This window comes from Hydrogenovibrio marinus, from assembly GCF_013340845.1.
GTDB lineage: Bacteria > Pseudomonadota > Gammaproteobacteria > Thiomicrospirales > Thiomicrospiraceae > Hydrogenovibrio > Hydrogenovibrio marinus.
Genome location: NZ_AP020335.1, coordinates 576,715 through 692,057, shown reverse-complemented (window position 1 = coordinate 692,057; position 115,343 = coordinate 576,715). Strand labels below are relative to the sequence as shown.

100 protein-coding genes (2 of these 100 only partly in view) are annotated in these 115,343 nt (G+C 42.2%); 25 read left to right on the top strand and 75 right to left on the bottom strand.

Annotation, left to right across the window (positions count from 1 at the left end):
• Positions 1-196 carry the end of an alpha/beta hydrolase gene (locus HVMH_RS03190; RefSeq protein ID WP_029907819.1) on the top strand. Its footprint begins 710 nt before the window's first position, so only the last 196 of its 906 coding nucleotides appear in the window; its start codon lies beyond the left edge, outside the window; it ends in the stop codon at positions 194-196.
• A 66-nt stretch (positions 197-262) separates the two neighbouring features.
• Here the strand turns inward: HVMH_RS03190 and HVMH_RS03185 are convergent, their stop codons facing one another.
• Both HVMH_RS03185 and HVMH_RS03180 read right to left on the bottom strand, forming a co-directional pair.
• Complete coding sequence (locus tag HVMH_RS03185) at positions 263-1,378, bottom strand: HD-GYP domain-containing protein (RefSeq protein WP_029907818.1); 1,116 nt, start codon at positions 1,376-1,378, stop codon at positions 263-265.
• 110 nt (positions 1,379-1,488) lie between these two features.
• Positions 1,489-2,487, bottom strand: coding sequence for a YbgA family protein (locus HVMH_RS03180; protein WP_232087799.1), 999 nt, complete (start codon positions 2,485-2,487; stop codon positions 1,489-1,491).
• An 86-nt stretch (positions 2,488-2,573) separates the two neighbouring features.
• Between HVMH_RS03180 and HVMH_RS03175 the strand changes: the two genes are divergently transcribed.
• Entirely contained in the window at positions 2,574-3,125 is a 552-nt protein-coding gene (locus tag HVMH_RS03175; protein ID WP_029907814.1) for a peroxiredoxin, read from the top strand.
• 29 nt (positions 3,126-3,154) lie between these two features.
• Here the strand turns inward: HVMH_RS03175 and HVMH_RS03170 are convergent, their stop codons facing one another.
• Positions 3,155-4,459, bottom strand: a complete 1,305-nt coding sequence (locus HVMH_RS03170; protein WP_051623176.1) for a hypothetical protein — start codon at positions 4,457-4,459, stop codon at positions 3,155-3,157.
• A gap of 325 nt (positions 4,460-4,784) precedes the next feature.
• On the opposite strand from HVMH_RS03170, the gene msrA reads away from it, so the two are divergent.
• Positions 4,785-6,149, top strand: coding sequence for a peptide-methionine (S)-S-oxide reductase MsrA (gene msrA, locus HVMH_RS03165; protein ID WP_232087798.1), 1,365 nt, complete (start codon positions 4,785-4,787; stop codon positions 6,147-6,149).
• 84 nt (positions 6,150-6,233) lie between these two features.
• Here msrA and HVMH_RS11815 read toward each other — a convergent pair whose 3' ends face one another.
• Positions 6,234-8,894, bottom strand: a complete 2,661-nt coding sequence (locus HVMH_RS11815) for a methyl-accepting chemotaxis protein (protein WP_155837716.1) — start codon at positions 8,892-8,894, stop codon at positions 6,234-6,236.
• Between the two features lie 342 nt (positions 8,895-9,236).
• Here HVMH_RS11815 and HVMH_RS03155 point away from each other — a divergent pair, with 342 nt between their 5' ends.
• Complete coding sequence (locus tag HVMH_RS03155; protein WP_029907806.1) at positions 9,237-11,246, top strand: cache domain-containing protein; 2,010 nt, start codon at positions 9,237-9,239, stop codon at positions 11,244-11,246.
• A 184-nt stretch (positions 11,247-11,430) separates the two neighbouring features.
• Positions 11,431-12,738: an NAD(P)/FAD-dependent oxidoreductase gene (locus HVMH_RS03150; protein ID WP_029907804.1), complete on the top strand. Its 1,308-nt coding sequence runs from the start codon at positions 11,431-11,433 to the stop codon at positions 12,736-12,738.
• Between the two features lie 90 nt (positions 12,739-12,828).
• On the opposite strand, the gene HVMH_RS03145 is transcribed toward HVMH_RS03150, so the two are convergent.
• The 6 genes from HVMH_RS03145 to HVMH_RS03120 form a co-directional block, all read right to left on the bottom strand.
• Positions 12,829-15,309 carry a methyl-accepting chemotaxis protein gene (locus HVMH_RS03145; RefSeq protein ID WP_051623174.1) on the bottom strand — a complete coding sequence of 827 codons (2,481 nt, stop codon included), beginning with the start codon at positions 15,307-15,309 and terminating at the stop codon, positions 12,829-12,831.
• A gap of 136 nt (positions 15,310-15,445) precedes the next feature.
• Positions 15,446-15,748: a hypothetical protein gene (locus tag HVMH_RS03140; protein ID WP_232087797.1), complete on the bottom strand. Its 303-nt coding sequence runs from the start codon at positions 15,746-15,748 to the stop codon at positions 15,446-15,448.
• A gap of 105 nt (positions 15,749-15,853) precedes the next feature.
• Positions 15,854-16,936, bottom strand: coding sequence for a DUF5666 domain-containing protein (locus HVMH_RS03135; protein WP_155988734.1), 1,083 nt, complete (start codon positions 16,934-16,936; stop codon positions 15,854-15,856).
• A 157-nt stretch (positions 16,937-17,093) separates the two neighbouring features.
• Complete coding sequence (locus HVMH_RS03130; protein WP_029907797.1) at positions 17,094-17,933, bottom strand: DUF6502 family protein; 840 nt, start codon at positions 17,931-17,933, stop codon at positions 17,094-17,096.
• 71 nt (positions 17,934-18,004) lie between these two features.
• Positions 18,005-18,724, bottom strand: coding sequence for a hypothetical protein (locus tag HVMH_RS03125; protein WP_029907795.1), 720 nt, complete (start codon positions 18,722-18,724; stop codon positions 18,005-18,007).
• Between the two features lie 65 nt (positions 18,725-18,789).
• Positions 18,790-19,362, bottom strand: a complete 573-nt coding sequence (locus tag HVMH_RS03120) for a hypothetical protein (RefSeq protein WP_155837715.1) — start codon at positions 19,360-19,362, stop codon at positions 18,790-18,792.
• Between the two features lie 178 nt (positions 19,363-19,540).
• On the opposite strand from HVMH_RS03120, the gene greB reads away from it, so the two are divergent.
• A complete protein-coding gene (gene greB, locus HVMH_RS03115) occupies positions 19,541-20,017 on the top strand; it encodes a transcription elongation factor GreB (RefSeq protein ID WP_029907791.1) in 477 nt (158 codons plus the stop codon).
• A 10-nt stretch (positions 20,018-20,027) separates the two neighbouring features.
• On the opposite strand, the gene HVMH_RS03110 is transcribed toward greB, so the two are convergent.
• The 9 genes from HVMH_RS03110 to thrS form a co-directional block, all read right to left on the bottom strand.
• Positions 20,028-20,372 (bottom strand): DUF3392 domain-containing protein, encoded by a 345-nt coding sequence (locus HVMH_RS03110; RefSeq protein WP_029907789.1) that lies wholly within the window; start codon positions 20,370-20,372, stop codon positions 20,028-20,030.
• Positions 20,373-20,500: 128 nt separating this feature from the next.
• Positions 20,501-20,893, bottom strand: coding sequence for a MerR family transcriptional regulator (locus HVMH_RS03105; protein WP_035629157.1), 393 nt, complete (start codon positions 20,891-20,893; stop codon positions 20,501-20,503).
• Complete coding sequence (locus HVMH_RS03100; protein WP_029907785.1) at positions 20,880-21,173, bottom strand: integration host factor subunit alpha; 294 nt, start codon at positions 21,171-21,173, stop codon at positions 20,880-20,882. Before HVMH_RS03100 ends, HVMH_RS03105 begins: the two co-directional genes overlap by 14 nt.
• Before the next feature lie 55 nt (positions 21,174-21,228).
• Positions 21,229-23,619, bottom strand: coding sequence for a phenylalanine--tRNA ligase subunit beta (pheT, locus tag HVMH_RS03095; RefSeq protein ID WP_029907783.1), 2,391 nt, complete (start codon positions 23,617-23,619; stop codon positions 21,229-21,231).
• A 28-nt stretch (positions 23,620-23,647) separates the two neighbouring features.
• Positions 23,648-24,646, bottom strand: coding sequence for a phenylalanine--tRNA ligase subunit alpha (gene pheS, locus HVMH_RS03090; RefSeq protein ID WP_029907781.1), 999 nt, complete (start codon positions 24,644-24,646; stop codon positions 23,648-23,650).
• A 281-nt stretch (positions 24,647-24,927) separates the two neighbouring features.
• Positions 24,928-25,284, bottom strand: coding sequence for a 50S ribosomal protein L20 (rplT, locus tag HVMH_RS03085; protein WP_029907779.1), 357 nt, complete (start codon positions 25,282-25,284; stop codon positions 24,928-24,930).
• An 11-nt stretch (positions 25,285-25,295) separates the two neighbouring features.
• Positions 25,296-25,493 (bottom strand): 50S ribosomal protein L35, encoded by a 198-nt coding sequence (gene rpmI / locus HVMH_RS03080; protein ID WP_029907777.1) that lies wholly within the window; start codon positions 25,491-25,493, stop codon positions 25,296-25,298.
• A 253-nt stretch (positions 25,494-25,746) separates the two neighbouring features.
• Entirely contained in the window at positions 25,747-26,301 is a 555-nt protein-coding gene (infC, locus tag HVMH_RS03075) for a translation initiation factor IF-3 (protein WP_081822783.1), read from the bottom strand.
• A gap of 24 nt (positions 26,302-26,325) precedes the next feature.
• Positions 26,326-28,251 (bottom strand): threonine--tRNA ligase, encoded by a 1,926-nt coding sequence (gene thrS / locus HVMH_RS03070; RefSeq protein ID WP_029907774.1) that lies wholly within the window; start codon positions 28,249-28,251, stop codon positions 26,326-26,328.
• Between the two features lie 327 nt (positions 28,252-28,578).
• Here thrS and HVMH_RS03065 point away from each other — a divergent pair, with 327 nt between their 5' ends.
• Positions 28,579-29,226 (top strand): protein-L-isoaspartate O-methyltransferase family protein, encoded by a 648-nt coding sequence (locus HVMH_RS03065; protein ID WP_029907771.1) that lies wholly within the window; start codon positions 28,579-28,581, stop codon positions 29,224-29,226.
• A gap of 106 nt (positions 29,227-29,332) precedes the next feature.
• On the opposite strand, the gene HVMH_RS03060 is transcribed toward HVMH_RS03065, so the two are convergent.
• The 41 genes from HVMH_RS03060 to rsmI form a co-directional block, all read right to left on the bottom strand.
• On the bottom strand, positions 29,333-30,040 hold the full coding sequence (locus HVMH_RS03060; protein WP_029907770.1) for a DNA ligase: 708 nt from the start codon (positions 30,038-30,040) through the stop codon (positions 29,333-29,335).
• A gap of 13 nt (positions 30,041-30,053) precedes the next feature.
• Positions 30,054-31,216, bottom strand: a protein-coding gene (locus HVMH_RS03055; RefSeq protein ID WP_155988733.1) for an IS3 family transposase whose coding sequence is annotated in 2 segments (ribosomal slippage) — positions 30,054-30,952 and positions 30,952-31,216 — 1,164 coding nt in all. Because the reading frame shifts where the segments join, the coding sequence is not laid out codon by codon here.
• Positions 31,217-31,444: 228 nt separating this feature from the next.
• On the bottom strand, positions 31,445-31,705 hold the full coding sequence (locus tag HVMH_RS03050) for a ComEA family DNA-binding protein (protein WP_029907766.1): 261 nt from the start codon (positions 31,703-31,705) through the stop codon (positions 31,445-31,447).
• A 111-nt stretch (positions 31,706-31,816) separates the two neighbouring features.
• Complete coding sequence (locus tag HVMH_RS03045) at positions 31,817-33,106, bottom strand: exopolysaccharide biosynthesis polyprenyl glycosylphosphotransferase (RefSeq protein ID WP_051623173.1); 1,290 nt, start codon at positions 33,104-33,106, stop codon at positions 31,817-31,819.
• 100 nt (positions 33,107-33,206) lie between these two features.
• The gene (locus tag HVMH_RS03040) at positions 33,207-33,698 is read right to left on the bottom strand and encodes a WbuC family cupin fold metalloprotein (protein ID WP_051623172.1); all 492 of its coding nucleotides are present in this window, start codon (positions 33,696-33,698) and stop codon (positions 33,207-33,209) included.
• A 9-nt stretch (positions 33,699-33,707) separates the two neighbouring features.
• The gene (locus HVMH_RS03035) at positions 33,708-34,907 is read right to left on the bottom strand and encodes a glycosyltransferase family 4 protein (RefSeq protein WP_029907760.1); all 1,200 of its coding nucleotides are present in this window, start codon (positions 34,905-34,907) and stop codon (positions 33,708-33,710) included.
• A gap of 205 nt (positions 34,908-35,112) precedes the next feature.
• Positions 35,113-36,237 carry a non-hydrolyzing UDP-N-acetylglucosamine 2-epimerase gene (gene wecB, locus HVMH_RS03030; protein ID WP_029907759.1) on the bottom strand — a complete coding sequence of 375 codons (1,125 nt, stop codon included), beginning with the start codon at positions 36,235-36,237 and terminating at the stop codon, positions 35,113-35,115.
• Complete coding sequence (locus HVMH_RS03025; protein ID WP_029907752.1) at positions 36,230-37,243, bottom strand: polysaccharide biosynthesis protein; 1,014 nt, start codon at positions 37,241-37,243, stop codon at positions 36,230-36,232. Before HVMH_RS03025 ends, wecB begins: the two co-directional genes overlap by 8 nt.
• Before the next feature lie 12 nt (positions 37,244-37,255).
• Positions 37,256-38,110 carry a dTDP-4-dehydrorhamnose reductase family protein gene (locus HVMH_RS03020; protein ID WP_029907750.1) on the bottom strand — a complete coding sequence of 285 codons (855 nt, stop codon included), beginning with the start codon at positions 38,108-38,110 and terminating at the stop codon, positions 37,256-37,258.
• A gap of 109 nt (positions 38,111-38,219) precedes the next feature.
• Positions 38,220-39,266, bottom strand: coding sequence for a glycosyltransferase (locus HVMH_RS03015; RefSeq protein WP_029907748.1), 1,047 nt, complete (start codon positions 39,264-39,266; stop codon positions 38,220-38,222).
• Between the two features lie 245 nt (positions 39,267-39,511).
• The gene (locus HVMH_RS03010) at positions 39,512-40,270 is read right to left on the bottom strand and encodes a hypothetical protein (RefSeq protein WP_029907745.1); all 759 of its coding nucleotides are present in this window, start codon (positions 40,268-40,270) and stop codon (positions 39,512-39,514) included.
• Positions 40,271-40,366: 96 nt separating this feature from the next.
• Positions 40,367-41,529, bottom strand: a protein-coding gene (locus HVMH_RS03005; protein WP_155988733.1) for an IS3 family transposase whose coding sequence is annotated in 2 segments (ribosomal slippage) — positions 40,367-41,265 and positions 41,265-41,529 — 1,164 coding nt in all. Because the reading frame shifts where the segments join, the coding sequence is not laid out codon by codon here.
• Positions 41,530-42,037: 508 nt separating this feature from the next.
• Positions 42,038-43,114, bottom strand: coding sequence for a glycosyltransferase (locus HVMH_RS03000; protein WP_029907740.1), 1,077 nt, complete (start codon positions 43,112-43,114; stop codon positions 42,038-42,040).
• Between the two features lie 77 nt (positions 43,115-43,191).
• The gene (locus HVMH_RS02995) at positions 43,192-44,619 is read right to left on the bottom strand and encodes an oligosaccharide flippase family protein (protein ID WP_029907738.1); all 1,428 of its coding nucleotides are present in this window, start codon (positions 44,617-44,619) and stop codon (positions 43,192-43,194) included.
• Positions 44,620-44,652: 33 nt separating this feature from the next.
• Complete coding sequence (locus tag HVMH_RS02990) at positions 44,653-46,059, bottom strand: phosphohexomutase domain-containing protein (protein ID WP_408610127.1); 1,407 nt, start codon at positions 46,057-46,059, stop codon at positions 44,653-44,655.
• Positions 46,043-47,446, bottom strand: a complete 1,404-nt coding sequence (locus tag HVMH_RS02985; RefSeq protein WP_029907734.1) for a mannose-1-phosphate guanylyltransferase/mannose-6-phosphate isomerase — start codon at positions 47,444-47,446, stop codon at positions 46,043-46,045. The genes HVMH_RS02990 and HVMH_RS02985 overlap by 17 nt, the downstream gene beginning before the upstream one ends.
• Before the next feature lie 57 nt (positions 47,447-47,503).
• Complete coding sequence (locus HVMH_RS02980) at positions 47,504-48,508, bottom strand: glycosyltransferase family 10 domain-containing protein (RefSeq protein ID WP_029907731.1); 1,005 nt, start codon at positions 48,506-48,508, stop codon at positions 47,504-47,506.
• Positions 48,501-49,439, bottom strand: coding sequence for a glycosyltransferase family 2 protein (locus HVMH_RS02975; RefSeq protein WP_029907729.1), 939 nt, complete (start codon positions 49,437-49,439; stop codon positions 48,501-48,503). The genes HVMH_RS02980 and HVMH_RS02975 overlap by 8 nt, the downstream gene beginning before the upstream one ends.
• Positions 49,423-49,779, bottom strand: a complete 357-nt coding sequence (locus HVMH_RS11900) for a GtrA family protein (RefSeq protein ID WP_051623171.1) — start codon at positions 49,777-49,779, stop codon at positions 49,423-49,425. Before HVMH_RS11900 ends, HVMH_RS02975 begins: the two co-directional genes overlap by 17 nt.
• Positions 49,770-51,740: a YfhO family protein gene (locus tag HVMH_RS02965; RefSeq protein WP_029907726.1), complete on the bottom strand. Its 1,971-nt coding sequence runs from the start codon at positions 51,738-51,740 to the stop codon at positions 49,770-49,772. The genes HVMH_RS11900 and HVMH_RS02965 overlap by 10 nt, the downstream gene beginning before the upstream one ends.
• 85 nt (positions 51,741-51,825) lie before the next feature.
• The gene (locus HVMH_RS02960) at positions 51,826-52,824 is read right to left on the bottom strand and encodes a CgeB family protein (RefSeq protein ID WP_029907724.1); all 999 of its coding nucleotides are present in this window, start codon (positions 52,822-52,824) and stop codon (positions 51,826-51,828) included.
• A 4-nt stretch (positions 52,825-52,828) separates the two neighbouring features.
• On the bottom strand, positions 52,829-53,953 hold the full coding sequence (locus HVMH_RS02955; protein WP_232087796.1) for a DegT/DnrJ/EryC1/StrS family aminotransferase: 1,125 nt from the start codon (positions 53,951-53,953) through the stop codon (positions 52,829-52,831).
• A 41-nt stretch (positions 53,954-53,994) separates the two neighbouring features.
• The gene (locus tag HVMH_RS02950; RefSeq protein WP_029907720.1) at positions 53,995-54,918 is read right to left on the bottom strand and encodes a GDP-L-fucose synthase family protein; all 924 of its coding nucleotides are present in this window, start codon (positions 54,916-54,918) and stop codon (positions 53,995-53,997) included.
• 9 nt (positions 54,919-54,927) lie between these two features.
• Positions 54,928-56,043: a GDP-mannose 4,6-dehydratase gene (gmd, locus tag HVMH_RS02945; protein ID WP_029907718.1), complete on the bottom strand. Its 1,116-nt coding sequence runs from the start codon at positions 56,041-56,043 to the stop codon at positions 54,928-54,930.
• A gap of 1 nt (position 56,044) precedes the next feature.
• Positions 56,045-56,497: a GDP-mannose mannosyl hydrolase gene (locus tag HVMH_RS02940; RefSeq protein WP_029907717.1), complete on the bottom strand. Its 453-nt coding sequence runs from the start codon at positions 56,495-56,497 to the stop codon at positions 56,045-56,047.
• On the bottom strand, positions 56,497-57,432 hold the full coding sequence (locus tag HVMH_RS02935) for an NAD-dependent epimerase/dehydratase family protein (protein WP_029907715.1): 936 nt from the start codon (positions 57,430-57,432) through the stop codon (positions 56,497-56,499). Before HVMH_RS02935 ends, HVMH_RS02940 begins: the two co-directional genes overlap by 1 nt.
• Before the next feature lie 9 nt (positions 57,433-57,441).
• Positions 57,442-59,244: a thiamine pyrophosphate-binding protein gene (locus tag HVMH_RS02930; RefSeq protein ID WP_029907714.1), complete on the bottom strand. Its 1,803-nt coding sequence runs from the start codon at positions 59,242-59,244 to the stop codon at positions 57,442-57,444.
• Positions 59,244-60,287 (bottom strand): NAD-dependent epimerase/dehydratase family protein, encoded by a 1,044-nt coding sequence (locus HVMH_RS02925; protein WP_081822781.1) that lies wholly within the window; start codon positions 60,285-60,287, stop codon positions 59,244-59,246. Before HVMH_RS02925 ends, HVMH_RS02930 begins: the two co-directional genes overlap by 1 nt.
• Complete coding sequence (dmpG, locus tag HVMH_RS02920) at positions 60,277-61,299, bottom strand: 4-hydroxy-2-oxovalerate aldolase (protein ID WP_029907710.1); 1,023 nt, start codon at positions 61,297-61,299, stop codon at positions 60,277-60,279. The genes HVMH_RS02925 and dmpG overlap by 11 nt, the downstream gene beginning before the upstream one ends.
• A complete protein-coding gene (locus tag HVMH_RS02915) occupies positions 61,299-62,180 on the bottom strand; it encodes an acetaldehyde dehydrogenase (acetylating) (RefSeq protein WP_029907708.1) in 882 nt (293 codons plus the stop codon). The genes dmpG and HVMH_RS02915 overlap by 1 nt, the downstream gene beginning before the upstream one ends.
• Before the next feature lie 52 nt (positions 62,181-62,232).
• Complete coding sequence (gene rfbH / locus HVMH_RS02910; RefSeq protein WP_029907707.1) at positions 62,233-63,549, bottom strand: lipopolysaccharide biosynthesis protein RfbH; 1,317 nt, start codon at positions 63,547-63,549, stop codon at positions 62,233-62,235.
• Positions 63,536-64,606 (bottom strand): CDP-glucose 4,6-dehydratase, encoded by a 1,071-nt coding sequence (gene rfbG, locus HVMH_RS02905; RefSeq protein ID WP_029907706.1) that lies wholly within the window; start codon positions 64,604-64,606, stop codon positions 63,536-63,538. Before rfbG ends, rfbH begins: the two co-directional genes overlap by 14 nt.
• A gap of 3 nt (positions 64,607-64,609) precedes the next feature.
• Positions 64,610-65,386 carry a glucose-1-phosphate cytidylyltransferase gene (rfbF, locus tag HVMH_RS02900; protein WP_029907705.1) on the bottom strand — a complete coding sequence of 259 codons (777 nt, stop codon included), beginning with the start codon at positions 65,384-65,386 and terminating at the stop codon, positions 64,610-64,612.
• 32 nt (positions 65,387-65,418) lie between these two features.
• A complete protein-coding gene (locus HVMH_RS02895; RefSeq protein WP_029907704.1) occupies positions 65,419-66,414 on the bottom strand; it encodes an FAD-binding oxidoreductase in 996 nt (331 codons plus the stop codon).
• A 159-nt stretch (positions 66,415-66,573) separates the two neighbouring features.
• Positions 66,574-68,295: a hypothetical protein gene (locus HVMH_RS02890; protein ID WP_029907703.1), complete on the bottom strand. Its 1,722-nt coding sequence runs from the start codon at positions 68,293-68,295 to the stop codon at positions 66,574-66,576.
• Positions 68,198-69,754, bottom strand: coding sequence for a TnsD family Tn7-like transposition protein (locus HVMH_RS02885; RefSeq protein WP_029907701.1), 1,557 nt, complete (start codon positions 69,752-69,754; stop codon positions 68,198-68,200). The genes HVMH_RS02890 and HVMH_RS02885 overlap by 98 nt, the downstream gene beginning before the upstream one ends.
• A 10-nt stretch (positions 69,755-69,764) precedes the next feature.
• Positions 69,765-71,402, bottom strand: coding sequence for an ATP-binding protein (locus HVMH_RS02880; RefSeq protein ID WP_029907700.1), 1,638 nt, complete (start codon positions 71,400-71,402; stop codon positions 69,765-69,767).
• Positions 71,395-73,461, bottom strand: coding sequence for a Mu transposase C-terminal domain-containing protein (locus tag HVMH_RS02875; RefSeq protein WP_029907699.1), 2,067 nt, complete (start codon positions 73,459-73,461; stop codon positions 71,395-71,397). Before HVMH_RS02875 ends, HVMH_RS02880 begins: the two co-directional genes overlap by 8 nt.
• Positions 73,451-74,263, bottom strand: coding sequence for a heteromeric transposase endonuclease subunit TnsA (locus HVMH_RS02870; protein ID WP_029907698.1), 813 nt, complete (start codon positions 74,261-74,263; stop codon positions 73,451-73,453). The genes HVMH_RS02875 and HVMH_RS02870 overlap by 11 nt, the downstream gene beginning before the upstream one ends.
• Before the next feature lie 140 nt (positions 74,264-74,403).
• Complete coding sequence (gene glmS / locus HVMH_RS02865; protein WP_029907697.1) at positions 74,404-76,275, bottom strand: glutamine--fructose-6-phosphate transaminase (isomerizing); 1,872 nt, start codon at positions 76,273-76,275, stop codon at positions 74,404-74,406.
• 162 nt (positions 76,276-76,437) lie between these two features.
• Positions 76,438-77,268 carry a 16S rRNA (cytidine(1402)-2'-O)-methyltransferase gene (gene rsmI / locus HVMH_RS02860; RefSeq protein ID WP_029907696.1) on the bottom strand — a complete coding sequence of 277 codons (831 nt, stop codon included), beginning with the start codon at positions 77,266-77,268 and terminating at the stop codon, positions 76,438-76,440.
• Between the two features lie 184 nt (positions 77,269-77,452).
• Here rsmI and HVMH_RS02855 point away from each other — a divergent pair, with 184 nt between their 5' ends.
• Positions 77,453-79,009 (top strand): penicillin-binding protein activator, encoded by a 1,557-nt coding sequence (locus HVMH_RS02855; protein ID WP_029907695.1) that lies wholly within the window; start codon positions 77,453-77,455, stop codon positions 79,007-79,009.
• A 14-nt stretch (positions 79,010-79,023) separates the two neighbouring features.
• Positions 79,024-79,410: a YraN family protein gene (locus HVMH_RS02850; RefSeq protein WP_332102811.1), complete on the top strand. Its 387-nt coding sequence runs from the start codon at positions 79,024-79,026 to the stop codon at positions 79,408-79,410.
• A gap of 66 nt (positions 79,411-79,476) precedes the next feature.
• Here HVMH_RS02850 and HVMH_RS02845 read toward each other — a convergent pair whose 3' ends face one another.
• The 3 genes from HVMH_RS02845 to HVMH_RS02835 form a co-directional block, all read right to left on the bottom strand.
• Positions 79,477-79,980: a YhcH/YjgK/YiaL family protein gene (locus tag HVMH_RS02845; protein ID WP_029907693.1), complete on the bottom strand. Its 504-nt coding sequence runs from the start codon at positions 79,978-79,980 to the stop codon at positions 79,477-79,479.
• 71 nt (positions 79,981-80,051) lie between these two features.
• Positions 80,052-80,759 carry a class I SAM-dependent methyltransferase gene (locus HVMH_RS02840; RefSeq protein WP_029907692.1) on the bottom strand — a complete coding sequence of 236 codons (708 nt, stop codon included), beginning with the start codon at positions 80,757-80,759 and terminating at the stop codon, positions 80,052-80,054.
• Positions 80,760-80,795: 36 nt separating this feature from the next.
• The gene (locus tag HVMH_RS02835) at positions 80,796-84,374 is read right to left on the bottom strand and encodes a UvrD-helicase domain-containing protein (protein WP_081849413.1); all 3,579 of its coding nucleotides are present in this window, start codon (positions 84,372-84,374) and stop codon (positions 80,796-80,798) included.
• Between the two features lie 274 nt (positions 84,375-84,648).
• On the opposite strand from HVMH_RS02835, the gene HVMH_RS02830 reads away from it, so the two are divergent.
• Positions 84,649-85,473 carry an HDOD domain-containing protein gene (locus HVMH_RS02830; protein ID WP_029907689.1) on the top strand — a complete coding sequence of 275 codons (825 nt, stop codon included), beginning with the start codon at positions 84,649-84,651 and terminating at the stop codon, positions 85,471-85,473.
• Between the two features lie 35 nt (positions 85,474-85,508).
• Here the strand turns inward: HVMH_RS02830 and HVMH_RS02825 are convergent, their stop codons facing one another.
• Together HVMH_RS02825 and HVMH_RS02820 are read right to left on the bottom strand one after the other, a co-directional pair.
• Positions 85,509-86,615, bottom strand: a complete 1,107-nt coding sequence (locus tag HVMH_RS02825) for a hypothetical protein (protein WP_029907688.1) — start codon at positions 86,613-86,615, stop codon at positions 85,509-85,511.
• A gap of 151 nt (positions 86,616-86,766) precedes the next feature.
• A complete protein-coding gene (locus HVMH_RS02820) occupies positions 86,767-89,673 on the bottom strand; it encodes a PD-(D/E)XK nuclease family protein (protein ID WP_029907687.1) in 2,907 nt (968 codons plus the stop codon).
• A 405-nt stretch (positions 89,674-90,078) separates the two neighbouring features.
• On the opposite strand from HVMH_RS02820, the gene HVMH_RS02815 reads away from it, so the two are divergent.
• From HVMH_RS02815 to HVMH_RS02790, 6 genes are all read left to right on the top strand, one after another.
• Positions 90,079-91,530: a hypothetical protein gene (locus HVMH_RS02815; protein WP_029907686.1), complete on the top strand. Its 1,452-nt coding sequence runs from the start codon at positions 90,079-90,081 to the stop codon at positions 91,528-91,530.
• Positions 91,530-92,780, top strand: coding sequence for a hypothetical protein (locus HVMH_RS02810; RefSeq protein ID WP_029907685.1), 1,251 nt, complete (start codon positions 91,530-91,532; stop codon positions 92,778-92,780). The genes HVMH_RS02815 and HVMH_RS02810 overlap by 1 nt, the downstream gene beginning before the upstream one ends.
• A gap of 15 nt (positions 92,781-92,795) precedes the next feature.
• The gene (locus tag HVMH_RS02805; RefSeq protein ID WP_051682462.1) at positions 92,796-93,224 is read left to right on the top strand and encodes a c-type cytochrome; all 429 of its coding nucleotides are present in this window, start codon (positions 92,796-92,798) and stop codon (positions 93,222-93,224) included.
• Entirely contained in the window at positions 93,217-94,515 is a 1,299-nt protein-coding gene (locus HVMH_RS02800) for an FAD-dependent oxidoreductase (protein ID WP_029907683.1), read from the top strand. The genes HVMH_RS02805 and HVMH_RS02800 overlap by 8 nt, the downstream gene beginning before the upstream one ends.
• A 23-nt stretch (positions 94,516-94,538) precedes the next feature.
• Entirely contained in the window at positions 94,539-95,267 is a 729-nt protein-coding gene (locus tag HVMH_RS02795; RefSeq protein WP_051623166.1) for a c-type cytochrome, read from the top strand.
• A 194-nt stretch (positions 95,268-95,461) separates the two neighbouring features.
• A complete protein-coding gene (locus HVMH_RS02790) occupies positions 95,462-95,800 on the top strand; it encodes a NifB/NifX family molybdenum-iron cluster-binding protein (RefSeq protein WP_029907681.1) in 339 nt (112 codons plus the stop codon).
• Positions 95,801-95,877: 77 nt separating this feature from the next.
• Here the strand turns inward: HVMH_RS02790 and HVMH_RS02785 are convergent, their stop codons facing one another.
• Entirely contained in the window at positions 95,878-96,600 is a 723-nt protein-coding gene (locus HVMH_RS02785; RefSeq protein WP_051623165.1) for a M48 family metallopeptidase, read from the bottom strand.
• 80 nt (positions 96,601-96,680) lie between these two features.
• On the opposite strand from HVMH_RS02785, the gene HVMH_RS02780 reads away from it, so the two are divergent.
• Positions 96,681-97,601 (top strand): RluA family pseudouridine synthase, encoded by a 921-nt coding sequence (locus HVMH_RS02780; protein WP_051623164.1) that lies wholly within the window; start codon positions 96,681-96,683, stop codon positions 97,599-97,601.
• Between the two features lie 9 nt (positions 97,602-97,610).
• Here HVMH_RS02780 and HVMH_RS02775 read toward each other — a convergent pair whose 3' ends face one another.
• Positions 97,611-98,618, bottom strand: coding sequence for a cation diffusion facilitator family transporter (locus tag HVMH_RS02775; protein ID WP_081822777.1), 1,008 nt, complete (start codon positions 98,616-98,618; stop codon positions 97,611-97,613).
• Between the two features lie 148 nt (positions 98,619-98,766).
• Between HVMH_RS02775 and HVMH_RS02770 the strand changes: the two genes are divergently transcribed.
• The 3 genes from HVMH_RS02770 (at position 98,767) to HVMH_RS02760 (ending at position 100,566) form a co-directional block, all read left to right on the top strand.
• Positions 98,767-99,129 (top strand): HIRAN domain-containing protein, encoded by a 363-nt coding sequence (locus HVMH_RS02770; protein ID WP_081822776.1) that lies wholly within the window; start codon positions 98,767-98,769, stop codon positions 99,127-99,129.
• Positions 99,130-99,212: 83 nt separating this feature from the next.
• Positions 99,213-100,103 carry a 3'-5' exonuclease gene (locus HVMH_RS02765; RefSeq protein ID WP_029907676.1) on the top strand — a complete coding sequence of 297 codons (891 nt, stop codon included), beginning with the start codon at positions 99,213-99,215 and terminating at the stop codon, positions 100,101-100,103.
• A gap of 16 nt (positions 100,104-100,119) precedes the next feature.
• A complete protein-coding gene (locus HVMH_RS02760; RefSeq protein ID WP_029907675.1) occupies positions 100,120-100,566 on the top strand; it encodes a universal stress protein in 447 nt (148 codons plus the stop codon).
• Positions 100,567-100,739: 173 nt separating this feature from the next.
• Here HVMH_RS02760 and ggt read toward each other — a convergent pair whose 3' ends face one another.
• The 4 genes from ggt to HVMH_RS02740 form a co-directional block, all read right to left on the bottom strand.
• Positions 100,740-102,611, bottom strand: coding sequence for a gamma-glutamyltransferase (ggt, locus tag HVMH_RS02755; protein ID WP_232087794.1), 1,872 nt, complete (start codon positions 102,609-102,611; stop codon positions 100,740-100,742).
• A 9-nt stretch (positions 102,612-102,620) separates the two neighbouring features.
• Positions 102,621-103,418: an ATP-binding protein gene (locus HVMH_RS02750; protein ID WP_051623163.1), complete on the bottom strand. Its 798-nt coding sequence runs from the start codon at positions 103,416-103,418 to the stop codon at positions 102,621-102,623.
• Positions 103,419-103,582: 164 nt separating this feature from the next.
• The gene (locus tag HVMH_RS02745) at positions 103,583-103,864 is read right to left on the bottom strand and encodes a peptidylprolyl isomerase (protein WP_029907670.1); all 282 of its coding nucleotides are present in this window, start codon (positions 103,862-103,864) and stop codon (positions 103,583-103,585) included.
• 113 nt (positions 103,865-103,977) lie between these two features.
• The gene (locus tag HVMH_RS02740) at positions 103,978-106,107 is read right to left on the bottom strand and encodes a S8 family peptidase (protein WP_029907669.1); all 2,130 of its coding nucleotides are present in this window, start codon (positions 106,105-106,107) and stop codon (positions 103,978-103,980) included.
• A 92-nt stretch (positions 106,108-106,199) separates the two neighbouring features.
• Between HVMH_RS02740 and HVMH_RS02735 the strand changes: the two genes are divergently transcribed.
• From HVMH_RS02735 to HVMH_RS02725, 3 genes are read left to right on the top strand one after another with little or no spacing between them, the layout of a single operon-like run.
• Positions 106,200-107,252 (top strand): hydroxymethylglutaryl-CoA reductase, encoded by a 1,053-nt coding sequence (locus tag HVMH_RS02735; RefSeq protein ID WP_232087793.1) that lies wholly within the window; start codon positions 106,200-106,202, stop codon positions 107,250-107,252.
• Between the two features lie 35 nt (positions 107,253-107,287).
• Positions 107,288-108,331: a type 2 isopentenyl-diphosphate Delta-isomerase gene (fni, locus tag HVMH_RS02730; RefSeq protein WP_029907665.1), complete on the top strand. Its 1,044-nt coding sequence runs from the start codon at positions 107,288-107,290 to the stop codon at positions 108,329-108,331.
• Between the two features lie 19 nt (positions 108,332-108,350).
• Positions 108,351-109,520, top strand: coding sequence for a hydroxymethylglutaryl-CoA synthase (locus HVMH_RS02725; RefSeq protein ID WP_029907663.1), 1,170 nt, complete (start codon positions 108,351-108,353; stop codon positions 109,518-109,520).
• Positions 109,521-109,553: 33 nt separating this feature from the next.
• Here the strand turns inward: HVMH_RS02725 and HVMH_RS02720 are convergent, their stop codons facing one another.
• The 4 genes from HVMH_RS02720 to HVMH_RS02705 all read right to left on the bottom strand — a co-directional run bounded on the left by HVMH_RS02720 (position 109,554) and on the right by HVMH_RS02705 (position 113,952).
• Positions 109,554-110,924 carry a GGDEF domain-containing protein gene (locus tag HVMH_RS02720; protein WP_029907661.1) on the bottom strand — a complete coding sequence of 457 codons (1,371 nt, stop codon included), beginning with the start codon at positions 110,922-110,924 and terminating at the stop codon, positions 109,554-109,556.
• Between the two features lie 94 nt (positions 110,925-111,018).
• On the bottom strand, positions 111,019-111,840 hold the full coding sequence (locus tag HVMH_RS02715; RefSeq protein ID WP_029907659.1) for a phosphatase PAP2 family protein: 822 nt from the start codon (positions 111,838-111,840) through the stop codon (positions 111,019-111,021).
• The gene (locus HVMH_RS02710) at positions 111,833-113,200 is read right to left on the bottom strand and encodes a sensor histidine kinase (protein WP_029907657.1); all 1,368 of its coding nucleotides are present in this window, start codon (positions 113,198-113,200) and stop codon (positions 111,833-111,835) included. Before HVMH_RS02710 ends, HVMH_RS02715 begins: the two co-directional genes overlap by 8 nt.
• A gap of 56 nt (positions 113,201-113,256) precedes the next feature.
• Positions 113,257-113,952 (bottom strand): response regulator transcription factor, encoded by a 696-nt coding sequence (locus HVMH_RS02705; RefSeq protein WP_029907655.1) that lies wholly within the window; start codon positions 113,950-113,952, stop codon positions 113,257-113,259.
• A gap of 221 nt (positions 113,953-114,173) precedes the next feature.
• Here HVMH_RS02705 and HVMH_RS02700 point away from each other — a divergent pair, with 221 nt between their 5' ends.
• Positions 114,174-114,626: a PepSY domain-containing protein gene (locus HVMH_RS02700; protein WP_029907652.1), complete on the top strand. Its 453-nt coding sequence runs from the start codon at positions 114,174-114,176 to the stop codon at positions 114,624-114,626.
• A gap of 18 nt (positions 114,627-114,644) precedes the next feature.
• Positions 114,645-115,343, top strand: partial view of a TolC family protein gene (locus HVMH_RS02695; RefSeq protein ID WP_051623162.1) — the 5' portion only. 654 nt of this gene lie beyond the right edge of the window; 699 of the gene's 1,353 nt are visible here — the first part of the coding sequence; it begins with the start codon at positions 114,645-114,647; its stop codon lies off the right edge, out of view.

The following is a 115,343-nucleotide window of genomic DNA, read 5'->3' as shown; positions in this document are numbered from 1 at the left end:
AATCAAAAAGCCTGTCTTGGTATTCATCGGCACGGAAGACGATATCGTCAAAGGCTTACCGGAAAAAATCGAACCCGTTCTGAAAAAACACGCCAATATTCACTTGGATGTTATTGATGGCGCAACACACTTCTACCGTGATTTCGCAGGGGAAGATGCCGTCACCAAAATGGTTGAGTTTATCGGCAAAGAGTAATTGCTTTTGAGTCCTGGCCTTCCATTGGAAGGCCTTATCTGACTAGATGCAAGATGACTCACAGCATTAGTTTTCGACAACGTCCGCCAGGAGTTTCTGGATGTTTTCAATCTTGTCGGGGAAGCTCAAAAAAGCCGCGACACAATCTGCATCAAGCTTGTCCTCAGCAGCCATTTTTTTTAATTCAGCATAGGCATCGCTGTTACTCCAACTGCTTTTATAAGGCCTAGCCGACGTCAGCGCATCAAAAATATCGGCTACTGCAACAATCCGAGCTTCCAAAGGAATATCCCCCCCCGTCAAGCCATCTGGATAGCCGGAGCCATCCATTTTCTCATGATGATAACGGACAATATTCTGAATCATGGTCGCGAACTTAATGTTTTGCAGGTCATAGTTACGTAGCAGCAAGTTCACCAAATCGGCTCCCTTAACTGTATGCGTCTGCATCACGGTGAATTCATCATCGGTTAGCTTACTATTCTTTCTCAATATAGCGTCGGGAATGGAAATCTTGCCGATGTCATGCAAAGGTGCAAACATGAAAACATGCTCGACGAACTCGTCATTTAGTTGGTATTTGGGCGCAACTTCCTGCGCAATCAATCTGGCATAGTGCGCAACACGACTCATGTGTTCACGAGTTTCTGGGTCTCGCTCCTTACTCATCTCCAAGGTCGAATGTACCGTTGCCAGCAGTAAATTCTCTATACGCTTTTCATTGGCAACCATCACCGTAAGCAATGGCGAAACCAAATCAAGGTCATAGATCATGTCATCAACAAAAGCTGCTTTCTTTTTGGCATTGAAGAACAACATCCCCAAAAATTGAGCGCCATTGAACATAGGATAGGTGTAACTTGATTTGAATCCGGCCTTATGAATTTCTTCAGTATGAATACGATGATTGGGTTCATACGCGTCGAGATCGTCAATCACTCGAGGTTGTTTCGACTCTCGAAGTTTGGTCAACGAGTGTGAGGTGGAAAACTTGAAATCATACATGGATAAGGGCGTTGCTTGCTCCCCGGTATAAGCGAATGTGGTGAGAATATCTGTGTCTTCATCATATAAAGCAACTGCCATTCTTTCGATTTCGGGGTATTTTTTATGAAGATAATCGTAAATGACTTTTAACTCTTCACTAAAGGTGATGTCATTCGTTGGCGTCAAACTACTCATATAAATTCAATTTCAAAATCCCAGCATTAAACCCATTTCATCAGCTTATACTGAATAAGACAATCAAATTTTATTTAGGGAGCCCAAAACAATAGTAATAAGGGGCTCTTTTACTTGTAAGCCGACACTTCAGAGCGCAAAGCCAAATCTGGCGGATAAGGATGAAAAAACACCTGCGAGGCAAGGTACTCCGAACCATAGTGATTTAAAAACTGTTCGAGAATTTTTACCACCGCAATCAATGGAACAATGCCTTCCACAAACTCTGTCACGGTCTCTTGGTAGTGTGCTTTCTCTTCCGCACTCAGTTGATCCTTGAAATAACCATAAACATGATCCAAAACGTTTCTAACCTGCCCTTTCGTGGAACGGTGCGCCAAAAGCTCAAAAAGCTTTTCTTGATAGGCTGCAAGACTCTCCGAAAGATTCTCAGTTCGAGTGTTGGCGACCAAAGGCCCCATCTCGCGATACAGGGTTTCGTTTTTCGATAGCAGCAGATATTTATGGTCTCGATGAAACGCTTGAAAATCTGCCAGGTTGGGGGTACTCGCTAACAGCTCTCGCCACCTTGCGGAGGTGAAAGCATGCAACATAAAGTTTTCTCGCAACCAGGCATCTTGCAGTCGACTCTCTTCTTCCACTGCCAAATAAGGTGCTGCTGCCTGCAATTGTCCGGTAAATAAGCCAGAAGTCATCGGGTCTTTGGAACCATGCCATTCACCATTTGGTTGATAGACTTTGATTCGCTCCAGTCCACAACTCGGAGATCTTGACTTCACCACAGCGGCATCAAGTTGTCTTTCTAACAACTTGGGAATGATTTTTTCGCCATAAGCTTTCAAACCATCCGTGTAATCGGTTTCGCTTTTATGACCTTTGACACGAATGCCTTGCGGCTCACCGACCAATCGTATTGTTTCTCTCGGCGTGCCGATGACTGCGGCTTCAGGACAGAAGGGATAAAAATCTGCATACTTCGCTAAATGATGATTCACAAAATCGTTTTGCGCATGTCCTCCGTTATAGCGACACTCTGTCCCTCTTAGGCAATCTGACACTGCAACTTTTAATCTAGGAAACGCCATTTTCTCTTCTACCTTATGATTCATGTTCAAGCAATAACCTCTGTTTTCTCAGGTGTTTTTCTCAATGAATTTGAATTAGTATAAACCGACATTTCTTAAAGGATAACGCCATGTCGGAATCAAAGTCACATTTTCTTTTTACCATTTTATTGTCTGCTCTATTCTTTGGACTCTATAGTCAAACAACGCAAGCGGCTGCGCTAAAGGTTGGCGATACTGCCCCTGACTTTTCTCTCAAAAACCAAAATGAAAAGCCGGTAAGCCTTTCGCAGTTCAGAGGCCATTGGGTTGTACTTTATTTTTACCCCAAGGATGACACTCCGGGCTGTACGACTGAAGCCTGCAGCTTTCGCGACAATATCAACCAACTCATTGCGCAGCAGGCAACAATCATTGGCGTTTCTGTCGACTCAGTAGACTCTCATCAAGCATTTAAGTCGAAGCATGAGCTTCCCTTTGACCTTTTAGCCGATAAAGATGGTTTGGTGGCGAAACAGTATGATTCGCTATTGGATTTGTTTGTGGTGAAATTTGCGAAGCGCCATACGTTTATCATTAACCCGCAAGGGCGTATCGCAAAAATCTATACAGATGTTGACCCGAAAGAACATGTTCGAATCGTGTTGGCCGACCTCAAAGCACTACAATCATCAACCCACTGACCATGTAAAGTGCTTTAAGGCCGAAAACATCACGAGTGATGTTGGTGCTTTTTCAGGTTGTAGCGTTCTTCTAGGGCTTCGAGCATTTTTTTACGTGCTTTCAGCTGCTGCTCGATATATTCCCGAAGCTGTTCAAACAAACTTTTGGGCGCTTCTTTTTCATCCTCTCGTTTGGAAATGGACCACCCAAAACGAGAACTGAATGCATCAGATACTTGAAAACTGACCTGTAGGGATTGTGTCACTCGCTTCGCCTGATTAAAAGCATCCGCAATGGCCTGTAGATTTTTAAACGCTCGGCTGTTCTCGATTTTATCCGCCGCAACTTCCTGAGGAATCTTCGCCAAGTCAATTGCCTGAGAGGTTTTCACCTCGCCGTTCTCCATCAGCACGATGCCCGCCTGCTTAGTCTTACCTAGCATTTCGCCTTGAGCGCCTCGTAATTCCTGATCATAATCGACATTCCCGAGATAAATCGCGCCGACACCAGCCTGAGTGAGCGTCAATGTCGTTGCCGTATCAGACTGATCCTGCCAGATTTTCAAATGCTGGAAAATGGTATCATTCTCGTCAATCCAACCGTTATGATCGTCGTCATATTTCGCCAACTCTGCATAGGCGTCGCCTGTTTGTGTACCGAACAACTCGGTTCCGTCATTGACTTGACCATCTCCGTTCACATCAAAGGTCAGGTAGCCATTGCCTTTCCCTAGTGACGCATAGGTTTGCTTATCACCATGGCCTTGCATATCAAACTCAAAGGTCGTGTCTTGCAACTGAACGGTATCGGCACCGAAGTTAATAACCAATGGATCATGGAATTTTGCCAAGCCAAATTCAATTTGCGTCTTCGCTGTCACCTGAGTCGCCTGCTGTTGAGACAATAGTAAATTGAAGTCTACCGTACGACCGTCAGCCAAAGTCACAGAACCCTGTACACTCATCAAACTATTGCTGTTTTGCTGATAGTGAATTTGATGACTGAAGTTGAAAGCCACTTCACCACTTAACACCATATCTGTGGCGGGGCCTGACGGGAAAGCTTTTTGAATGGCAATCTGCGCATCGCTTGCTCCCAAACTGACTTTGGCGAGATTTTCCGTTACTGAGTTCAGTGTATGCTGTTGGCTTTGCTCACCTTGTTTGACCTTGCTTTGTGCGTTAAGCAGGGTTCGACTGTACTGTGAATATTCATAGGAGGTTTCTGCACTCACCGCCATTAACCAATTACCATTCATGGAGGGCATGCTGGTTCGAGTAAGGGTGGTTTGTGTCAGCTTAGCGCTGTCAGACTGTGCGTGCCCCAGAGCTACCTGGGAAGAAGAAATAATCATTGTTGTGCTCCACTTATCGTTTTGATTTACACACCCCACAAAGCGGGCTGCGCTTTCCCTTGATAGCGGATTCACTTAGCTTTCTGGTCTAAAAGTGAAATATCTTTTTATAGATTTGATGGTGATTCTAACGATCACTCATTCAACTAAACCTATCGGCAAGACTGCAAAAACATTAAGCAACTTTCTACGGTAAAATACTACTTTCAATCTTACCCTTAAGAAAACAAAACCTTACAAAACCATGAATCCTGAAAACTTCACGAAACAAACCCGTGAAATTGCGGTCTACTAAAACAAGAATCACTCAAAAACGGTTTTTATCATGACAACACAAATCTATCACTCTCGAATCTTGCCAACGCTTTGGTTTGCATTGTTGAGCATGTTATTCTTTTCGGTACAAGGCTGTGCGCAGGAGAATCAAATGAACAATACACAATCGACAAACGATGTTGTCTCTGCAAGGGAAACTCCAATGAAAAGCGAGACCATTGTTCTTGGAATGGGTTGCTTTTGGGGCGCCGAAAAACGCATGGGCGAAATTCCCGGTGTCACGCATGTTGAAGTCGGCTATGCCGGAGGAGATGCAAAACAGGCGGGTTACTACGATGTACTCGGACTTGAGCGCGAAATCGAACAGGGAAAAAGCCACGCCCGTAACCATGCGGAAGTGGTTAAAGTGACCTTTAATCCTCAAGTCGTGAGCTTGAAGACGGTTTTAATCAAATTCTGGGAAAATCATGATCCAACCCAAGGCAACCGTCAGGGTAACGATATTGGCACAAACTATCGTAGTGCCATTTACTACACCGAACCCAGTCAAAAAGCTGTCGCAGAAGAAACGGAAGCGGAATATCAAAAAGCTTTGACTAAAGCTGGCTATGGCAAAATCACCACGGAAATTGCTCCAGTTCACAATTACATCGAAGCGGAGGAATACCATCAGGACTACCTGAAAAAGAACCCCAATGGCTATTGTGGCTTGGGTGGCACTGGCGTTGCCTACCCGGGTTCTAACAATGCAGTGTCAGGACACCCTATTCTTGACGCCTCCAAGTTAAATAAGGATAAACAATTAATCGTTTTCGAGGCCGAGGATTGCCCTTACTGCAAACTCTTTACCAAAGAAGTCCTTAGTGGCTGGAAAGCGGATGTTTCTGTTGTCACAACCTTGAATCCCAACCCACCAAAAGGTTGGACACTTGAAAAACCATTATTTGCCACACCAACGATAGTCTTCTTTGAACACGGTAAAGAAGTCTCTCGATACACAGGGTATAGTGGCGACAAGGATCGTTTTTGGAAATGGTTGGGCTTCCGTCTGCTCACGCCGGAACAGCGCAAAATTGCCTTCAATAAAGGAACAGAGTGGGCATTCACAGGTTCACACTTGGATGAACACCGAGCCGGAACCTATGTTGACCCAATCACAGGCGCAGCATTATTTCGCAGTGATACCAAGTTCAACAGCGGTACTGGCTGGCCGAGCTTTTTCAACCCGGTCAAAGGCGCTGTCTTAGAACGCCCTGATGATTCACACGGTATGCAGCGTACTGAAGTTATCAGTGCCAGTTCAGGTATTCATTTAGGTCATGTGTTTAATGATGGCCCTCCGCCAACGCACAAACGCTATTGCATCAATGGGAATGTTTTAAAGTTTGTACCGGATGAGGCTGAGAAAAAATAGTCATCAATCAAATCAATTAAAGTCACAAGCAAAAACGGCAAGTCAATACTTGCCGTTTTTGTTTGCTTACGATCCGCTTAAGACTTAGAAGTCTTCCCACTGATCATCTGCTTTCGGTGGCTTGCCGTGCAAAGGAGACACAATTTCTTGTGACTCTTTTCCAGCCGCTGGCTTAGCCGCTTCCGGTTTCGCCGCAGGTTTTGGCTCTGCTGCTTTTGGTTTTACTTGTGCAGGCTCTTTTTTAGCCTCGATTTTTGCTGGCTCAGACTTTGGCTTCGCTTCCAATTTTGGCGTGGCTGCCTTCGTCAAATGCGTCTTATTGGTTTTGAAGAACGCAATGTTATGACTCAAGCTAACCGCTTGTTCACTCATACTTTCAGCCGCAGCCGACGTTTGCTCTACCAAAGCGGCGTTTTGTTGCGTTGCCGAATCCAAATCATTCATCGCTTGGTGAACTTGCTCAATACCTTTCGCCTGCTCTTCCGAAGCCTGTGCAATTTGTCGAATCATCGTCGCAACACTTTCAACCTGCTCGGTGATTCCTTCCAGAACCTGGCCAGATTCGGTTGCCAACTTCGTTCCCTGATTGATTCTGTCGACACTTTCGTTAATTAGCGCAGTGATGTTTTTCGCCGCTTCGGCAGACTTCTGAGCCAAGCTGCGAACCTCACCTGCTACCACCGCGAAGCCTCGACCATGTTCGCCGGCACGAGCCGCTTCTACTGCCGCATTCAATGCCAACAAGTTGGTCTGGAAGGCAATCCCATCAATCAGTGTAACGATATCCGAAATCTTATGACTCGATTCCTGAATGGCATTCATGGCATCAATGGTTTGATGCATAACATTGTTTGCCTGTGACGAGTCTGATTGAACTTTTTGCACAACACCCGACACTTGAATGGAATTTTCTGAGTTGTTTTGCACTGCCGCGTTCATCTCTTCCATCGAAGCGGAGGTTTGTTCCAATGCAGCCGCTTGACGTTGTACACGAGAGCTTAAGTCCAGCGCGCCTTGCGCCACTTCCTGAGAAGCGGTGTTGACAACGTCTGATGCCTCAATAACCTGTCCGACAATACCTGACAGTTTTTCAACCGATTGGTTTACCGCATCTCTTAGGCGTCCCAGCTCACCTGGGTAATCTGTGGTGATTAATTGTGTTAAATCCCCTTCACTTTGTGCAACGACAATGCGCGTGATATCACTCATGGCTTTATTCAAAGAATCTAATGACGAGTTGATACTGTCTTTCAAACGTCTCAACTCACCATGCGCTTCTGCATCAACACGGCCCTCAAAGTCACCCTGATGCATTTTTTCCATTACTTGGTTGATATTGGAAATAACGTTATTGGTGACCGTCATGGTTTGTTGTGCACTGTCGATAATTCGGAAGTATTCTCCCGATGCGGTATTTTGCAATTTGACATCAAAGTGACCGCGCTTCATCTCATCCATCACCGTCGCAATTTGTTTAATGACGTCAGCGATGTTATCAATACTCTGGTTCATGCCATTCTTCAAGGCATTCAAATCACCGTGATACTCACCCTCAATACGTTTCGAGAAGTCACCTGCTGCAATGGCGCTGATCGTGCCATTCGCCTCTTTGAGCGCCTCTCCGACTTGTGACAGCAACTCGTTGACAGCCAAAGCTGTACGACCGACTTCATCTTCACTGGTCACATCAGCTCGGATAGAGAAGTCACCTGACTTCATAATGTCATCAGTGGTTTTTTGCATTCTTGCTAGAGGTGTCACCACCATTTTATTAATTGCGATAACCAATGCAAATGCCAAAATAAAGATACCAATCATGACACCTGCTAGCGATAACCAAGCTGCTTCTTTCGCTTCAGCTAGAGGCCCATAATAGAAAGACGCTGGCAACATGAACATGTGGCGCCCCATGACTTCGCCAGTAACATCAAGCACTGGCAAATCCATCACAACATGATTGTCTTTGATGTAAAAAGTCGTTTGCTTGCCATCTACGGGCTCGTAAACCTTTTTCAGCAAATCAACAGACTCTTTTGGGAACCAACGGTTACTTGCCAAGATATAATTTTTATCAATCGCAATATTGTTTTCGATGACAGGCATACTGCCATAATCTTTTTGGATATAGCGTCGATCAACCAACATCACCCACATGCCGTTTTCCATTTTGACGTAGTTTTTGGCAACTGAAGCCAAACCTTGTACAAACGTCACTAAACCGCTGAAATCTTCACCGTCATAGATAGGCGAAACAGAAATAATACCAACACCTCGATCACCGACTGCCAGCATACCGAATGCCTGCTTCTCTTCCATGGCTTTTTTGATAATTGGACTACCGCCAACGTTCTTGCCATAAGAATCCATATCCCAGGTTTTGATTAGAGAGCGCCCATCAAACGTCACCAGCTGAACACCAATATTCTTGTAATTGGTTTTTTTTGCATACCCAGCCTTAATCCCCTTAAAGAAAGGAATCAGCGATGCTCTGTCTTCTACACCCAGTGCGTTGATGATGTTCGGTGCAAGACTAAGCGCCGTCGCTCCTGCGACCCCCACCTGCGACTTCTGCTCAAGTTGATGATCGATGAAAACGTTTGCATCTTTAATCAACTTATCTTGAACCCTTGACTCTACAGGCTTAACCAAAATGAAGTACATTGCCAAGCCTACAAGGATTGCTACAATCAATCCAACAATGATCGAGATAACCGTTACTTTTGCTTTCAACGAGCGTTTAATCACCACATCCTCCAAGTTGTACTTTCCGAGTACGTTTCTTATATTCCAAATTTCATTTTACTCATGCATTGCGAGCCTTCAATACAATTTTTTGATATAACCCACAAACAAAACTTTTGGCGCTAGAATTTCATTAAACTCTAATAATTAAAAAACTCTAAAACCCATTTGGTTCAACTTTGCACCGAAATGTACCGACTTTACACTCCTTATTTCCATTAGTACTTTTACCGATTCACGCTAATAAATACCTGTAATTACACTATAAAAGAAAATATGGAATTAGCTTTGCTTAGAAAAGTTAACAAACCTTTACAATCAACTGAATAATTTGACGCCGAAACTATGACGACACAAGCTGAAGATCACAAACAATTCACACAGTTCTTGCCGGAAGTAAAACGCTACTTGAATGAACTTGAGCATCAAGATTTATGGTGGACAACGGTTGCTATGGTCGGAAAAATCAACAATGAAAACATCGATCCCCAACTGCTTATTTCCATTGTCGAAACGCAAAAGGAATTCCAAAACCTTCGCGACACTATGATTCAGGAGTTGATTGGGCGATACCTGAACCAAGCCAACAGCGAAATCATGCTAAAAGCGCAGGCAACCATTGATATTCTTATCCGCAACCTTTTTGAGCGAACAGCGGATGTCGGCTTCCTTGCGACTGATGACGACTTGGTCGAATTCATGGCAAAATCAAATGTTTCAGAAGAAGATAAAGAGTTCATTCATCAAAGAATCATCGAATATGTCGCCAAATATACCGTGTACGATGATGTTTTATTGATTTCGCCTGAAGGCGAAATCAAAGCGAAACTGGACACAAGCAACCCTGCTACATTCACGCGTGACCCTCTCATCCATGAAGCGATGACGACCAAGGAAGAGTATGTTGAGATCTATCGTAAATCGGATATGTTCCCTAACAAATCCGACAGCCACATATATGCCAAAAAGATTGAAGCCAATGTAAAAGGGGAAATAAAGGTTGTTGGTGTGCTTTGCCTGAGTTTTAACTTCCAAGATGAAATGACGCGCATATACAAAACACTTTCCCAAGGTCAACAAGGCTATGAAATCATGCTATTGGACGATCAGGGCAAGGTAATATCTTGTAATAGTAGCGATAAATCGAAGCGCAATACCAAGCAGATCGAACCGCACAACTTCACTCGCCCAGAGCGCTCCGGTGACAAATTGCAGTATGCCACCAAAACCCATGGCTACCAAGGTTACTACGGGCTGCCTTGGTTAGGGTTTGTACAGGTGCAAAACCAAGTAGCGTTTGCTGACAAAACTGATGACCAGGATATTGATGTCACTATTCCGCCGGACTCCCCGCTTTATCTTAGAGATCTGGAAGAAACTAACCTCAAGGTAAGTACTTTATTGCTGATTGTTATCCTGAACGGAAAAATTCTATCTCTGAAACGCGATGTGAAAGCCTTCTTACCAGTATTGGACAGTTTCCAAAATATCAGTATCGACATTCAAGAGATATTTAACAGCTTTATCCACCATATCCATCACGTATTGGTTAGAACCATTCAAGGTAAAGCGGCATTCAGCGCAACCCTTGGTGTTGAAGTCATGGATAGAAACCTCTACGAACGTGCCAATGACTGCCGTTGGTGGGCGCTTAACAGTACTTTCCGTCAAGTTTTGACGCGCTACAATCAGACTCAAGAAATTACCGAAACCGAAACCAGGAAGTTGACTGACGTTCTCGGCTACATCAACAAGCTGTACACGGTTTACACCAATATTATGCTTTACGATCAAAGAGGTCGAATTCTGGCGGTATCCAACCCGGTAGAAGGGCATTTGATTGACACGATCATCCCTCGCCCGAATGACACGTCTCAGTGTCTGTCAATAGAAGACACTCAGGCTTATGTTGTATCGGAGTTTCATAAAACAAACCTCTATGGTGACGAGTTTACCTATATTTACCACGCCGCTGTTAAGGATTGGGAAAACCCTCGCCGAAACGTTGGCGGGATTGCATTAGTTTTCGACAGCAAACCTCAATTTGAAGCCATGTTGAAAGAGACTGAACCAAAGTACTTGAACCAACAGATTAACAAAACCACATTCAGCTTCTTTGTCGATAGACGAGGTATGATTATTGCCACAACCCATAAAGAACATGGTATTGGTGAAATATTGGACCTACCAACCGAAATCCTTCAAGCCAATAACGGTCAAAATGACACTATCTACTGGCTGTGGGACGGTGTACCTTATCTTGTCGGCTTCAAAGTCAGTGAGGGCTATCGAGAGTATAAAAATGGTGATGGCTATGAAAATGATGTCATCGCTCTGGTCATGACGGGGATTTAAATATCTTGAAGCAAGGAAGGCACTCCTCTCCTTCCTCGTGTTCTACTCAAACTTATTTCACATTAATCGCATCTTTCATTTATTTCATTGAAAAACCCCGCTATAGTATGAAAGAACAAGCTGAACTTAAAGCATGAGTTCAGACCAAATCTTTGCCAATACTTCCCGTTCTTGGAGGCTAAAGATGCATAAAACCGCTTCACCCCCTAAAATTGTCATTGTCGGCGGCGGCGCTGGCGGGTTGGAACTTGCGACCCGGCTAGGTCGAAAACTCGGCAAAACCAACCAAGCCAAAATTACGCTGATTGACCCCAGCCGAATTCATCTATGGAAACCCTTGTTGCATGAAGTGGTCGCAGGCTCCTTGGATACTGGCATGGAAGCACTCAGTTACCGCGCTCACTCAGCAGAAAACCACTATTACTTTCGCCTAGGAAAGATGGATGCATTAGACAAAGAAAAAAGGCAAATACGTCTAGCGCCTTTGGTTGATCATCATGGCAAACAAATCCTTAAACCTCGACACATTGACTACGATATTCTTGTCATGGCATTGGGAGCACACTCAAATGATTTCGGCATCGAAGGCGTCAGTGAGTACTGTTTCAAGCTGGACGATGCTCAGGAAGCTGAAGACTTCCACTTGTCTTTTCTTAACCGCTTTCTTCAGTTTTCAGAAACGGCACATTCAGGGGAAGTCGTCAGCATCGCTATCGTTGGAGCAGGCGCGACAGGCGTAGAGTTATCAGCAGAACTATATAATGCAGTCGATCGTCTCGAACAGTTTGGCGTTGAAAACATTCACCACAAAAGCTTGGAAGTCACTTTGATTGAAGCGGCACCCCGTATCTTGCCGGCACTGGAAGAAGATCTAGCATGCAAAGCTCAAAAAACCTTGGAAGAGCTTGGCGTTAACATTCAGCTCAATAAAAATGTTAAGCAAGTCACGCCTTATACATTACATACCGCTGATGGCGATATTCATGCCGATCTCTTGGTTTGGGCAGCCGGCATTAAGGCTCCAGAATTTTTATCCCACTTGGCTTTACCGGTGAATCGCATCAACCAAATTGAAATAGATGACTCCCTATTGGTGAAAGGTGAAGATAACATTTATGCAATCGGGGACTGCGCTTTTCTGAAACCCGAAGAGGCAACTCGTCCAGTGCCGCCTACTGCTCAAGCGGCTCACCAGATGGCAAAACACTGCGCACAAAATATCACCCGCCAAATCACAGGCAAGCCATTGAAGCAGTTTAAATACTGCGACCATGGCGCCTTGGTGTCCCTTAGCCGCTTCCAAACACTGGGGAGCCTGTTGGATCAGTTACTGCACAAACATTGGGTGATTGAAGGCAAACTGGCACATTGGGCATATGCCAGCCTCTATCGACAGCATCAACTGGCGGTGCATGGTTACTGGAAAACGCTTTGGATTTTAGTAGAAAGTCTCATTGAAAGACGTATCAAGCCAAAGCTAAAACTTTACTAGCACTTTATCATCACCCCCAACCTGGCAGATTTTGACCAATAAAAAAGCCGTCATATGACGGCTTTTCATTTCTCAGAAAAGGACTTCAAGTTAGAAGTCTTCCCACTCATCACCACCACCTAATTTTGCAGCAGATGCTTCCGGTTTCTTAGCCACGGACACTTTCGCTTCTATACGAGGTTTAGCTGATCCAGCTTTGCCAGGCTCAGCTTTTTTCACCACAACTTGTTTAGGTGATTCCACTTTCTTTGGCTCAGACTTAGCAACCGACTTTTCCCCCGAAACTTTAGAGGTCATATTCGAGTTCACTCTTTGCTGAATGTCTTGAGAAATTTTGAACTGTTGCATTTGGCTCACCAAGCTACCGGCTTTTTGTGCAATAGATTCAGCACTGTCAGCAGACAACTCCACAAGATGCGCATTCTCTTGTGTGTTCTTATCCAGTGAGACAACCGCTTGATTCAACTGCTCAATTCCCTGTGATTGTTCAACCGAGGAACTGGCAATCTCGCCCACCATTTCGGTCACTTGGTTCATGGAGCTGCTGATCTCACCTAATGCATCTCCAGATTGTTGTGCCAACTGTGTTCCTTCCTGCACTTGAGCAACAGAGCGGTCAATTAACTGTTTAATCTCTTTAGCTGCATCGGCCGATTTGCCTGCCAGGCTTCGTACTTCACCGGCAACCACAGCAAACCCTCTTCCATGCTCACCGGCCCTTGCGGCTTCCACCGCTGCGTTCAATGCAAGTAGGTTCGTTTGGAAGGCTATCGAATCAATCAAGCCAATGATTTGCTCAATTTGGTCACTGGACTCTTTGATGTTGTTCATCGCCTGAATTGTTTGCTTCATAACACCAGCACCTTCAATGGTTTTCTGACTGGCTTTCATGGTGAGTTCATTGGCTTGTTTCGCATTTTCTGCGTTATTGCGCACAGCAGAGGTCATTTCTTCCATCGTTGCTGCAGTTTCTTGAATCGATGCCGCCTGTTGTTGAATACGACCTGACAATTCGGCATTTTGATTCGACATATCACGAACATCCGAAGCAATGTCAGAGGTAGAAGCATTCACTTGAGCCATGATATTAGAGAGATTGTCCATGGATTTGTTGATGGCATTCTTCATCTCACCCAAATCAGCTTCATACTCACCTTGTACTCGTGGCGTTAAATCGCCTTGAGACAATTTATGGATAACTTGCGCGATGTTCATATTCGCATTATGAATCGCTCTAGACATATAGTTAATCTGCTCACCCAAATCATGGATAAAGCCATCAAGCTGAGAAACATCAATTTGCGCACCGATATGCCCTTTTGCCGCTTTCTCAACCATAACTTTCAAATTGGTTTCAACAGCTTCCTGCATTGCTTCCATCTTCACTGTTTGAGTAACATCCTTCCACTCAGTAACAAAGCCATTACGGTTACCTTGTGCATCAAAAATAGGATTCACAACTATCTCAAGATGCAGCTCACCTAGCGTTAACTTCGCGACATAAGTCTCTTTTAGGTTTGCCAACAGTTTTCTCTGGTGCTCAGGATGCACGTGGAAAATATCGATGTTTTCGCCCACCAGCTTATCTGTTGAAAAATGCGGCAACATCTTTTGGATATCTTTTTCAACATTATGCAGCGTATTGATAATGGAGCCATTCACGTAGGTAATGACCAAATCCTCATTGGCAACCATGATATTTGAACTACTTTGATCCACAACGGTTCCTAAAGTCACTGCTGTTTCCATTTGCGCACCAATCATATCCAGCATTCTGCGCAAATAAAGACCAAGTGACTGAAGCTCTCTCACGCCACTGACATTAAGCTGTCGCGTGAAATCGATTTGACCATTCTCGACACAAACTTGCTTAACCTCACTCTCCAGTTTCAAAACTGGAGAAATAACTGCACGTCGGACAAACACCTCAAATGCCAAGAGACTTAACAATACCAAGGCTACAAGGATTACAACCAAATCAACACGTCGTTCAAAAAGGCGTTGCCCATTCAGCTCTTTTATTTTTTGTACTTCAGCCTTGTTTAAAAAAGCATACCATTGATCAAAGGCTTCCAAAGCTGGTCTATCATCAACCACTACCTGTGCATCTATTTCTTTTGGTGCGACACCTTCTGCCAGCATTTTTTTCACAAGGTCAATCTTAGCATCATATGCCTTAACTACATTTTCGACCACATTCAACGCACTCGTTTCTGTTTTATCCAAACTGGGTAATTGGCGATAATCTGAAATATATTTCAAAATAAGAGATGTGTTTTTTTCAACTTTTTCGCTATAGCTTTTTGTGCGGTAATCCTGTTCACCACGAAGCACAAGGTTTTTGAAATCATGAATCAAATGACCATAACCTAAAGCAGACTGAATTTCGTTAAATAGCTTACTTTTGTGATTGAATTGTTCTTGAATGGCTTCAAATTTTGCCGCAGATTTATTTTCCAAGTGGTCTAAAAAAACAAACCCAATTCCTATGACCGAAATGATCAGTACAAAATAAAGCGTCATATTCTGTACTAAACTTCTACCCTTCACCGCATCTTTAGTGCTTTTCATACTTAACTAGTCTCCGCAAGCTATATGATTACCCAGGACAATCCAGTGTTTTTTGTGCGCCAAAAACACTGGATTTTTACGTATTATTAATTTAAATAGATTCTATCAGATGGTATGACAGAAAATGTTGTCACTTTTAAGAAAGTTCGTGAGAATCTGACTTACGATATTTATAAAAACACTTCACTTTGTATGGGTCTCTAGCCTCGGACTCCATCATCTGATGTACATCCTCGAATAACCCCGGAAATAGAACTTCATAAACCTGCTCGATCTTTTCAACATCATCTTCATCGACAGGTACTTCTATGATGCGTAATTTAGGACAAGAAAAAGCGGTAATTTCCATGGATTCCAAATTCATCCGATCCATTTCAAAATCATATTCATCTTCATAGTGATCTTTAATAATCCAACCCATTTTTTCACCCTTTGTCATAACATAATCCAACTAACACCCAAAAATTCAAATGTTAGTTGCCAAGCAAATCTGTAACCAAGGACAACTGCTTTTGGCAAAAAATCAACACAATCCTATAAAGCATCAATCTCTTTCAGGATTGCTCAGCTGCCTAATCGTTTCCATTTCCTGCTGAATTTCCTGCTGCTGTTGTTGCATTTCTCTTTGCTGTTGCTGAGCTTCTCTTTGCTGCTGTTGCATTTCTTTGAACATTTCTTTTTGCTCTTGTTGCGCGTGCACAGCATTTTGCTGCTCATGTTGCATTTCAATTTGTTCTCGATGCTCTATTAACTGTTCTCTATTTTGTTGAGAACCATCTTGGTGCATTTCCATGGCATCTCTAGCATCAATTCCGTCTTTCTCGCCACTAGCATTTAGTCTATGCTGTGTTTCAGATTGTCTACCTTCCTTGTCTCCTAGCTGCCCCTGTTCAGACTTGTAGTGTTCTTTGTCTTGCATCTTGATATGCTCAGGGTAAGGCATCATAGACTTTATCTCCGCTCTTCCTTGGCTATTATTGACAACTTCAATGACTAAATGATGCGCTGAACCTGCATTGTTCAGCATGTCAGTTCCTAGCTGCAACTGCTCTTCATAGTTTTTGATTTGGCCAGAGCCAGCTTCAATAATCCAGCGATTCACCTTTCCTTCATTGCTAAACTGAGGAATCGGTTGATATAAAGTCTTTTGTTGGTCGTTAGTATTCAAGCGAGTAGCAACCCATTGCTTACCAGCGATCTGATAACCACTTACCGCAACATACTGATTTTTGGACAATTTCAAGTCACGATCAACTAATGTCTCTTTATTAATTTGGACTTTGTACTTTCCTGAAACCACAACTTCATCACTACTCAATTCTGTTACCTTTCCAGCAATCGGGTAGAAAATTTCAATCTGACGAGTAATCGTTTTATCATTTCTTGGATCTGTTAAAAGAAGCACTTGTTGACCTAATTTCAATCTGTCTTGTTTTTTCAGGTTAGATGAAATGTGGGTTTTATTTCCATAGCCAATTTCTATGCCATTTATCCAAACACTACCAAACTTAGTAATCGTTCCGATAATGCCCGTACCACCGAAACCTGACGATGACTTTCCTGTGCCTCCAAAACCACTGTCAGGGTCTAACTGCTTACCCGTTCCGCCAAAAACCGATGTATTCATCGCCAGATCTACTGAATCAGGTCTTGTCTGTACACAAGATGGCAATAATAAAATTGCTAGCAATAAAAAGCTTAACGCTTGATAGCGCTTAAAGTACCTAGGCATTTTCGTTAATCACCCTCAACAAGCTTACGACCATATTAAGCAAATCAAATCCCTATTTGCTCTCATCATCTTGCTCATTTTTTTTATAAAAATAAGCACCTAAGTGAATTTTTCCCGAGTTTTTGTCATTAGCTTCATCAGCTTCTTGAAACTGCCTTGCGAGCAAATTCATCTCCGTCAATAGCGCCATCATTTTTTTCTTAGAACGACTTTCAAGCTTTTCAATAGATTCTTCTGAAAGCTTAGAATAATAAATAGCTCTGTCAAACATAGGGGGATTTTGGCTTTCTAAGTTGGAAGCCACAACCTCTAAATGTGCCCCTATATTTTTCCCTGCAAAAAAGAGTTTTTCTTCAAAATCATCTTCGGGAACATAGCCTTTATCGTTAAGCATTATACGCCCATCTTCTAAAGTGGAAATTAACCTTTGATTAACCCAGTCATCCAGAATAGATCGAGGGTGCTTATCTTTTGAGACAGACAAAACCAGCTCTTCAAATGATGGCGCCCCTTCACTAGCCATTTTAAATAAAGGAAGAGGATTACCACTTTCATCATTGTATTTAGTGTGTGAGAGCCATACAGATACTAATTGTGCACCTAGACTCGCTTTTATCTCTTTTTCAAACGTTTGGTCCTGTAAAGACTCTCTAATACGTTTGACATCGCCACGATGAATGCCTGTTAATAAGCTAATACGGCTATCTGTCTGTTTTTTATCAGGCAGCCCAAAAACTGCCTCAGCAACTTGGACATAAGCTTTTTTCAGCAATGATTGGATGCCGATATAGGTGATGTTATTATGAATCAATATTTTGACTAAAGGCTTTAGTATCAATACCAGAGCCTTCGCAAAGAGTTGATCTTTTTTGGTTTGAAGATTGGATTCCATTACGCTTATTTTATATCATCCTTCCTATCTCAAATAGAACTTGATTCAAGCTCATCACTCAGAATCACCGTTTAAAACTTACGCGTGAAAGTCAATCCTGCACTTACCGTACTAGTATTGTCATAAGATCCAAACAGTGCGGTGCTCCACAATTTGCTTAAGCTTTGCCCCAAAAAAATCGAGCCCCCCGTCTGGTCTTTCAATGTTTTATACGAAGACCCGGTATAGTCAACCGATATTCCCACACTTGTTTTGGAAGGAAAGAAGTAGCCCATTCCGACCGAACCATAAGAACTATCTTTCATGTTTGATCCACTCACCTTCCCTACAAGCTTATAACCTGCGGTAGCAAAAACAGACGCCCTCTGTCCAAGAGTCGAAAAATAATCTAACTGTAAATAATTATCGTCTTTACCCGTTGACAGTCCTTTTTTGACATTAGCTACTGCAAACTTATGTTTATAAGTGAGAGTCCAAGCCGGAGATTCTGTCAAATCATAACCTAAACTCAGGGTAACATCGCCCATTCCTGAAACTTTTGAGACCCTTCGTGTTGTTGGGTACTTATTTGAGATGTCCATGTAAGAAGTTGATACATTGGCATGCATTCGATTTCCTGCTAAGGAAATCATCAACGGTATTGAATACATTGTGGAGTCAGCACTTCCTGTTACCTGACTCTGGCCCGATGAATAAAATAATCCACTTGACACCCTTGCTTTCCAAGCGGAATCAGCTGCAAATACAGAACCACTGAACATGCATAACACAACTATAAAATACTTAATCATCTTTATTTCCTAGTTTTTGATTTCTATATAAAAAACCCGGCTAGAAAGTAGCCGGGCAGTTTAAATTATTGTGCTGTATTTGGAACGGTTACCGGATTAACCATGTTTTGATTCATGATACGGTTCTGATTTTGCTGCATTGTTCCAGCTTTTTCAGCTTTTTCACTCATATTTTCGGTCTTTTCATTCATCTCTTGATTACGGTTTGCATGCTCAGCCATCTCTTGAGCTCGTTCTTGAACCTTATCAGCCTTTTCCATTTTATCGGACATGTCATGCATTTTGTCCTGCATTCTCTCCGACCTTTCTGTATTTTCGTTCATTTTCTCAGCTCTTTCCTGCATCTGTTCCGAATTTTGCATATGTGATTGCATCTGCTCCATCTTTTCATTCATCTGCTCATTTCGCTCCTGCATTTGCTCAGCTTTTTGCATATTGCTTTGCAGTTGTTCAAGCTTTTGATTCATTTGCTCGGCACGTTCTTGCATTTGCTCAGACTTTTGCAGTTGGTTCTGAATAATCTCAGTTTTCTGCTCCTGAGATTGAATCATTTCATTCGCATCCGCAAAAGCTGCTACAGGAAGTAACATCGATATAGCCAACACAATACCTTTTTTTGAGTGCTTAACAGTTTTCATTTCACCTTCTCCTTTAAGAAAAATAAATGTAATTTTTTTACATTTCATGCATAGAATGCCAGACTGCTTCATGCTCGTCAATATAAATGTTAATTTTTTACATTTTATTTTTTCAGCTGGGCAGAATCATTTCAAATTACAATAATTTATTTACCAGTATCGAAAGTTATCTTTATTCATGAAAACAAAGCTCATTACATCAGTAGGTTATGAAAAACTAAAGCAAGAAGCTGAATACCTTTGGAAAACAGAACGTCCTGAAGTTACAAAAATTGTGGCTTGGGCTGCAAGTTTGGGAGATAGATCTGAAAATGCTGATTACCAATACAATAAACGCCGTTTGCGAGAAATCGACAGACGAGTCAGATTTCTAAGAAAAACTCTTGAAGATATTACTGTCGTTTCAACTCCCCCCTCAGATACCACCAAAGTCTATTTTGGCGCTTGGGTTGAGCTAGAAAATGAAAAGGAAGAAAAACTGAACTTTAGAATTGTGGGGCCTGAAGAAATATATCATCAAAATGATTACATATCCATAGATGCTCCTATTGCAAGAGCCTGCTTACAAAAAACCATAAATGACGAGGTTAACGTCAAGACACCTAATGGCGAAAGGGTTTGGTACATAGTCAATATTCAATACGAAAATGTATAGCTACAGCAGTTTAAATCAAGCCTTTTTTCTGTGCCAGTAAGCCAATGATGTAGTAAGTCACGATAACCGCAATACCTAGCCAAACGTTACTGATATGAGATAACCAACTGACAAATAAAGGGGTTAAATACGCAGTAATGATCCCGAAGCCGATTGCACAGAACAGCACAAATAGAGTTAGCCGTAAAAAGTATTTCAATGAGCCTATTTGCTGCTTAACAAACAAGCTGATGTCATTGCCATAAATCACCAACAAGGTCGCAACCATGGACAAACCGATTTCTGAAAGATAAGGACGCATCAAACCTGACAGCCCAACCAAGAGTTTTACTACATAAGCAAGAACCGGATCCAAACCACTCTCCTAGTTTTATTATCATTAAACGAGTACTTGGACATTATAACGGTATCAGGTTATTGACTGATAAAATCTTTACAAGGCTTTAGAGCTGCCTGAATAGACGGATAATAGGACAAACTTAATTAGTAAGTTTCACGAATATGATCAAGAAATGCTCTAAGGTCAGACTTCATATTCAAAAGGTTTTGATAGGCTTGAGCGTCTGCCTCTTTGTCGAAATGAACATCTGAAGGCGGCTCAGCTCGACTTAATCGTGCTTTTGCGCCGGGAATGGTAAACCCCTGATCATGCAACAGGGTTTTTATTTCTAGTACCAGTTCAAGCTCTCGGCGTTGGTAGTAGCGTCTGCCGCGACGCTTGCTAGGCTCAAGTTGTGGAAAGACTTGCTCCCAATAACGTAGCACATGGGGTTTTAAATCGCACAACTCGCTGACTTCACCAATGGTAAAGTACTTCTTATCCGGAAGTTCGATTTCCAACTGCTTTGGGGATTCACCCGACTTAGTCTTTACCATAGTTATCGATACGAGCTCGTAATTTCTGACCTGGTTTAAATGTTACCACTCTTCTTGCTGAAATGGGAACATCTTCACCCGTTCTAGGGTTACGACCTGGACGAGCTGACTTATCTCTTAGCTCAAAGTTACCAAACCCAGAAAGCTTAATCTGCTCACCTTTCACAAGCACAGTCGCCATTTCAGCATAAAACTGCTCGACCAACTCTTTTGATTCGCGTTTATTAAAACCAAACGTATCGGTTAGTGTTTGGGCAAGATCCGCTTTTGTTAATGCCATACATCCTTACCTTCTTAGTTATTTTCTATCTAAATAGACTTCTAATTTTGTAAATTTATCTTAATTCTGCGTTGACTTTCTGCTTTGCCGCTTCAATCATTTGCTGCATCAATGCGTCCACTTCTTCATCCTGAAGTGTTCTGTCTTGGTGTTGCAATTTAATTGTCAGTGCAACTGATTTTTGGTTCTCACCAAGACCTGTTCCCTGATACAAATCGAACAACTCAATAGATTGAACGATGTCAGATGAAACTTCACCCAGTGCATCCATAATAGCTTGTACTGGTAACGTTTCCTCAACAACGAAAGCTAAATCACGTTGTACAATCGGGAACTTAGAAATTGGTTTTGCACTTGGAATACGTGTCGTTAAAATCGTATCCAGACGCATCTCAAACATAAACACCTTACCAGAAACACCTAGCATTTTTACATGCCCCGGATGTAGCTGACCTATAGAACCAATTTCTTGTCCTTCCATCACCATCACCGCTGACTGTCCTGAGTGATAAATAGGTAAAGCTTTAGCTTCAAATCGAACCTTATTGGTAACATGGCTAAGTGCTAACAAGCTCTCAACATGACCTTTCATGTCATAAAAATCAACTGGGCGATCTTCTTCCGACCAGCCTATTGCCGAAACAGAACCGACTATTACACCGCCAATCATTGGGATTTGCTGTAATTTGTCAATAGATGCATCTTCGCTAAGGAAGACCAGTCCTGTTTCAAACAAACGCAAACGGCTTTGTTGGCGATTTTGATTGTAAGCAACTGTGCTCAACAACCCTGGCAACAGAGAAACCCTCATGGCTCTCATATCATCTGAAATCGGGTTCTGTAAGCAAATCGCTTTTTGCGCTGGGAAAAGCTTTTGTTGAGTGTTCTCTTCAACAAAACTATAGGTTACCGCTTCATGATACCCTTTATTGACCAACACTTGACGAATCAATTGCATTTCTTGCTCTTGCTCTTCAAGCTTAGGCAACCGCATCGGCGCATTGACTTCAATCTCAGGCAAATTGTTGTAACCATACACACGACCAATTTCTTCAATCAAGTCCGCTTCAATCGCCATATCGAATCGATAAGTCGGCGCGGTCATCATCCAGCCATCGTCATTCGCATCTATGATGAAGTTCAGGCGTTGGAAAATTTTCTCGATTTCATCATTGGACAAAGAAACACCAAGTAATTTTTCCACACGCTCTGGTCGTAACTGTATCGCCTTAGGTTGATGTAAAGCTGCTTCATTAACAACTGCCTTCACATCCGACACTTGCCCACCAGCAATTTCAGTGAACAGCTGCAAAGCACGAGCCATTGCTCTCTCAGGCAAGAACGCATCAACTCCACGCTCAAATCTATGTGATGAATCGGTATGCAAACCATATTGTCTAGCACGACCAGTAATCGCTAAAGGTGCAAAATGCGCACACTCAAAGAAGATTGACTGCGTCTCATCTGAAACGGCAGATGAGAGTCCGCCCATGACCCCTGCCAATGCAATTGCACCGGAATCATCTGCAATCACTAAAGTATTGCTTTGTAGAACCAACTCTTTTTCATCCAAAGTGGTCAGTTTTTCACCATCTTTAGCCATGCGAACTTGAACGTCTCCTTGAATCTTACCTGCATCAAATGCATGCATTGGCTGTCCTAATTCAAGCAAGACATAGTTGGTAATATCGACTGTTAGACTTTTTGGAGAAATGCCTGAACGTTCTAACCTTGCCTTCATCCAATCTGGTGTTTGCGCACAAGTATCGTAATCCGTTACCAGACATCCTAAATACTTAGGGCATGCCGAGTTTTCTTCGACCTTAATTTCCTGATGGCAAGCACCTGTTGTAGCAATAGGCTCCAGCTCAAATGGTACCGTTATTGGTTCACCACTAATGGCGGCAATGTCTCTTGCAAGACCTTCAACACTCAAGCAATCCGCGCGATTCGGTGTTAAATCAACATCAATAATGGCATCATTCAAGCTCATGTAGTCACGAACATCAACACCAATCGGCGCGTCTTCTGGCAACACGTGCAAACCATCAACACCATCATCTGGCAAGCCAATTTCCGTAGCGCCGCACAGCATGCCATGTGAAGGGACGCCACGCAGTTTTGCCTTTTTGATTTTGAAATCACCCGGCAACACTGCACCGACTTTTGCACAACAAGCTTTCATGCCTGCGACAACATTTTTTGCACCGCATACAATCTGTACAGGTTCACCGTCACCCACATCAACTTGGGTCACATTCAACTTATCTGCATCAGGGTGCTTTTCAACTGACAAAACATGCCCAACGACCACACCAGAAAACTCCGGGGCAACCGAACAAACTTCATCAACCTCGAGGCCTGCTAAACTTAATTCTTCTGCTAGGGTCTGTATATCCCACTTTGGGTTAACCCATTCTCTCAACCAACTTTCACTAACTTTCATCTTTTATCTCGAATTTCAGGCTAGGCCATTACTTAAACTGTTGAAGAAAACGAATATCGTTTTCAAAGAATTGGCGTAAATCAGTTACACCGTAGCGAAGCATAGCAAGACGCTCAACACCTAGACCAAAAGCAAAACCAGAATACTTTTCAGAATCTACATTCACGTTTTCCAGTACCTTCGGATGAACCATGCCGCAACCTAGCACTTCAATCCAGCGACCATCGCCAAATAAATTGGTGGCGATATCCACTTCAGCCGAAGGCTCTGTAAACGGAAAATATGATGGACGGAAACGAACTTTCAAGTTCTCATCCTCAAAGAACTGTCTCAGGAATTCGATGATCAAAGTACGCAACTGCGCAAAACTGGCATTTTCTTCTACCAGTAGACCTTCAACCTGATGGAACATTGGCGTATGCGTTTGATCTGAATCACAACGGTAGACTCTACCTGGTGCAATAATTCTCATCGGCACAGGCTTGTTTTCCATAGTACGGATTTGCACACCGGATGTATGTGTTCTCAAAACCGTCTGAGCATCAAAATAGAAAGTGTCATGCATTGCACGTGCTGGGTGCGTTTCAGGAATATTCAATGCTTCGAAGTTATGCCAATCATCTTCAATTTCAGGACCTGTTTCAATATCGAAACCAGCTTTAGCGAAGATATTCTCAATACGGCGTAGTGTGCGGGTAACAGGGTGCAAACCACCAAGCTCTGCATTTCTACCAGGCAAAGTGACATCAACGGATTCAGAGGCCAGCTTTTCAGCGAGAATAGCAGATTCTAATGCGGCTTTCTTTTCCGACAACAGCTTTTGCACAGCTTGCTTGGCATCGTTGATCATTTGACCGGCTTTAGGTTTTTCTTCTGCCGACAGACCACCAAGCATTTTCATCATGGAGGTCAGCTCACCTTTTTTACCTAGGTATTGAACACGGATTTCATCAAGTGCCGACAATTCCGTTATAGAAGAGACCGAGCCTTCGGCCTTCGCAATAATGTCTTGCAGTTGTTGTTGCATGAACGCAAAGTTCCCTTTTCGATATTCCCTTTCAAGCTTTGGCTGAAAGAAGCATTTGGATTAGCACCAAAGTACAACTTTGGTAACAGAGGAGTTTATGGATAAATGCTTTGCATTAGCAAATAACAAAGCCTTTATCCATACCATCCTGAACATAAAGTTGGTAAATTTAGAATAAACCGGAGTGAAATAACTAGACGTTTTGTAGTACGTGCGGGTTTAGTCAAAATTTTGAGAAAAAAAGGGGACTTAAAGCCCCCTTTCATTCCGTTTTGCAGAAATTACGCTAGTGCAGCTTTGGCTTTTTCTACAATTGCAGAGAAAGCGGCAGCATCATGAATAGCGATGTCTGACAATACTTTACGGTCAACCGCGATTCCAGCTTTGTTCAAACCAGAAATAAAACGGCTGTATGTCATTCCGTTCATACGAGTTGCAGCGTTGATACGCGCAATCCACAAACGACGGAATTGACGTTTTTTCTGACGACGGTCACGGTAAGCATATTGACCAGCTTTGATTACAGCTTGCTTCGCAACACGGAAAACCTTGCGACGAGCACCATAGTAACCTTTAGCAGCTTTTAATACTTTGTTATGTCTTCTGCGCGCAATTACGCCTCTTTTAACTCTTGCCATCTGTCATCTCCTTACGCGTATGGAAGCATGCGGCGAACCATTGCCACATCGTGATCATGAATCATGCCTGCGGCACGAAGTTGACGCTTACGCTTAGTAGACTTCTTGGTCAAGATATGACGAAGATGCGATTGCTTGCATTTAAAACCGCCAGAACCGGTTTTTTTAAAGCGCTTAGTTGCACTTTTATTTGATTTCATCTTAGGCATTGCTAAAACTCCATAAAGGAATAGCGATTTAAAGGAATTCCCTTTAAGTCGTATTCATCAGTTTCTAAATTTTGCTTCCCTTGCAGGAAGCCCTTTTACAATCAACAGCACTGAATGAGCTGCACCGGTAATGAGTTTGACCACACCCCAGTTATTGTATTTGTTTCGATTGTTGCGGCTCGAAACCAGCCTACCTATTCTTAAGTCTTAATTTAAGCACTCAGTCTCAAGAACAAATTTTGTGCAAATCGGATTAAACCTTTTTGCTCGGTGCGACCATCATTTGTAGTGATCGACCTTCCATTTTCGGCATTTGCTCAACCGTCGCGATCTCTTTTAAGTCTTCACGAATACGTTCAAGCATTGCCATTCCTAATTCTTTATGTGTAATCTCACGCCCACGGAACCAGATAGTGACTTTCACTCGGTCACCGTTTTCAAGAAATTTCACAACATTTCGCAGTTTAACTTGGTAATCACCAATGTCAGTACCAGGTCGGAACTTAACTTCTTTAACCTGTACCTGTTTTTGCTTTTTCTTCGCTTCATGTGCTTTTTTCTGTTTCTGGTACTGATATTTCCCATAATCCATAATTCTGCACACTGGCGGTGAGGATTTTGCAGAAATCTCCACTAGGTCAAGTTCTGCTTCTTTCGCAGCTGCAAGAGCGTCTTCTATTGAGACGACACCTTTTTGTTCACCGTCTGCATCAATCAAACGAACTTCAGCCTCTGTGATAGCTGCATTAATTCTATCTTTAGGCGCTTCTACTTGTTGTGGCTTGCCACGTCCTCTTCTAACTGCGATGGTTTTATCCTCTTGATACCAAAATTATTCCACAACTCTACCTAGGTTAGCGATGTCGTCCGATAACATTTGAAGTAATTGTTCAAATGTAAAACTACCCAAGTTATTTCCACCTCGGGCACGTATGTTAACGGTGCCATCAGCCATTTCTTGATCCCCTACCACCAAAATATAGGGAACACGTTGTAGAGTGTGCTCGCGAATTTTAAACCCAACCTTCTCATTTCTCAAGTCCGTTTGCACTCTAAATCCATGTTTTTTCAATTTTTTTGCAAAATCTGCCACATATTCATTGTGCACTTCAGAAATTGAGGCAAGCACCAATTGAACTGGAGCCAACCAAGTTGGGAATTTCCCTTCGTAATGTTCAACCAAAATCCCCACAAAACGTTCCAGTGAACCAAGGATTGCACGGTGAATCATTACTGGATGATGTTTTTCATTGTCAGCACCGACATAAACCGCATTCAAACGCTCTGCTTGAGTCATCGAGAAGTCAAGCTGGATTGTCCCGCACTGCCAAACACGACCAATGCAATCCTTCAACTGGAACTCGATTTTCGGGCCATAAAATGCCCCTTCACCTGGCTGCAATGCATACTCCAAGTGAGCATCTTTCAATGTTTGCTCAAGTGCTGCTTCCGCAAGACCCCACACTTCATCTGAACCCACACGCTGTTCAGGGCGTGTTGAGAACTTCACTTGAATGTCGTCAAAACCGAAATCTGCATAGGTACTAAATACCAAGTCAATACAGGCTTGCACTTCTTGCTTGATTTGATCTGGTGTACAGAAAATGTGGGCATCGTCCTGAGTAAACGAGCGCACACGCATCAAACCATGCAATGTTCCTGATGGTTCATTACGATGAACCAAACCGAACTCCGCCAAGCGAATTGGCAAGTCACGATAACTGCTCAAATCGCGATTAAACACTTGAATATGCCCTGGGCAGTTCATTGGCTTGACCGCATAATCACGGTTTTCTGTTTCAGTGGTAAACATGTTGTCTTTGAACTTGTCCCAGTGACCGGATTTCTCCCAAAGAGAGCGATCCATAATCAATGGCGTGCGAACTTCTTGATAACCACTTTCATTCAGCTGCTGACGCATGTAGTCTTCGACCACTTTATAAAGCGTTGTTCCTTTTGGATGCCAGAACGCCATACCCGGTGCCAACTCATCAACATGGAATAAATCCAACTGCTTACCAAGCTTACGGTGATCACGCTTCTCGGCCTCTTCCATCATCACCAAGTAGTCTTTCAACTCTTCTTTGCTTGGGAAGGCAACACCGTAGATGCGTTGAAGCATCTTATTATCCGAATCACCACGCCAATAGGCACCTGCAACATGTGTCAGTTTGAAAGCCTTAATAAACCCCATGTTTGGTACATGTGGACCGCGACACATATCGATATATTCTTGATGATAGTAAAAGCCAAACTCAGTTTCGTTTGGCATATCCTCAATCAATTCAATCTTGTAATCTTCACCGCGGCTTTTGAAAATTTCCAAAGCTTCAGCACGAGCAGTCATTTTCTTAACAACTTCATACTTGGTTTTAGCCAGCTCTTTCATGCGCTGTTCGATTTTTTCCAAATCTTCAGACGAAATGCGCGCTTCCATGTCTACGTCATAGTAGAAGCCGTTTTCAATAACTGGGCCAATTGCCATCTTAACGTCGGGATAAAGCTGTTTTAAGGCATGCCCTAAAAGATGCGCGCAAGAATGACGCATAATATGAACGCCATCATCATCTTTAAGCGTAATGATTTGAACATCTGCATCTTCAGTAATCAGGTCGCAAGCATCTCTAAGCTCACCATTCACGCGCCCTGCTACCGTAGCTTTTGCCAGTCCCGTTCCAATATCCGTGGCGATTTGCATCACAGATACAGCTTCGGAAAATTCTCTTTTTGAACCATCTGGCAAGGTAATAATTGGCATGTCTAAACTCTTACTCTTTATCGTTAAAATCAAACATCAAAAATTAAACTGAAAAACCACAAACGCAAGCATCATGACCTTTCGTAAAAGCAGATAATTTTAGCACAGTTTCCTTGCGCCAAAATATCGATTTTTCAGCAATTTCAAGTAAAAAAACACCTACTGCCGAAATGGAGTTCAACGCCAGCTTCTAGGCTTTCATATAAAAATCCGTTATAATGCTTTGCCGATTCTTAATCAGCCACGTTAAAACGTTGTAAAACAACATAATTCAATATTAACGACAAGCCCCGTTGGCTTAACATAATTTCACGGTAGGAATGCACTATGAACTTAGAACAAGCGCGCTTCAATATGGTTGAACAGCAAATTCGTCCATGGGATGTTTTGGATCCTAAAGTGCTTGATCTCTTCATGGCGATCCCTCGCCATGAGTTCGTATCAGAATCACAGCAAGCTTTAGCTTATTGCGACCTGGAACTTCCGATTGGTGAAGGACAAACCATGCTCCCGCCTCGCGTCGAAGGGCGCATGCTACAGGCTGTGGATATTGAAGAAGATGAAACCGTTCTAGAAATCGGCACAGGCTCTGGCTACATGACTGCTTTGATGGCTGAAGCTGCGGCCAGCGTCACCACTGTCGAAATTTTTTCTAGCCTACAGGAAGTTGCAAAAAGCAGATTAACGCGTTTTGACAATGTTGAGTTCGCCATTGGCGATGCCAGCCATAACTGGGATGATGGAAAAACCTATGACGTCATTGTATTTACCGGTGCCGTATCTGAACTCCCTATTGCCTACCAGCACAAACTTAACCTTGGTGGGCGCCTAGTCGTCACCACAGGCTCAGCACCCGTGATGACATGCCAAGTAATGACACGCGTCAGTGACACTGAATGGGAAACAGAAACCCTGTTTGAAACTGTCATGCCAAGCCTGATCAATGCAGAAGGCAAAGAAGTCTTTTCTTTCTAAGTAAAGACTTCCTAAAATCTGTCAGGTTGGGGTATCTAAACCACACAATATCCACACACCCCAACCTGGTAGATTTTCACAAACCAATCAGTCTATAACTACTACTTTATTCTACCGGTCTTACCCTTAAAAATACCGGATGCCGTGGCACACCATGCATTGTAAGCTTCTGATATTTAAATGTAATTTTCTGACCTAATTTGGGTGGCGACACCCGATCAATATCTTTTAAACCCGAGCCAATATAAAACTCACGACCATTCTTTAGACGACACTGAATTGCGCCTAACTCACCTTTATATTTTCCCGTTCCCGGCTTATAACCGACAACTTCGCACTCATCATCTTTAAATGGCTTCACTTTTAGTGCATCATTGGAGCGCCCAACCTCATAAGGCACGTCTCCACGCCTAACAACAAGGCCCTCACCTTTTTGAGTCAGCACTTCTCTTAATCGACTCTTAAACTGCTGCTCGGACTCAATTCGTGTCTGCGAAATGATCTGAATAATCCTAGAAGGGCGTTGTTTCAGATATCGCTTCAAAACAGCCAGACGATCTACTAACCCGCCGGGTTGGTTGGGCACTTCAAAGACATTATAGGTAATTTGATGCCAACGATAATCTGGTGTTTTCTGACGAACAATGGAAGAAATATTTTCAAAATCATCTCGCTTAGTCCAAAGCTCTCCATCTACGGCGAATGGTGGCAGCTGCTCTAAAAACCACTTTGGCGCATGGATTTTCCTTCCACTTCTAAAACGTAACACATGACCATCCCATACACCTCTAACACCATCCAGTTTTTCACTCATCAACCTGTACTGGTCAAGCAATTTCGGACACATCACGTTTATAATTTTCATATTCAATAGGACTCATGTCACCATTGCTTGTATGAAGCCTTTCTAAGTTGTAATAACGCATATACGCTTTCACATCGTCAATCATATGCTCATGGTTAGGTTGATGTACTTTGAGCAGCCAGTCATGCTTTAAACTGCCAAAGAACCTTTCAACCACGGCATTATCCCAACACGCGCCAACATCGCCCATTGAGGCTCGGATTTTGAATTGTTTCAGCTGCGCTCTAAATGCGTCACTGGTGTATTGTGATCCACGATCACTATGGAAGATCACCCCTTTGGGCGGCTTTCTAAGCCAGTAGGCTTGCTTGAGCGACTCAAGCACGAGTTCGGTGGTCATGCGCGGGCTGATTGACCAACCGATAATCCGGCGTGAGTACAAGTCCATCACCACGCTCAGGTATAGCCAACCCTGTGCGGTTTTTAAATAGGTGATATCACCGGCCCACACTTGATTCATGCCTGTGGGGTTAAAGTCCATGTTCACAAGGTTATCTGCCACAGCGTGGCTTGGGTCCCGTTTTGTGGTGACTTTGAATGCAACACGCTGTTCAACCTTTAGGTTTAAGATTTCCATTAACTTGATGACTTTGTGGCGCCCAACCTTAAAGCCTTCTTTACGTAATCGCTTCATCAGTTCTCGTGAACCGAGACTGTTTCGACTGGCTATAAAAAGGGCTTTAGCTCGCCGATACAGTCGCAGTTGTTCTTCGGTAATAATAGCCTTGGGACGCTTGATCCAATCGTAATAGCCGGAGCGGCTAAAACTCATCACCTTACAGCTTAATTTAACCGAGTAGCCTTCTTGCGCCAACGTATGGATAAACTCAAATCCTAGTGCATTTCTCGGGCGAAGAAGGCTGAGGCCTTTTTTAAAATGTCTTTTTCCATTCGAAGCCGCTTGTTTTCAGCTCGCAGCTTTTTGAGTTCTTCACGCTCATTATCGCTTAAGGCCGCACCATTGGTTTGCGCTTCAAGCTTGTCTTTCCACTTGTAAAGCAAGTTTGGATTAACGCCTAGCGCTTGCGCCGCTTCAGCAACGCTATAACCTTGTTCAGTGACAAGCGCGACCGCTTCTTGTTTAAATTCTTTGGTGTAAGTTTTATAAACTCGCTTCTGATTCATAACCACTCCTAGATTCGACAACATCTATTGTCTCTCATTGAAGTGTCCGTTTCCATTAGACCAGTTCAACCAGCCGACAATCTTTTGAGTAGGCTTATATACCTTAAGGAGCAAAACCTTAGGTTTTACTGCTTCCGATAGCGCCACAGCGGGCACAGCAATCCCCACAAAAACAAAAAGGAGGCAAAGCCTCCTTATGTTCGATATTAGTAGTTGCAAAAGCATTTCTTATTTAGCGTCTTCTAAAAGAATATCTGCCTCATTATTTGCCAATGTCTTGGATCCAATGCCTTTTACTTTTGCCAAATCTGACACTGTCATGAATTTACCGTGCTCTTTACGATACGCCACAATTGCTTCCGCTTTTTTCTGCCCAATACCGCTTAAGCTAGATGCAATCTTCTCGGCTGACGCATTATTGATATTCACTGGTGACGCAAACGCCAAAGAGGAAAATAACATCCCCATAACCATTGCAAAAATCTTCATAATATCTCCTTATATTTTTATATATACGCACTTAAGCGTAATGAGATATTAACAAACTACCGCTAAAAAGCAACCTCCGTCTCTATTGCTTGGACTTTATTTTTAATATATCTAAACTCCTCTTTTTCCCAAGACAACCATCACTGTACGAATCAATACTTCCATCTCTAACCAAATTGACCAATTCTTGATGTAGTAAAGATCGTACATAAGCTTTTGACGTGCATCCTCAGTATTTGCTCCATAGGGATACATTACCTGCGCCCAACCAGTAATACCTGGCTTAATCAAGTGTCGTTCATGGTAAAACGGTATTTCCTTTTCATAGTTATCAACCAAAATATCCCACTCGGTTCTGGGTCCACACAAGTGCATATCCCCTTTTAATACACTCCACAACTGTGGCAATTCATCTACTCGTGACTTTCTCATAAACTCACCATATGGAAAAACTCGAGAATCATTCTCCTGCGTATATGGGTTAAAGTGTGAGTTCTCATGCATTGAGCGAAACTTAATTACTTCGAAGCATTTCGCATCCTGGCCAACTCGGGACTGCTTGAAAAAAATACTCCCCGGTGACTCTCGTTTTATTTTATAAACAGAGTATGCCATCACAGGAAGTGTTATCAACAATAAAGTGCTCGAAACACTAGTATCGATGAAACGCTTCAAAAAATATTGAGAACCTGACAAACGGCGTACGTTATCCAAATAATCCACGCCAATCAAATCATAGGGAATAAAAGACTTTCTCAAAAAGCTTTCAAAGAAATGATTCATTGAATAAAGAGAGATACCTTCTAAATCAAAACGAGTCAAAACCCTCACAAGCTCATTCGACGCCGGTTCTTTAACATTTAAAACAATTCCTGTAACCGAATTTTCTTTTACAAACTGATTTAATACACCAATATCGTTATGGCAAATGTGGACAGTTACAATTTTTTGTTTACTCAATGCCATCTGTTCAAAGTGATTAAACTCATATTTTTCTCCAACCAAGAGCCACTGAAATGGCTTATTAATCCGCAAAATAAAAACGCGATTAATGAAAACCTTTAGGGCAATCACTATCAAAGGAACTATAAAAGCCCAAACAATGAACACTGTGCGCGAAAGAGAATTCAGCTGACCAACGAGAAAGGCAATTAAGACCAGTGCCAGTAAAACAAATATCCACCCCTTTAGTACTACTTCTAATTTTCGCGCTATAGTACGATTATCATATTTGCTATAACCACCCAACAGCTGAGTTGTAAACAGAAACAACCCACTCACCATCAAACCCAACCAAAGTATGCTTTCTGGCAAGACATGGTTCAAAAAAATTATGTAACAAAAATACAAACTAGCCAATGGTACAAAAAAGTCAATGACACGATACCAGAAATTAAGCATACAAAACCAATTCCATTAAACTACTACTAAATCTGCCTAAAAAAGCCAAGCACCTCATAGCCACTCTCTTGCAGATTTATGTTTACTATCACCATAACACTCAGCCATACACTTGGTTTTCCGATGCAATTTCAAGCCAACGAACGTAGTCCCCCGCACGTTGATCTTGCTCGGAAATAGTCCATTGCAAAAACTCTTTGCAATCATCTTTTAAAAATGGACCTTCCTTTATTTCCATTACATGAGCTAGTTCAGACAAGCAAACTACCGTATGAATAGAGTTATGTGAAATTTCTACCATGCATGACTGACCTTCTCCACCCAAGTAGAGCACCTCTGTCACTTTCGCAACATGATCAAAAAACAATACTTTTACTCGTCCTTTTAGAACTACAAACAACTCTTTTTGGTACTTATGGCGATGATAGTGAGGAGGTATGTAAGTACCATATAGAAGACAAATCAACGTTTTTTGAATAGATTCATCAAAAGAAGTATGCAAGTTAAAGTGAGCTCTCTTTCGATTAGAAGCTTCAGCCCTTTCTTGTAGAGTTTGCCAGTCATTTTGACCAAAGGTTCTATATCGTTCCATAAATATAAATCATTCCGACTCTAAAGCTAACACAATCTTAGTTGCAGCCGAACAAACTGAAAAATGCGAATCCAACAAAGCGCGGGCATTATAACCGCACTGCCTGCGCAGCTCATCTGATTGAATTAACTCTTTTGCAGCTTTCAACAGGGCTGCATCATCCCCATTCTCAAAAACAGAGCCTGCGTTATGGTCGTTAATAACAGACATCAAATCATTGCCTGGATTTACACTTCCCAAAATAGGTAAATCATTTGCAATGTATCCTAAAATCTTCCCGGGAAAGTTGTGCGCAGTATGGGTACTAGCTAACGAGAAAAGACCGATATCAACTTCAGACAACAGTACCTTAAACTCATTCTGAGAAATTGAAGGCATCAGTGTCACATTAATCAAAGCCTCTTTATTAATATAATCTGCAACTTCTTGAAAGCTTTCGCCCTGACCAACTATGACGAAATGAGCTCTTGACTCATCTTTCAGCGACCTTGCCAGCCGCAGCAAATTCGGCATATCCTGAGCCTTACCAATATTACCTCCATATAGCAGAATCACTTTATTCTGTAACTCTAGCTTCTCTCTCCAATAAGGTTGAACGTTTTGCTGTTCATCAACAGCAACCCAGTTATGCAAAACTTCAATATTTTGAATACTTGGGTGTAGATTCTGAAAGACTTCAATGTTCTTTTCCGACATTAAACCAATTTTGTCTGCAGCACAGTAGCTTTTGCGTTCAAAATATCTCAAATAATAGGTAACAAGTGAATGCTCTCCTATAATTTTCTCGTCTATTGCCCACTGAGGAAATATGTCTCTTAAAATTAAATAAGCGCTACAACCATAGTACTGCTTCAATTTTAAAACCAAATCTCCAAAAAAAATGGATGGTGAATAATAAACAACGCCATCAATTTTCTGGCTACCTAGCTCTGTCCTTATTGCTTTCCAAGCATTATATGAGAGCATAGATTCATTAATTAAACGCCTAATTCTAGAAACATCCTTGACAGGACCAGAACGAAATAGCCATACATCAATGCCATCGATGACTTCTTTAATCAAAGGCTCGGCTTGCAACTTATCGCCTGGCGTTAAAACAATTACATTATTTCCATTTTTTCTGAGCTCTACAGCCAGTTCATGCATCATCTTAGCGCTGACACGAGTACTTTTCGGGAGATAATCATCAATTATCAATAACAAATTCATTAAGTAATAACCTTCATATTAACTCTAAGCACCTAACCCCCCCTAGATACTTAAAGCAATAGAGCAAAGAAATACGGCTTTTCTGGCTACTTTGGAATAAAAAACAAAGCCGTAGTATTGACGAGTTTTACATCTAGTAAAAACTGGCACTGACAAGCCTTATGTTTCCTCAGCTTGCCTTCAGCTCTTATTCCAAGAACAAACCCTATTTAGACCATACAGTTCTATTTATATACCCTGTATAACTCATCACAATTCTGAGTAGTTTTTTAGAAACAGGTCCACCACTATAATCTTCAACGGAGTTCATAGTTTGAACCCCTCTTTTGTGCTGGGATAAAATTATATTTATACTATCCAGCACTGGCTCTTTTTTTAATCCAGACATAATCAGAGTTCCTACATCCATACCTTCTGGTCTTTCATGGGCATTTCTGATCATGATTGCCGGTAAATTTAGCAATGCTGCCTCTTCAGTGATGGTGCCACTGTCGGAGATAACGCATAAGGCTTCCATTTGGAGCTTGATATAGTCGCAAAACCCAAAAGGTTTCATAAAAATCACATTTGGATTCAAACTATCCAATTCCAGCTCGTCCAAACGCTTTCTTGTTCTAGGATGGGTTGACACAATCACAGGAAAACCATATTCCTCTGCAATTTTATTTAATGCCTCAACCATATCTCTTAAGTTCTCTGGAGAGTCAACATTCTCTTCCCTATGAGTACTTACAATGAAAAATTTATCCCTCTCCAAGTCCATACGAGTTAAAACATCGGAACTTTCAATTTTGGGCATGTAGTGGTTCAACACTTCCTCCATATGGGTTCCTGTTTTTATTATTGTCTCAGGTCGAATTCCTTCAGCAATCAAATATCTCCTTGCATGCTCAGTAAGAACCAAGTTGATATCACTCAAATGATCCAAAACTTTACGGTTTAACTCCTCAGGAACCCTTTGGTCAAAACAACGGTTACCAGCTTCCATATGAAACACAGGGATCTTTCTTCTTTTTGCGGCAATAACTGCAAGACAGGAGTTCGTATCACCGTATAGCAAAACGGCATCAGGCTGCTCCTTTTCCATTACTGCATCAGATTTTTCGATAACCCGCCCTATTGTTTGGGCGGCCGTTTCTCCTACGGCTTCCAGAAAATGATCCGGCTTGCGAATACCTAAGTCTTCAAAAAACAGTTGATTTAATTCATAATCGTAATTCTGTCCAGTGTGAACAAGTACATGATGAGTGTGCTTATCAAACTCCGAAATTACCATGGACATTTTTATAATTTCCGGTCTTGTCCCAACAATCGTCATAACTTTAAGCATCAAGTTCTTCCTTAATGTAATCCAAATTTAGTAAAACCTTTTTAACCTCATCAACAGTCAAGCGTACCGTATTGTGAGAAGTATAATCATCCAGGCTCGAGATATCAGTTTCGCCCTCTACAAAATATTTGTTGTAGTTCAAATCTCGATTATCAGCAGGTATACGGTAATACCTTCCCATATCTTCCGCTTTGGCCATTTCCTCTCTGGAAATCAGAGATTCAAACAACTTTTCCCCATGCCGTGTTCCTATTGTTTTTATAGTACAGACATGCTTATCAAACAACTGAATCAACGCACTCGCAAGGTCTTCAATAGTAGATGCAGGAGCTTTTTGAACAAAAATGTCACCTTGCTGCCCATTTTTGAATGCATGTAAAACAAGGTCTACAGACTCCTCCAAAGACATCAGAAAACGGGTCATTGACGGATCTGTTATTGTCAAGGGTTCGCCAGACTTTATTTGATTAACAAACAAAGGAATCACTGATCCTCTAGAGGCCATAACATTGCCATATCTCGTACAGCATAAAACTGGTCCACCATTGCTAACCGTTCTGGACTTTGCGACAACTACCTTTTCAGCCATTGCTTTAGAGATTCCCATTGCATTGATAGGGTAAACAGCTTTATCTGTACTAAGAACGACAACGCGTTTTACATCATTAGCTACGGCGGCACTCAGAACATTTTCAGTGCCTATTACATTTGTTTTCACAGCTTCCATTGGATAAAATTCACAAGAAGGAACCTGTTTCAAGGCTGCCGCATGAAATACATAATCCACACCAACCATTGCTTGGCTAATACTTCCAGGATCCCTAACATCCCCAATGTAAAATTTGAGTTTTTCATTGGCAAAGGAAATTCGCATATCCTCTTGCTTTTTTTCATCTCTACTGAATATTCGAATTTCTTTTACATTCGTGTTCAGGAACCTTTTTAAAACGGCTTTCCCAAAAGACCCCGTGCCGCCAGTAATCATTAAAACCTTATTTTCAAACATTGAACCGACCATTTATTTAAACTTGTACATTGTATCAATCATATCTTGCCATTCAGGAGCTGAATACCCTGTATCTCTCAAGAACTTTCCAGCATCCAGACTTCTATCAATAGAAAACTCGTTATTAGGTATAATTTCTATCGTCTTTTTATACACATCAGCAATCATATTCAATAAATCAAATTTTGAAATCCTTTTAGCAGCCACATTATACAACCCAGTTAGGTTGGAATTTGGAAGAACTTGATCTCGAATGATCTCAGCAAATACAACTGTAGGAAGCCCTGAAAAATATGCTTTTGCATAACCGTAGCACAGGCCTTCTTGTGCTAAAAACCACTCAAGCAATCCATATGTACTTGAGAACTCATGACCAATAGTAGATGTTCTCAAAGTCACTGAGTTTTTGCCAACCACCTCACCTAGTGCTTTTGACCTACCATATAAATCAACACTATCGGTTACATCTTCTTCCGTATAATTACCGGCACGTCCTGAAAAAACACAATCTGTACTTATATGTACAAGCCTAGCACTTGCCACATTACACATGCTTTCCAATTTATGGGGAAACACGGCATTCATTGGTATTGATATGAGAGGATCAGAAGATTCAGGCAGATGTTTAGTCACCCCTGCGCAGTTTATTATGGCATCTGGTGAGGTATGTTCGATCAACCTTATTAAGTTATTATCAAACAATAAGTCGCCACTACTTATAATTCTCTCTCTCGCTTCTGCGTTAAAGCACTGCCTAGAATCAGCATTTCTAACTGCGCCATATACGCTTAGGGAATCATCTTCGCTTAACACACGAAAAATAGTGCTTCCAATCATTCCACTAGCCCCAATAACCAACACTCTCATTTATAGAATCCTTTTAAACATAGGTTATGCTTCTAAATCACAATACTACTCAAAACGAACAGATAAGCTTAACAACGAAAAAAATCGTTACTCAACCAGCACTTCTGCACTATTTGTTGCCAAATAAAATTGATTGTAAAAAATACTCTGCCGTTTGAACTCTAGTTGAAGGAGAAGTTACATATAAAAAACGCTTCACGGCCCTTGCCACGGAAACCTCAGAGTCTGGATCAAATGATTGTAAAGGATCCACAACATCTCTAACATAATCTAATTCCGGAGCCAAAATCGGCAACCCTATTTGACTGGCTTCTAATAATGGCAAACCAAACGATTCAAATTTTGATGGGAAAATCAGCGCTTTACTGGTGCGGTAATTGTCATATGTTTCTTCATGCGTCAATCCCCCCAGGTTTTTAACACCTAGATTATATTCAGAAACCTTCTCATCTATCCACGCACACAATTCTTTGAATTTTTCTCTTTCCAACGTCAATAGTAGCGATGGAAAAAAACCCTCTTTAGATAATAAACACCACGCCTCAATTAATAACTTATGATTTTTATGTGGCTCTCCCGACGCTGGATAAAAAAAGTCTGTTTTATTACACTCATTACCTAAGAATGCCGATGCTTCGCCTTTCGATGCGACGTTAACAAAAGAAACTTCTTTAACCTTAACACTCTCGTTCACTCTCTTTTTCAATAACCGCTTCATTGAAAGAGTTTGAACAATAAACTCATCTACATTTTTTACCTTCTTAACTAGCCATAAGGCTTCTACATACAACCTTAACTTAGTTTTCAATGAGAAAAAAGAATAGTCGAACTTGTCTACTAAAAATCTATTCTGAAGGAAAACGACAACCTTACCTTTTAAGCGAAATAATGGTGGTAAATTGCCAAAATTGAGAACCAAATCATCTGACAGTACGTTTCTTTTTAACCAAATCTCGGCTTTAAGCCTTTGTAAAATTGAGGCAGGAACTCTCTTGATAGAGACATTCTCTTTAATCAGCTCATTAGACACTTCCATCCTAGTATCTAACAACATCACTACACTTAAGTTTTCTGGCATTACCGCGATCAGACTTTCAAGCAGCACCTTTCCACCGCCAGTGTGCACGTTATATGCATTTAAAAAAAATTTTGCCATCGTTGTTGAAATACCTCATGATCTTCAAAACACTACACTAGCCATTCATTTTTTGACACTGGATATATGAACAAACACAATAGTAAACAGAAGCTGTGGCTCCAAAGAACATTTTCTTGAGATTAAAATAGGATCTAAATATACTTTGCTATCTGAAACCTGAACCATATAAAAAATTAGTTCCATTAGCTGCATAGAAAATTAGCAGAAGAAGTATAAAAAACGACCATATAATCTTAGCTAGTTTATAATTTATGTATTCTTTCACATGTCTCCCTTGCATTCTCTTCACTTTTTGCCTTCATGGTTAGATATAGAAATGAAGCATATATCCACATATGCCAAAAACTTAAGTCCGGCTGTTGACGTTGCAAACCCATTACAATACAAGTAAGAACACTTAATCCTATTGCTATAATCATTTTCTCATCCGTCGAAAACTTCGCCATTTTCCAGATTTTAACGTATACCATACACGCCAAAATTAAAAACATAATTATGTAAAAAACTCCTCCCATAAAGCCCGCCTCTAAGGCTGCATTTGCGAATCCTATTGCTATAGCATAATTCACAGTAGTCATACCAAGACCAGCTCCTGTTCCAAAAGGATGATGAAATAAATAATTTAACACTACGGTTACAGCCGCCAATCTATCTGTTAGTGAAGCCTCTTTAGAGTTTTCTAAAATTGTTTGGGGGTTAACATACGGAAAGTTAAACTTAATACCAGAGCCAAACCAATACATCAACTTATCGGCAAGCCAATAAAACAAGGGTTCACCTGTCAACAACGGCACAAATGAAAACAAAACTATTAATATTAGCAAAACAAACAAAATAACGCTGGAAACTAAAAACTTGTGCATTACTTTAATTATCAACGGTAACAAAACAATTAGTAACACACCAACACCTAATGAGAGTGAACCCAATATACCAATTGCAAGTATTACAGAGCGTACGACTGACTTATTAACATAAAGTGTCCAAAAAAGTGCGGGCATTAAGCTAAATGCGAAGGTGCCTGGTTCTTCCGCAAAGCCTTGAATTCTGAAAAGTGGAAAGGGAGCATATAGCGGAGACAAACCATAATGTACTGGTCAAGCAATTTCGGACACATCACGTTTATAATTTTCATATTCAATAGGACTCATGTCACCATTGCTTGTATGAAGCCTTTCTAAGTTGTAATAACGCATATACGCTTTCACATCGTCAATCATATGCTCATGGTTAGGTTGATGTACTTTGAGCAGCCAGTCATGCTTTAAACTGCCAAAGAACCTTTCAACCACGGCATTATCCCAACACGCGCCAACATCGCCCATTGAGGCTCGGATTTTGAATTGTTTCAGCTGCGCTCTAAATGCGTCACTGGTGTATTGTGATCCACGATCACTATGGAAGATCACCCCTTTGGGCGGCTTTCTAAGCCAGTAGGCTTGCTTGAGCGACTCAAGCACGAGTTCGGTGGTCATGCGCGGGCTGATTGACCAACCGATAATCCGGCGTGAGTACAAGTCCATCACCACGCTCAGGTATAGCCAACCCTGTGCGGTTTTTAAATAGGTGATATCACCGGCCCACACTTGATTCATGCCTGTGGGGTTAAAGTCCATGTTCACAAGGTTATCTGCCACAGCGTGGCTTGGGTCCCGTTTTGTGGTGACTTTGAATGCAACACGCTGTTCAACCTTTAGGTTTAAGATTTCCATTAACTTGATGACTTTGTGGCGCCCAACCTTAAAGCCTTCTTTACGTAATCGCTTCATCAGTTCTCGTGAACCGAGACTGTTTCGACTGGCTATAAAAAGGGCTTTAGCTCGCCGATACAGTCGCAGTTGTTCTTCGGTAATAATAGCCTTGGGACGCTTGATCCAATCGTAATAGCCGGAGCGGCTAAAACTCATCACCTTACAGCTTAATTTAACCGAGTAGCCTTCTTGCGCCAACGTATGGATAAACTCAAATCCTAGTGCATTTCTCGGGCGAAGAAGGCTGAGGCCTTTTTTAAAATGTCTTTTTCCATTCGAAGCCGCTTGTTTTCAGCTCGCAGCTTTTTGAGTTCTTCACGCTCATTATCGCTTAAGGCCGCACCATTGGTTTGCGCTTCAAGCTTGTCTTTCCACTTGTAAAGCAAGTTTGGATTAACGCCTAGCGCTTGCGCCGCTTCAGCAACGCTATAACCTTGTTCAGTGACAAGCGCGACCGCTTCTTGTTTAAATTCTTTGGTGTAAGTTTTATAAACTCGCTTCTGATTCATAACCACTCCTAGATTCGACAACATCTATTGTCTCTCATTGAAGTGTCCGTTTCCATTAGACCAGTTCAATGATTGCCATAATAACTATCACAGACATCAGGTTTGCATAAATTGAAAATATTTTATAGATGTAAGTCTTATCAATATAAAACAATAAAAAAACAAAGAATAATACTTTAAGTATCCTACTTGAAAGCTGTATATAGGCATATAAATCATTAGCAATAATAGTTGCTACAGTCAAAGTACACAAATACCCCACCCAAAACAAAAACAAAAGTCTCTCTTCTTTCGAAAAAGTAAGCTTATTTGCAGTACTGTATTTAAAATTTATGATGATAGCCATCGAAAAAATTAGAATGAATCCAAGCCTAAATGCAAAAGGGGCAAGAAACTTCACCAAAATAGGAAAGAGAAACCACGAAAAGACTGTTGTTAGAAGCAATATTGATAATGATAAATTTAGCGCTAATCTAGAGGAGTTTTGACTATACACAATGACAATCTTTCACTTGTTAAATCTAGACTTAATGGCGTCTAGAGAGACTGCGCCAAACCTTCTTAGCTTAAAAAACAAAATAAACTTCAGATAAAGCGCCCCTATCAAAGTAATGACACCCTTTTTAGACTGGCAAGATCTTTGAAACATTTCCCAAGAAAAGACTTTTCCTAGAAGATTACCTGACTCTTGCTCTCTGCCTGACAAAAATAAATTTATTGCTCTCATAACATGGTCTCTTCTTACAAGATCTCTGTAATTCAGACCATCATGCTTACCTAAGAGTTCTTGTACTTCTTTTTTTGCCAAATAGTGGTTTATAACCAAAAAAAAGTCAGCTTCTTCTACACCTTTCCTGATAGAGGCTGAACCCTGCAAATTGCTAAGCCGATAGTGGATCAAAGGTTTAGCTATATGACCTATTTTGTTTTTACTCAAGATTCTAAGCCAAACATCTAAATCTGCACTAGACCTGAACTGTTCCCCCTTCCAACAAACAACTTCATGTTTATAAACACTTGTCCTAACCATAAAACTTGGACAGATAAAAAAGTTGGAATGCTTTAGAACTGCTTTGAAAAGAGTTTCAAAGCCATATAGGCTAGAGCTTTCATGAGTAGAAATCTTTGGCAACTTGATATAGCCAATTCTTTTATCGGCTTCATCGATAACCCTTGCCTCAGTGAAAACAGCCCCTGCTGAAGGCTCTTTCTCCATAAATGAAACCTGCTCTTGGAGCATTCTAGGATCATAGATATCGTCGGAGTGAAAGATAGCAGTATACTCTCCTTCTGACAATTCGATACAGCGGTTAAAATTTCCTTCTCCACCAATATTTTTGTCACTTGTAAAAATACTAATTCTAGGGTCTTGATATGACCGAATAATTTCTAATGTTCTATCAGTAGATGCATTGTCAGATATTTTGACAATAAAATTTGAATAAGTTTGATTTAGAATCGATTCCAATGTTGAACCAATTGTTTTTTCCGAATTATAGGTAGGCATGCAAATACAAACTAAAGGGGGGCTATTTGTCATAGGAACTGTAAAGTTAAAACTCTTTGTAGGCACATGAAAAACCATGTATTTCTCTTTAAAAATGGGGATTCTTTCTTACCCCTCTGGAATCATTTAAATTTAATTCTTAACTGCAATTTGTACTAATGCGCTTCCCTAACAAAATCTCGCAGCAATAAATACTGAAGCGCGATATAAAGCAGTCCAATTATAGTCGTTCTCAGTATTATTTCCACCCCGCCATAGCCACTTATCAAATCGCCAATAATCATTGACCACCCCCAAAGTAATGCAATAAATGCTCCAACGGGAAGTATTAACTTAAAAATTAGGAAGCTTGCTGCTACGTGTTTTGCCAAAAGCACATGAATTGCTACTATAGAAGCTAGTCCGGCTACTGATAAAGCAATCCCCACGCCCAACACACCGAATTTCTGCAAAAAAATAATTGATAACGAAATAGATAGAACCGCACCAATTACACTAGGAACAATTAACCACTGTGTCTTCATTTTAATATGCGCAATTAACGAATAAACACCAATGACTACTCTAGCTCCTTCTGACAAAGCCCCCCAAACAACAAACTCTTTGGCGGCATAAAACTTTTCCCCTAAAAATATTCGCACAAGGTCATCGGACAATATGGCAATCAACCCCACAACCAATAATGCCGAGGGAATGACTGATTTTGCATACCTTTGCCAAACCAATTGCTCATTATGTTGTTTTGAGTTTATATCCTTGTACATTTTTGGCTGGAAATAGGTTGTCAGCACCGACTCAAAACCAGCTATTAGCCCTGCACTTACTCCATAGCCAGCAGCAAACAGCCCCAATGAAGCCAAACCTATTTGCCATTCAACAACATACCGATAACCTTGGAATTGAGACCAACCTAAAACAGCAGCTATCATTACTGGCCAAGAAAAGCTAAAAAGAGAAACCAAATGCTTTCTACTAATTGCCATATGGGAACTCGGGCTTTCATATTTTCCAAGTTTTGAAAACAGAATTTTTAAGCCAAATAAACCTAAAACCAGCTGACCCGCTAAGATGCCCAGCACCCAATATTTAGCTTCATAAGCATACAGATAAACTAAAAGGACAGCGAAAAAGAAGCTACTTGAAACTGTAGCAACCGTCAGAATAACAAACTGAGGCGTATATCCAAGCAGGTTTAACGAAGGGATGGATGTTTGATTAATTGTATTAAAAACTATAGATGCGCCCGTCAGAAAGATCAGCCAATATATCTGAACGCCAAAATCAAGCACTCCACTATTGTAAAGCCAATACAAAAAAACTGCAGAAAATAGAGATATCAAACAGAGGTAATACAGGTGATATATAAAGTATTTTTTTGCCTTTCCCGTTTCATTCCATGAGTGAAGCCTACGATTGATAAACATACCAACCGGATTTACCAATAAAAGCACAAAAAAAGCTACTGTACTAAGTATCAACGACACCTTCCCCATTTCAGATGGGGTTAATAAGCTCGTTGCGACTTTTATTGTTATAAGAGCGACTATGAATTGAGCTAGCCTTCCAAAAATAACTAAAGACAAAATATTCTCTTGTAATATTGAATAGCTAGCCTATTAGGGGCTAACATATTGTAGGTGATGTTCTTTCTGAGAGTCGACTACAAGTCTTTCAACTTCTTTCACTTTTTCCAAAACCAAATTTTTATCTCCTCTGCTCTCTATATTCAGTCTTAACAAAGGCTCTGTATTTGAAGCTCTAAGATTCATTCTCCAATTATCAAACTCAAGGCTAACACCATCTGTATAGTCGACTATAGGTTTCTGTGATGAATAATAATCTTCAACTTTTTCTATAACTTTAGATGCATCATCAACGGTGTAGTTAATTTCCCCGCTACAAGGAAAAGCCCTCACTCGCGCATCAACAAGGTCAGATAATTTCTTATCAGTTTTTGACATTAACTCCGCGATTAACAACCATGGAATCATTCCCGAATCACAATAAGCAAAACTCTTGAAGTAGTGGTGCGCTGACATTTCTCCACCATAAATTGCGTCTTCCCTTCGCATCCGCTCTTTAATGAATGCATGCCCGGTTTTTGACTGAATAGGAATTCCGCCTGCTTTTTGAACTTGCTCGATAGTATTCCATGTTAACCTAGGATCATGAATGATCTTTTCACCCGGGCTCTTAGTCAGAAGGGTTTCAGCCAATAAACCTACCAAATAATACCCTTCTATGAACTCCCCATATTCATCAAATAAAAAGCAACGATCAAAGTCACCATCCCATGCAATGCCCAAGTCTGCCTGGTGCTCTTTAACTGCCCTGGAAGTTACAGCCCTATTTTCAGGTATCAAAGGGTTTGGAACACCATTTGGGAACGTGCCATCTGGCACTTCATTCAAAAAGACACATTCAAATGGCAACGATTCAACAATTTCCTTTATCACAGCACCTGCGGAACCATTACCAGCATCCATAACTATTTTGAAAGGCTTTAGTAAAGACAAATCAACATAAGAGAGCAAGTGTTGAACATACAACGACTTATCCAACATTTTGGTAACTCTACCAATCTCAGGCTTAATTTTTTTAAAGTCCTTTTCAATAACTCTTCGCTCAATGTCTTTGAGACCGGAATCACCAGATATAGGACGTGCTCCTGCTGCTACCAATTTCATGCCATTGTACCCCTTAGGGTTATGGCTGGCAGTAACCATGATGCCTCCATCTACCTCATGATGAAAGGTGCTGAAATAAACTTCTTCCGTTCCACATAAACCAATATCCAGAACATCTGCTCCCGAATCCACAATTCCTCTCGCCAATGAAGATGCAATCTCTGGGCTTTCTAGCCTGACATCCTGACCAACAACAACTTTTTTTGCAGACAACTCTGAAACAAATGCCCGCCCTACTTGATATGCCAGGTTCTCATTCAGTTCTTCTGGCACTTTCCCTCGAATGTCATAGGCCTTGAAACACTGCAAGGTTTTCTCCCTACCTTCCATAAACATCCTCTACTCTTACAATGTCATCTTCACCTGTGTACTCACCTACCTGCACTTCTATCATCACCAAATCAATTTTGCCTTCGTTTTCTAAGCGATGTAACTGTCCCATCTGTATATAGGTTGATTCATTCGCCCTCACTAGAAACCTTTCTTCATTAACAGTGACAGTGGCCGTTCCAGAAACCACAATCCAGTGCTCATTGCGGTGAAAATGTTTTTGCAGAGAAAGCTTGCTGCCTGGCTTTACAACTATACGTTTAACTTTATATTGCTCTGAGTCAACCAAAACCTCATACGTCCCCCAAGGGCGATGAGCCAAACGGTGGACTTCCGCTAATTCTGGAGCACTTTTTTTAATCTCAGCAACGACTTGCTTAACTTTTTGAGAACTGCCTCTTTTCGAAATTAAAATCGCGTCTGAAGTATCAACTACTAGTAACTCTTCGACATCAATCAATGCTATTTGTCGATCTCTAGTAACTAAGAGGTTATTTTTAGCATCAACACATATTGGTTCTGGAGAATTGTTTAACCTTGGCAATACCGCATTATCATCAAATGATGCTTTCACTTCATCATACAGCGCGTCAAAGCTTCCTAAGTCTGACCACCCCATATCACAGGGAACCACTTTAACAATGTCAGACTTTTCCATTACTGCATAATCAATACTGTCTTCAGGAATATTTTGCATAGCATCTAATCCAACTTTAAACACTCTACTATCCAAAGAGTAGTCTTCTTCGCATGCTAAATTTATCGCTTCTACAGATGCTTGATAAACTTCTGGAGAAAGTCTTTCAAGTTCCTTCAAAAACACGCCGGCTTTGAAACAAAACATTCCAGAGTTCCAAAAATAATTCCCCTTTTCCAGATACAACTTAGCTGAATCAACATCGGGCTTTTCCTTGAAAGAGAGTACATCTTGGTCAGACGCCTCAATATAACCAAAACCGGTTTCAGGGTATGTTGGGCGAATACCAAAGGTTACTAGATTATTCTCTTCAGCTAGAGCCTTAGCTTTTATTACAGCCTCTTCATATGCCTTTTGATCTTTGACCAAATGATCGGACGTTGTTACAAGCACGACATCATCTTGTTCTAAAGCCAAACATGCAAGTGCGATAGCTGGTGCAGTGTTACGCCCAATAGGCTCCAATAAAAAATCCGCTTTTAATGAAGCAACTTGACTTAATTGATCTGCTGCAAGAAAAAACTGCTCTGTATTCGAAACAATAAAAGAGTGGTTACAGACAGATTGATTACGAATGAGCGTATCTTGAAAAAGGGAATGCCCATCAAATAACCGAACAAACTGCTTAGGAAGCATTGTTCGACTTAGTGGCCACAGTCTCGTTCCTGAGCCTCCACACAAAATAACATTAATCAATCGACTAACCTCATAACTTCTAATAAATTTTTCTATTACTAAACATTATCGCTTCAGTTAGCTTACTGTTTGACTTATTACTGTTCGAACAAAGTGCTCAGCAGAAAAAACATCTGCTCCTTTTGACAACAGAAATGATTCTATTTCATCTAAATAATGGCTGTATTCATTATCTGGCATCTTTGAAATAAACTGATATAACTCTTCATAACTTGAAAAGTTCTTCATATCTACATAGCAGCCACTTGGAATATATGAGTTCACATTGGAAGCCCCCCAATAAATCGGGACACTACCAGCAATAAAGCAATCAAAGATTTTCTCTGTAATATAGCCCGGAATATCTTTCGCATTTTCGAAACATATCACGAACTTATACTTTTCAAGAACATTTTTTTTCTTTTCTACTTTACCTTGATATGACGGGAATTTTGGCGCTAAAAGCTTGGAAAGGAATTTAATTCTATTCAGTGCTCTAAAAAGTTTAGGACCTTTAAAATGGCAGCTATCCCACCCAATTCCATACAAATCGAATTGGTCAATATGATGGTTTTCAAACCACCTTATTGCCTCAACCCTTTTGGAATATAACTCCAAAGGATGACTTACCGTCTTATTGCCCGCTATTAATGTGCAAAGCTTTTCTTTCTTAGATAGTTCTTTTGAAATTTTTTCAGGAAAACACATCGGAAACGTAATCTTAAAGTACTTTTCATTATCAACAAAATCATCATGCCAAGTAAAAACTTTATTAAAAAACTGGTGCTTTTCAATATCCCAATTATCCGGCTTAATCAACTTACTTTCAAAAAGTAACAAAAAAGATTTTTCTCTTTCACCAAGCATTGGCAAATGCTTAGGCATCTCGTTATAGATTACAATATTAGAACTTGAAGGCTCATTGATATCGGACGTAGCCAAATCATACCCTTTTCCCTTAAAACCCTCTTTTAGCAGATGAAATGGGTATAAACAATTATCACGATTAAGTGCCGAGTTATTTAAATCAAACAGTTTGTTTTCTTGATATGCCTCGGGCACCACTATTGAAGCTTTAATCAAAATTTATTCTTTCCTGCTCAAAAACCAAAGGTCTATCCAAGACCTGAGTATAAATTTGACCAATATACTCCCCTAAAATTCCGATAAAAAACAGCAGTACAGAGAATGCAAACGACCCTCCAATAACCAAAGGAGCAACACCAACAGGCATTTGATCCCAGTAAACTATTTTCATTACCAAATAGACAACACCAATTAAAAACGAAATAGTGCCAATCATTACACTTACAAATATAGCCATTCTAAGCATCACTTTAGAATTGTTGATTAAACCCAAAATACCTATGTCATAAAGAGTATAAAAGTTATTTTTAGTTATTCCTCTCACTCTTACTGGCTGGTCATATTGTATTTTCTTTACCCTAAAACCTACTTCAGCAACCATGCCTCTGAAAAAAGGATATGGATCTCTAATTGATTTTAATGCATTTATGGACTTTCTATCGTACAAGCCAAACCCTGTAAAGTTTTTGAATATCTCTACTTCTGACATTTTATGCAAAACAGAATAGTAAAACTCACGAAGTTTATACATCAACTTATTTTCAGAACTACTTTGCTTGACTCCAAGAACAATATTGTAACCATTTTCATATTCTGCAATAAATTTAGGAATTAAACTTGGTGGGTCTTGTAAATCAGCAACAACAAGGAACACAACATCACCAGAAGCTTGGGTTAGCCCATACACAGGGGAACGAATATGGCCAAAATTTCTTGAATTAATGATTATTTTTAACTTTTTATCAGTTGAAGCGATCTCTTTTAAAACATCGCCTGTTTTATCAGTTGAAGCATTATCTATAAAAATGTGTTCATAATCGTAACTAGGCAGTTCAGACGAGATTACGTTTTTTACTTGTTCATATAACTCTTTGACATTTGCTTCTTCGTTATAACACGGAGTTACAATACTAATTTTTTTTTGCATACACATATCTCTTATTTAAAAAAAAGCTCAAATACGCAATTGGAATAAGTGCTAGAAAGCTAGCCAAGTATAAATTCATGTTATATTGATTAAAGAACGCTATTATTGACACATTTAAAAAATACAATGCAGCATAAATCATAAAAAACCTGAATAAATAACGCCATGATTTGTTATTAAAAACATAAATACCATATGTACGGTAATTAAACAGAATCCCTGCAACTGTTGCCAACAAAACGGCCGCAGCATAATGAAATCCAAAAAACAAAAGCACTACCAACAAAAAATAACCAACAAGTGTATTAACTACACCTATAGTCAAATATTTCAAATACATTTATTTCTTCTCATACCCCTAAAACCGATTAGTAAGGCCACAAGTAAAACCAAATACCCAGAGATAAACACCAGGTAAGTAAAGTAAGGCCTATACTTAAATTGAATATCGTATTCACCTGCTTTGTGTAGCACAACCCCCATAAAAAAAGCATTAACTTTAATTATGGTGGCTCGCTTACCATTAACGTAAACTTCCCAGCTAGGATCATAAGGAGTATTGAAAGACAATAGCGCACTATTATTGACTGCAAAATGAACTTTCGTTTGATTAGGTGTTGTTTGAACACTCAAGCCCTGAACTTTAAGCTGCTTATCTGGGGTAAAGTTAGGCGCATCTTTCTTAAAGACACCAAAACTAGGAAAGGTTTCCTGCACCGCTCTAACATATGCATCATAAAATTGGTTATCTGATGAATAATCAATTCGATCAAGCTTTTTGATTACTCGAACATCTCTGGTTATTGAAACAATGTTTTTGAATAATTCAGAATTTTTAAAACTCCAATACCATGGATTACCAAGATTATTATATCCATGAGTTGTAGGAACCTTCTTTTCTAACCACTCGGTATTGTTATAAATATACTCTTTGCTTTTTCTCTGAATCCTTTCATTACCGTTGTACAAAGGAGCCTTTATACGCGCATCTGCTTTATGAATAAAAACCTCAGCGCTTGAAACCCAGTTATTGTTTGGGTTATGCAACATATAAAAGTAAGTAACATTACCAGCTATCAAAAAAAACATTATTTGATGAAAACTCTTATATCCTTTATGAAAGTAAAAATTCAACCGGTAGGACGTCAGTGCAATTATTGAAATGCAGACATAAAACAATCCAATTCCAAACCACCTATTTGAATTAAAAAATGGAATCAAATTAACTACACCCAGTAAGTGTAGTGATGGCGCAGCTGAATAAACTAAAAAACAAACAAATAAAGCCCACCATGTAAACTGCAACCTATCAAACTTTATTCCCCTCAAAAATGAGTTCACGAACACCAAAAACACCACCAACCCAACCCCCTGAACCCATAGCTTTGCACTTGCTAATACTGGTTCAATAGAGTTTATAATCGCTTGGTTCAGATTCGGGAAAAATAACTGTGGAGCTTGAACGCCTATACTTCTTAAACGTGGTTCATAATTAATTAAATCTCCCCAAAATAGACTATATTCAGATCTTAAATTCAACACTCCAGGCATGATGTACAAAAGATACACACACACAACAACTGTAATAAAAGCCAACATTTTTTTTAGTCGAGCATTGAACTTATCATCTGATCTATACGTGAGTACTACTGCATAAGTAAACAAAACGGCAATATCCACAAAATTCATCCAAGGATAACCACTAACTATATAAGTCCCCAATAGTGCAGCAACCATAAATGTTTGCGATAAATTTAACTTGCGCAACTCAATAAAATGAAAAAAGTACAAAAACCAAAAAAAGCTTGACAAAGAAACTATAAATGAAACTTGACCTATAAAATTTATCAATACCATTAAAAAGGAAACTGCAGCAAAAATTGCTACTGGTCGTTGAACATTTATAATTGAAAAATAGAAGTACGCACCGATTCCAGCTACTAACAAGTAAAACTGTATTAACCACTCATATACAACCACAGGATTTAAAACCTGAGCCATAAGGGCAAATGGAAGTTGAATAAATGTGAACAATCCTGCATTATTTAGTGATGGAAAAAACACACCAGATTGAATAAAAGGATTCCAAAATGGAATATAACCGCTACCAATTGAGTCACTGAAATATAAAAAGTTTACATATCCCAAATCGTGCGTGTCCCACAATGTCACTAGACTGCCAAATAGGTGTTTTCCGAAAAAAACCATAATTACAAACAACACCCAAAAAACAAAACTTACTCGACTAAAAAATAATCTAGCTACATTTTCTTCCAATGATTTACTCTTGATTTCTAGCAAACAATATCTCTTTATATTCAGAATAAAAACTAATTAATAGCGCTCACCATCTTAGTGATTCAAACAACTAACTTTCCTATAAAACTTATCTGCAAAGAGATAACTCTCTAAAAACTTTCTTAAACCTATTACTATAACCATGATTTTTTTTGGCTTTTATATTCCCCAACTTCCTAATTTCTTCTCTTTCAAAGTCATTGCTTAAATAGTATTTAATTTGTAGGGCAGCATCATCAACACTTGAATAACACACTATTTCTTTTCCAAGATCATAATATTGCTCAATACCTGGAACGTAATCAGATAACTGAAACCCACCAAAAAAGGGGATTTCAAAATTTCTTGCTTTAATCTGGCTATGCGACTTTAAAGACCTAATAGATGAGCTAAAAGCCCTTAGTGAAGAAAATAGATAGCGAATATCATAACTATTACTATTGGATATATTGAGGTTGATTTTTGATTCCGCAAAAAGTCTCATCATAGCTTCTGCTGAAAGAGGTCCATTCCCCCAACCATTACCAAAGACTTCAACATTGATTCCCCTTGCGCCGAGTTGTTTTATAAACCACTCTCTATATGGATGATATCCCCCAACAAAAGAAACGTCATACTTATAAATCTGCGACTCATCAAACTGTACATGCGTATCAATGGCTGCCCATTGACTCAAGATAACATTGGGTTGATCAATTTTTTTATAGTTTTCAACGGAGAATAAGTCCGTGGTAACACACCATGTAAAATCACTGGCATAAAATTTGGTAAAACTATCAAACCTCCACTGATCATCTCCAAACCAGTTAACAGTCGTATATTTGTTCTTCAACTGAACAAGTGTCTCATGCTCAAACTGATTCTCAAACAAGCAGAAAAAAATTAAATCTGGCATAACTTTATCTGCTTCAGATAGCAAATTTTGTTGTAGCACCTCAAGATTAGATAAAAAATCATCATAATAGAAAGGTACTACATCATGCCCTAACTTTTCAAAGCTAGACTTGAAACCTTCTTGACCAATTAAGTTTAAACCTCTGGTTTTATCGCCATAATCATAAAGAAGATCAACGTATAAAATCTTCATAAAATCAACCCAATAACTTGCGCAGGTCAGAGATTTTGTTTTTTATATCAAACTGATGATTACCCACAAAAAAACCATTTACATCAATATATTCAGCATTATCTAACGAGTCATGGATTTCATAATCAAAATACTTAACAACTTCGTTTTTTGCAAAATTTCCCGACACAATTGGACGACATTCAACTCCACCTTCCATCAGCTTCGAAACTATCTGACTTCGGTTAACTTCTGAGCCATCTTTTATCACTAGTGAAAAGCCAAACCAGCTGCTCTTACCTATTTCTTGCTGTATTTGCAAATATGGATGATCTAAAAACAACTCCGTAAAATACGCGCCATTCTCCTGGCGGTTCTTAATGAAGCTAGGTAATTTTTTTAACTGTTCGATCCCGATTGCGCCACTCATTTCAAGCGGTCGGGCATTATAACCCGGCAAAACGAACTTAAAGGCTTCTTCAAATGGGTCATCACTTTTGGTGCCGGACACCAAATTTTCTTTTGGCAGGTTTCGTGTCCAACCATGCGCTCGGATACACAAAAGGATGTGATATAGTTCCTCATCATCCGTCACGATACAGCCACCTTCCATCGTTGCGATATGATGGCTGAAGAATGAACTATAAGTTCCCATCAACCCGAAAGTTCCGGCTTGTTGCCCCTGCAAAGATGCTCCCATTGATTCACAGTTGTCTTCTAACAGAAGAATGTCTCTATCCCCGATGACCTCATGGATTTTGGAAAAGTCGTTTGGATTACCAAGGAGGTTGACTGCCAAAATGGCTTTTGTCTTATCTGTAATCGCAAGTTCCAGCTGATTTAAATCCATATTCAAGGTCTGCGGATCGATATCGACGAACTTTATCTTCAAGCCATATTGATATAACGGGTAGTAGGTCGTCGACCATGAAACGGCAGGAACAATCACTTCATCGCCTCTTTGAAGCTTGTACTTTTCATTTTGGGTATAGAATAAAGCGGCGACCATTAATAAATTCGCCGTTGAGCCCGAACTGACCATCACTGCATATTTCGAGCCAAAATAATCAGCAAAAAGTTTCTCATATTCTGCAACATATTTACCCATCGTAAACATATTGGAGTCGACCACTTTCTGAATGGCTGCCAATTCTTTCTCATCCCACGTGCTGGACGCTAATGGATAATTACTCATTTGTTTATACTCTCTAAATAAAACTGATATGTTTTCTGAATTCCATCTTCTAATGAAGTTTTATAACGCCAACCAAACTCTTTTAACTGACTATCATCAATCAACTTTTGTTTCATTCCTACAGGTTTTGACAAATCATGTTCAAACTCCCCGTCAAAACCAATAACATCGGCGATGGCCCGATAATATTCATTTATCGTGTAATCGTGCCCCAGGCCTACATTGATATTTTGAGGCATTTCTTCAAACTTCGATATTGCATAAAACACGAAATTTGCTAAATCCCCGGCATACATAAACTCCCTTCTTGCCAGACCATCACCCCATATATCAATGACCTCTTTGCCCTGCTCTTTTGCTTCTGATATCTTTCGAATCACGGCGGGAATCATATGTGAGTGGTTTGGATCAAACTTGTCATGCCTGCCATAGAGATTACATGGAATCACAGTTTTATATAAATACTCTTCATCTTCTCGACGGATATATTCACAAAGACGGGTGCTGGCAATTTTTGCTAGTGCATAACCTTCGTTTGTAGGCTCAAGTTCCCCTTTTAGTATCAAGTCTTCCGATAAAGGGTTTTGAGCACCTCTGGGATACATGCAAGAGCTACTCATATTCATAAAACGTGTAACGCCAGCATCTCTCGCTTCGGTTAGTATATTCAATCCCATTTGCATGTTATCCACTAGGAATTTCACTGGATTTGCAATATTGGCTTGAATGCCCCCAACAATCCCGGCTGCATGAATAACCATATCGGGAGAATGTTTTTTCATGAAACGACCCACTTGTTCCTTATCAAGCAAGTCCAACTCCGAGCTTGATGGAAAAATAAAGTCAAATTGAGAGGATAAAGCTGATTCGAGAATGTTTTTTCCCACCATGCCATTAGCGCCGGTTAACAATATCTTCATGAGCTCTTCCTACTCCACGGAAACAGGAATGTCATGCCCATGCTTTTTCAAAAGTGCATGACGCTTGGCAACTTTCAAATCTTCTGCAACCATTTCCGAACACATTTCTTGCACTGTAATTTCCGGCATCCATCCCAACTTTTCCTTAGCGTTTGAAGGATCTCCCAGCAAGGTTTCCACTTCTGCAGGACGGAAATAACGTGGATCGACTCTAACGATGACATCTCCAACTTTTAATGCCGGAGCATTAGAACTCTCAATTTTCTCAACAACAGCGATTTCTTTTTCCCCCTCCCCCGCAAACTTAAGAGTAATTCCAAGCTCTCTGGCAGACCAATCGATAAATTGTCTAACGGAATATTGAACCCCGGTTGCGATCACAAAGTCTTCAGGCTGGTCCTGTTGCAACATCATCCACTGCATTCTGACATAGTCTTTTGCATGCCCCCAGTCACGAAGTGCATCCATATTACCCATATATAAACATTGCTCCAAACCTTGAGCGATATTCGCCAACCCTCTTGTAATCTTACGGGTTACAAAGGTTTCTCCACGACGCGGTGATTCATGGTTAAACAAAATCCCATTGCAGGCATACATCCCATAAGATTCCCGATAATTTACAGTAATCCAATAGGCATACATCTTTGCCACTGCATACGGTGAACGTGGATAAAAAGGTGTTGTTTCTTTCTGAGGAGTTTCTTGTACCAAGCCGAACAATTCTGACGTCGACGCTTGATAAAATTTAGTCTTCTTTTCCAACCCAAGGAACCTAATCGCTTCCAAAAGGCGTAAGGTACCTATGGCATCAACATCTGCTGTATACTCAGGCGATTCAAAACTGACTGCAACATGAGATTGCGCTCCAAGGTTATAGACCTCATCAGGTTCAACCTCTTTTAGGATGCGTGTCAAATTCGAGGAGTCCGTCAAGTCACCGTAGTGGAGCTTAAACCGGGCATTCTCGACATGCGGATCTTGAAATATATGATCGATTCTTTGTGTATTAAACGAAGATGCCCGCCGTTTAATTCCATGAACCTCATACCCTTTTTCCAATAAAAACTCCGCTAAGTAAGATCCATCCTGTCCGGTTACCCCGGTAATCAACGCTTTTTTCATATTAAACCTTTGCTGTAAAATACTGTTTTGTATATTCATGCACGGACTCGTGCTGAAAAATTTCACTTCTTGAAAACAGCTTGAATTCATCATGCTCTGACATTGGAATAGATTGAGGTAGAACATCCAACTTTATCTTATATGCAAGCACTATGTAGTGCGTTGAAACATCTTCTGAAACAAAGCTATCACTATAAAAGTGTTCAAACACCCCAAAAAAATCGAACTCATCAAGAAATAGCTCTTTACCTATTTCTTTGCATGAAATCCGCCTTATCGCCATAGCAATCGTTTCATCCTTGTAGACTCGACCTCCAGGCACAAACCAAAATCCTTTTGCTGGTTTATTAATTCTTTTGCCCAGTAAAAACCGCGAATCTGTTTTTACAAGTAAATCAATGGACACCAACGGTGCATTCTCTATTAATCCTGCAAAAGCTTTTAATGACAGCATTACGATATCAAACTCATTTTTCTGACCTGATCCAAAACTCCCTCTAGTGAAGTCATTGATGGTTGATAGCCAACTTTGTAAGCTATTTTATTTATAGAGTAATAGTTAAGCTTAGCACCTGTCGCATTCACAGATACTCCATCTCGCTTAATACAATACTCCAGTCCATATTTTTCTGAGAAGGTATTTAGCAAACTGAATTTATCAACAGGTTCCTTTGTATAGCAGTCTAAAGCAAAGTTAACTCCAGGTGGCGACTGGATTATTCTAGAAATTAAGTAGTAAAAATCGACTGGTGTAATAAAGTCTCGAACAATATTTTCGGGTGCTGTTTGTAATTTTTCTTTATTTTTTATTGCACGAATTATGTCCGTTATTAGAAAACGTGCATTAACGTTCAGTGTACTACTAAAGTAATTAAATACCCGAACGTCAACAATATCAAAATGTTGTATCGCACGGTGCTTTGCCTCTGCATTAAGTTTAGCGACACCGTACCAATCAGTCTGCTGCAATTGATTAAGGTGAATAACTGAAGTAGTATTATTATCAACTGGCCTTTCAAAGTTTCCACCAAATACGGCTCCACTGCTTATAAAAATATATTTACTGCTAGGACAGTTTCTTAGATAGTTTAGTACTAAATTATCAAAATACTCTGTAACCTCAAATATATCTCGCCCCATATCAAGTGCAGCTGCAGGATCACCAATCCCAATAAAATTAATAATTACATCAAAGCTAAACTGTTCATTAAAATCAACATATTCAAAACATGGGTAATTTACGCTCTCCCCCAACAATTCAAACTGTTCAGACACTTTTTTATTTGAACGAGAAAATAATATAAGTTCATGCTCTGGCTCTCTATCTCTAATCGACAGAATTAAATCTTTTGCTATTTGACTTGTTGCCCCAAGGATTGCTATTTTCATAAATATTACTTATATACCAATGGGGGCAACAATCATTTCTTTAAGAAATTCATCTCTCGGCAAAAATGGATACATGTCCTCAAAAGGCATAGAAAGCATAGTACCGTCATCTCTTCTAATAGAAGATACCGTAGGTATAATCTCCTGATCAGGCGGTGCAATTATTTCACAAATTACAGGTCCATCTGCCGACATAACTTGTTTCAAGACACTATCTAAAACGCTTAGAGTTTCGACTTTGTAAAAGCTTATGCCATATGCTTTTGCAATTTTCTCCACTTCAGGAAATGAAATCCCAGTCTCATATTCAGTTCCCATTAACCTGCCATCAAAAAACTTATTCTGCGTTGTTCGGATTGATAGGTACCCATTGTTATTCCAAATTAAAAGCTTTACTGGTAGTTTATGCTGCACTATTGTCTGTAGCTCTTGGATGTTCATCTGAAATGATCCATCCCCTGTAATCGCCACAACCTCTCCTGCCTTCGCTACAGATACTCCGATAGCAGCTGGAATTGAAAAACCCATATCGGCTTGAGCACCCGAAGTAATGTACCTTTGCTGATAATTGACTTGCAACGCTTGCGCGGTGACATAATATGCAGACCCAGCATCTGCGACCACCGCAGTATCTTTTTTTAAATACTTTTCTAAATATTTTATAGATGTATATAAATTAACAGGCGCACTGTTTATTTCATAACTTGATGATGCTACCGGCCATTTTTCCTTCCAATGAATGCACTTGTCCCGCCAACCATCAATTGCCAACTTAGCATGAGCAAAACCATTTAATGTTAAAAGGAACTTTTTTACATCCATGTGAATAAACTCATCTATTTGAACTGTGTTTTTCATGTGCTCTTCTTTGTCGATATCAACAACATATTTTTGAGCATCTCTTGCAAACAAATCGTATTCAAACCCTGTTACAGCAACAGATAACCTAGAACCTAAGACAACCACTAGGTCAGAATTTTGTAATGCAAAGTTCCCTGCTCTATCACCTTTAATCCCAACTCGTCCAATATTCAAGGCACTATTACTCAGAAGGTCAATAGCTAAATACGTAGTAACAACTGGGATTTGATATTTTAGAACCATTTCATTAAACTCAGGCACAGCATCAGCCAACCTTACTCCGTTCCCTGCAAGAATAATAGGTCTTTTGGAGTTCATCAAAACCTCATAAAACGCTTCTACCTCAACCTCTGCATGAGCAAAATGTTCAGCACATTCACGAGATACATCAAAGTGTTTCAACTTATCCAGCTCTACCATTGCCCCCTGAACATCTTGCGGAATATCTAACCAAACAGGTCCTGGACGACCATTTTTTGCCAGAAATGCTGCTTTTTCCAAATGGTATGCAATCTCTGTAGGATCATTAATCATCACCGAGTACTTTGTAATGGATTCAACTATAGGAACAATATTCGCCTCTTGCACCCCTACTTGTCGGACGTTATGCTCCGAGTTATAAACTGTTTCTTTTCTCTTGACTTGACCAGATATAAAAAATACGCTCGTATTGTCTTGCCAAGCATCTAACACCCCTGTCACAGCATTAGTTGCACCACACCCACTTGTTGTCATTACTGCAGCATAGGAATTTTGATATTTTGCATATCCCACTGCTGCCATAGCTGATGCTTGCTCATGATGGTTGCAGATAGGGATCAACTTCCCATGCTTGGCAACGCCATCATTTAAAAACATAGCACCTCCACCTGTCACTAGAAACACATGCTCTATACCCAACACTTCATATAGGTAATTCGCTATATAATCTGCCACCCTTATTTTGTTCATCACTTTCTTCCCAACCTATAAAGATTCCACTCTACTGTGCGGTTCAAAGCCTCGGTAAAACTGAAATTTTCCTTAACCTTAAAACTTTCCTTAACGAAGGATAAATCTGGAATAAATTTTGACTCAGATGAATCTATTTCTTTTACAACAATATCTACTTTGTCTTTTAGTATTGAATTGATTGCTACTGCAACATCGAGAAGCGATACTTCTTCAGAGGAACCTAAATTATAGACCCCACCATCGCGCCCACTTGCAAGCATTGCCAAAAGCCATGCCGCCATATCCGTAGCGTATAAATAGCTTCGCTTAGGCTTTCCATTTCCAAGAATTCTTATTGGCTGAGCATTTAATGCCTCTTGTAGAAAAGAGTTTACGGCCCATGGCTTATTTAAGCTTTGAAATGGCCCTATAAAGGCAAAAGGTCTCACAACAACCACAGGAACTTTGTATTGACTCCTATATGCCATACACAAAGACTCAGAAAATTGTTTCGCTTCAGGGTAAATAGAAGTTATACCTGATTTCAAGCCACATCTTTGCCTGCCTTCTTCAATTAATTCTCCATTATTCAAGCTTTCATAAACCTGCCCTGAACTCAGATGCATAACGCACTTTAAATCAGCCAACCTTGATGCTGCATCAAGTATCGATTTTGTACCATTTGCAATCACATCCATGGTATTCACAGGGTCCGACATATGAACCCTATTATCTGGACTGGCTGCTGCATGAATAATGTAACTTATTGATTGTGGCAATTCTTTGATGCTTCTAATGTCAGATTTAATAAACGAAACGTCACTCCTATCAAAAAAGCACTCATCGGCTTCCTTTAACTTCAAAGGTGTTCTCGATAATAAGATTATTTTAGTATCAAAAGCTCTATAATCATTTAACCAGCACAGTGCTCTTGCAAGCCATGAGCCTACAAAGCCTGTACCACCAGTTATTAATACCTCCGCCCCCCTTAAAGGACTTAGCTGCTCCAAGATATCATCAAGTGAGCGCTCTAAATCTTTCGCAATAAAATCACGCATCATCAACTACCTTTTCAGCTAAGTTTTGAGCAACTTCAATTATCAAATCCTCCTGCCCTGCAATTGCTCCTAATCGGCCTAACTCAAAAAAAACATCTCTTGGATCAACATTGTAGATTTCAGCTGCGCGAGCAACAGGTTTTGAAAAAACTGAAACAACACCACTCATACCGCTAACGACACTTGAACTAGTAATTTTGGGCAGAACTTCAAAAATATCTTCTGCCATATCTGCAGCATCAAGCAATTTATATAAGTCAACACCTGTGCTATATTTTTCCATCGAAAAAACGGCTGCAAGAAGTTCAATGCTTGCATTCCCAGCCCCACCGCCAAAGCCAGATATTGATCCATCAATTATGGTTGCCCCAGCTTTAACTGCAATTAAAGAATTTGCAATCGCCATCCCTAAATTATTATGCGCATGAAACCCTACAGGAATATTTAGTGACTTTACAAGTAAACTAACCCGCTTATAGACATCTTCTGGCAAAAACGCTCCAGCGGAATCCAAAATCGTTATACATTCAGCGCCATACGACTCCATTTTCAATGCTTCCTGCACCAACATCTCTGGTGAAATCATATGAGCCATCATTAGCCCAGCAAATACCCTTCTACCTGTTCCCCTAACGTATGAAATATGCTGTTCTGTAGTATCAGCTTCGGTACATTGCGCAGCCACCCTTACAACATCAACACCACAATCAATCGCCAAAGAGATATCCCTTGCAACTGTTGCATAACCCGGCACCACATGAACCGCCAGTAATGAACTTTTCAAACAATCTCTTGCCAACGTCAGCATCTCTTCATCTGCTAGCAAGCTTTTTCCAATTTGCAAAGAAGATGCACCCAATCCAATTCCATGACCAACTTCAACAACACCAACTCCGGCTGCGTCGGCTAAACTAGCATAGTTAACTATCTGCTCTTTGGTTAAACAATGCTTAATGGCATGAGAACCATCTCGTAAAGTCACATCATATAAAGTAACATCAATATTTTTGCTCATTACTTCACACCTTCTACTAGCTTTAATGCGTAATGTTCAGCCACATTAATGGCTGCGCAATTAATAATGTCTAAGTTTCCTGCAAATTTTGGTAAATAATCACCAACACCCTGAACTCTTACAGTAACTAAAAGCCGCCCACTATCATAAGTTGGGTGCAACACTAACTTATAGCCAGGAACGTATCTTTGTATACGTGAAACCATTTGATCAATTTCTAACTCTATTTTTTTTATATTAGGATTATCAACCTCAACCAACACTGAAGTCTGCATATCTATAGCGGGATTGGCAGGATTCAAATTAATCATGGCTTTCGCATTTTCAACTTTGCAAAATTTTTTTAACCCTTTTTCTGTTGCCTCAATATACTCATCAATATTGATTCTCGTGCCAGGTCCAGCGCTTCTTGAAGCAATTGTGGACACTGTTTCAATATAGTTTATCTCAGGATGAACCTTTGTTATAGCATATGCTAAAGGTATAGATGCCTGCCCCCCGCAAGTAATCATATTCACATTATTCGAATTGATTGCTTTCTCTAAATTTACTTCTGGAACACACAACAATCCAATTTTTGCAGGCGTCATATCAATCACAAACTTACCCAAAGACTTCAATATGGGAGCATGAATTAAATGACTTCCCGCTGAAGTAGCATCAAATACTATTTGACATAAGTCTGGCTGGTTAACTATCGCATCAATACCCTCATCACTAACCCTAACACCCATTGATGCTGCCCTACTCATTCCTGAGGATGCAAGATTTCGGCCTGCAAAAATTGAACACTCTAGGTACTTAGAACGTTGAATTTTCATTAATAAATCCGTTCCAATATTTCCTGTACCGACAATTCCTACTGTCACTTTTTTAATCATTTTTTCCTCATATCAGATAGAACAATCGCTTACAGTTTCTATAGACGAAAAATCAAAACCCTACTCCAAAGAATTCTTCCATCCTTTCCACAACATAATCTAAATGCACTTTTTTCAACCCTGGATAAATGCCCAACCAAAAGGTTTGGTTCATGGTTTTATCAGTATTGCCTAATTGACCAACAATGCGATATTCAATATCTTTAAAATATGGCTGCCTAATTAAATTTCCCGCAAACAGAAGTCTAGTTCCTATCTTTTGCTGGTCTAGATATTTTGTTAAATCAACACGCTTAACCCCGGCTGATTCTTTTACCGTAATAGGAAAACCAAACCACGATGGCGTTGAATTTTCGGTTGCATCAGTCAATTCAAGAAAATCAGCCAAGGTGGACAAACGGTTTTTCAAATAGTCAAAATTGGCATTTCGCTTGGCGATAAATTCAGGGAGACGTTTCAACTGTGCCAATCCACAAGCGGCTTGCATATCTGAAATCTTTAGGTTGTAACCAAGATGTGAATAAGTGTATTTATGGTCATAGCCTTGAGGCAAATCGCCAAGTTGCATATTAAATCTAGTGCCACAGGTGTTATCACACCCAGGCTTACAGTAGCAATCTCTTCCCCAGTCTCTGAATGACTCCGCAATCGTAATCAGCTGAGGGTTATTTGTGAAAACCGCTCCACCTTCACCCATCGTAATATGGTGCGCAGGGTAAAAACTGCATGTTGCGATATCACCAAAAGTCCCAACATGTTGCCCACCGTACTTGGCACCCAGCGCGTCACAACAGTCTTCGACAAGCCACAAATTATATTTTTCACAGATCGCTTTTACTTTTGCAATATCAAATGGATTTCCAAGAGTATGTGCCAACATAATCGCCTTGGTTTTTGACGTAATAGCAGCTTCAATCAAGTCAGCATTAACATTATGAGTATGAATATCGACATCTACAAAAACTGGAATCGCACCAAATTGGACTATCGGGTTCACCGTCGTTGGAAAACCTGCTGCAACACCAATTACTTCATCTCCCTTTCTAATAGCCCTATCGCCTAATTTCGGAGAGGTTAGCGCAGCAAATGCAACTAAATTTGCTGAAGAGCCTGAATTAACCGTAATTAAGTGATTCACTCCGATAAATCCAGCCAATTCCTTTTCAAACTGCTCATTAAAGCGTCCCGTAGTCAACCACCCATCTAGGGACGCTTCTACCATATACTGCAGTTCTAATTCACCAATAACCTTTCCTGAAGGAGGAACTACCGATTTCCCTGGTTCAAACGGCTTTTCAGCATATTGCAGTTCAGCATATTTCTTTACCAACTCCGAAATCTCATTTCTGATCGATTCAGTGGTTTGCATTATCCATATCTCTCATATAATCATTAATTTCTTCTAGGCACACACTTTGCATATCTTCTTTATTCAGCCATGCCTTGTGCCATTTTACAATTCGCTCTAAGGTTTGTTCCAATCGCCACATTGGATGCCATTGCAAATAGGATTTTGCTTTGGAAACATCCAACTTTAAATATCCAGCTTCATGAGGATGATCACCTTCATCCAACTTCCATTCAGAATTTGGCCATAATGCTGTCATTTTGTCTAAAATCCAATCAACTGGTTTCACATCTTCTTCATTAGGACCAAAATTCCAGCCTTCAGCGTATTCACTAGGATCTTCATAAAGCTTTTGCGCTAAAACCAAGTATCCAGACAAAGGTTCTAACACATGTTGCCATGGTCTTGTGGATTTTGGGTTGCGAATAATAACGGGTTTTTCTTGCTCAAATGCGCGTAAAATATCTGGAATAAGCCTATCATCAGCCCAATCACCACCACCGACTACATTACCCGCTCTTGCCGATGCTAAACCAATACCAGCATCTTGAAGAAAAGACCGACGATAGGCAGAGGTTACCAGTTCCGCACACCCTTTCGAACTGGAATAAGGGTCATGCCCTCCCATCGGCTCATCTTCTCTATAACCCCATACCCATTCTTTGTTCTCATAACACTTGTCTGTGGTGACACTGACTATCGCTTTAAGGTTTGCACAACCTCTTGCCGCCTCAAGCACCTTAGCTGTTCCCATTACATTAACGTCATAGGTTTCAAGAGGCTCTTTATAGGACAGCCTTACTAGTGGTTGCGCCGCCATATGAATCAAGATATCAGGATCAAAATTGACTATGCTGATTGTCAATTTATCAAGATTGCGGATATCACCAATTTCAGAATCGATTAGTTTATCTACACTTGCTTCTTCGTATAAACTGGGAGTAGTTGGTGGCGCAAGAGCATAACCCTTCACAACAGCCCCCAAAGATTGCAACCAAATGGATAACCAACTACCTTTAAATCCGGTATGACCAGTCAGAAAGACCTTTTTGCCATGCCAAAAATTCTTATCGACCATTAATTATTCTTCCCAACATTTCCATGGAGCTTTTTTAGCATCCCAAAGCTCTTCCAAATGAGTTTTGTCTCGTAAGGTATCCATAGGCTGCCAAAAACCTTCATGCTCAAATGCCATTAACTCACCGTCTTCAGCCAAGCTCACCAAGGGACTTTGCTCCCAAACACAGTCATCACCTGAAATTCTTTCTAAAACTTTTGGCGAAAGGACAAAGAACCCCCCATTGATCATGGCTCCATCACCTTTGGGCTTCTCCTTAAACTGTTTAATTTGATGTCCCTGAATGTCTAATGCGCCAAAACGACCTGGTGGATAAGTTGCAGTCAATGTTGCCTGTTTACCATGTGATTTGTGAAATTGAATCAACTCACTAATATTGATATCAGCAACACCGTCTCCATATGTAAAACAAAAAGCTTCTTCATCTTTAATGTAATCAGCAACTCTACCTAGGCGCCCACCTGTCATAGAGTTATCCCCGGTATCCACAAGGGTGACCGTCCAGGGCTCAGCACGTTTTTCATGGACATCCATTCGATTTTCTTTCATACAGAAAGTAACATCCGATTGATGAAGAAAGTAGTTAGCAAAATACTCTTTGATGACATAGCCTTTATATCCGCAACAGATAACAAAATCGTTGATACCGTGTGCAGAGTACATTTTCATAATATGCCAAAGAATCGGCTTACCACCAATTTCAACCATTGGTTTTGGTCTTACACTTGTCTCTTCACTTAATCTTGTTCCCAACCCTCCGGCTAAAATCACTGCTTTCATCTACTGCATCCTATTATTTAAATAACTCAAAACTACAAACTTTGTACAAAGGCATCAGAAAAAAAGTTTTTTTCAGGCAAGCCAGAATCAAAAAACTTCCTTTTAGCACTTTGAATCATTTCATTTGAACCACACGCATAAACTTGCAAATTATTCAAATCTGACACCTTTGTTAGAGCAACATCCTGAACATAACCAGTTTCAAAAACCCAAACATCATCCTGTCTTGACAAAACCTTTACAAAATCGACATCCAGCCTTTTAAACTTAGGGCACAACACAAAATCTTCCTTGAACCTATTACCCCAAAAGACTCGTATTGGATGTGTTTGAACAAAGCCTTCCTTTTCATCTAAGGCCTGTAACATTGAGATAACTGGCGCAATACCCGTACCCGTACCCAAAAATAAAAGTGACTTACCCAAATCTCTAATAAAGAAGGTGCCTTTTGGCCCTTCAATTCTAACCAAGTCATTTTCTCGAGCATCGAAAAACCAATATTGGCTTAGCACCCCGCCCTCAACCTTTTTGATTAAAAGAGTAATTTCTTTTTGTGAAGAAGAACTTGCTATTGAATAACTTCTTCTAACTCCATTAGGCCCAATCACATCAAGATACTGGCCTTCTAGAAAGTTAAAATCAGCTGTTGGCGGCAGCCTTAGAACAACCTCTACAATATCTGGTGACATCTGCTGAATACTGCTAATCCTAGCGGGTAGAGTTTTTATCTCAATGCCATGTAGCGCGCTCAGATCTTCGGCATCAATCAAAATATCAGAAACAGGCTCACAACAACATGACAGGATCATGCCCTGCTGCTTTTCTTGCTTTGTTAGCGACTGTTGAGGGGCAATCTCTTCAACATCCCCGTCTAGCAAGGTTGTCTTACAGACACCACACTGCCCGTTTTTACAACTATATTCAAATATAAACCCAGCACCAAGTGCCGAGTCCAATATCGACATAGAGCCCTCAGAAACGAACTCTTTACCTTCTGTTGTTGTAACCCTACATTTATTTTTGTTCATTTTGAGACTATATTTTATTAATTTTTACATTAATGTTTGCTCATTTCTTAATGGTAAGAAATTTTGACCGCACATTGAATTACATTAAAGTTTGTCTTTAATGAATCATAGCATATTCCAGCATAAAAAGAATATTACAATAACAAGTCATATCTCACATTACTTAAACACACCCTTGATTTTCTCTTGCCACTTCTCTGCCCAATATGAAATGTAAAATTTTTTTCTGTCCTGAGGTTTTTCTATATGCTCATAGAGTTTTTTAGCCGGGTGAATCATACGAACATCTAAATCACAAATCTTGTCAAACACTTCAGCACTCGGCCAGCTTATAGTTTTTGAATTAGACAAGGCCTGTAAAATAATTTTGAGCTTATCTTTCTCAGTATTTTTATCATCATTTTTAAAAACCACTAACCTACTACTAATCGTATGGCTCTTTGACAAATCAGCAATATCAACGTCAAGAGCAACAAAAACTACATTTTTGAAATGAAATTGTGCCACACAAACAAGCCTCGGTTTAGCAGTAATCAAGTTTTTCCACTTGTCATTTTCAAATCCTGCTTCCGGCTTAGGAAGTAGCAAATGGAATATTTTGTATTCCTTACACTTCAAAGCGTCCACCACACTATCAATCGTTTCAATGAACAAGCGGAACCTATCAACTGTATTACCGCCTTCATTAACAGCTGAAATAGAACTACCACCACTTAAATGTGGTTCAACAAAATTCGCACTACCTTCGGCCAACTTCTTTCCTGCCGATATTACACCGGAATTAATTCGACTCCCTTCTTGTGGCATCCCTGAAGAATTTTTTCCGGTTTCCTTCTCAACCTGATGACTATTTACAATGGTTCTTACAGAGTTCAAAACTTGGTAATATGTGTCTTTTTCTTCGATTTTTTTCTTCTTTTTTCCCAAACCAGGACTTTTATCCAAATCTATTTCATCAGATTGATTTGGACGATTTATAACCCTATCCCCAGTGCCGCTTTCTCCAGAACTACCTGTCTTTACAACATCTTTTTTTCTTGGGTGTATAAAACGAACAATACCATCATAAAAGAATGAACGGTTTTGTATGCCTCGTACCTCGTATACTAGATAGCCAACATTTTTTAGTTTTTTGCACAAGACCTCAAAATGCAACCCATCGAGATTTGGCGGTACAAAATTAAAATGGAAGTTATTGCTATTTTCAGCCTTGAATCTTTTCGCAAAAATACTCCCAAAACTCTTCCGATAATCTTCATTCAAAAACAAATTAATTAAATGCTGTTTCGTCTGTAGGCAATTTAAATTGCTGGCTGGATATTCAGTAGTTTCAGGAAACCTTATCTCCACCTCCTTATCTCCGATGTTATAGGAAGCCAACTCAAATAGACCATTCGGTCGAAAAGCCGCATCAACCAAATGTTTATCGCGGAAATACAAAGCTCTTGCTAATTCAAAAGCAGAAATAAGATAGTCTCCATTAGCCGTAAATAACTTGAAATAGAAACTATTATTGGATTTGACTTTTACACCCTTAATTTGCTGAACATTTCTAATATAAAATGTCTCAAGTTGCTTTAGCTGACGCCCCTTAAACTGCTTGGACACAGTTGTTTTTTGTTTATCAACCTTTCCATAGGCACGCCCCTTGATTAAAAAAGGTAATAATTCCACTGGCACCCACAATTTTTTTGCTTCACCCTCAAATACAGCCTCAACAAATAAGGATTTTCGATTTAGATTGTGCCCCTTTTTTATTCTACCTAAATAATCTAAAGGGATATCATTTGGAAATGATTTGAGATATCTGCCAGGCTGGGACACTCTTTGAAACAATACGTCTTGCAGCTGTTGTTTTACGTTGCTCAGATAATCCTGCATATCTCTCCACCTCGCAAATTGGAATTAATTGCTCACTTTTTAAAACAAGGTCGGCCAGCACCCTTGCTAATCGCCTACATTGGTACTCTTCAATGGTTTCGGAATATTTACTAAAAAACAATGAAACCCTCGGCAACTTATCAAGGTGCTTTTCAATCAAGGACTTGACTCCCAGTTTATTCGCATACCAACTCCTACTTCTTCTTGGCCCTTCTAGCTCAAACTCATTACTTTGCATAATCACAATCAACTGGCGCACCAACTTGTCATCCCTTTCTTGCCAATTAACTCTCGAATTTACATAATTTGCCACCTTTTTTGGCTTGTTTTCATCCAGCCATGCCCTATCATGTCGATAAAGCCAGGTATACAAACGCGCTCCTGCTTGAGTTGCTCTAAGCATTTTTAGGGATGCTTCTGGTTGCTTTCGCCTCAAATCCAACCACATGCATCGAACCTCTTTAACATCCCTATCAGTAGTGGTCGACTTTGTCTTTTTTACCTTCTTTTGAATAGACTCTACCCAACTCAATCGCTCAAAAACATCAATAGACTTTTGTTCTATTGCCAGCCACACAACAAAATGCTGCAAGTATGAAAAGCCTCGACGATGCTTTTGAAAAATTCGCCTCAACCAACTACCATCCCCTTCAAAGAACAGCGCATTTTTCTTAAGCCACTCTTTACCCCAGAAGGCAATTATAGCCTGCTCTATGCGCTTATGATCAATCCGGCTTCCATTCAAAAACCCCTGCTGAACTGCATAGTTAGAATAAAATGCACTCCATTTGTCGGATGAAATGCCTGCAAGCATTGAACTATCAGATGGCAATTCAAAAAGTTGGCTTACCGACTGAGACAGCAAGACCTCTCTGTCGTTCAGCTTAACTTCACTACAAGAAAGCATTTTATCTTGCTGAATTTGGGGAACAACAAAAGCATGGCGCTGCGTATGCTGCATACTTTTTTCAGAATCAACCAACTTACAATTATGAATAGAGCAATAAGTGACTCCTGGTACTTGATGGCTCCTATGCCAATACACAAATCCCAACTCCCTTTTTTCAGACTCCCAACATTGCGGGCAAAACATATAGTTCTCGCGCCAATTAAGCAAAGAAGCGTTCATGCCTGTTCGTAGACTTACCGTATTCCCTTTCTTAAAGGAAACATCTTCAATAATTTTCATTACTTGATTAGACGGTAAAAAAGGTGCAAATAATGGCAACATAGTATGTTGATAGACGACCTCTTGTTCAGAGGTACTCCAAATATGACCGACTCTTTCCAACAATAAGTTTATTCGGCCTTGGAAAAGCGCCGATGTCACAACCTTTCTATCACCAAACAACACATCTAATGCCACTTTGTGACTTTCTAAGCCCTGTCTCGCCACAAATCTTGCCAAAACACTACTAAGCAACTCGTCTTTTTGAGGCACAGGAAAGTTGGCAATCATCAAAACTTACCTAGGCCAATTTTTTCAGACTAATAAAATGACTTACATTCAATACACAACCGGCCTGTTGCAAATATTGATAAACCTCCTCTGAATCTTGGCCATCAAGCAGCCTCAAATCATCTTGCTCATATTGAGCTTCCCGTCTTGTAACTTTAGGTTTTGATGCTTTTTTTGAAGCTGGTTTTACCCCCTTGCTTTCATTGCCATCCCCCAACTTAAAGTCAGACTGCATTTGGCTAACATAACTCATCAATTCAAAAAAGTTTGCATCTGGATTGTCTTGCATTGCCTGCTGAGCAACAAGGTCTACCAAGTCTTCGCCAATACCTGCTTGCAGCAACATAGACTTAAATGAAGCTTCCCTTTCATCTACTTTCGATGGTTGTTTTTCCGAAAAAGTTTTTTCAATGACGTCTTGCATGGCAATAGCCCTAAATGAATTTTTGGGCAAATCCAAATCTGAATATTTCACAATTTGCTCTGGTCGGTTACTCTTTAACGCCTCAATCATGGGTCTTACCATTTCAAACTCATCATCAAATGTCTTTTTAAGCAATTTAACATCAATCACTTCTCTGCCTGACATCACTGCTCGAGCCTGACTTAAAAAGAATAAGGTCACAGCTATATGAGCAACGCCCTGCGTTAACTCCCAAAACAATGCCTTAACTTCATTATGAAGTGGCACGGGCGACTTTAACCACTGCAACTTCCATAACCTGCCTATAAATTTATCCCAATCTGATTTGCCGTCTTGATGAACACCTTGCTCAAAACGATTCCAATCCAGGCTACCAAATTGCGAGGCTCTTCTTGCAGAACGCATGGTTCCAGAGAAAAGTGCTGTCGCATTGGGTGTCCCAATAAATAAAACAGGTACCTTTATGACATTGGTCATTGTCACGAAAAAATTAAGGAGAGTCTGGGCACCCCCAGATTTTGCAGCTTTCAAATGCTGTATCTCATCTATCACTAAAATCCCCAAAGAATGGAGAGCTGAAACCCGAGCAATACTGCCTAACATTGTTTCAGCAGAAGACCTTGACTTGACATATGTATTCTCATAATCCGTCCCAAGAATGCGATCAACCTCACGAAAAAAATGAATACATAAACTTTTTGCGGAACCGTCATGCGGACAATCAAGCTTAAGCCAAACCAACTGAGTATGCTGATATTCTGGATGATAAATAGCTTGCTTGGAATAGCCTGCTAAAATCGCTTCCGTAGCGGTGGTTTTACCCGACCCAGAACAACCAATCACAGAACTGGACAAGGCTTCACTACCGGCATTTCTAGAGACCTGCACAAAATCAGTTTCATCAACTTTATTCAAGTTTTCTTGGTATTCTGCATTCGCGATATTTCTGTTCAAATAACCTCGCCGTATCATGCCTGAAATCATTTGTTCAAGCTGAAGATGCATCCTCGTCGGGTATAAGAATTTATCCAGAATTCTCATCATCGCATGCCGCCGGATGTGGGATGGCAATGCTCGCTCTTCGTCTGTTACAACAGGATAACGATTCAACAACCTTGCAGTCTCTTGCACGGAATTTATTGGTGGTAATGCATTAATTAAAGGATTGCCTTTATACTCTTCAATTTCACCCTTGATATATTCAGCTTCAAAAATTTTAGTCATCACCATCCTCCAAAAATTCATCTAAAGATGGATAATCAAGATCTTCTTTTGTTTCTTGACTAAAAGAGACTACATTTTCACCCTGATGATCCATCTTTTTTCTGCCAACCAGTTCTTGACGACCCCTTTCTTCATTTCGAGCCTCATTTCGGTTCTCACGAATACCATTGATTGATTTATTGTCCCTTGATACTGATTTTTTCCTTTCCTCATTAATCACTGCATTTATCTGTTGATCTATATCGACTTTTTTAAACCTGGACAGTTGCTGTGCTTGTGCTTCTGTGCGCTTGGCTTCGTTATAAATCTGCTCAGCTTCAGCAAAGCTCATCCCAGAATACCGCCGACTTTCATCCGCTAAATCACATACCCAATAACTATTTATAGAATCATCAGGTCTCAGGTAAACTTTGTCGGTAAAACGAGGGTCAAAGGAGATTTCAACCTTTTTAGGACGAGTGTGATTAACACGCTCAAACCAGCCTTCTTTTATTGCCTCCAAGCATGTGTAACGCAAACCTTTAAACAATATCCCCCTATTGGAAACACTCCCTGTTAAAACAGGCATAAGATTAACTTTGACAACATCCTCTGAAAAAACTCTTAGCGATCCGGTGCGATTCTTAATTCCCCAGCGCCATAGTTCGATTGGAATTGCAGGCAGATTTTCAGGCATGTCGGGTGCAAAATCATAGCCTGATACGACATGATTCTGGTTATGCTCCAACACAATCAATATAATAATTTTTGTAAATGCATCTAAGCTCAATTCAGCATCTAATTCATAACGACGGCCGAGCCTTTTTTTTCCGTTGACAGGCTCAACGATTCCTTTAGCAAAAGGCTTAAAACTTGCCTGCAACGTTCTAAAATGCCTTTCTACTATTCCCTTATCATCCCCTCGATATGCTCTTGAATTGCTAAGTTGAACATTGAAACCATTCACCAAAACATCCGCTTGGCGACCTAAAAGTTCGCCTCTATCTGCAAAAATTGACGCTGGCACGCCAATGCTTGGCCAATCTTCTTTACCGATTTCTACTCCATAGCCTTTACAATATCGAACCTTGTCACACATTGCATTTGCAAGCGCCATCATTGCTGCCACCCAAGAAGGGTTTTCTACACCAACATAAATGCCGGTTATCATTCGACTAAACACATCCTTAACAAGATAAATTACCGGCCTTCCGATTATTCTGCTTGGATCTTTATTTGAAACTAGGTAGATATCTGCTATGGTGGCATCAATTTCATAACGCCCCCCGGGGCCAATATTTAAATACCCTGAAGTGCTGGTTAGAGGCCTAATATCTTTATCGTAAACTTTCTTGTAGTTTCTTCGTTTGTTAACGTCTTTATTAGTGTAATTCTTATCATAATAGTATCTAAACTGCCTCTCACTAGGCATTTCAGTTTCATTCAATAGCGGATAACGCGCTTTATATTTTTGCAAAACAAAATCATAAGCGTCCATTAAACTAGCTTCTTTAGTTTTCAAATAGACATTTTCAATAGCTTCTGAAAATATCTCACGTAACTCATTACCAACAACAACCCCCTTACCTGCAGATTTGGTTCTTTTGGGGCCAGTTTTATTAACCATTTCCTTTCTTTCGTTATTTTTCTTTGCTCCAGACTTATGATAATCTGGCAAGAAAGCGTTCGGAGTCATCCCCCTCTCCCAAAATCTCCTCAAATTCCTAATAAAGTAGACCCTGTTTTTACCGAACTTTTCTATGGATTGACGTATAATTTCGTTTCTGGTTTTTTTATCAAACAGCTGTGAATGATTATTCAGTAAAAGCTCCATAGTCCTTAAAGCTTCATCACGCTTACGTTTTTGTACGCTCCCGTGTTCAACTACAGGGAAATCATAACTAAGATCAGACTCTAATATCGTTCCAAGCGACAAGGCAGACTCGAAATCCTCGATATCCATCTCATATGGCCAACCGTCTGCACCAAGGTCATAAACCCATAAATGCACCATATCAACATAGACAACTCTAAATTTCTGTCGTGATTCTTTAAACTGATAAACTGAATTAAGATACATTGAGATTTACCGGTACCTGTAAAGGGTAATAAAGCTCTATTTCGCTGCACTTCCAGCTATGAAATGACTTGTTTAAGGGAGCAGATAGCTGCTTATTTGCAACAGCATTTCTGAGCATTTCAAGATGACTTCCTGGTTTCAAATGGTAAGAATCATCAAGCTCACCACAGTATTTCATAAGCGATTTAGAAGAACCTTTTTGCAACCGAGGAAAAAGAACATTTTGAGCCTCTTTCACAATCTGACTTTCATGATCACTCAAATCAGCATAAGGCCTAATCCAGGCCATGTTTTCTTTCAGCTCAGCTGAAAACTGCTCCTCGGTGACTACAAACCACTTTACACCTTTATTTTGCCAATAACTTTTTTCTAACTGCAACTTTTCCAGAATTCTCTTTTTTGAAAGCTCTTTTTTGTAGAGAACATTTATCGCAAGCTTCTCACCGCCTTCTAGATCAATTAGAAAATTAGTAGTAACGACTTTAAGCTTTTTGTTAGACACAGGGTGGTTTAACCCTAAACTTTCTGCCAAAGTGATTGTTTCAGATATGTTTAATGGAAAATGCTCACGTATATCGACCACGTTTGGTGACCAGTCAAAAATTTGAAATGTGAGAAATTCTAAGCCGGACAGCAAATGATGAATGCGAGATGTTTTTGCACCTCTTATCCTAATGCTCTCTCCAGAACTACTGAGCTCATGAACCTTAAAAAAGGGAATGTAATCCTTGCCAATACCCTCCCCACGTTTTTCAGTGAGCTTTTCAGCATCTTTAGGATCAATATTTTGAAATGAAGACATGGTGACCTCCTGATACTCTTTTGAGTCAATATATCAGAAGACCCATAAATAAACAAACTTTAATGTAAACTATCAAACTTTAATGTAAACTATCAAACTTTAATGTAACCTAACATTGTTTTTACCACATAACTCATTGTTTATTCTACAGTCACACTTTTTGCTAAATTTCTCGGTTGATCCACATCCGTCCCCTTAATTAAGGCAACATGGTATGCAAGCAACTGCAATGGCACATTAAACGTGATGGGCGCCGTAATACGCCCCACATTCGTCGTGGTCTTCACAACATGCAAACCGTCTTCTGACCCGACATTTGACTGTTCATCTTCAAACACAATCATTTGACCGCCTCTTGCCTTAACTTCTTGGAGGTTTGATTTGAGCTTTTCCAGCAAATCATTATGAGGTGCAATTGCAATGACTGGAATATTTTCATCTATGAGAGCCAGCGGACCGTGCTTAAGCTCACCCGCCGGATAGGCTTCAGCATGAATATAGCTAATTTCTTTTAGCTTAAGCGCTCCCTCCATTGCGATAGGATACATGGTACCTCTACCAAGAAAGAGAGCATTGTCCTTATCGGAGAAGTTTTTGGCGATTTCTTTCACAACTTCTTCATGAGCCAACGCACTTTGAATTAAACCAGGAAGTTTTTGCAAGCCTTTGACAATAATCGTTTCTCTTCTTTCTGAAATACGCTTTTGCAATTTACCAATCACCGTCACCAACAATGACAAAGCAACTAATTGTGTCGTAAAGGCCTTGGTTGAAGCCACCCCGATTTCGGGCCCAGCATGCGTTAGGAAAGTAAGATCTGACTCCCTTGTCAAACTAGACTCAGGAACGTTACAGATAGTCAGCGTTGAAACATTCTTCTCATTAGCGACTTGCTTGATTTGTTGCAGAGCAGCTAGCGTATCTGCTGTTTCGCCAGACTGGCTAATGGTGACAAACAACGTATTGTCTTGCACCACTGGATTTCGGTAACGATATTCACTCGCCACTTCAACAGAACATGGCAAGCCGATAATATCTTCAAACCAGTACTTTGAAACCAACCCTGCATGATAACTGGTACCGCAAGCAATAATCTGAACCTGCTTGACCTCTTTAAAAATGGATTCGGCTTGATAACCAAAAGCGGATGGTAAAACATGCTCTTGCGAAATGCGCCCTTCCAAAGTATCAATGACGGCTTGTGGCTGCTCAAAAATCTCTTTGTGCATATAGTGGCGATGATCCCCCAACTCCACCGAGTGCATATTCAAAGAAGATTGTTTTACCTCTCTTTCTACTTGCTCACCATCGCCATTAAAAATCGTTACACCTTGGCGGGTTAACTCGGCGACATCACCTTCTTCCAGAAAAATGAAATTTTGTGTGACAGGTAGCAATGCAGACACATCAGAAGCAATAAAAAACTCGCCAATCCCCACACCAATCACCAGTGGACTACCTTTTCTTGCCGCAATAAGTGTGTCCGGAAATTTTGGACTAATCACTCCAAGCGCATAAGCACCTTCAAAATGCGTAATTGCCTGTTGAACAGCGGACAACAGTGAAGTCGAAGTTTTAAGCTCATAATGAACGGCGTGCGCAACCACTTCAGTATCGGTTTCAGAAGTAAAACGATAGCCCTCTGCCAATTGAGCTTCTTTCAAGATATGATAATTTTCGATAATGCCATTATGAACAACGGCAACTTCATTATTACAGATATGCGGGTGAGCGTTATTTTCAGATGGAACGCCATGCGTCGCCCAACGGGTATGCGCAATCCCTATATTTCCATCAAAAAAAGAATTTTGTTGGATCTTTGAATCAAGCTCTTTGATTTTGCCTACGGCGCGTAAGCGTTGAATTTGAAAGCTTGCTTTTTTCGGACTTTCCGTAGAATTTAGTAGCGCGATCCCTGATGAATCGTAACCTCTATATTCAAGCCTTCTTAAACCTTCCAATAAGATCGGAACAACGTTCCTCTCAGCGACTCCGCCAACAATTCCACACATTTAACTAGCAACCCGACAGATGTTATTGTTATTTTTTGACTACACATTTTACCAAATGCTTAACCATTTATCTTTTTCTTTGTGTCGCCTTTTGCACATTTAGTAGCAAACAGACTCTTAATTCTTTAAAAAGACGAACTATACCTTAGTTCAATGACAGTATTATTTCAATGTCAAAACACGCTGATACACCGCCTTTTTCGACACATTGTAAAATTCACCAACAATTTCAGATATTTGCTTAACATGCAGAGATTGAGCTAACAGCGCTTTAATCAAGCCATCATAGTCTTCTTGTTGAGAATCTTTCTCCTCTACGCCAGAGGCGATAATGACAAACTCTCCTCTCTGCCACTCTTCATTCGAGTCAAACTGTTCGATTACCTGCTGAATACTCCCAAAAACAAATCTTTCAAACTGCTTAGTGATCTCTTTAGCTACAGCAATCTGCCTTTCCTCTCCAAAAACGGACATCATTGACCCCAGAGACTCCATCAGCCTATGCGGCGACTCATAAAAAACCATTGTTCGTGATTCAGCCAACAAGGCTTGCAAGGCACTTAAACGTTTCTGCTCTTTAGCAGGTAAAAAACCTTCGAAGGTAAACCGATCTGTCGGCATACCCGCAGCGCTTAGTGCTGTGATAACTGCGGACGGCCCCGGGATAGGCTCAACCCGCAAACCACTTTCACGCAAATAAGAAACCAAGTGATAACCAGGGTCGCTAATCAAAGGCGTCCCTGCATCCGACACCAAAGCGCCATTTTCACCCGCTTGCAACTTCACCAACAACTCAGTTTTCTTAGCCTGTTCATTATGATCATGCAGGCTAATCAACGGCTTACTAATACCGAAATGCTGCAACAGCTTTTTAGAGTGTCGCGTATCTTCACAGGCAATCCAGTCAACGGACTCAAGTATTTCCAACGCTCTCAAGGTAATGTCTTTCAAATTCCCTATCGGCGTTGCAACAATAAATAATTTTCCGCTCATTTTGCAAGGATTCCTATTGCACTTCTGGTCGCACTTCTGATTTGCATTTATGTATAATAAATCTCATTAATTTTAATTGGTCATCTAACGCCACATGTTCCAGCGAATTTTATCACTTCCTACCCCTCAGAATCGTTTTATTGCCCAGTCTAGAAAAGTACTAACGCTAGCTGCAGCGATTGGAATGACAGCATCCGTTCTAACATCCTGTAGTACTGCACCAGTTTCACAGCAAAAACCGATTGTTGGAATGCCTTCGCTTGGAACCATGACAAAAAAGAGTTCAAACCAAGTCTTACAGGAAGAGATCAGAGAAGCTCAACAGGCAAAATCCTGGAACAACTACTTGGAATTGACCCAATTACTTTGGTCCAAAGCTTCTCCAGACAACCAGTTGGCAATTGAATACCAAATCTGGCAAACATTAAAAGGCCTGCCGCAAACAGAAAAAGATAAACTCGCTTCGGATCCTGAAACTTCTCCTGAACTGATGTCTTGGCTTGATTTTGTAAAAGCGACCGAGTTACACCCTATTTGGCAAAAACCAGCCTTGGCAGATTTAAAGCACTTCAACCCATCCGCACTTTTCAATCAGCACCTCAACCAAGCGTTGAGCCAACAGCTTTTGAACACCAACAAAGTGCAGCAGGTCGCAGTATTTCTGCCACTAACCGGCCCTTACAAAAACATCGCCATGCAAATTCGTGATGGCATTATCCGCAACCAGTTAGTTCATGCACCAAATGTCAAACTGGCCTTTTACAACACCAATTACAACCCAAGCGAACCTAACCAGATTTTGTCTACTTACCAGACGGCAAAACAAAATGGTGCCGACGTCATTTTGGGGCCTTTGCAAAAAGAAAACATCGATATCTTAACTAAAAAGCTCAATGCTATCGGTGGCGATGATTCTGTCATCACGCTTAATGATGCCTTTGGTATTCAGCATTTCAATTTCATCTCAAATAGTGAAGCGCTACAAATCGCCGCCAAACTTTGCCAAAAACACTATAAAAACATCGCCATTCTAACGAGTACAACGCCTGCTGACAGTAATCTGGCAGTACAAATTGCAGACTACTGGCAACAAGTACCAGATCACAAATTGACTCTCAAGAGCTATCCAGCAACCCACCCAAAACTTCGTGAAGCTTTGGGCAGTGTTATCAACGAAACTTACAGCCAAGCTCGCAAAAACAACCTGCAATGGCTATTTAAAGAAAACCTATCTTTTACGCCTCGCACGCGTAAAGATTTGGACGCCATCGTACTCTTAGGCAACGCCAGACAGGTTGCGGTATTCAAACCGCAATTCGCTTTTTTTGAACTACAACTCCCAGTGTATGGTTCGTCGAAACTGACCCCTATCAACTTGGACAAAACCGAACCGAACAAAGACTTGGCAAATGTTATCTTCCCGACCTTTAAAGCGGCATTAAAGAAAACAAATCTCGCTTCCACCCTTGAAGCTTACGGCTGGGACAGCTTTACCCTTGCAACGCAAAAATACCGCCTTGGACCAAACATTTGTTTAAACGCGGGTATGCTCGGCAAGCTCAGCAAACAAGACAATGAGTTTGATTACAAAATGTCATGGGCAAGATACAACTCCAGAGGTGAAGTCGTTCCACTGACAGAATCGAATGATGTGGATGAAAGCCACTACATAGACATTCCTCAAGAGCCTTCTGATGCAGTTCAGCCAACAGAAGCCACCCCTGATTCAACGACACCCTAAACACTTTTCTTGGGATTAATAGCATCGGACTTTTCAGCAAGCTTATTGGTCAACAGAAAGAAGCGGACGCCGCCGACTTTCTTCAGTCGCAACGCTTAGAGGTTCTGCACAAAAACTATCGTTGCAAAGGTGGCGAGATTGATTTGATCTGCTTAGAGCAGACTTCTCCACAAGAAAGCACGCTGGTTTTTGTCGAAGTCAAACATCGCCAATCAACAAACTTTGGCGAACCAGAAGAAGCCATAAATGCCGCCAAACAACGCAAAATCATACTTTGCGCACAAACCTTTTTACAAAAACATCCAGACTATCAGCATCACGCTATGCGTTTTGACTCACTAAGTTTTACCGGCGATCAGTCCGCACCCAATTGGATACAAAACGCTTTTTGGCTTGAATAAAGAAAAGATAACCCAGCAAAAATCTGCCAGGTTGGGGCAAGAGATACAAAGGGCAGAAATCAGCGATTAAAAATCAAAAAACGCTACCGGCACTTTAACTACCGCTTTATAAACGAGCTGCTTGCTCTCAAAAGACGATAGCCCAAGGTGGGCATCATTTGTAAAGTACACGGATAGGTCTTCAGGCTGCATCACTATTTTTGAAGCCTTGTCCGTATCTTCATAGGCGATAAAATCCTTATCTTCCTCAAAACTCTTAAACGTCAGGTGACGGATATCAATCACTTCCATCTGCTCATTGCCGGAAAGGATCAACTGGAAATCGACATATTTTTTGTGTGATTCAAAAAAGCAGTCCGCCCGGTCTTTTGTCATGTAAACCTGCTCCACCACAAAACAACCACCGCCAATATCAATTTTTTGCGCTCTAGGCTCAATGCTCGAGAACATTCGCTGATGCACTTGCGAGGTAGGATCTAATGCCTCCTCCAAATAATCGAACACAACACCTAGTTTGTCGTTGTTCTTAAAGAATTTTTTTACTTCAAAATAATTACCGATAACAGCCATAGCTCATTCCACTTTTCGAATTGAATTGATTGCGCAAAATCTATCAGGTTGGGTTCCTAATTTTGCCAAACTTACTTTTCAACCACCATTTTTTCTACGACTATCCAGGCAAAACGCCCGTTGCGCTCCAAAGACTTTTCCACCACCTTGAAACCACCCGCCGTCAACATGAACTCAATATCATCGGCATGATAGCGATTGTGCTCCAAAAAATGCTCAAAGGCATCTTCCAAACCTGCAACCGTGGTCTCTTCCGCCCACAACGCCGTGCCTTCATAACGACGTTGCAGATACTCTGCTAAAGGCTGGCGAACCAAGTCGATGATGCACAAACGTCCACCCGGCTTTAACCACTGATAGGCGGCGCGAAACATTTTAATCGGCTGCGTCAATTCATGCACAACCATATTCGCCATCACCATTGCCAAAGAGTTATCAGCAATATCAGCTTGAGGATTGTTCAAGTCGTCCACAAGAATCTTGGCGTTCGCTGGCAAAGGCAACGGATTTTCTAACATATAGGGCGCGGCTTCAATACCGTAAACCGGAGAATCTGGATAACGCTTGGCACAATCTTCCACAAACTGGCCGATGCCCGCGCCCATATCCAATACACCATCCCCAATCTGGTAGTTTTTTGCGACTTTTTCATCCCAGTATTGCCAAAAAATTTCATCGTGTCGACGCTGATAAGTTTCGGTGATGCGCTCACGTGCAAACGCGCCATCACCACCGTGGTGTCTTAAAATCTGTTCCTGTGTTTTTGCTAAATCTTCCATCGTGCGATTTATCCATCTTTAAAAGTCTGAGTCGTTCTAATTCAACTCGACCCATTCATCCAAATAAGTGAAATACAAAACATACTTTTGAGGACGCTGTTCCAGCTGTGCAAACAAAGCGCCATATCTTTGCAATTGCGGGCGATATTCCTCCACCTTGCTTTTCACAAATGCAGCCTTGCTTGTACCGGAACCTTCATGCCAATAACTGGTTTTGTAATCGACAATCCAACGCACGCCGGCATCATCAACAAAGGTGCGGTCAACGATATGGTGTTGCGTCATATTATGGCTTTGAGAACGCAACTCGCCATCAGGCACTTCATCATCGGCTTCGCCATCAAAATCTTCTTCAGAAAAATGCATATCAAACGAACTCAACGCCAACTCAGCGGCAGATTCCGCTAAGTTTTTGTCCAGTGCCCAACGCAACTTCTCGTTATATGCGGCATTTTGCAATGATGTTTGAACTCTCTCCAACGCTTTTTCCAAAGCGTCACCTGTCAAGCCCTGTTGACGCAACCAGTAGCGGAAATAACCACTTTGCTGCTGCAGTTTGGACGCCGCATCCTCTTGTTGCAAAAAGCCAGCTTCCACCCACTGTTCCAGTACGCCGTGCACCAGATTACCAATTGAGGTAATCATCAGTGCATCTTCTTCTGACATCGCATCATAAGAGTTCAATTCGGCATCAATGTCTGACACCTTATCTAACTTGAGCGACACTTCCGACTCAAGCCGTTCATTCCACCAGTGCCTTTGAAGCTGGATCGCCTCAAGTGGCATGCGACTGACTGGTGGTATAAGCTGCTCAACTTCCTCTTCATTAGACTTGAACTCATAATCTTTGAGCAACGCATCAAAGGTCTTTGCTTCACTCTTCCACAGCGTTTCCAGCAACGATTTCTTGGTCGGCTCCAAAGCCTTTTTGCCTTCAGCAATGGCATCCAAGTTTTTTTCGGTGACGGTCACGCTGCCAAACAAATGCAATTGTTTTTTGGCTCGTGTGGTCGCCACATAGAGCAAGCGACCCGATTCATATTCTTGCTTTTCCGCTTCAAATTTTTGGATAAAGCCCACCAACTCCGACGAACCCTGCCCCTTCTGATCCAATGGCGCCATTACCAGATAATCAGCATGTTCACTCTTGAAGTTCAACCAGCTTAGTAGCGGCTTATCATCACCTCGTGGCTTCTTACCAAGCCCCGGTAAAATCACCGTATCGAACTCCAACCCTTTGGATTTATGCATGGTCATCAATTCGATTTGCTGGCTTTCCACTGAAGCGTCCGGCAAGGCAAACAGCTTTTCCATCGTTTCTTCGAGCTTAGCGAAATCCAACACATCGGTTCTGTCTTGCTCCAAACTTTCCAACATTTGCCAGTAGGCATCAAGATTTTCCAGTGCTACCGCAGACTCAATCGTCTCTGCCAACCCCAACGCCAGCCAGGTTTCCTTAATCAATCTCGACCAAGGCAAGTGTCCTATCTGTGAAACCGCTCGATTTAAAACCGGCAATGCTGCTTCCAACCTAGCCTTACCTTCAGGAGACAAAGTCTCCGACATGCCCTCCACAAGCTGTTGCAAGACAGGTTTTCTGAAGGTTTTAGGGTTACCAAATAAGGCATACAAATCTGCCAAGCTCAACCCAATGGCTGCCGTGCGCATCAACGCCAGCCAAGCCGGGCGATCCGACAAGTGTAATAATGCTCGGGCCAGTGCTTGCGCATCCTGAATTTCCTGACGCTCATTCAACGCTTCCAATTCAACCGCACGGAAAGCGACGGCTTGTTGCTTCAGGGCATTGGCAATTGGCATTAAATGACCACGCGAACGCCCCAAAATACCGATGGTTTCGCCCGGTTTCATTTGAGGTAAACGCTGTTGAATCAACGCAACAATCTGCTCGACTTCTTCGGCAGGTGTCCGGTTAAATGCCCAATGTACCTGAACCTGACTATCGGCATCCGAAGCTTTCTTGGCCGTAGAGGCGCTGTAAGTTACCGCGCCGCGTTCAATTTCATTTTGCTGCGGCAACACTTGCGGAAAAGTCTCATTCACCCATTCGACAATCGCGGCATCGGAGCGGAAGTTAACCGTCAGATTTTTGCATGATAGCGTCACCGCTCCCAAAGAACCTTGCCACACTTCCAGGAAGTTACCGACCTCCGCTTCCCGGAAGCGGTAGATGGACTGCATCGGGTCACCCACGATAAATAAGGTTCTATCCTCATCAGGCTGCCAGCCAGCGACCAACTTTTTCAATAAACTGAATTGGCTGACCGAAGTATCTTGAAACTCATCAATCAGCAGGTGTTTGATTTGGTAATCCAAGCGTTGCGCCAAGTCGGTCGGCTGATCCTCTTCCCCCAAAGCATCAGACGCCGCCTGCGCGACTTCGATGAAATCGGTCTGCCCGGCACGGGCAAATGCCAGCTTCAGATAAGCCGCGCAGGTTTTCAACAATGACATCAGGTTGACGACACCCAACCATTGTTCATCGGTATAACGAGCATCCGGCAGACTGCGAATCAAATTAAGTGCAGAAGCAATACTGTCATCGCCATTACGCGCTGACAACTCTGACAACACTTCCGACATATCGTCTTTAAGCTGTTTTTCTTCCGCGATTTTGCTCGGCGGGAATCCTTCTGCTTTAGTCAAACGCGAACGAATGGTTCCTGAATTGGTCAACAAGGCATTTGCCAATTGTTTCCACGCGGCATAGCCACCCCAACCTGGTAGATTTTGGTCGACTTTCAAATCCTGCAACAATGACCAATCGGTGGCTTGAGGGCGATTTTCCGGCGCGACCGCTAACAAAGTGGAACAGGCTTTTTCCAAAAACGGAAAGACTAGTTTTAATTGCTGGTGACAAGTTGCAAATTCGGCATTCACCAACTGCTCCAGTCCTTTATCGAACACTTCCTTATCCGCGACACCGGACAATCGGCTCAACAGAGGCATCCACTGGTCACGCTTTCTCAACATGGAAATCAGTAGATTTTCGGCACGAGATAAATTGCCATTGACCTTTTCCAGCAGGGTTGCACTGCTCTCGGCGATATCCGGATTGTTCAGCGCTTCACGGACCGCCTCACGATACAAAGGTTCTGGATTTTCAATCACCGAGGCACTGGCGCCAAACCGCGAAAGCAACGGCATCTGTTGCACCAGAGAGGAATTCATGGAGTCCAATGTTCGGATACGTAAGCGCTGCGGGTTGTCGAGCAACTGCCAGCCTTGCTTTTCACTGTTATCCAATGCGGCCTTTGCCAGCAGCCAAGTATTGGTTTCGTAAATACCGGCATCGGGTTTGAGAGACGTGAGTACCGAAGTCAACGCATGGTAAATACGCTCCTGCATTTCAGATTGTGCTTTCTTGGTAAAGGTCATAGCAACAATCTGTTCGGGAAACTCGACCTGTGTCAATAGCGAAAGAAAACGTTGTGTCAGCAAGGCCGTTTTGCCGGAACCTGCTGGGGCTTGAACGATAAAAGATTGATGCGGATGAATGGCGTCAAAACGCGCCTGACCGTCTTCCAGACTGGTATCAACCTGCAAACTTTGTTGTAACTCTTGGAAAACCGCCATCTCTATCGTAAAAATACCCATTTTGAATAAATTTGACTATAATCGGTTGCTGTGTCGTTTTCATTAACTCAGGCATTTCAAGGGTAAATGACTGACCAATCGACAAATTTTGCCCGTAAGATTTCGAGCACCGATTACCGACAAACATCATAACAAACTCGGCAGTAGAACATATCAGTAAAAGCGTGTCCGAGTAGATGTTTAATAATAAAAAAACAATTCGGAATTAGTGTAATTTAGAACGTACTACAGTAAAAAATCTTCAGTCATTTGACCGAAGTGGGAAAGGAAATCAATGGAATTAAAAGACCAACTGACTCAAGCACGTGTACTCTTGAACAAGACTGAGAAAATTTCTATTCCGCGTGAAGTCCTTAAGCTCAGACAGCTGCTTGCCGCACAAGAATTTCCTAACCCACAAGAAATGGCTAACATCATCGGTCAAAATGCCATTCTGGCGGGTGAGATCGTACAGGCTGCCAACCTGCCTTCAATGCATGGCAATAGTTTTCGCGTCATTCACACTATTCACGATGCCATCGACATTCTGGGCATCCGACGCTTAAGAAACTTGGTTACCGCCATTTCATTGAAACTGGGCATGGAAAATTTCGGCCATCCTCAACTCATCAAGCACAGTGTCAAAGTCGCTGAAGCCTGCGCGGAGATCGCCAAGGCAACAGGTATTACCACTGGCGATGAAGCTTATTTGTTAGGTCTGTTCCACAATATCGGCGCAATCATGATGACCAAACTGGACAGCCATTACGAAACGATTTTCGCCAAAAGCCTGTCATCCCCCTTCTCAAGCAACAGTGCCGAGCTGGAAACTTACCGCACCACTCATGGTTTAGTGGGCGTTCTGGTCGCGGAAGAATGGGAACTGGATACACCTTTCAAAAAGACCATGATTCTGCATCATGAACCGAACCTTGAAACCATCCGCAACCCGGAACTGAAAAACCTGGTGGCATTGGTGCAACTAGCAAACGGCCTAGTCAGTGAGCAAGTATTTAAGGTTTACATGACGCCGGAACTGAAAGATATGATTGAGCGCACGCAACTGGCACTGGAACTTAGTGACGAACAAATGAGTGAACTTCGCCAAACGCTTGCCTAAGCTGGATAAACCGGACAAAGAATCTTATCGCAGGCTTAACGTACCAAGTTTTGAATGGAGGTGTTGAAATACTTCCGAGGGTTAACAATCACCTCTGTTGAGAGTAAATCTCCGCAAACCCAACGGTTTGGTTCGATTTCAATCGCTTTGACCACATCTTCCACAGTCAAATGAATCTGATCTTGTTGAAACTGATGGTTGATGTTAATGGTCAATACTTCCTTCGTATCATCGCCGCAAAAGACATAAGCATCAAACGCATCCATGTGATACTCAAAACTATCGACAGTCGCATGCGCATTGACAGACAAGCGTAAAGACTCAATATCCTGCAACACCCTCAGTAAATTGGGCTTTTCCGCAGGCATGATACCGCCAGCTTTCAGAATACTTTCAATCTTTGTCCAGTTCCAACCTTCAACCATACCCTCAAACTGATGAGTGCGAATAGTGGTTTCATATTTCTCCGCCAACATCTGCGCAGTATCGACAATCACTTGTAAATCATCGTCATTGGACTGATCGGCAGCATCAATGTACTCTGTGCCGAAGTAGACTGCCGCATCGTCATTTTTAACCATTACCAAAAAAACTTCCGGTGCTGCAACGGCATCTGCTTGAATATCTTTATCTTGACGGGAGATCAGGAAGGCATCCGTCACTTGATGCCATAAGGCATCAGAGACAATTTGGTGGATTTCACTGTCTTTCAAAAAGACTCGTCTATTTTCCAAATTGCGTTTGAGGTTCGTCGTCAACCGGATAAAGAATTGGTCACTGATAGTATCGAAAATCGTATCCAACTCATCAACAGAAGGCAGTTTTTCACTGAAATCGAGTTCTTCACCGAAAATATCGTCAATACCGTCCGACTCGATTTCCAGCATCTTGTCTTCTTGTACTGCAACAAACCAAGCCTTACCTTTTAACTGTCTGGCATATTGGTTTTGCAGCAAAGCCACCTCGTCGTAAGACTTAAGAGGTTCCACATCACCTGACAGGTATTTTTGGATGCAATCGTTGTAGAAACCCAATACCGACTCTTGCGCCTCTTCAATCGAAAAGACAATATCCTTATCAGCCGGACTGTCCGGCGAGTCTTGGTAATACACTTCGTAAAGGGCGGCGTTTTGTGAACTCAAAGCATTCTCTTTTATTTAGAACCCAGATTGAGGACTCGCATCTTTTAAACTTTGGAGTCATCTCTTATGCGTTTTATTATAGTCATCATTGATAAAAATGACTGCCATTTTTACTGATTATTCAAAAACCTACCGCCAGAGACAATGGCACTTAAGAAACCGCCTCGGACTCTTCCTCAGTTTCTACCAGAAAACGCTTGGCTTCCGGCAGGCGCAATGCCAACAAACTGGCAGCGTACTGCAGATCATCCACCTTTTCATAACGCAAATCGGCTCTGCCCTGCTGCACTTCTTCCGCCAACTGCCAGACTGCCTGCTTTAAGTGATTGATAAAATCATCCCAACTTGCGCCATCGTAATCGCCCCCTTCTTTCGCTGACAATTTGGCAAAGTTGTTGGCCTGTTTATTTTTATAAAGGTCTGGAAGAAACTCTTCACTTTCTGCCACCACAGAGAAATCAATGCCGGTATCGCTGTGAATCATGCCGTAACCCAAGCCTTTCACTGTAGATGTTTCGCCCTTAAATGCATGGAGGTAAACAGCGAGTTGCGGTGCTTTGAGCGGCATTTTCATCAAATCACCCAAACTGGCTTTACCGGTTTTATAGTCGAGTACGATGAGCGCCTGTTCGTCATCAGCCATGCGGTCAATTCGGTCGATTTTGATAGATAGCTTCAAACCCGCCAAGTCCAGTTCAATATCTTGCTCGGACGCCAACAACTCAAACGCAGGTCGCTGTTTTTCAAGTGCCAACCAATCCATCAACAACAAGCCGATACGTTTTTTCTCAAGCGCCAGATAGTGCGCATTGAAATGTTGACTCATCGCTGACATCGCCTCATCCAGCAGCAAGTCTATTTTCTGTTTGAGCGCAGGTTCATCCATCGCCAGCAGACGTTTTTGTGTCTTCACTTCTTGCCAGAAGTTTTCCAGCACCAAATGCACCAGGGTTCCGAGATGATTGCTACGCAATCCCGGCTCAACCGTTTCCAGTTGATATTTGGCGCCCAGACGATAATCGAAAAACGCCATCAACGGACATTTGCTCTGTGCGGTGAGAATGGCGGAACCACCCGGCACTTTGTCACCCAAAGGCACCTCTGGTGCTTTGGCATCCTCAACCCACTCCATCGCTTGCCTTTGGTTAAACAGGTTTTCTGCCAAAGTTTGATAGCCTTGTGGAGCATAGGCATTTGCCGTAACTCGTTCTTTTTTGTCTATCAACGGACTGATAAGGTTCAACTGCCCTTGAGTCTGTTTCGCATAAGACCAAACCACTTGTCGTGCGGAACCGGCTAAACGTTCGGTCAGCGCTCGCGCATAGTGTAGCTCTCGACCGACATCGGCACGCGGCAACTGGTGCTCGCGTTGCAAAGCCATTGGTAAAAACGGATTCGGTCTGGCTTCTCTTGGCCAAGCATTGGCAGTCATCTCCATCACCCAAAGGGCGTCAAAACTTTGCCCCCCTGCCTCTAGCATCCCCATAATTTGAATCGGTGCGCCACTGACGGACTCTGGCTGATGCAATTGCTCACCGACAAACTGACGAAATTTGCCCAACCATTCCACCGCCGTGAGCGACTTCATGTGTGACGCTTCGTTACCTGCTTGAACATTACCCGTTATCACCCATTGCTGAGAAAACTGTAGCAAGGCTTTTAACAACGCCTGCTTCTGCTGGAACTCGACGCTATTCAATGCGCCCCCAACACCGGAGTTTGCCCAACCGCTGTTTTCCAACACATCCAATGCGGCTTGGTAAAAGGCATGAGCCGTTAAGCTTTTGCCGCCTTTCTCATTCAAAAATCTGCCAGGTTGGGTCAGAGCATACAGGCTATCCATCAAGGCTTTGGGCGGTTTTGCGGACAATCTAAGGCCGTTTTCTTCCGCAGCTTCATCTCTGACCTTTTTGAACGCAGCCAGTAACCCCGCTATCGACAGCTCTGCCCATTGCCAACCTCTCAGGCTGAAATCAAGCGCCTGACGTCGAATAAAATCACCAGGGGTATAAGGCGAAACCAGCCACTCTGAGACTTGGTTATAGGTAAACTTTGCCGCCTCACCGCCCTTGTTGGAATGGCTGATAGCAAAGTCCAACACTCTCAAAGCGTTTTTGACTAGCGGTACCTCCACCAAAGGTTTCCCCAACGAAACGTTATAAAAAGGTGAAGGTTTTGCCTGAGCCTGAAATAACTTAAGCGGTTGAGATTCATGCAAAAACAACTGTTCATCGAGTGCCCAGGTCAGTGATGCTTCAACCTCGGAAATATCCGGCGCTACAATCGCAATTCTAGGGGGAATCTTTGTTTGTGCTGACAAGACCTTATAACTTTGGTAAGCCCAGAGTGCTGCTTGCTTGGCTTCATCCGACTCATCGGATGCAACATACCATTGTTGAACAGAATCACTCGAGGTCTCTGGCTGCACCAACGCAACCCGACCGCCTCTTGCTTCAACGGTTTGAATCCAGCTTTTCATGTAGGGCGTCAGATCATCAAAACCGTGCAACTGCACCACCAACTGACTATCATCCAAGTCATGAAACCATTGCAAACGTTGCTGCATCAGTAAAGAAGCGTCCCACAGATTCGCCTTATCCATCAACTGTTGATAACGCGCTTTCAAACGCAAATAGAGTTGTGTTTCTTCGGTAAGGTACTGACCTTGAAAAATACTGCCCCCGCGCTGCCCGCTTAAGTATTCACTGTCATACTGCCAAGCTTGGTAAAGCTGCTTTGCGGTTTGTGCGGGGTTCAATAGCAGCAAGTCATCCGCCTCACAGGCTTCGTCAAGCAACGCTTGCCAAATGGATTGCGCTTCAAAATCAGACAGGATTTTTTCCGGCAAGTTTTCAAGCGGCAATACTCCGCGGAGTAATTGTGCCTGTTGCCAACCATCCCACCATTGGCCCCAAGTCATGACTTGAGGTGTCGCAATGACTTGAGCACTTTCCTGTTTGGCTTGTTGCAGCATGAACTCTGACTTTAGGAACTGCGTCAAACGACTGTTGACGGTCAGATGTAAAGTGGCTGTCGATGTATTTCCTTGGGTATTCAAGCGCTCTCCTCAAACCCACCTTTTAAAGGCTATAAATTACCCGCTAGACTAGCGATAATTTCTACTAATTACAAGCAGGTTAAGCCTCTTGAATTTTGCCGATTCGAACTGAACTCAAACATTTATTTGCAAAAATCATCATTAATTTCATCGCTAACAGCCATGGTTTTGGCCTAAAAAGCAAAATTCTTCCCTAAACAAAAAATCAAACAACCACTTTAAAAACAATAAGATATAGACAATCAACAGCTACCAATCACTCCCTTATAAAATATTTTATGCCTGCATAAATAAAATCTTTTGAATACCAACCAAGAGTAATAGTCACTACAATTCGGAACACGCATAATAAGAATGCCGACCAATATAACATATTAGAATTTATTAATATAAGGGAGTTATATTATGGACTTAATCAGTTTGTATCCGACATGGTACGAATCGACAGTGGGATCTGGCTGGGTTGTTGCCTTTATCGCAACTTTTCATGTTCTTGCCTCCCATACCTCTGTCGGTGCGGCACTCCTCTTCGCCTATCTCTCTCATAAGGCTTATCGTGAAGACCGTGAAGATTTGCTCGACTTCATCAAGAAGTACGGCTTATTCCTTTTGGTGTTCACCTATGTCGCAGGGTCCATCACCGGGCCGGGTATCTGGTACTCGACAACCGTCGCCAGCCCGAACGGTATCGGTGCGTTGATTCACTCCTTCGTTTGGAAGTGGGCAACCGAATGGGTCTTCTTCGTCATCGAGGTAGTCGGTGTCTATATGATTGTTTACTTGGTCGGCAAGGTCGATAAAAGAACCCACATGAAAATCTCGGTGATTTTCGGGGTCGCTTCCTTAGCCACGATGTTGATCATCGTCGGAATCCTGTCTTTCATGATGTTGCCAGGAAAAGAAGCTTGGTTCCAACACGGCGGCTACCTAAACGGTTTCTACGGTGAAAACACCTTTATCCAATTGGCAATGCGAATGGCATTCATGTTCACCATGACAGCGGTGGTGGGAGGCATTGTGGTTGCCGGTATCAAAGACCCTGCTTTCAAAAAAGAGATGGCGCGCAAATTGGGTTGGTTGGGAATCATCTCCACCCTGATCGGTGCGGCGCTCTTCCAATTGTATTTGAAAGCGGTTCCAGACCAAGCTTTGCTGGTAATGGAAAACCGTCTACCCACCTATTTCGAGCCAAGCATTATCGCGGTGTTGTCGGGGACTTTAGCCTACTTCATCCTAACAATGTTGCGCCCACAGGTTTTGGTACAGGCTTTTGCCGGAGCGATGGCAGTTGTGATTCTGGTTGCCGGTTTGTGGCCTGAAGAAACGGCTCGTGAATCCATGCGTAAACCTTGGGTTGCAGGACAATATGTTTACTCGAACCAAGTGATTGGTCGTGACGTCCCTGGCATGGGTATCAAGTCTCAAATTCCACTCTTGGAAAAAGAAGGGATTTTGAAAGCACATCCCTTTACACCTGCTTCATTGCGCACGGCAAATGAAGGTAACAAAATTCAAGCGGGTAAATTTATCGCGATGGTGTACTGCTCAAACTGTCACTCTCCGAGCAAAACAGGGATTCGTCCATTGAGCCGTTACATTCCCGACAACATCACAGAAGCGCGCATGGAAAAATACGTTAAAGGTGTTTTGACAACAGGCAACATCGCCTATATGCCGAAAATGCCAATGTTGGATTCAGAAGTGAAAGCCCTCTCTGCATTCTTGGTATTGAACAAAGAAGGTGGCGAAAAGGCAGTCGATGCTGCAATTCACCAAGAAATTCAAGCTCGCCAACAAGCCAAGCTTGCTGACAGTGCAAAAAACAAAATTGCAGCTTTGACACAGGAGGGCAAATAATGGACGCTTCACAAGTCTCTCAAATTACCGACATGATGTATGCGCTGCGTAACCCTGCCGGGTTGCCAACCTACCCAATCATCTTTATCGGGCTGAGCGTACTAACCTTTGCACTGCACATTTTGTTCGTGCAACTGATGTTGGGAACCTCTGCCATTACCTTAATCGGTGCTTTTAGCCAAAACGCTTATTGGCGCAGACTGGGTGCCGCCATGTTGGAAGTTGCCAAGGTATCGGTATCCGTCGCGATCGTAATTGGGGTTGCCCCACTACTGTTTGTACAAGTGGTGTACGACCCTCACTGGTATACCTCCAACGTATTGTCGGCAGACTGGGTTATCGGTTTTATCATCTTCCTGATCTTGGGTTATTGGGCGATGTATTACTACTACTTCGTCAATGGCGCTAACCAGGATAAATCAGCAACCCCAAAAGCTCGTTGGTCAATGCTATTGAGCTTGGCATTGATGTTATTGGTCGGTTTCATCATGCACAGCTTAACCTCGCAAATCCTACACCCTGAGTTATGGAAGTCTTGGTATTTACAACAAAACGGTATGTTGGACTACACAGGCGACAAACTGCATGAGTGGAATCTATGGCGTTATGCCTTCTTCATCAGCTTGTCGATTCCCGTTGCAGGCGGCATGTTGGTCACTTACCGCCGTTTCAAGTCGGTGCGTTCCGATGCTGACCATGCCTACCTGAACTGGGCGGCAGAAGTCGGTAAAAAATGGATCAAAGTCGGTTCTGTGATTTCCACCGCCCTTTATGTCGGCTGGATGATGACATTGCCGGAAACTGCTGGTAACTTCGCGACCTCTTTATGGGGAATCCTCGCGGGTGTAATGGTGTTGTTCTACGCAATTTGGGCACAGGTTCGCCTGAAGGGTGAAGCCAGATTCTGTAGCTATATGGCATTGCCAGTAGCCTTGGTCATCGGTCTGATTGTTGCGACTTCTCGTGAAATCTTGCGCTACGACATCCTAAACGGTTTCTTCCACTACAACTTCTGGGACTACAAAATCGTCTTCGATTGGTATTCAACCGGGTTGTTCTTCCTGACTTTCGCGATCGTCGGTGGTGTGGTGTTGTCTTACTTCCTCACTATTGCTTGGAAAGCCGGTCAAACCGTTGGTGTTTACACACCTAGCGCATTCGTCAACAAACTGGGAACCCTATCTATCTGGATCGTCGTCCTGTGGGTAGTGCAGTTCTTTATTGTCGGCTTCTATGTTTGGGCAAGATAGGAAAAGGAACGGATTATGAAAAAATTACTATTAATAAGCGCCGTTACCGGTCTGGCTTGCATGCTGCAAGCGCCCGCTAGCTTTGCGATTTCCGGCGGTATTTCCGCTGAAGAAAACGCAAAATTGCGCTCGGCATATCCCATGCCTTCGGCAGACATGTTGGGCGACAACTGCTCGGCTTGTCACGGCACCAAAGGCGCTGAGTTCAACGAAGCCATGCCGCCGCTTGCGGGAATGGATAAGAACAAGTTCATCAAGTTGATGAAAGCGTATCGTGCAAACAAGTTTCCATCCATCGTGATGCATGACGTTGCGCACGTCTTCTCCGACGAAGAAATCGAAGCTATGGCGGATTTCTTTGCGAAACAAACACCTGAAGAATGGACGCACCCTGATTGGAACGCTTCAATCAAGGAAAACGCCAAGGAGAGCAGTCATGAATAAGATTACACGACGCGACCTGATCAAACTTTTCGGTGCCAGCGCATTGGGAACAGGGCTGATGGGAGCCTCCAGCTTGGCGTTTGCCAGTAAGAGCGCGCATATCGTTATCGTCGGTGGTGGTGTCGGTGGTGCAGCTTCTGCAAAATATATGCGTTTGCTGAATGCCGATGTTCGCATCACCATTATCGAGCCTGAACCAAAATACATCTTCTGCCCGGGCAGTAATGAAGTGGTTGCCGGTTTTGACACGCTAGAAACCCTAACGGTTGACTACAACACTTTAAAGTCTCGTTATGGCGTTAATGTCATCCAAGACCGTGCCACGGAAATCGACTATGCCGCTAAAAAATTGAAGTTGGCAAAAGGCGATGTGGTGTCTTACGACAAACTGATTGTCTCTCCAGGCCCAGACTTCAAATATGGTGCGGTTGAAGGCTACAGCAAAAAGTTGGCGGAAGGCAACTTCCCTGCCGCTTGGCATGCTGGTCCGCAAACACTGGTATTGAGAGATCAAATCAACGCATTGCCACAAGGCGGAACCGTGTTGATTTCTTCTCCGGTTGACCCATACCGCTGTCCGCCAGCGCCTTATGAGCGTGCGTCTTTCATTGCCAACAAATTGAAAGACACCAACCCAACGGCGAAGGTCATTATTTTGGACTCAAAAGATGACTTCATTTTCCATGACGTCTATCTGGACTTCTGGAAAAAAGAACATGGTTTGGGAACGCCGAATGCACGCATAGAATGGGTACCGAAAAAAGACGGCGGTCACGTTACCAAACTGGACACCAAAAACCGTACTTTGACGACGGCAAACGGTCAGGTTCACAAGGGCGATGTCATCAACATCATCCCTCCTGAAATGGCTGGTTCATTCGTGCGCATGAACGGTCTGGCAGAAGGTGATTGGGCGCCTTTCAACTCCCAAGACTTCTCGACTAAACGTGATAAAGACGTTTACATAATCGGGGATTCGGCGGCGGCAGATCCTATGCCGAAAACCGGTTATATCGCCAGTAATCAAGCTAAAGTCGTGACCAAGGCGATTCAAGCCGAGTTGACCGGCAAAGAAATTGGAACGCCTTTTATCACTAACAACTGTGTCGCTATGGCTGCGGAAGACTGGGGGATGACCGTTGCGGAAACTTTCCGTTATGCGGGCAACCACCATCCTTATGAAGAAAGCTACGTCATGTCCGATCCGACGGAAAACCCGTACTACCGCCATATTCGCGCCGAAGTCGCGAAAAACTGGCAACGTACTTTCCGTAAAGATATCTTTAGTTGATAGGGATTCAAGGGAGAAAAAGAATGAAAAAATTACTACTAATCGGCCTTGTTTCCGTCACTTCAACCGCTAGCACAGCCGCTTTGGCCAGTGGTCACAGCATGCCTGTCGCTGACGCTTGGAGCAACATCACATGGGATAAGTCCGCGAAAGACATGCCGAAAGGCGATTATGCCCGTGGCGAAAAACTGCACAGCTATGGTTTGTGCATCACTTGCCATGGTGAGCAAGGTATCGCGCCTTCACGCAACGCCCCCAACCTGGCAGGAAATACCGTGCTTTATACCTACAAAGAGTTACAGGACTATAAGTCCGGTTTACGCAACGAAGGTAACGGTAAAGCGAGCGTGATGCACGCAGCCACCACGCCAATGTCAAATCAGGACATGGCGGATGTGGCGGTTTACTATGCAGCACAAAAGCTACCGGCACCAACGGGTAACTATACGCCTCCGGCAAACATCAAGAAATTGGTCACCAAGGGCGATGTGTCACGCATGATTACTCCTTGTGCCTCTTGCCATGGTGTTCACGGCGAAGGCCGAGATATCACACCTGCATTGGCAGGACAGGTTCCGGCTTACTTCATCCGTACGATGGCGGCTTACAAACACGGTAAACGTACCAATGACATCAATGAAGGTATGGCGCAGTTCACGCAAGACCTGACCGATGCCGAAATCCAAGGCTTGGCGGAATACTATGCGAACCTGATGCCTAAAAACCCTGCACCCGCTGCTGGAAAGGAGTAGATCATGACGGGTTTAAAAGCGATTTTATGGGGCTTCATTCTGACCTTCGGCTCAGTTGCCCTTATTTATCTACTCAGCTTTATTACGGTAGCGCCAACCTGATTGACGCATCGTAAGACTCTCCTCGGTATTGAAGCCAAAAGTTTCAATACCGAGTCATTGAGAAACACAAAAAATATTCAAAAGAGGTGAATGTGAAAATTGCAGTTAGTTGCGCCAACCAGAGGCAGGTTTCTGGCCCAGCGACCTTGTGTCCAAACTTTTGGGTTTATGACACTGATCAATTCCAAATTATTTCGAAGACACTTATCCACTTGGATGAAAAAGAACTGTTAGGAAAAATTAAAGGCACCCTATCCCAACAGGAAACACATGCGTTATCAGACATCGGTTGTGTCATCAGCAGAAACTTGGGAGAAGGACTCAATACAAAACTTCACGACAGCGACATCAAAACCATGTCGACCAATATCTTAGACCCTGACACCGCCGTTTTATCCTACTTAAAATACGCGCATCAAATCAAAGTCTAATGACCACTTTACAAGTGCATCCAAACACATGCTACTTTGATCCCAAGGATGGGACTACGCCAGACGAAACTCTAGGATTATGCGGCTTGAAATGAAATGAGTGCTGCGCCGTTTTCTTTCAACCAGGCTTTGTGTGTTTCGAAATCTGGGCAATGTTGTTCGACCAAATTCCAAAATGCAGCTGAGTGATTAGCATGCACCAGGTGGCAAAGTTCATGCACAACAACATAGTTGATGACCGCTTTCGGTGCCATCACCAACTTCCAGTTGAATTGCACACGACCGTCTGAATAACAGCTTCCCCAACGGGAACGGTAGCTTTTGATTTGTACCGATTGGGTTTGCACACCGATACGCTTTTCCCACTCAGTCACTTGCGGCGTAAGGTGATCGATGAGTTGTTGATGGAAAAAATCGACAAGATGTCGGTAGATATGGTGGCGTTCGTTCTTCAATACACGCGATTGCTTGCAGAAAACCGTAATACAGGTATCGTCGTGAGTCAGGTGCATTTTCTTCACCGGCGTATGGTGATCTTCTTTGAACATCACCTTGTCTCCGAACAACAATAATTCATGACCCGACTTCATGACCAACTGCTTCGGCATTTGCGACTGATGCGCTTCTATTTGCTGCAACAACCAGCCCTGCTCGCTTTCCACAAAAGCGGTAATGGCAGCATCCGCCAGTTGCTTCGGCACCATAAGTGCGATGCGGTTAGGTTCTACTCTCAGGCCAATCGAGCCTTTGCGCGTGGTTTTGATAATTTCTAATTCATGATTACCGAGGGTAAAGTGCATATCTCTAACGTCTTTGCTTTGTCTTTTGCTTGTCTCTTTTCCTTTTCAGGCGGAGAACATAATAGCTTAGAATACGCCTTATGGACACAACTAACCGACAACAAAATTCGATTTCAAACAGTCTTTCGAATAAGGCGCATTTTGAACTTCAGTTTGAAGTTGAACACGCCTCGACTTTAATCGATGTTTTGGCTCAGCAAACCGGGCTTTCCAAGCAGCACTTGAAAGGCGCGCTCGCCAAAGGCTGTGTTTGGTTCAAAGCAAAGGGCAAAATCCAAAAAGTCACGCGGGTGCGTCGTGTTAAAAAAGAGGTCACTCCTGGCGATGAAATCTTCATCTACTATGACGAAGCCGTACTCAATGCCAGCATACCGGAACCGAGGTTAATTGATGACTGTCATGACTTCAGTGTGTGGTACAAACCGAAAGGCTTATTGTCTCAGGGCTCTAAATGGGGAGATCACAGCACTATTGCCCGCTGGGTGGAAATGCACCACCTTTTCAATGGCAAACAGCGTCAAGCTTTGGTGGTACATCGCTTGGATCGCGCAACCGATGGTTTGATCTTACTGGCACATACCCATCAGGCAGCGAAACTTCTAACTGAAGCTTTCATGGGCAGAAAAACTACTAAAATCTACCAGGTTGGGGTATGGGGAGAGTTCCCTGAAACCGAACAAACCTATGACCAGCCCATTGAAGACAGAGCGGCCATCAGTCACGCCAAACGTTTGGATTACAACGCGGAGAGGAATATCTCGCTATTGGAAGTGCATATCGAAACCGGCAGAAAACACCAAATCCGCCGCCATTTGTCGGGTGCCGGTTTCCCAATTGTTGGAGACCGACTGTATGGCGATGCTAAGCGCAACGCTACCCTCCAGGCTTTGGATATGATGCTGACAGCGGTTTTCCTGCATCTCGGGTTTGAGGACAAACCCTATGAGTTCAGTTTACCAACCAACCTTAACCAAACACTAAACGATTTTCACACGCTTTAACCGCATGCTTTAGCATTGGTGGATTAAGTGTTTATCATCGTCACGATTGAATTCCGCTTGGAAATTACAATGAGTGATGCTAAAAACCTCTGCCAAACGAGATTCAATGCGCTGAGTGACTTGAGTCGCTTCACTTAAACTCACATCTTCTTTGAAATCCAAATGGGCTTCAAGGTGGACACGGTGGTCGTCCAACTGCCACAAATGCAGATGATGGACATTGTCGATACTCGCTTCACTCTCGATTTCCTTCACCAATGCATCCAAATCGATATGGCTAGGTGCAAACAGTAGCAAAACGCCTGTCGCGTGTTTCAACAAACCCCAGGCGGAAGTCATCAGATAAAGCGCAATTAATATGGTCATGACTGCATCGACCCAATAGATATTGAACCACAACACCAACACCCCACTGATCAACACCCCGACAGACGTCAGCGTATCGGTCAACAAGTGCAGATAGGCGGCACGGATATTGGAATTATGTTCCGAGTCTTTAGCAATCAACATCACACTGACCCAGTTCAACACCACTGACAACAGTGCCAGGCCAATCACCCAACCACCGGCAATCGGTTCAGGGTTCATCAAGCGCTCAATGGCTTCGATAAACAGCAACAGCCCCACGCCTATCAACACTGAGGCATTGAATAATGCCGCGAACATCTCGGCACGTTTGTAGCCAAAAGTTTTCTCTTGAGTGGAAGGTTGTTTCACCAAACGATTTGCGACATAGGCAATCACCAATGCCACCACATCACTGAAATTGTGCAATGCATCAGACAACAGCGCCAAACTACCGGAAATCAATCCCCCGATAATTTGAGAGACGGTGATGATCACATTCAGGATGACCGTCCACAACAGCTTCGAGCCGGTTAAATCGCCATGATGGTGGTGATGTCCATGCGCATGATCGTGTGCATGGTCGTGATGATGGTGACTATGATTGTGGTCATGGTCGTGATTGTGATTGTGGTCGTCATGAGTATGTGCGTGTGACGTGTGATTTTCCATGGAGGCAGTCCTATTTCGACACGGAAAAAATCCGTTTTTCTGTTCAATCAATGAACTTGGTAAGTTAACATGAAGCGACTATTATCGGTATTTTAGTTGTTAAAAACAAAAATTATTTTCAATACTATTACTATCAAAGTGAGGTCTTTTGAAAACCAGATCACTTGTCCTTCCGGTAAAGGGACATTATTACTACTCGGCACTGCACGCCTATAATATTGGATTGTTGCAACCGGAAACGCCTATAAAGCTTATTCCGGAGCCGGACAATCAACAAGATAGACGAGCTGTTCAAATCTGGTTGACGCACTTCCCCTGCTGGCTTTTAGGTTACGTGCCACGCCGAAAAGCTCGGTTTATTGGTTACCTGCTCGAACACGACTTGATACAAAATCCTACACTTCACAATACCCGCTACCGCAATCAACGTCTAAAACTGCAACTCCGTCTCGATTACGCGCTGCCCTGGAAGTTACGCCTTGACTACTGGCTACGACTGTTGGGATTTTGATTTCAGCAATCCATCGCCTCTGCCCAATACCCGACAATGCATGCTAAAATGTTGGTAATTGAATCAAATACACCTATCGAATTATGCAACAAAATCACTCCACTTCAGACTTGGAACTTATCGCACAACAACTGGATCAGTCAGAAGACTATCAAGTACTGAGACGTTTCCAACCCGTATCCTGTTATCACTCTGATCGTGGTGAAACTCTGCACAATGTCTGCATTATCGACACCGAAACCACCGGATTGGATACCGAGCGTTGTGAAATCATTGAACTGGGCTATCAAATCCTAAGCTTCGATTCTCACGGTCAGTTTTATGAAGTCTTGTGTGCCAAAAACTTCCTCAACGAACCTAAGGGCGTCATCACCCCGGAAGTCACTCAAGTTACGGGACTGACTATGGATGATGTCAAAGGACATCAGATTCCTTGGGATGAAGTGGTTGCCGACATGCAAGAAGTCCAGCTTATCGTCGCGCACAATGCGGGCTTTGACCGCCCTGTCGTCGAGCGCTACAACGATGTGTTTATCGACAAAGTCTGGGGCTGCTCCGCCTCGCAGGTTGACTGGTTCAATCTTGCCAAGGTCAGCTCACGAAGCCAGGAATTCCTCTGCTGGAAAGTCGGTCAATTTTTCTACCATGCCCACCGTGCTTTGGATGATGTTCAGGCGCTAACGCACCTTTTAACTCGTCAAATTTCCGAGCAACAACTGCCTGCATTCCATTTTTTATTGAATGTTGTTCGTCAGCAAAAGGTCATGATGAAAGCCACTGGCGCACCGTTTGAATTGAAAGATGATCTTCGATCACGCGGTTATCGCTGGAACGCATCCGAACGTGTGTGGCAAAAGGTGTTTGATGCCAGCCATCAGGAAAGTGAATTGGCTTGGCTGATTGACAACAACACCCCGAATCCAACGCCAATCAAACTTAAAGCAACCGATACTTTTTCCATTCGCGCACGATAACGCAAAGGAGGTACGCATGCATAACTACCAAACCATTCTCGTCGCGGTCGACTTCTCGCCAGACAGCGAAAAGGCCATTGCCCGCGGCAAACAGTTGGCTGAAATTTATCAGGCCGAACTCATGTTGTTGCACTTGGTTGAAGAGCCAACATACCCGGTGTTTGAAGACATTAGTTTGAGTGGCGCTTCCGGTATTTGGATTCCGGAAATAGCCGATGCCATGATTGATGCAGCCAAGAGCCGTCTTTACGCTCTGGCGGAGGAAAATGGAGTTGCCGAAGAACGCTGCGAGGTGTTTTCCGGCTTCTCAAAAGTTGACATTGCCGAACGCGCCGATGAACTCAACGTAGACTTGATTGTCATGGGACGTCACGGGCACTCTTTCTTGGAAAAACTGATAGGTTCAACCACCACCAGCGTGTTGAACCACGCACAATGTGATGTACTGACCGTCACCAAATAGCTCCATATACCGTCTACCCAACCTGGTAGATTTTCTCGCCTTACCCCTGCGGGCGGCGAGTGCTTCGTTTCTCGCCTTACCCCTGCGGGCGGCGAGTGCTTCGTTTCTCGCCTTACCCCTGCGGGCGGCGAGTGCTACGTTTGTCTAAAAACTACCAGGTTGGGCTAATCATATTATTGCATTTCAGATTCAGGCATTTGCTCTTCGTCAGATGGTTCACCTTCTTCAACAGCAGGTTGTTCGGGCTCCTTGGTAAAGACTTTAGCTTCTCCTCGCCCTCGCATATCGGATGCCGCTTGCCACTGCCCATGACGCTTCACCACCAATTGCACATCGCCCATATAGTCGTTTTTGCGCAAGGTATAACCCATCAATTGAAGGGCATTTTGGGTCGCTTTCGGCAGGCTTGGGTTATAGTCGATTTGGTCTTTTGGAAAGAGTTGGTGATGCACACGTGTCGCATTCACCGCATCCTGAGCATCCATATGCTTATCTAAAGTGTTCACAATCGTTTGAAACACCGAGGTAATGATAGATGAGCCCCCAGGTGTACCAACAGCCATCACCGCTTCATTATCCTTCAGTAAAATCGTTGGTGTCATGGAGGACAACATACGTTTTTCCGGGGCAATGGCATTGGCATGCCCACCAACCACACCAAAGATATTGGCAACACCGGGCTTACTGCTGAAATCATCCATTTCGTCATTCATCAAAAAGCCGCCGCCTTCTATCACCACACCATTTCCAAACGGCATATTCAGTGTATAGGTATTGGATACGGCATTGCCATCGAAATCGACAATGGAGAAATGCGTAGTTTCCGGCGATTCGATTTTACCGGGTTTGATACTCTCAGTTTCCGAAGGGCCATCCCACTCCACACTTTCTGCACGACGAGAAATGTAATCATCGGAAATCAACTGTTGAACAGGCACTTTGACAAAGTCCGGGTCGCCAAGATATTTTGCTCGGTCAGCAAAAACCCGTTTCTCCATCTCAGCATAAAAATGGGCTTCAAACGCCTGCTCGGGAATACCTTCTTTTTTCGCTAATGCCAATTGGCGGCGATATTCCGGTGCTAGTAAAGCTTTCATCTTTAGCAACTGCACCAACGCCACCCCGCCCGAGCTTGGTGGTGGTGCAGAAACCACAGTATAGCCTTTCCACTCTGCTTGAATTGGCATACGCCATTTGGCTTCATAATCTGCCAAATCTTTGAGCGTAATCAAACCATCATGTGCTTGCATTTGTTTAACGATCGCCAGCGCCGTTTCACCGTGATAAAAGTCGTCAGCGCCCTCTTCCGCTATACGCTTCAAGGTTGAAGCCAGCTCAGGCTGTTTGAACAAGTGGTTAGCTTTCAGCCCAGAAAAGTACTGATTGAAATTCAAATCCTTTGATTTATCCGCCACCCAGTGCTGATACCACTTACGCATGGCAACCAGTTCCGGCGACACCATAAAACCGCTTTGTGCATAATCGATTGCCGGCTGTAGCAGTTCCTTCCACGGTAACGAACCAAAACGTTGATGCGCCATCCACAGTCCCATTACCGTTCCTGGCACACCCGACGCCTGGTAGCCAATCAGAGAGCGATAAGGAATGATTTTTCGGTTGTCGTCCAAATACATATTGGCACTTGCTGCCTTGGGCGCTTTTTCGCGATAATCCAGAAAATAGGCATGTTTATCTGTGCCGGCAGACACCTCACCTTGAGGCCGGAACTTATCGGTCTCGCTGGCATAAAGCGTCATAAAACCACCTCCACCTATATTCCCAGCTTCAGGGTAAGTCACCGCCAGAACAAAAGCGGAGGCAATCGCAGCATCCACCGCATTGCCGCCTTGTTGCAGAATTTTTTCTGCTGTCTCGGCACTGAACTCATCCGGCATGGCAATCGCGGCGGTGGCACCATTCGATGCCTGCGCCGGCAAAACCGTCCCGACAAACAACCACCCGAAAATAATCAGCCGCATAGCCCGAGTCCCTTTTCCGATCAAACGGTTGGCTAAATCAGCGATATGGCAGAAAAAACGGTTCATCAAATCGTCCTAACTTTGAATGGGGTTACGCACCAGATAGTCTTGGAAAAACTGCTTGGCGATACGTCCGCTTCGGCTTCCGCGTGCCGTAGCAAAACGTACGGCTTCCAAGTGCAGCTGTTCAAGCTCCGTTGGCGTGTGTTCGATATTAACATCTTTAAACAATGCTTCGACCATCTCTAGATACAACACTTGATCTGGCGCATAAAATGACAGGCTCATCCCGAAACGGTCGGCAAGTGACAGCTTCTCCTGCAAACGATCACCGAAATGAATCTCGCCATTGGCGGTTTGAGTATCGAGGTTATCCTGATGATGCTCGGCGACCAGATGGCGGCGGTTAGAGGTGGCAACCATCAGTATATTACGCGCTGGCAGTTCGATAGAACCTTCCATCAACACTTTCAAATAACGGTAACTGCTGTCACCCTCATCAAACGACAAATCATCGCAATAAATCACAAATCGCCAAGGCTGATCACGGATTTGATCACTGATTTCCGGCAGGTCTGCAATATCTTCCTTTTCCAGCTCAATCACTCGCAAGCCTTGATCATGAAAATGGTTCAATGCCGCTTTCATCAAAGAAGATTTCCCCGTACCCCGTGCGCCCCACAGCAATACATGGTTAGTAGGTTGCCCGGCAATGAAACTTTGCAGGTTTTGGCAAAACAGATTCTTTTGACGTTCAATGCCCAAAAGATTGGAGAGCTCGATAGGGTCTAATGCCTCGACAGGTCTGAACTTGCCTTTTTTTGCTCGCCAAATGGCAGCGACATGTTTGTCCCAACGAATCTTCTTTGACATGGTCATTCCTGTTTACGCATAAAAGTTAGATTATACGACTCAAAACGCGACAAAACAAAACGGCTCGAAAATCTGCCAGGTTGGGGTGAAATGACAACGTGAAGAAAGGGGATGGGAAAAGCGATGGCTTATATATATCGGCCATCACTTTGTTAAGAAGTGGATTACTCGGTTCTGTCTGTGACTTGAATCAAGTGATAACCGAATTGTGTTTTAACCGGCCCTTCCAAAGACCCTACGTCCGCACTGAAACAAACTTTATCAAACTCTGGAACCATCATCCCTGGACCAAACTGACCCAAATCGCCACCACTGCGACTTGAAGGACATTGAGAGTTCGCTTTTGCGACATCTGCAAAATCCGCTCCATCCAAAATCTGTTGTTTCAACTCTAGTGCTTTTTCTTCCGAATTGACCAAAATGTGACGTGCTGTTGCCATTGCCATAGTTTTATTTCCTTTATCTTACTATTTAAATCAAGTATCTCTTTGAATTTGGCGACATTATACCTGAAACACAGTATTTTTCCTGCCAAGGATAGCGACTTAAATGTAGCGAATTAGTTGAATGCGTGCTTAAAGCCGAGGAATAGCTCTTGGTCAAGATTACTGGAAAGAAATGCTGCTTGCAGATGCCCTACACTGAGAGCCGCGGAAACTCCTGAAATGCTACGGTTAGACGTCAAGTTATCTGTCACATAACGCAAACTGCCATCTCCGACTGATTGCGGATGTTGATAACCGATATGCGCACTGTCGTTTTGCCAAAAACCCAGCAAACCAACTCGCCAGTGCGGGTTCAGTTGTGCCCGATAACCTGCATAATACTTCTGGCTATCGATATTATAATTTTGAATCAAACTTTGTCCCGGCTGAGTTTGTCGAGACCAATCCAATCCGGCCAACCATCCATGATGATGGTACTCGGTTTGCACGCCGGAAAGGGTCTCTGTCTGTGCCCCCGTGAACGCACTGGTGTTATTTGAAGCCAACCAGTAAGGCATGATGCTCAACCCCTTAAACCCTAAACTGGCTTTCATACCCTGCACAGCAGGCTCGGTTTGAACATTGGAGGAAACATTGGTTTGATTGGGGTTCGGCGCCGTGGCACTCATACCAACTGACATGTCAGAGAAGTGCCCGGTTAAGGATATCTGCCCCAAAACTGATGTGTTAAGGTTCTGCTGATAACCCGATGCCATTCCCAAAAACCACAAACCACTGTCCTGACGTTCATTGCTGTGAGTACCGGTCATTGAAAACCCTAACTGCAAACTTGTGCTAAGTTGCTGGCGATAATTCACCGGCGCATCAACATAAGATCGAACGGTTTTATCCAAACCGGATTGATAGGTTTGCACCGGCGTTTCATAGTTCAAGGTGAAATCCCGACCATAACTGTCCAAAAATGCCGTGCTGGCATTCACCGTTTTAAAGCCTGCAGGCAAGGTCACTACCGCAGAAGATAAAGGCACACTCGCCGCCGCAGCCGATGCTGATACACTGGCGACAGGAACAGACGTTTTACCCACAGGCGAAAAAGCAGAATTAAGATCAACGATTCCCTGCCCAAATGTCGCTGCGGTATACCCGGCAAAACTACGATTGGCGGTATCGATAATAATTTGTTCCAACTGCACGCCCGTCAGACTTTGCCAGCGCTGTTTCATCACCGCCAACGCACCGGAAACATTCGCCGCCGCCCCAGATGTGCCGATTGAATACAAAGTGCTATAGCCGTTCGTCACCTCACTTTGTGCAGGGGCGACTACATAACGCGCCTGAACGTCCGAATCGGAGCCGGCAGAATTCGAAAAATACGCCAATGTTTGATTGTCATAGGTCGCACCAACAATCAAAATATTGTTTTTAGCATTGGACTTCACCCAATCTTCATAGCCTGATTGTGAAATCAACTTGGAAGTAACCGTCACCCGGTTGCCAGATGTCGAATCATTCCCAGCGGAATGCACGATAGCAACCTGACTGGTCACCGCCTGGTTCTTGATGGTGTTCAACTCACTCTCAATATTACTGTGCGCCGAACCGGTATAACTCACCAACGCGCCATAACCGAACGATAAATTGATAATATCCGCACTATGGTTCACAGACCATTCGATGCCTTTTATCATCGAAGCACGGTTCGCCCAACCGTTGGTATCAGCAATCACCCCATTGAGGATATTGGTATCCGGTGCTGCACCATAGGTGGCGGAACCGATGACTTGCGACATATCATCGCCATGGTTGGCGTTATAGATAGAAGTATCACTGTTTTTGACAATTTGATCGTGGGTATAATCTGCATCATAACGAAGGTTGGCAGACAAAGGGATATTACGATCATTGATGTCCCAAACCGGCATCCCAGTATCCAGAACAGCAACGGTCACGCCCTTACCGGTATAGCCGGCATCACGCCAAGGTTTCAATCCCATTTGGGTCGCATTGGAAGTCAATGTGCTGGCAATAGGAACACTAGAAACAGCGGTATAGTTTGAGGTTGCCGGAGATGTCTGATGAACTTGATTGGAACTACACCCGGACAAAAAGAAAAACACTGACAAACCGAGTCCAAAGGCAAATTTCTTGCACACGCCAGTATTCACGGCGTGAATCTCTTTATTCGGCACTGGTTTTGTCATTTTATCCAAGGTGGTTTTCCCAATCAATTTGCGTAGCGTCATCGGCAGCGATTCACAAAAAACATCTTCTCGCCAGATTCGCCATTACAATGAAAAAATCCGATATATAATAACCCACTATGACGACTGAATCGATGAATCAAACTTCAAGTTTTGCACAGATTCCTATGCAATCTGTAGGCCCATTCAAATTAATTGGTGATGTTTGCACCGATGATTTGATGGTTCCGATGGCAACTTACGAAACACCACTATGGCCTTCTGTAGCCCGTGGTGCGCGCGTAACTCACCACAGCGGCGGCATTCGTGTCACGGTGATGGACGAGCGCATGTCACGCTCCATCCTTTTAGAAGCACCAGATGCCAGTGTTGCTCGTGAGCGTTTAAGACACATACAACAACGCCAAGGCGAGTTGCAAGCCATCATCTCCGAGTCTAGTCGTTTCGCAAAATTAATCGCCCTTAACTGGCAAGTTGTCGGTAATCTGATTTATCTACGTTTGGAGCTGACCACTGGTGATGCTTCCGGGCATAACATGGTCACCAATGCCGCGGATAAATTGATTCCTTGGCTATTGGAAACCTACGGGGATTTGTCCTACGTTTCCATCTCCGCCAACTACTGTACTGATAAAAAAGTCTCCGCCGTCAACGGCATTCTGGGGCGCGGCAAAAACGTGGTTTGTGAAACAGCCATTCCGCGTAAACTTTGTCAGCGTTTTTTAAAGACAACACCGGAAGCTTTAGTCGACCTTCACATCAAAAAAGATTTGATCGGTAGTATCGTCTCCGGTGGACTGCGTAGCGCCAACGCTCATGTTGCGAACATGCTGCTCGGTTTTTACCTTGCCACTGGTCAAGATGCCGCCAATATCGTCGAAGGCTCTCAAGCCATCAATCATGTCGAAGTGACTTCCGATGGCGATTTGTATTTTTCCACCACCCTGCCAAACCTCATTGTCGGCAGTGTTGGTAACGGCAAAGGACTTGAATTCGTTCAGCAGAACTTAGAACAACTCGGCTGCCTTAATCCCAATGCAGAACCGGGCGAAAATGCTCGCCGCCTGGCTTGCATTGCCGGTGCAACGGCGCTATGTGGTGAACTGTCTTTATTAGCGGCACAAACCAACCCGGGCGAGTTGATGGCAGCGCACATCAAACTTGAACGTTCAGAAAAAAGCGTCTAATTGCCTAAGTCTATTTGTTTCAACGGAATCCATTTATGACCCGCCAAAACGACTTTATTCATCAACGCAAACAGGATCATATCCAAACAATATTGGATGATCCTCAGATTGAGCGTCACCAGAGTGGATTCGACCAAATTCAGCTCACTCACTGTGCGTTGCCAGAGTGTGACTTTGATGCCATCAATACCCAAACAGAATTCTTAGGAAAAACACTTTCCTTTCCGCTGCTGATTTCCTCAATGACGGGCGGCAAATCGGCAAACCTGATGAAAATCAATCAAGCCCTTGCAGAAGCCGCCGAAGCCATGCAAGTGGCATTGGCTGTTGGCTCGCAACGTGTGATGATTGAAGATGTCTCTGCGGAAGAAAGCTTCAAACTGAGACGCTATGCCCCGACAACTCCGCTGATTGCGAACATGGGCGCAGTGCAATTGAATTACGGTTTTAGCCGGGACGATGCCCAGCGCATGGTCGAAACCCTTCAAGCAGATGCGCTTTATCTTCACCTGAATCCTTTACAGGAAGTGATTCAGCCAGAGGGTGATAAAAACTTTGCAGGCTTGCTCGACAAAATCCGTGAACTTGCCGTCGATTTTCCAGTGCCGATTATCCTCAAAGAAGTCGGGTGCGGTTTGTCCGCAACCGATATTGAGAAGGGCTTACAATCGAGTATCAAGTGGTTTGATTTGGCCGGGCGCGGCGGAACTTCCTGGAGCCGAATCGAAGCACACCGCAATGGAGACCCTAAGGCACAAGACTTAGGCGTTTTGTTCCAAGACTGGGGACTGACCACGCCTCAAGCTCTGATACAAGCCCGCCCGTATCAAGACCGCGCGCATTTTATCGCCAGCGGCGGCATTCGCAATGGCATTGACATGGTGAAATCAGTTATAATGGGCGCCCAAATTTGCGGTATCGCAGCGCCTTTCCTGGAACCAGCAATGGACTCCACTGAGGCGACGGTGGCGAAAATACAGCAGTTTGCCAATGAATTCCGTACTGCGCAGTTCCTACTGGGTGCTTCGGATCTCTCGCAACTGCTTTTAAATGACAATTTGATTCTCAATAGACAATAAAGAAAAGAACTCCTCTAAAATGACCATTGGTATCGACTTAATCCACTTCTCCACCTCAGACTATTTCTTGGGGTTGGATACGTTTGCAAAAGAGAAAAGCGTGGATTTGGACAAATACACCATTGGTATCGGTCAGGAAAAAATGTCTATTGCGCCACCAGATGAAGACATCATTACCCTAGCGGCAAAAGCGGCGGCTCCTATCCTGGAACAAATTGAGAAAAACGATATCACAGCGGTTCTGTTTGCCACTGAGTCCGGCATCGATCAATCCAAGTCAGCGGGCGCCTTCTTGCACGGGTTGCTACAACTGCCAAACCGTTGTCGCGTCATGGAGTTCAAACACGCTTGCTATGCCGGAACGGCAGCACTTCAGATGGCCACCAAAATGGTCGCCGCCAATCCGAAAGAAAAGATTCTGGTCATCGCCGCCGATATCGCTAAATATGATGTAGATTCATCCGGTGAAGCCACTCAAGGTTGTGGCGCGGTTGCGATGTTGGTCACTGACAATCCTCGCATTTTAAAAATCGAGCCGGGCTCTGGTTACTACACCGAAGACGTCAACGACTTCTGGCGCCCAAACCACCGTGAAACCGCCTTAGTCGATGGAAAATACTCAACTAAAGTCTATTTGAACAGCATGAAACATGCTTGGGATAACTTTGTAGAAGAGACTGGCCGCGGCTTTGATGATATTGATGCCTTCTGCTACCACATCCCCTTTTCTCGTATGACAGAAAAGGCACACAAAACCTTAATCAAGAAAGTCGGCGCAAAAATTGATGATGAAACTTTCAAACGTCAGACGGATGCAGGCCAAGTGTACAACCGCATTGTCGGCAACAGCTATAGCGCATCTCTATATATCGGTTTCTGCTCTTTTCTGGACAATGCCGAAGAGTCTTTGGAAGGTAAGCGTTTCGGCTTCTTCAGTTATGGTTCTGGCTGTGTTGCCGAATTTTTCAGTGGGGCTATCCAATCGAATTATCGTCAATATTTGATGACGGACAGCCACAAAAAACAAATCAACTCTCGCCAAGCACTGAGCTATCAGCAATACCTTGCGTTTTACCATTCAGTAAATTTGTCAGTGGAGAACATCAAATTACCTCTGACCAACAAGGGATCCTATCGTTTAAAAGCGGTTGAAAACCATATCCGTATTTACGAAAGACAACAGTCTTAAGCCAAGCCTACCTCCCAACCTGGCAGATTTTCATTAAAAGCGTGTTTGGTTTTTCCCTTCACGTTTTGACTCGTAAAGCTTTTCATCCGCTTCTTTGATGACCGTCATGTAATCGGGATGGTTCGAGAACTCTGACACGCCAAACGAACAGGTAATGAAAAGTGGTGCTTTCTCACCAACATCTATTGGCGTTTTGTTGATTCTCTCACGGATTTTCTCCGCAGTGCTTACCCCTTTACTCAAACCGCACTCTGGTAACAATAGTAGAAATTCTTCTCCACCATAACGGAAAGCATAGTCCGATAGCTGAATTTCTTCTCTGGCGGCTTTACCCACTTCCAGGATAACTTTATCGCCAGTCAGGTGACCATATTCGTCGTTTATTTTCTTAAAGTTGTCAATATCGAACATCACCACCGAATAAGAAGTCTTGGCGGTCATGGCTGTCTGAGTTTCACTTTGAATAATCGGCGCCAAATAACGGCGACTGATCAAACCGGTCAAGCCATCCTGCTGCTCCGATTCTTTAAGAATTTGCTCAGAAATATGAGTCAATAGAAACGTAATTTCCTTCACCAGATTGCGCACTTTATTACCATGTACGGGTAACTCACCAACGCTTCTTTCTTTAATAACTTGACGCAAGTTTTGCTGTAATTGCTGGATTTGATCGACACTTTCCATTTTCTTAGCAAGGAAAGGCAATTTATGGGTAATCCAAAGACCGCATTCATTGGCTTCAGCTTCAGTGACTGGAAACTCAATGCCTGGTGTAGCCGAGGTAATGTACCCTAAGTAATCCGCAAGCCAGTTATACAACTTAGACTTGATTTGCACGATTTCCAGCGCAGTATCTTTAGGAGAGGTGTGATATTGGTAGTCGATTGCCGCACGCTTGTGCTGAACAAGATTATGCAAGTAGGCTTCGTTGATTAAGTTCAAACTGTTCACCAATAAGGTATCGAGCAAAATCATTAAGCGTAACTTCTCATCAGCATTAAAACTGTCGCTGTCATAAACAGCCGCAATGAACTTGTGCTTGATAAAAAACATTGAGGTGCTGACCAGTGCCATCGGAATGTTAATGCGTGCATGCACCTCACCCACATGGTATTGTGTTTCCACAACACGCCCTATTTCGCCTAAATCCACCTTTGGTGAAAGCAATTGATGCAACCAAGCCTTCAGCTCACTTTTCAAACGGTTCTGCACCAACTCAGTAGAGAGAAACTTTGCAGCTTCTGGGTTCTCCATCAACTTTTCATAGAAAAAATCTGCTGCTTCAGGAATCAGTGCCGAAAAAATATTCTGCCCGCTTTCCAACAAGGCATTATTTTCCACACTGTAGATACCTTCAAAGCTATAGGATTTAAAACCGCCACTCACATCGTGTTTTTCAAGCATAGTCTTCTCTAACTGTTAAGCGAATCATTTAGATATTATAACCCTACAAAAAGTAGAAAAGTTGCTATGTAATGCTTTGATCTCAGCAGAGACCCTATCTTTGGAGCTGATCTTGATATAAAGAATGCTCGCCGAACAATTCGAATCCAATCCATCCTAGACAAAACATTGCAATTAAAAAAGCCGCCTTCCAACCTGGTTGTCTCACGCCCCCAGAATTGCCTGTCACACCAAATTTTTGCCATAAATACACGCCTACACCTAAAGTTATAGAAAGCGCCCCCACAAGCATCCCTCCGACAACATCACTTAGGTAATGCACGCCTAAATACAACCTACTCAGAAGAAGCAAGTTAACAATGGAAAACGTTAAAATGAAAAGTGCTAATCGATTTACCTTTTGCTTAGATTCCAGTATAAGAATCAACCCGATTAAGCCGTAAAATGAAACTGCAATGGTTGAGTGCCCTGAAGGAAAACTAAATGAGTGCATCGGAAATAATGGATCTTCGGGTCTTGCTCTGGCAATCGTATTTTTGCCCAAATAAATCAGCAGCAGACTTGTGCCTAGCGACACAAGCAATGGCGCTATCCATATCGACAGCCTCATCCAAAGTAAGCCTGTGACCGATAAAATGAATCCCCAAGCAACGAGTAAGGGTTGCCCTAAAAAAGTAAATATCAAGAAAAACTCGACAAAGCGATGTGTTCTTACTGCCTCAAAATAGGACGCAAGACGGTAATCTAGTTGAACAATCCAATCGCTTGTAATGACATCTTCGGTCAAGCCCCCTAGATGAATTGAAATATAGCCGAAAATCAAAAAGAGACCCGAGAGCGGCAAACCGTTAAACTTATCTTTTCGAACTCGATCTTTTAACCATCCGAAGAGAGCACTTATCTTTCCATTAGTCATTGCAGTTAAAAAGCGCTTCGGCCATAAAACGGTTGTCTATTACTTTAAGTTTAAGATCTGAGCCATGAGTATTAAATATAGCTTTGACCAATGACAGCCCTAGTCCATTTCCTTCACTTGAGCGAGCATTTTCCAATCTAACAAAAGGCTTTGTAATTTCTTCAAGCTGTTGCTTCATCAAAGTAACCCCTGTATTTACTATAGATAAGTTGATAGATGCACCTTGTTGTTTCAGCGAGAAAATGATGCTTTCTCCTGTTTGAGTGTAATGAAGTGCATTTTCCAATAAATTGATGATCGCTTGAGCCAGCAGTTGCCGATCTCCATCCAAAACAATTCCTTCTTGGATGGCGCTTTGCCAAAGAATGCTTTTTTGATCCGCCATTTCTGAATATACCAAACTTAAATCATCACATAATGTCGACAAATCAACCTTGGAAAAATTCTTCTGCGGATTAGATGACTCTAGGCGCCCTAGCTGGAGTATAGCGTTAAAGGTTTTGTTGAGATTTTCCAAATCACTGAAAGAGGATTCCAAATCTTCCGGCGAAATAACCGCTTGAGCCTGTAGACCTTCAAGCTGAGCCTGAACACGAGTCAAAGGTTTTCTCAAATCATGCGCAATGTTTTGACTCACCTGCTTTATATCTTTCATGAGTCGCTCAATCGTATCGAGCATTTTGTTCAAATGGACTACGAGTTCATCGAATTCGTCCATTTTGGCGTTATTACCTAATTCAAATTCGACTCTTTGATGAAGCTCTCCATGTTCAACTCGCCTTGCAGCGTTATTAATGCGCTCAATTTTCTTTAAGATGGTACGACCTTGTATCCAGCCAAGAAACAAAGAAATCAAGGTAACCGCTATCACCAAAAAAACCATCACAAACATCGTAAAATCATTTAACTGCTCGGTCGTATCAATACTTTGTGTAATCAGAATCTTTGACCCATCAGGAAACTCATTAGCAATAGTAGGCCATAGCCCTTCGTCAATATCTGCCCACTCTTTGGGTAAGTCATTTTCTTCAAATAAAATGTTACTGACCTGCCCATTGGCTTTTGCTTCGCTCGGCCAATGACGTAAAGAGCCTGCTAAAACTGTATTGTCTTTCGACAGATAAAGATAATAGCGATGACTATGCCCCCTCGACTCATTCTCAATACCCAAGCGTTCTAGCCGTTCAATCAGACCCGGCGTTCCCTTTTCAGCTTCTATGCGACTTAACTGTTGCAAGCTATACTTCAAATCTGAACTGATCTGGACTAAAACAAAGCTACTGACCAGCCAATATAAAACTAGCATCGCAACCATGGTTAATACGCTCAATAGAATTGATTGGCGAATAGCCAAACGCATTGCAAGCGTTTTCCATGAATCCGGTAAGTATTTTGAGAAGAAGTTAATCAAAGTTGCTACTCAACTAATGATGGTTCTTTGGAGAAGACATAGCCTTTGCCCCTTATTGTGTGAATTAGCGCCGTTGAGAAAGGTTTATCTACCTTGGTTCTCAACCTGGAAATTTGAGTATCAATTAAGTTGGAATCGGTTTCAAAATGGAAATCCCAAACTTTCTCAAGTAACATCTTTCGCGTCATCACTTGATTGGCATGTCTAAGAAAGTATTCAAGTAACTTTCTTTCTTGTGGCTGCAAATGTATTCTTTCACCATCTCTGAAAACCTTACCATTAATGGTGTTCAGTTTTACGCCAAATGCTGTTAGCCACTCTGTATCACTATCTTGAACAGTCTGATTGCGTTTATATAAAACATTTAACCGGGCAATCAGTTCACTTAACGCATAGGGCTTAACAAGATAGTCGTCACCACCGGCTTCAAGCCCTTCAACACGTTCATCTACCTCACCCAAAGCACTTAAAATTAATACTGGCGTTGCGATGCCTTGGCGCCGCATTTTTCCAAGTGCTTCAATGCCATCCATCTTAGGCATCATTCTATCCATAACAATGACATCAAAACTTTCTTCACCCACCGCCAAAAGTGCACTTTGTCCATCACTAGCAATTTGAGTCACCATACTTTGTGCTTGTAAGGATTTTGCCAATGTTGTCGCGGCAATATTGTCGTCCTCGACAATTAATATCTTCATTTTTGTGCTCTCAGTTCATTTATTTCTAAATTAGAGAATTTTTCGCAAATATCAAGTAAATAAATCGATTTCTTACCAAATGGTAACACTCGATCTCAACCTTACTAAATGGTAATCATCTTGAATTTGTATCTTACCTAGAATAACAAGTGACAAAACAGCAACCTATAAAGCTTAAGTGTATAAAACAGTAGGGCTTTTTAATACTAGAGGTAATCTATATGAAACTTTCAACTAACAATCGCGCTTTTTTGCTTGGTTTAGCCATATCCAGTGGATTGATATTTAGCAATATCAGCTATGCGAGCTCTAATAAATCATTTAGCGGCATCCCTATTCAAGGCGCATTAAACAGTATGCAACTGACGCAGTTAACAACGCAAGACGATGAGGAAAATGATGCAGAGATGCAAGGCCAGATAAAAATCAGTTGGTTGCAATCTTTCCAAGACAACACCAAGCTTGCACAAATCAAACAAGACGAAGCTGTTGCACTTGGAAATAAAACGGGCCTAGGCCAAGTCATTCAGGCAAAGCTGGATGAAGATGAGGGCTACTTGGTTTGGGAACTCGGAATGATTGGCAATCATGGAAACCTAATGAAATTGACCCTTGATGCTGGCAATGGAAACGCATTGAAGTTAGAGGTTAAAGACCAAGAAGACGAAGATTAATTTTCTCAGAGTATCGACATGAATATGAAGCGACAATTTGCAAAAAGTCACGGACTTCCCATAGTCTTAATAATGACACTACTAAGTGGGTGTACAACCTATCAGGCAAAGCCCCTAAATGATTACATCTCGCTCCCACAAGCATTGACGCAACTCAAGGGCGGTGACAAGCAAAGTGTCTCTTCATCGGTCGATTTGGATGTTTATCAAGTGGCAGCAATCGCACTGTTAAACAACCGCGACTTAAACATCAAACGTGCACAGCTGCATGTTAACGAAGCACAGTTGGTGAGTGCAAAACTTTTTGCTGATCCACAATTATCAGCAAACTTTGACCAACCGACCTCCAATGCTCCTGGCATCGTGAATGCATGGGGCATTGGACTTAGCTATGATGTGATGTCACTAATTACACACAGTTCACAGGTAAAAAGTGTCAAATACCAAGTTCAACAAGCAAAACTGGATATGGAATGGCAGGAGTGGCAAGTCGTTCAGCAAGCCAGAATATTGTTTCTGAAAAGCCTATCTGAACAACAACAACTCAATTTGCTTGCTTCCAGTTTGAAACTTTATCAAGAGCGTTATCAACGTTCTGAAAAAGCGATGAATCAAGGGAACGCCACATTAGAAACGGTGAGTACCGACTTAACCAGTCTAGTTGACCTAACCAGTCAGGTTAACCAACTTTCTCAAACTCATAGTGAAACACAACAA

What these genes read in the sequence shown, in the direction of transcription:
- HVMH_RS02875 (WP_029907699.1), bottom strand. Translation starts at nt 73,461, where the DNA reads ATGTATCTTAATTCAGTTTATCAGTTTAAAGAATCACGACAGAAATTT.
- HVMH_RS03015 (WP_029907748.1), bottom strand. Translation starts at nt 39,266, where the DNA reads ATGGCAAAATTTTTTTTAAATGCATATAACGTGCACACTGGCGGTGGA.
- HVMH_RS02740 (WP_029907669.1), bottom strand. Translation starts at nt 106,107, where the DNA reads ATGACGCTACGCAAATTGATTGGGAAAACCACCTTGGATAAAATGACA.
- HVMH_RS02935 (WP_029907715.1), bottom strand. Translation starts at nt 57,432, where the DNA reads ATGAAAATAGCAATCCTTGGGGCAACAAGTCAAATAGCAAAAGATTTA.
- HVMH_RS03010 (WP_029907745.1), bottom strand. Translation starts at nt 40,270, where the DNA reads ATGCCCGCACTTTTTTGGACACTTTATGTTAATAAGTCAGTCGTACGC.
- rfbH (WP_029907707.1), bottom strand. Translation starts at nt 63,549, where the DNA reads ATGCAAACCACTGAATCGATCAGAAATGAGATTTCGGAGTTGGTAAAG.
- HVMH_RS03145 (WP_051623174.1), bottom strand. Translation starts at nt 15,309, where the DNA reads ATGAAAAGCACTAAAGATGCGGTGAAGGGTAGAAGTTTAGTACAGAAT.
- HVMH_RS02890 (WP_029907703.1), bottom strand. Translation starts at nt 68,295, where the DNA reads ATGCAGGATTATCTGAGCAACGTAAAACAACAGCTGCAAGACGTATTG.
- HVMH_RS02720 (WP_029907661.1), bottom strand. Translation starts at nt 110,924, where the DNA reads ATGCTTGAAAAACACGATGTGAGTGGCGGTTTTAAATCCTATAGCTTT.
- HVMH_RS02750 (WP_051623163.1), bottom strand. Translation starts at nt 103,418, where the DNA reads ATGTCAAAGAAGATTCGTTGGGACAAACATGTCGCTGCCATTTGGCGA.
- rfbF (WP_029907705.1), bottom strand. Translation starts at nt 65,386, where the DNA reads ATGAAAGCAGTGATTTTAGCCGGAGGGTTGGGAACAAGATTAAGTGAA.
- HVMH_RS02745 (WP_029907670.1), bottom strand. Translation starts at nt 103,864, where the DNA reads ATGGCAATGGCAACAGCACGTCACATTTTGGTCAATTCGGAAGAAAAA.
- HVMH_RS02975 (WP_029907729.1), bottom strand. Translation starts at nt 49,439, where the DNA reads ATGCAAAAAAAAATTAGTATTGTAACTCCGTGTTATAACGAAGAAGCA.
- HVMH_RS03140 (WP_232087797.1), bottom strand. Translation starts at nt 15,748, where the DNA reads ATGACAAAGGGTGAAAAAATGGGTTGGATTATTAAAGATCACTATGAA.
- HVMH_RS02805 (WP_051682462.1), top strand. Translation starts at nt 92,796, where the DNA reads ATGAAAAAATTACTATTAATAAGCGCCGTTACCGGTCTGGCTTGCATG.
- rplT (WP_029907779.1), bottom strand. Translation starts at nt 25,284, where the DNA reads ATGGCAAGAGTTAAAAGAGGCGTAATTGCGCGCAGAAGACATAACAAA.
- HVMH_RS03105 (WP_035629157.1), bottom strand. Translation starts at nt 20,893, where the DNA reads ATGGTAAAGACTAAGTCGGGTGAATCCCCAAAGCAGTTGGAAATCGAA.
- HVMH_RS03170 (WP_051623176.1), bottom strand. Translation starts at nt 4,459, where the DNA reads ATGATTATTTCTTCTTCCCAGGTAGCTCTGGGGCACGCACAGTCTGAC.
- HVMH_RS03065 (WP_029907771.1), top strand. Translation starts at nt 28,579, where the DNA reads ATGAACTTAGAACAAGCGCGCTTCAATATGGTTGAACAGCAAATTCGT.
- msrA (WP_232087798.1), top strand. Translation starts at nt 4,785, where the DNA reads ATGACAACACAAATCTATCACTCTCGAATCTTGCCAACGCTTTGGTTT.
- HVMH_RS02925 (WP_081822781.1), bottom strand. Translation starts at nt 60,287, where the DNA reads ATGATGCGTGATTTTATTGCGAAAGATTTAGAGCGCTCACTTGATGAT.
- HVMH_RS02810 (WP_029907685.1), top strand. Translation starts at nt 91,530, where the DNA reads ATGGACGCTTCACAAGTCTCTCAAATTACCGACATGATGTATGCGCTG.
- HVMH_RS02785 (WP_051623165.1), bottom strand. Translation starts at nt 96,600, where the DNA reads ATGCACTTTACCCTCGGTAATCATGAATTAGAAATTATCAAAACCACG.
- HVMH_RS03060 (WP_029907770.1), bottom strand. Translation starts at nt 30,040, where the DNA reads ATGAGTGAAAAACTGGATGGTGTTAGAGGTGTATGGGATGGTCATGTG.
- pheT (WP_029907783.1), bottom strand. Translation starts at nt 23,619, where the DNA reads ATGAAAGTTAGTGAAAGTTGGTTGAGAGAATGGGTTAACCCAAAGTGG.
- HVMH_RS02705 (WP_029907655.1), bottom strand. Translation starts at nt 113,952, where the DNA reads ATGAAGATATTAATTGTCGAGGACGACAATATTGCCGCGACAACATTG.
- HVMH_RS03025 (WP_029907752.1), bottom strand. Translation starts at nt 37,243, where the DNA reads ATGTTTGAAAATAAGGTTTTAATGATTACTGGCGGCACGGGGTCTTTT.
- HVMH_RS03100 (WP_029907785.1), bottom strand. Translation starts at nt 21,173, where the DNA reads ATGGCATTAACAAAAGCGGATCTTGCCCAAACACTAACCGATACGTTT.
- HVMH_RS03180 (WP_232087799.1), bottom strand. Translation starts at nt 2,487, where the DNA reads ATGAATCATAAGGTAGAAGAGAAAATGGCGTTTCCTAGATTAAAAGTT.
- thrS (WP_029907774.1), bottom strand. Translation starts at nt 28,251, where the DNA reads ATGCCAATTATTACCTTGCCAGATGGTTCAAAAAGAGAATTTTCCGAA.
- HVMH_RS02930 (WP_029907714.1), bottom strand. Translation starts at nt 59,244, where the DNA reads ATGAACAAAATAAGGGTGGCAGATTATATAGCGAATTACCTATATGAA.
- HVMH_RS03130 (WP_029907797.1), bottom strand. Translation starts at nt 17,933, where the DNA reads ATGGAATCCAATCTTCAAACCAAAAAAGATCAACTCTTTGCGAAGGCT.
- HVMH_RS03000 (WP_029907740.1), bottom strand. Translation starts at nt 43,114, where the DNA reads ATGGTTTTTCATGTGCCTACAAAGAGTTTTAACTTTACAGTTCCTATG.
- HVMH_RS02765 (WP_029907676.1), top strand. Translation starts at nt 99,213, where the DNA reads ATGCAACAAAATCACTCCACTTCAGACTTGGAACTTATCGCACAACAA.
- HVMH_RS02710 (WP_029907657.1), bottom strand. Translation starts at nt 113,200, where the DNA reads ATGCGTTTGGCTATTCGCCAATCAATTCTATTGAGCGTATTAACCATG.
- HVMH_RS03150 (WP_029907804.1), top strand. Translation starts at nt 11,431, where the DNA reads ATGCATAAAACCGCTTCACCCCCTAAAATTGTCATTGTCGGCGGCGGC.
- HVMH_RS11900 (WP_051623171.1), bottom strand. Translation starts at nt 49,779, where the DNA reads ATGTATTTGAAATATTTGACTATAGGTGTAGTTAATACACTTGTTGGT.
- pheS (WP_029907781.1), bottom strand. Translation starts at nt 24,646, where the DNA reads ATGCAACAACAACTGCAAGACATTATTGCGAAGGCCGAAGGCTCGGTC.
- HVMH_RS02725 (WP_029907663.1), top strand. Translation starts at nt 108,351, where the DNA reads ATGACCATTGGTATCGACTTAATCCACTTCTCCACCTCAGACTATTTC.
- HVMH_RS03050 (WP_029907766.1), bottom strand. Translation starts at nt 31,705, where the DNA reads ATGAAGATTTTTGCAATGGTTATGGGGATGTTATTTTCCTCTTTGGCG.
- HVMH_RS02880 (WP_029907700.1), bottom strand. Translation starts at nt 71,402, where the DNA reads ATGACTAAAATTTTTGAAGCTGAATATATCAAGGGTGAAATTGAAGAG.
- HVMH_RS02795 (WP_051623166.1), top strand. Translation starts at nt 94,539, where the DNA reads ATGAAAAAATTACTACTAATCGGCCTTGTTTCCGTCACTTCAACCGCT.
- wecB (WP_029907759.1), bottom strand. Translation starts at nt 36,237, where the DNA reads ATGCTTAAAGTTATGACGATTGTTGGGACAAGACCGGAAATTATAAAA.
- HVMH_RS03120 (WP_155837715.1), bottom strand. Translation starts at nt 19,362, where the DNA reads ATGAAAACTGTTAAGCACTCAAAAAAAGGTATTGTGTTGGCTATATCG.
- HVMH_RS02855 (WP_029907695.1), top strand. Translation starts at nt 77,453, where the DNA reads ATGACAGCATCCGTTCTAACATCCTGTAGTACTGCACCAGTTTCACAG.
- HVMH_RS02915 (WP_029907708.1), bottom strand. Translation starts at nt 62,180, where the DNA reads ATGATTAAAAAAGTGACAGTAGGAATTGTCGGTACAGGAAATATTGGA.
- gmd (WP_029907718.1), bottom strand. Translation starts at nt 56,043, where the DNA reads ATGAAAAAAGCGTTGATTACCGGGGTAACCGGACAGGATGGATCTTAC.
- HVMH_RS02990 (WP_408610127.1), bottom strand. Translation starts at nt 46,059, where the DNA reads ATGTTTATGGAAGGTAGGGAGAAAACCTTGCAGTGTTTCAAGGCCTAT.
- HVMH_RS02835 (WP_081849413.1), bottom strand. Translation starts at nt 84,374, where the DNA reads ATGGGTATTTTTACGATAGAGATGGCGGTTTTCCAAGAGTTACAACAA.
- HVMH_RS02760 (WP_029907675.1), top strand. Translation starts at nt 100,120, where the DNA reads ATGCATAACTACCAAACCATTCTCGTCGCGGTCGACTTCTCGCCAGAC.
- HVMH_RS03125 (WP_029907795.1), bottom strand. Translation starts at nt 18,724, where the DNA reads ATGATTAAGTATTTTATAGTTGTGTTATGCATGTTCAGTGGTTCTGTA.
- HVMH_RS02840 (WP_029907692.1), bottom strand. Translation starts at nt 80,759, where the DNA reads ATGGAAGATTTAGCAAAAACACAGGAACAGATTTTAAGACACCACGGT.
- HVMH_RS02870 (WP_029907698.1), bottom strand. Translation starts at nt 74,263, where the DNA reads ATGTCTTCATTTCAAAATATTGATCCTAAAGATGCTGAAAAGCTCACT.
- greB (WP_029907791.1), top strand. Translation starts at nt 19,541, where the DNA reads ATGAAAACAAAGCTCATTACATCAGTAGGTTATGAAAAACTAAAGCAA.
- HVMH_RS02715 (WP_029907659.1), bottom strand. Translation starts at nt 111,840, where the DNA reads ATGACTAATGGAAAGATAAGTGCTCTCTTCGGATGGTTAAAAGATCGA.
- ggt (WP_232087794.1), bottom strand. Translation starts at nt 102,611, where the DNA reads ATGAACCGTTTTTTCTGCCATATCGCTGATTTAGCCAACCGTTTGATC.
- HVMH_RS02735 (WP_232087793.1), top strand. Translation starts at nt 106,200, where the DNA reads ATGAATCAAACTTCAAGTTTTGCACAGATTCCTATGCAATCTGTAGGC.
- HVMH_RS03155 (WP_029907806.1), top strand. Translation starts at nt 9,237, where the DNA reads ATGACGACACAAGCTGAAGATCACAAACAATTCACACAGTTCTTGCCG.
- rfbG (WP_029907706.1), bottom strand. Translation starts at nt 64,606, where the DNA reads ATGGTCGATAAGAATTTTTGGCATGGCAAAAAGGTCTTTCTGACTGGT.
- HVMH_RS02800 (WP_029907683.1), top strand. Translation starts at nt 93,217, where the DNA reads ATGAATAAGATTACACGACGCGACCTGATCAAACTTTTCGGTGCCAGC.
- HVMH_RS02950 (WP_029907720.1), bottom strand. Translation starts at nt 54,918, where the DNA reads ATGAAGATATTGTTAACCGGCGCTAATGGCATGGTGGGAAAAAACATT.
- HVMH_RS03135 (WP_155988734.1), bottom strand. Translation starts at nt 16,936, where the DNA reads ATGAATACATCGGTTTTTGGCGGAACGGGTAAGCAGTTAGACCCTGAC.
- HVMH_RS02885 (WP_029907701.1), bottom strand. Translation starts at nt 69,754, where the DNA reads ATGATTGCCAACTTTCCTGTGCCTCAAAAAGACGAGTTGCTTAGTAGT.
- HVMH_RS03185 (WP_029907818.1), bottom strand. Translation starts at nt 1,378, where the DNA reads ATGAGTAGTTTGACGCCAACGAATGACATCACCTTTAGTGAAGAGTTA.
- rpmI (WP_029907777.1), bottom strand. Translation starts at nt 25,493, where the DNA reads ATGCCTAAGATGAAATCAAATAAAAGTGCAACTAAGCGCTTTAAAAAA.
- glmS (WP_029907697.1), bottom strand. Translation starts at nt 76,275, where the DNA reads ATGTGTGGAATTGTTGGCGGAGTCGCTGAGAGGAACGTTGTTCCGATC.
- HVMH_RS02780 (WP_051623164.1), top strand. Translation starts at nt 96,681, where the DNA reads ATGGACACAACTAACCGACAACAAAATTCGATTTCAAACAGTCTTTCG.
- HVMH_RS03045 (WP_051623173.1), bottom strand. Translation starts at nt 33,106, where the DNA reads ATGCTTAATTTCTGGTATCGTGTCATTGACTTTTTTGTACCATTGGCT.
- dmpG (WP_029907710.1), bottom strand. Translation starts at nt 61,299, where the DNA reads ATGAGCAAAAATATTGATGTTACTTTATATGATGTGACTTTACGAGAT.
- HVMH_RS02895 (WP_029907704.1), bottom strand. Translation starts at nt 66,414, where the DNA reads ATGAACAAAAATAAATGTAGGGTTACAACAACAGAAGGTAAAGAGTTC.
- HVMH_RS03040 (WP_051623172.1), bottom strand. Translation starts at nt 33,698, where the DNA reads ATGGAACGATATAGAACCTTTGGTCAAAATGACTGGCAAACTCTACAA.
- HVMH_RS02960 (WP_029907724.1), bottom strand. Translation starts at nt 52,824, where the DNA reads ATGAAGATTTTATACGTTGATCTTCTTTATGATTATGGCGATAAAACC.
- HVMH_RS02830 (WP_029907689.1), top strand. Translation starts at nt 84,649, where the DNA reads ATGGAATTAAAAGACCAACTGACTCAAGCACGTGTACTCTTGAACAAG.
- HVMH_RS03035 (WP_029907760.1), bottom strand. Translation starts at nt 34,907, where the DNA reads ATGAATTTGTTATTGATAATTGATGATTATCTCCCGAAAAGTACTCGT.
- HVMH_RS03020 (WP_029907750.1), bottom strand. Translation starts at nt 38,110, where the DNA reads ATGAGAGTGTTGGTTATTGGGGCTAGTGGAATGATTGGAAGCACTATT.
- HVMH_RS02700 (WP_029907652.1), top strand. Translation starts at nt 114,174, where the DNA reads ATGAAACTTTCAACTAACAATCGCGCTTTTTTGCTTGGTTTAGCCATA.
- rsmI (WP_029907696.1), bottom strand. Translation starts at nt 77,268, where the DNA reads ATGAGCGGAAAATTATTTATTGTTGCAACGCCGATAGGGAATTTGAAA.
- HVMH_RS02775 (WP_081822777.1), bottom strand. Translation starts at nt 98,618, where the DNA reads ATGGAAAATCACACGTCACACGCACATACTCATGACGACCACAATCAC.
- HVMH_RS02815 (WP_029907686.1), top strand. Translation starts at nt 90,079, where the DNA reads ATGGACTTAATCAGTTTGTATCCGACATGGTACGAATCGACAGTGGGA.
- fni (WP_029907665.1), top strand. Translation starts at nt 107,288, where the DNA reads ATGACCCGCCAAAACGACTTTATTCATCAACGCAAACAGGATCATATC.
- HVMH_RS02940 (WP_029907717.1), bottom strand. Translation starts at nt 56,497, where the DNA reads ATGCTGTCATTAAAAGCTTTTGCAGGATTAATAGAGAATGCACCGTTG.
- HVMH_RS02845 (WP_029907693.1), bottom strand. Translation starts at nt 79,980, where the DNA reads ATGGCTGTTATCGGTAATTATTTTGAAGTAAAAAAATTCTTTAAGAAC.
- HVMH_RS03175 (WP_029907814.1), top strand. Translation starts at nt 2,574, where the DNA reads ATGTCGGAATCAAAGTCACATTTTCTTTTTACCATTTTATTGTCTGCT.